Annotated in this window: 114 protein-coding genes, 1 tRNA gene, 2 pseudogenes, 1 riboswitch and 1 other annotated feature (1 of these 119 running past the window's edge); of the genes and pseudogenes, 18 read left to right on the forward strand and 99 right to left on the reverse strand. The window is 37.0% G+C overall.

The window, feature by feature from the left end:
- Positions 1–497 precede the first annotated feature (497 nt).
- The 8 genes from LG369_RS04075 to LG369_RS04110 all read right to left on the reverse strand — a co-directional run bounded on the left by LG369_RS04075 (position 498) and on the right by LG369_RS04110 (position 9,784).
- Positions 498–998: a hypothetical protein gene (locus tag LG369_RS04075; RefSeq protein WP_070678910.1), complete on the reverse strand. Its 501-nt coding sequence runs from the start codon at positions 996–998 to the stop codon at positions 498–500.
- Positions 995–1,618, reverse strand: coding sequence for an ATP-binding cassette domain-containing protein (locus LG369_RS04080; RefSeq protein WP_075228579.1), 624 nt, complete (start codon positions 1,616–1,618; stop codon positions 995–997). The genes LG369_RS04075 and LG369_RS04080 overlap by 4 nt, the downstream gene beginning before the upstream one ends.
- Positions 1,615–3,588 (reverse strand): ABC transporter permease, encoded by a 1,974-nt coding sequence (locus tag LG369_RS04085; RefSeq protein WP_225750330.1) that lies wholly within the window; start codon positions 3,586–3,588, stop codon positions 1,615–1,617. The genes LG369_RS04080 and LG369_RS04085 overlap by 4 nt, the downstream gene beginning before the upstream one ends.
- A gap of 205 nt (positions 3,589–3,793) precedes the next feature.
- Positions 3,794–5,785, reverse strand: a complete 1,992-nt coding sequence (locus tag LG369_RS04090) for an ABC transporter permease (RefSeq protein WP_225750331.1) — start codon at positions 5,783–5,785, stop codon at positions 3,794–3,796.
- Between the two features lies 1 nt (position 5,786).
- Positions 5,787–6,545 (reverse strand): ABC transporter ATP-binding protein, encoded by a 759-nt coding sequence (locus LG369_RS04095; protein WP_225750332.1) that lies wholly within the window; start codon positions 6,543–6,545, stop codon positions 5,787–5,789.
- A gap of 341 nt (positions 6,546–6,886) precedes the next feature.
- Positions 6,887–7,159 carry a PspC domain-containing protein gene (locus LG369_RS04100; RefSeq protein ID WP_225750333.1) on the reverse strand — a complete coding sequence of 91 codons (273 nt, stop codon included), beginning with the start codon at positions 7,157–7,159 and terminating at the stop codon, positions 6,887–6,889.
- A gap of 59 nt (positions 7,160–7,218) precedes the next feature.
- On the reverse strand, positions 7,219–7,668 hold the full coding sequence (locus LG369_RS04105; protein WP_225750334.1) for a SprT family protein: 450 nt from the start codon (positions 7,666–7,668) through the stop codon (positions 7,219–7,221).
- Positions 7,655–9,784 carry a Tex family protein gene (locus tag LG369_RS04110; RefSeq protein ID WP_225750335.1) on the reverse strand — a complete coding sequence of 710 codons (2,130 nt, stop codon included), beginning with the start codon at positions 9,782–9,784 and terminating at the stop codon, positions 7,655–7,657. Before LG369_RS04110 ends, LG369_RS04105 begins: the two co-directional genes overlap by 14 nt.
- Before the next feature lie 155 nt (positions 9,785–9,939).
- On the opposite strand from LG369_RS04110, the gene LG369_RS08485 reads away from it, so the two are divergent.
- The 3 genes from LG369_RS08485 to LG369_RS04120 are packed head-to-tail and all read left to right on the forward strand — an operon-like array spanning position 9,940 to position 11,789.
- On the forward strand, positions 9,940–10,071 hold the full coding sequence (locus LG369_RS08485) for an SPJ_0845 family protein (protein WP_000268695.1): 132 nt from the start codon (positions 9,940–9,942) through the stop codon (positions 10,069–10,071).
- Positions 10,072–10,977: a permease gene (locus LG369_RS04115; RefSeq protein WP_225750336.1), complete on the forward strand. Its 906-nt coding sequence runs from the start codon at positions 10,072–10,074 to the stop codon at positions 10,975–10,977. It abuts the gene before it with no gap.
- Positions 10,974–11,789 (forward strand): TIGR03943 family putative permease subunit, encoded by an 816-nt coding sequence (locus LG369_RS04120; protein ID WP_225750337.1) that lies wholly within the window; start codon positions 10,974–10,976, stop codon positions 11,787–11,789. Before LG369_RS04115 ends, LG369_RS04120 begins: the two co-directional genes overlap by 4 nt.
- A gap of 30 nt (positions 11,790–11,819) precedes the next feature.
- On the opposite strand, the gene aguB is transcribed toward LG369_RS04120, so the two are convergent.
- The 7 genes from aguB to LG369_RS04155 form a co-directional block, all read right to left on the reverse strand.
- Positions 11,820–12,695: an N-carbamoylputrescine amidase gene (aguB, locus tag LG369_RS04125; protein WP_225750338.1), complete on the reverse strand. Its 876-nt coding sequence runs from the start codon at positions 12,693–12,695 to the stop codon at positions 11,820–11,822.
- A gap of 9 nt (positions 12,696–12,704) precedes the next feature.
- Complete coding sequence (gene aguA, locus LG369_RS04130; protein WP_225750339.1) at positions 12,705–13,790, reverse strand: agmatine deiminase; 1,086 nt, start codon at positions 13,788–13,790, stop codon at positions 12,705–12,707.
- Positions 13,787–14,914 carry a carboxynorspermidine decarboxylase gene (gene nspC, locus LG369_RS04135; protein ID WP_225750340.1) on the reverse strand — a complete coding sequence of 376 codons (1,128 nt, stop codon included), beginning with the start codon at positions 14,912–14,914 and terminating at the stop codon, positions 13,787–13,789. Before nspC ends, aguA begins: the two co-directional genes overlap by 4 nt.
- Positions 14,914–16,173, reverse strand: coding sequence for a saccharopine dehydrogenase family protein (locus tag LG369_RS04140; protein ID WP_225750341.1), 1,260 nt, complete (start codon positions 16,171–16,173; stop codon positions 14,914–14,916). The genes nspC and LG369_RS04140 overlap by 1 nt, the downstream gene beginning before the upstream one ends.
- On the reverse strand, positions 16,170–17,030 hold the full coding sequence (gene speE, locus LG369_RS04145; protein WP_004252874.1) for a polyamine aminopropyltransferase: 861 nt from the start codon (positions 17,028–17,030) through the stop codon (positions 16,170–16,172). The genes LG369_RS04140 and speE overlap by 4 nt, the downstream gene beginning before the upstream one ends.
- Positions 17,031–18,485, reverse strand: coding sequence for an aminotransferase class I/II-fold pyridoxal phosphate-dependent enzyme (locus LG369_RS04150; protein WP_225750342.1), 1,455 nt, complete (start codon positions 18,483–18,485; stop codon positions 17,031–17,033).
- A 595-nt stretch (positions 18,486–19,080) separates the two neighbouring features.
- Positions 19,081–20,097 carry a hypothetical protein gene (locus LG369_RS04155; protein ID WP_049495030.1) on the reverse strand — a complete coding sequence of 339 codons (1,017 nt, stop codon included), beginning with the start codon at positions 20,095–20,097 and terminating at the stop codon, positions 19,081–19,083.
- A 250-nt stretch (positions 20,098–20,347) separates the two neighbouring features.
- On the opposite strand from LG369_RS04155, the gene LG369_RS04160 reads away from it, so the two are divergent.
- The gene (locus tag LG369_RS04160; RefSeq protein WP_225750343.1) at positions 20,348–21,367 is read left to right on the forward strand and encodes a hypothetical protein; all 1,020 of its coding nucleotides are present in this window, start codon (positions 20,348–20,350) and stop codon (positions 21,365–21,367) included.
- Positions 21,368–21,428: 61 nt separating this feature from the next.
- Here LG369_RS04160 and LG369_RS04165 read toward each other — a convergent pair whose 3' ends face one another.
- From LG369_RS04165 to LG369_RS04290, 26 genes and pseudogenes are all read right to left on the reverse strand, one after another.
- Positions 21,429–21,740: a hypothetical protein gene (locus LG369_RS04165; protein ID WP_225750344.1), complete on the reverse strand. Its 312-nt coding sequence runs from the start codon at positions 21,738–21,740 to the stop codon at positions 21,429–21,431.
- A gap of 4 nt (positions 21,741–21,744) precedes the next feature.
- On the reverse strand, positions 21,745–21,927 hold the full coding sequence (locus tag LG369_RS04170; protein ID WP_225750345.1) for a hypothetical protein: 183 nt from the start codon (positions 21,925–21,927) through the stop codon (positions 21,745–21,747).
- A 13-nt stretch (positions 21,928–21,940) separates the two neighbouring features.
- Positions 21,941–22,819, reverse strand: coding sequence for a DUF4300 family protein (locus tag LG369_RS04175; protein ID WP_225750346.1), 879 nt, complete (start codon positions 22,817–22,819; stop codon positions 21,941–21,943).
- Positions 22,820–22,874: 55 nt separating this feature from the next.
- Positions 22,875–23,756, reverse strand: a complete 882-nt coding sequence (locus LG369_RS04180; protein WP_225750347.1) for a diacylglycerol/lipid kinase family protein — start codon at positions 23,754–23,756, stop codon at positions 22,875–22,877.
- A gap of 270 nt (positions 23,757–24,026) precedes the next feature.
- Positions 24,027–25,049 carry a DUF6892 domain-containing protein gene (locus LG369_RS04185; RefSeq protein ID WP_225750348.1) on the reverse strand — a complete coding sequence of 341 codons (1,023 nt, stop codon included), beginning with the start codon at positions 25,047–25,049 and terminating at the stop codon, positions 24,027–24,029.
- A gap of 246 nt (positions 25,050–25,295) precedes the next feature.
- Positions 25,296–25,661: a hypothetical protein gene (locus tag LG369_RS04190; protein WP_225750349.1), complete on the reverse strand. Its 366-nt coding sequence runs from the start codon at positions 25,659–25,661 to the stop codon at positions 25,296–25,298.
- A gap of 25 nt (positions 25,662–25,686) precedes the next feature.
- A complete protein-coding gene (locus LG369_RS04195; RefSeq protein WP_225750350.1) occupies positions 25,687–26,157 on the reverse strand; it encodes a hypothetical protein in 471 nt (156 codons plus the stop codon).
- 142 nt (positions 26,158–26,299) lie between these two features.
- Complete coding sequence (locus LG369_RS04200; protein WP_225750351.1) at positions 26,300–26,866, reverse strand: hypothetical protein; 567 nt, start codon at positions 26,864–26,866, stop codon at positions 26,300–26,302.
- A 102-nt stretch (positions 26,867–26,968) separates the two neighbouring features.
- Positions 26,969–28,192: a hypothetical protein gene (locus tag LG369_RS04205; RefSeq protein ID WP_225750352.1), complete on the reverse strand. Its 1,224-nt coding sequence runs from the start codon at positions 28,190–28,192 to the stop codon at positions 26,969–26,971.
- A gap of 258 nt (positions 28,193–28,450) precedes the next feature.
- A complete protein-coding gene (locus LG369_RS04210; protein ID WP_225750353.1) occupies positions 28,451–29,269 on the reverse strand; it encodes an ADP-ribosylglycohydrolase family protein in 819 nt (272 codons plus the stop codon).
- Between the two features lie 11 nt (positions 29,270–29,280).
- The gene (locus LG369_RS04215) at positions 29,281–30,087 is read right to left on the reverse strand and encodes an alpha/beta hydrolase (protein WP_225750354.1); all 807 of its coding nucleotides are present in this window, start codon (positions 30,085–30,087) and stop codon (positions 29,281–29,283) included.
- Positions 30,088–30,345: 258 nt separating this feature from the next.
- Positions 30,346–30,837, reverse strand: coding sequence for a phosphoribosylanthranilate isomerase (locus LG369_RS04220; protein WP_225750355.1), 492 nt, complete (start codon positions 30,835–30,837; stop codon positions 30,346–30,348).
- Positions 30,838–30,925: 88 nt separating this feature from the next.
- Positions 30,926–31,678 (reverse strand): CPBP family intramembrane glutamic endopeptidase, encoded by a 753-nt coding sequence (locus tag LG369_RS04225; RefSeq protein WP_225750356.1) that lies wholly within the window; start codon positions 31,676–31,678, stop codon positions 30,926–30,928.
- Positions 31,679–32,063: 385 nt separating this feature from the next.
- A complete protein-coding gene (locus tag LG369_RS04230) occupies positions 32,064–33,746 on the reverse strand; it encodes an ABC transporter ATP-binding protein (protein WP_225750357.1) in 1,683 nt (560 codons plus the stop codon).
- A gap of 2 nt (positions 33,747–33,748) precedes the next feature.
- Complete coding sequence (locus tag LG369_RS04235) at positions 33,749–34,486, reverse strand: ABC transporter ATP-binding protein (protein WP_225750496.1); 738 nt, start codon at positions 34,484–34,486, stop codon at positions 33,749–33,751.
- A gap of 135 nt (positions 34,487–34,621) precedes the next feature.
- On the reverse strand, positions 34,622–35,362 hold the full coding sequence (locus LG369_RS04240) for an ABC transporter permease (protein WP_225750358.1): 741 nt from the start codon (positions 35,360–35,362) through the stop codon (positions 34,622–34,624).
- 277 nt (positions 35,363–35,639) lie between these two features.
- On the reverse strand, positions 35,640–36,269 hold the full coding sequence (locus LG369_RS04245; protein WP_225750359.1) for a TetR/AcrR family transcriptional regulator: 630 nt from the start codon (positions 36,267–36,269) through the stop codon (positions 35,640–35,642).
- Between the two features lie 146 nt (positions 36,270–36,415).
- Positions 36,416–37,675: a cellulose synthase gene (locus LG369_RS04250; RefSeq protein ID WP_225750360.1), complete on the reverse strand. Its 1,260-nt coding sequence runs from the start codon at positions 37,673–37,675 to the stop codon at positions 36,416–36,418.
- Positions 37,645–37,953 (reverse strand): hypothetical protein, encoded by a 309-nt coding sequence (locus LG369_RS04255; protein ID WP_225750361.1) that lies wholly within the window; start codon positions 37,951–37,953, stop codon positions 37,645–37,647. The genes LG369_RS04250 and LG369_RS04255 overlap by 31 nt, the downstream gene beginning before the upstream one ends.
- Positions 37,954–38,417: 464 nt before the next feature.
- A complete protein-coding gene (locus LG369_RS04260; protein WP_225750362.1) occupies positions 38,418–38,831 on the reverse strand; it encodes a hypothetical protein in 414 nt (137 codons plus the stop codon).
- Positions 38,824–39,480 (reverse strand): hypothetical protein, encoded by a 657-nt coding sequence (locus LG369_RS04265; protein ID WP_225750363.1) that lies wholly within the window; start codon positions 39,478–39,480, stop codon positions 38,824–38,826. Before LG369_RS04265 ends, LG369_RS04260 begins: the two co-directional genes overlap by 8 nt.
- Positions 39,481–40,000: 520 nt before the next feature.
- Positions 40,001–40,371: pseudogene (locus tag LG369_RS04270) on the reverse strand (ATP-grasp domain-containing protein); the annotation flags it as partial.
- Between the two features lie 285 nt (positions 40,372–40,656).
- On the reverse strand, positions 40,657–42,018 hold the full coding sequence (locus LG369_RS04275) for a hypothetical protein (RefSeq protein WP_225750364.1): 1,362 nt from the start codon (positions 42,016–42,018) through the stop codon (positions 40,657–40,659).
- A gap of 2 nt (positions 42,019–42,020) precedes the next feature.
- On the reverse strand, positions 42,021–42,545 hold the full coding sequence (locus tag LG369_RS04280) for a hypothetical protein (protein WP_225750365.1): 525 nt from the start codon (positions 42,543–42,545) through the stop codon (positions 42,021–42,023).
- A gap of 252 nt (positions 42,546–42,797) precedes the next feature.
- Complete coding sequence (locus tag LG369_RS04285; RefSeq protein WP_225750366.1) at positions 42,798–43,397, reverse strand: hypothetical protein; 600 nt, start codon at positions 43,395–43,397, stop codon at positions 42,798–42,800.
- 341 nt (positions 43,398–43,738) lie between these two features.
- A complete protein-coding gene (locus tag LG369_RS04290; protein ID WP_225750367.1) occupies positions 43,739–44,059 on the reverse strand; it encodes a TfoX/Sxy family protein in 321 nt (106 codons plus the stop codon).
- A gap of 369 nt (positions 44,060–44,428) precedes the next feature.
- Between LG369_RS04290 and LG369_RS04295 the strand changes: the two genes are divergently transcribed.
- The 4 genes from LG369_RS04295 to LG369_RS04310 are packed head-to-tail and all read left to right on the forward strand — an operon-like array spanning position 44,429 to position 45,673.
- Positions 44,429–44,674 (forward strand): hypothetical protein, encoded by a 246-nt coding sequence (locus LG369_RS04295; protein WP_001813542.1) that lies wholly within the window; start codon positions 44,429–44,431, stop codon positions 44,672–44,674.
- Complete coding sequence (locus LG369_RS04300; protein ID WP_000806926.1) at positions 44,671–45,006, forward strand: hypothetical protein; 336 nt, start codon at positions 44,671–44,673, stop codon at positions 45,004–45,006. Before LG369_RS04295 ends, LG369_RS04300 begins: the two co-directional genes overlap by 4 nt.
- Before the next feature lie 12 nt (positions 45,007–45,018).
- Complete coding sequence (locus LG369_RS04305) at positions 45,019–45,387, forward strand: hypothetical protein (RefSeq protein ID WP_000567222.1); 369 nt, start codon at positions 45,019–45,021, stop codon at positions 45,385–45,387.
- Positions 45,374–45,673 (forward strand): DUF5960 family protein, encoded by a 300-nt coding sequence (locus LG369_RS04310; protein ID WP_225750368.1) that lies wholly within the window; start codon positions 45,374–45,376, stop codon positions 45,671–45,673. Before LG369_RS04305 ends, LG369_RS04310 begins: the two co-directional genes overlap by 14 nt.
- 117 nt (positions 45,674–45,790) lie before the next feature.
- On the opposite strand, the gene msr(D) is transcribed toward LG369_RS04310, so the two are convergent.
- The 13 genes from msr(D) to LG369_RS04375 form a co-directional block, all read right to left on the reverse strand.
- Entirely contained in the window at positions 45,791–47,254 is a 1,464-nt protein-coding gene (gene msr(D) / locus LG369_RS04315; protein ID WP_000420313.1) for an ABC-F type ribosomal protection protein Msr(D), read from the reverse strand.
- 119 nt (positions 47,255–47,373) lie between these two features.
- Entirely contained in the window at positions 47,374–48,591 is a 1,218-nt protein-coding gene (gene mef(A), locus LG369_RS04320) for a macrolide efflux MFS transporter Mef(A) (protein ID WP_000417519.1), read from the reverse strand.
- Positions 48,592–48,976: 385 nt separating this feature from the next.
- Positions 48,977–49,147 (reverse strand): hypothetical protein, encoded by a 171-nt coding sequence (locus LG369_RS04325; RefSeq protein WP_000873143.1) that lies wholly within the window; start codon positions 49,145–49,147, stop codon positions 48,977–48,979.
- A 514-nt stretch (positions 49,148–49,661) separates the two neighbouring features.
- The gene (gene rlmD / locus LG369_RS04330) at positions 49,662–51,017 is read right to left on the reverse strand and encodes a 23S rRNA (uracil(1939)-C(5))-methyltransferase RlmD (RefSeq protein WP_225750369.1); all 1,356 of its coding nucleotides are present in this window, start codon (positions 51,015–51,017) and stop codon (positions 49,662–49,664) included.
- 74 nt (positions 51,018–51,091) lie between these two features.
- Complete coding sequence (locus LG369_RS04335; RefSeq protein ID WP_225750370.1) at positions 51,092–52,066, reverse strand: DUF1002 domain-containing protein; 975 nt, start codon at positions 52,064–52,066, stop codon at positions 51,092–51,094.
- Positions 52,067–52,147: 81 nt separating this feature from the next.
- On the reverse strand, positions 52,148–52,750 hold the full coding sequence (locus LG369_RS04340; protein WP_075567521.1) for a lysozyme family protein: 603 nt from the start codon (positions 52,748–52,750) through the stop codon (positions 52,148–52,150).
- Positions 52,750–53,724 (reverse strand): nucleoid-associated protein, encoded by a 975-nt coding sequence (locus LG369_RS04345; RefSeq protein ID WP_225750371.1) that lies wholly within the window; start codon positions 53,722–53,724, stop codon positions 52,750–52,752. Before LG369_RS04345 ends, LG369_RS04340 begins: the two co-directional genes overlap by 1 nt.
- Before the next feature lie 6 nt (positions 53,725–53,730).
- Positions 53,731–54,987, reverse strand: coding sequence for a serine hydroxymethyltransferase (gene glyA, locus LG369_RS04350; RefSeq protein ID WP_225750372.1), 1,257 nt, complete (start codon positions 54,985–54,987; stop codon positions 53,731–53,733).
- Complete coding sequence (locus LG369_RS04355; protein ID WP_225750373.1) at positions 54,984–55,430, reverse strand: GNAT family N-acetyltransferase; 447 nt, start codon at positions 55,428–55,430, stop codon at positions 54,984–54,986. Before LG369_RS04355 ends, glyA begins: the two co-directional genes overlap by 4 nt.
- 1 nt (position 55,431) lies before the next feature.
- Positions 55,432–56,034 (reverse strand): L-threonylcarbamoyladenylate synthase, encoded by a 603-nt coding sequence (locus tag LG369_RS04360; RefSeq protein WP_225750374.1) that lies wholly within the window; start codon positions 56,032–56,034, stop codon positions 55,432–55,434.
- A complete protein-coding gene (prmC, locus tag LG369_RS04365; RefSeq protein WP_049494951.1) occupies positions 56,018–56,854 on the reverse strand; it encodes a peptide chain release factor N(5)-glutamine methyltransferase in 837 nt (278 codons plus the stop codon). Before prmC ends, LG369_RS04360 begins: the two co-directional genes overlap by 17 nt.
- The gene (gene prfA, locus LG369_RS04370; RefSeq protein WP_006148466.1) at positions 56,854–57,933 is read right to left on the reverse strand and encodes a peptide chain release factor 1; all 1,080 of its coding nucleotides are present in this window, start codon (positions 57,931–57,933) and stop codon (positions 56,854–56,856) included. The genes prmC and prfA overlap by 1 nt, the downstream gene beginning before the upstream one ends.
- Positions 57,934–57,935: 2 nt before the next feature.
- Complete coding sequence (locus LG369_RS04375) at positions 57,936–58,520, reverse strand: thymidine kinase (RefSeq protein WP_225750375.1); 585 nt, start codon at positions 58,518–58,520, stop codon at positions 57,936–57,938.
- Between the two features lie 122 nt (positions 58,521–58,642).
- Here LG369_RS04375 and LG369_RS04380 point away from each other — a divergent pair, with 122 nt between their 5' ends.
- Together LG369_RS04380 and mnmE are read left to right on the forward strand one after the other, a co-directional pair.
- A complete protein-coding gene (locus LG369_RS04380) occupies positions 58,643–58,825 on the forward strand; it encodes a 4-oxalocrotonate tautomerase (protein WP_001117401.1) in 183 nt (60 codons plus the stop codon).
- A 124-nt stretch (positions 58,826–58,949) separates the two neighbouring features.
- Positions 58,950–60,323, forward strand: coding sequence for a tRNA uridine-5-carboxymethylaminomethyl(34) synthesis GTPase MnmE (gene mnmE, locus LG369_RS04385; RefSeq protein WP_225750376.1), 1,374 nt, complete (start codon positions 58,950–58,952; stop codon positions 60,321–60,323).
- A 288-nt stretch (positions 60,324–60,611) separates the two neighbouring features.
- Here mnmE and hemH read toward each other — a convergent pair whose 3' ends face one another.
- Positions 60,612–61,706, reverse strand: coding sequence for a ferrochelatase (gene hemH, locus LG369_RS04390; protein ID WP_225750377.1), 1,095 nt, complete (start codon positions 61,704–61,706; stop codon positions 60,612–60,614).
- A 154-nt stretch (positions 61,707–61,860) separates the two neighbouring features.
- Between hemH and pepT the strand changes: the two genes are divergently transcribed.
- Positions 61,861–63,084 (forward strand): peptidase T, encoded by a 1,224-nt coding sequence (gene pepT, locus LG369_RS04395; protein WP_225750378.1) that lies wholly within the window; start codon positions 61,861–61,863, stop codon positions 63,082–63,084.
- Between the two features lie 26 nt (positions 63,085–63,110).
- On the opposite strand, the gene LG369_RS04400 is transcribed toward pepT, so the two are convergent.
- The 10 genes from LG369_RS04400 to LG369_RS04445 all read right to left on the reverse strand — a co-directional run bounded on the left by LG369_RS04400 (position 63,111) and on the right by LG369_RS04445 (position 74,687).
- The gene (locus LG369_RS04400) at positions 63,111–66,419 is read right to left on the reverse strand and encodes a pneumococcal-type histidine triad protein (protein ID WP_225750379.1); all 3,309 of its coding nucleotides are present in this window, start codon (positions 66,417–66,419) and stop codon (positions 63,111–63,113) included.
- Between the two features lie 7 nt (positions 66,420–66,426).
- A complete protein-coding gene (locus LG369_RS04405; RefSeq protein ID WP_413252024.1) occupies positions 66,427–67,329 on the reverse strand; it encodes a metal ABC transporter solute-binding protein, Zn/Mn family in 903 nt (300 codons plus the stop codon).
- Between the two features lie 210 nt (positions 67,330–67,539).
- Entirely contained in the window at positions 67,540–68,451 is a 912-nt protein-coding gene (locus LG369_RS04410; RefSeq protein WP_070678241.1) for a bifunctional riboflavin kinase/FAD synthetase, read from the reverse strand.
- Between the two features lie 54 nt (positions 68,452–68,505).
- Positions 68,506–69,489 (reverse strand): dihydroorotate dehydrogenase, encoded by a 984-nt coding sequence (locus LG369_RS04415; RefSeq protein ID WP_225750497.1) that lies wholly within the window; start codon positions 69,487–69,489, stop codon positions 68,506–68,508.
- Positions 69,452–70,252 (reverse strand): dihydroorotate dehydrogenase electron transfer subunit, encoded by an 801-nt coding sequence (locus LG369_RS04420; protein WP_070678205.1) that lies wholly within the window; start codon positions 70,250–70,252, stop codon positions 69,452–69,454. Before LG369_RS04420 ends, LG369_RS04415 begins: the two co-directional genes overlap by 38 nt.
- Positions 70,253–70,500: 248 nt before the next feature.
- The gene (locus tag LG369_RS04425; RefSeq protein WP_225750381.1) at positions 70,501–71,190 is read right to left on the reverse strand and encodes a sugar phosphate nucleotidyltransferase; all 690 of its coding nucleotides are present in this window, start codon (positions 71,188–71,190) and stop codon (positions 70,501–70,503) included.
- Positions 71,191–71,202: 12 nt separating this feature from the next.
- Positions 71,203–72,081 (reverse strand): DMT family transporter, encoded by an 879-nt coding sequence (locus LG369_RS04430; protein WP_070678201.1) that lies wholly within the window; start codon positions 72,079–72,081, stop codon positions 71,203–71,205.
- Positions 72,071–72,940, reverse strand: a complete 870-nt coding sequence (locus tag LG369_RS04435; protein ID WP_225750382.1) for a phosphotransferase family protein — start codon at positions 72,938–72,940, stop codon at positions 72,071–72,073. Before LG369_RS04435 ends, LG369_RS04430 begins: the two co-directional genes overlap by 11 nt.
- 12 nt (positions 72,941–72,952) lie before the next feature.
- The gene (locus LG369_RS04440; protein ID WP_070678198.1) at positions 72,953–73,975 is read right to left on the reverse strand and encodes a ribitol-5-phosphate dehydrogenase; all 1,023 of its coding nucleotides are present in this window, start codon (positions 73,973–73,975) and stop codon (positions 72,953–72,955) included.
- Between the two features lie 4 nt (positions 73,976–73,979).
- A complete protein-coding gene (locus tag LG369_RS04445) occupies positions 73,980–74,687 on the reverse strand; it encodes a 2-C-methyl-D-erythritol 4-phosphate cytidylyltransferase (protein WP_225750383.1) in 708 nt (235 codons plus the stop codon).
- Positions 74,688–75,007: 320 nt separating this feature from the next.
- On the opposite strand from LG369_RS04445, the gene LG369_RS04450 reads away from it, so the two are divergent.
- A complete protein-coding gene (locus tag LG369_RS04450) occupies positions 75,008–75,307 on the forward strand; it encodes a YbaB/EbfC family nucleoid-associated protein (protein ID WP_049495195.1) in 300 nt (99 codons plus the stop codon).
- A 46-nt stretch (positions 75,308–75,353) separates the two neighbouring features.
- On the opposite strand, the gene LG369_RS04455 is transcribed toward LG369_RS04450, so the two are convergent.
- From LG369_RS04455 to LG369_RS04510, 12 genes and pseudogenes are all read right to left on the reverse strand, one after another.
- The gene (locus tag LG369_RS04455) at positions 75,354–77,117 is read right to left on the reverse strand and encodes a glycerophosphoryl diester phosphodiesterase membrane domain-containing protein (protein WP_225750384.1); all 1,764 of its coding nucleotides are present in this window, start codon (positions 77,115–77,117) and stop codon (positions 75,354–75,356) included.
- Positions 77,118–77,125: 8 nt separating this feature from the next.
- Entirely contained in the window at positions 77,126–77,716 is a 591-nt protein-coding gene (locus tag LG369_RS04460; protein ID WP_225750385.1) for a 3'-5' exonuclease, read from the reverse strand.
- Between the two features lie 69 nt (positions 77,717–77,785).
- The gene (locus LG369_RS04465; RefSeq protein WP_004252719.1) at positions 77,786–78,277 is read right to left on the reverse strand and encodes a DUF536 domain-containing protein; all 492 of its coding nucleotides are present in this window, start codon (positions 78,275–78,277) and stop codon (positions 77,786–77,788) included.
- A gap of 194 nt (positions 78,278–78,471) precedes the next feature.
- On the reverse strand, positions 78,472–79,350 hold the full coding sequence (truB, locus tag LG369_RS04470) for a tRNA pseudouridine(55) synthase TruB (protein ID WP_225750386.1): 879 nt from the start codon (positions 79,348–79,350) through the stop codon (positions 78,472–78,474).
- A 3-nt stretch (positions 79,351–79,353) separates the two neighbouring features.
- Entirely contained in the window at positions 79,354–80,157 is an 804-nt protein-coding gene (locus LG369_RS04475; protein WP_225750387.1) for an alpha/beta fold hydrolase, read from the reverse strand.
- A 31-nt stretch (positions 80,158–80,188) separates the two neighbouring features.
- Entirely contained in the window at positions 80,189–80,632 is a 444-nt protein-coding gene (locus LG369_RS04480; protein WP_225750388.1) for a GNAT family N-acetyltransferase, read from the reverse strand.
- Positions 80,633–80,641: 9 nt separating this feature from the next.
- On the reverse strand, positions 80,642–81,916 hold the full coding sequence (locus tag LG369_RS04485) for a DUF2130 domain-containing protein (RefSeq protein ID WP_225750389.1): 1,275 nt from the start codon (positions 81,914–81,916) through the stop codon (positions 80,642–80,644).
- Between the two features lie 80 nt (positions 81,917–81,996).
- Positions 81,997–82,794: a formate/nitrite transporter family protein gene (locus LG369_RS04490; RefSeq protein ID WP_195184297.1), complete on the reverse strand. Its 798-nt coding sequence runs from the start codon at positions 82,792–82,794 to the stop codon at positions 81,997–81,999.
- A gap of 254 nt (positions 82,795–83,048) precedes the next feature.
- Positions 83,049–83,468 (reverse strand): annotated as a pseudogene (locus LG369_RS04495) (formate/nitrite transporter family protein); the annotation flags it as partial.
- Positions 83,469–83,480: 12 nt separating this feature from the next.
- Positions 83,481–84,119: a hypothetical protein gene (locus LG369_RS04500; RefSeq protein ID WP_225750390.1), complete on the reverse strand. Its 639-nt coding sequence runs from the start codon at positions 84,117–84,119 to the stop codon at positions 83,481–83,483.
- A gap of 66 nt (positions 84,120–84,185) precedes the next feature.
- A complete protein-coding gene (locus tag LG369_RS04505; RefSeq protein ID WP_225750391.1) occupies positions 84,186–84,602 on the reverse strand; it encodes a hypothetical protein in 417 nt (138 codons plus the stop codon).
- Positions 84,603–84,722: 120 nt separating this feature from the next.
- Positions 84,723–85,232, reverse strand: a complete 510-nt coding sequence (locus LG369_RS04510) for a QueT transporter family protein (protein WP_004252705.1) — start codon at positions 85,230–85,232, stop codon at positions 84,723–84,725.
- Positions 85,230–85,327, reverse strand: a riboswitch (PreQ1 riboswitch). (Overlaps the previous gene by 3 nt.)
- Before the next feature lie 28 nt (positions 85,328–85,355).
- On the opposite strand from LG369_RS04510, the gene LG369_RS04515 reads away from it, so the two are divergent.
- The 3 genes from LG369_RS04515 to LG369_RS04525 all read left to right on the forward strand — a co-directional run bounded on the left by LG369_RS04515 (position 85,356) and on the right by LG369_RS04525 (position 86,421).
- Positions 85,356–85,790: a GtrA family protein gene (locus LG369_RS04515; protein ID WP_074324702.1), complete on the forward strand. Its 435-nt coding sequence runs from the start codon at positions 85,356–85,358 to the stop codon at positions 85,788–85,790.
- Between the two features lie 70 nt (positions 85,791–85,860).
- The gene (mscL, locus tag LG369_RS04520) at positions 85,861–86,241 is read left to right on the forward strand and encodes a large conductance mechanosensitive channel protein MscL (protein ID WP_036752858.1); all 381 of its coding nucleotides are present in this window, start codon (positions 85,861–85,863) and stop codon (positions 86,239–86,241) included.
- A gap of 108 nt (positions 86,242–86,349) precedes the next feature.
- A tRNA-Arg gene (locus LG369_RS04525) sits at positions 86,350–86,421 on the forward strand.
- 64 nt (positions 86,422–86,485) lie between these two features.
- On the opposite strand, the gene LG369_RS04530 is transcribed toward LG369_RS04525, so the two are convergent.
- Complete coding sequence (locus LG369_RS04530; RefSeq protein WP_225750392.1) at positions 86,486–88,387, reverse strand: ABC-F family ATP-binding cassette domain-containing protein; 1,902 nt, start codon at positions 88,385–88,387, stop codon at positions 86,486–86,488.
- Between the two features lie 79 nt (positions 88,388–88,466).
- Complete coding sequence (locus LG369_RS04535; protein WP_070678177.1) at positions 88,467–89,678, reverse strand: DUF5105 domain-containing protein; 1,212 nt, start codon at positions 89,676–89,678, stop codon at positions 88,467–88,469.
- Positions 89,679–89,916: 238 nt separating this feature from the next.
- Between LG369_RS04535 and LG369_RS04540 the strand changes: the two genes are divergently transcribed.
- Both LG369_RS04540 and LG369_RS04545 read left to right on the forward strand, forming a co-directional pair.
- On the forward strand, positions 89,917–91,635 hold the full coding sequence (locus LG369_RS04540) for a phospho-sugar mutase (RefSeq protein WP_225750393.1): 1,719 nt from the start codon (positions 89,917–89,919) through the stop codon (positions 91,633–91,635).
- Between the two features lie 107 nt (positions 91,636–91,742).
- A complete protein-coding gene (locus tag LG369_RS04545) occupies positions 91,743–92,090 on the forward strand; it encodes a thioredoxin (protein ID WP_225750394.1) in 348 nt (115 codons plus the stop codon).
- A 36-nt stretch (positions 92,091–92,126) separates the two neighbouring features.
- On the opposite strand, the gene LG369_RS04550 is transcribed toward LG369_RS04545, so the two are convergent.
- The 4 genes from LG369_RS04550 to mutY form a co-directional block, all read right to left on the reverse strand.
- Positions 92,127–92,936: an MBL fold metallo-hydrolase gene (locus LG369_RS04550; protein ID WP_225750395.1), complete on the reverse strand. Its 810-nt coding sequence runs from the start codon at positions 92,934–92,936 to the stop codon at positions 92,127–92,129.
- Position 92,937: 1 nt separating this feature from the next.
- Positions 92,938–94,287: a cell wall metabolism sensor histidine kinase VicK gene (vicK, locus tag LG369_RS04555; RefSeq protein WP_004252692.1), complete on the reverse strand. Its 1,350-nt coding sequence runs from the start codon at positions 94,285–94,287 to the stop codon at positions 92,938–92,940.
- Positions 94,280–94,984: a response regulator YycF gene (gene yycF / locus LG369_RS04560; RefSeq protein ID WP_004252689.1), complete on the reverse strand. Its 705-nt coding sequence runs from the start codon at positions 94,982–94,984 to the stop codon at positions 94,280–94,282. Before yycF ends, vicK begins: the two co-directional genes overlap by 8 nt.
- Before the next feature lie 70 nt (positions 94,985–95,054).
- The gene (mutY, locus tag LG369_RS04565) at positions 95,055–96,209 is read right to left on the reverse strand and encodes an A/G-specific adenine glycosylase (RefSeq protein WP_225750396.1); all 1,155 of its coding nucleotides are present in this window, start codon (positions 96,207–96,209) and stop codon (positions 95,055–95,057) included.
- A gap of 169 nt (positions 96,210–96,378) precedes the next feature.
- On the opposite strand from mutY, the gene LG369_RS04570 reads away from it, so the two are divergent.
- Entirely contained in the window at positions 96,379–98,658 is a 2,280-nt protein-coding gene (locus LG369_RS04570; RefSeq protein WP_225750397.1) for a Xaa-Pro dipeptidyl-peptidase, read from the forward strand.
- Between the two features lie 49 nt (positions 98,659–98,707).
- Here the strand turns inward: LG369_RS04570 and LG369_RS04575 are convergent, their stop codons facing one another.
- The 16 genes from LG369_RS04575 to LG369_RS04650 all read right to left on the reverse strand — a co-directional run.
- Entirely contained in the window at positions 98,708–98,869 is a 162-nt protein-coding gene (locus LG369_RS04575; RefSeq protein ID WP_049495146.1) for a hypothetical protein, read from the reverse strand.
- A 9-nt stretch (positions 98,870–98,878) separates the two neighbouring features.
- Positions 98,879–100,189: a GTPase ObgE gene (gene obgE / locus LG369_RS04580; RefSeq protein WP_225750398.1), complete on the reverse strand. Its 1,311-nt coding sequence runs from the start codon at positions 100,187–100,189 to the stop codon at positions 98,879–98,881.
- A gap of 76 nt (positions 100,190–100,265) precedes the next feature.
- Positions 100,266–100,400 carry a DUF4044 domain-containing protein gene (locus LG369_RS04585; RefSeq protein ID WP_225750399.1) on the reverse strand — a complete coding sequence of 45 codons (135 nt, stop codon included), beginning with the start codon at positions 100,398–100,400 and terminating at the stop codon, positions 100,266–100,268.
- A 29-nt stretch (positions 100,401–100,429) separates the two neighbouring features.
- A complete protein-coding gene (locus tag LG369_RS04590; protein ID WP_074324712.1) occupies positions 100,430–100,621 on the reverse strand; it encodes a PspC domain-containing protein in 192 nt (63 codons plus the stop codon).
- Positions 100,622–100,646: 25 nt separating this feature from the next.
- On the reverse strand, positions 100,647–101,963 hold the full coding sequence (locus LG369_RS04595; RefSeq protein WP_225750400.1) for a glycosyltransferase family 4 protein: 1,317 nt from the start codon (positions 101,961–101,963) through the stop codon (positions 100,647–100,649).
- An 8-nt stretch (positions 101,964–101,971) separates the two neighbouring features.
- Complete coding sequence (locus tag LG369_RS04600) at positions 101,972–103,015, reverse strand: glycosyltransferase family 4 protein (RefSeq protein WP_225750498.1); 1,044 nt, start codon at positions 103,013–103,015, stop codon at positions 101,972–101,974.
- Positions 103,016–103,124: 109 nt separating this feature from the next.
- The gene (locus LG369_RS04605; protein WP_006145447.1) at positions 103,125–103,454 is read right to left on the reverse strand and encodes a metal-sulfur cluster assembly factor; all 330 of its coding nucleotides are present in this window, start codon (positions 103,452–103,454) and stop codon (positions 103,125–103,127) included.
- Positions 103,455–103,470: 16 nt separating this feature from the next.
- On the reverse strand, positions 103,471–104,580 hold the full coding sequence (gene rpoD / locus LG369_RS04610; RefSeq protein ID WP_004252673.1) for an RNA polymerase sigma factor RpoD: 1,110 nt from the start codon (positions 104,578–104,580) through the stop codon (positions 103,471–103,473).
- Positions 104,581–104,582: 2 nt separating this feature from the next.
- The gene (dnaG, locus tag LG369_RS04615; RefSeq protein ID WP_225750401.1) at positions 104,583–106,343 is read right to left on the reverse strand and encodes a DNA primase; all 1,761 of its coding nucleotides are present in this window, start codon (positions 106,341–106,343) and stop codon (positions 104,583–104,585) included.
- A 249-nt stretch (positions 106,344–106,592) separates the two neighbouring features.
- A complete protein-coding gene (locus LG369_RS04620) occupies positions 106,593–107,351 on the reverse strand; it encodes an ABC transporter ATP-binding protein (protein WP_225750402.1) in 759 nt (252 codons plus the stop codon).
- Positions 107,348–108,214, reverse strand: a complete 867-nt coding sequence (locus LG369_RS04625; protein WP_036752806.1) for an ABC transporter permease — start codon at positions 108,212–108,214, stop codon at positions 107,348–107,350. The genes LG369_RS04620 and LG369_RS04625 overlap by 4 nt, the downstream gene beginning before the upstream one ends.
- A gap of 60 nt (positions 108,215–108,274) precedes the next feature.
- Positions 108,275–109,273 carry a tryptophan ABC transporter substrate-binding protein gene (gene trpX, locus LG369_RS04630; RefSeq protein ID WP_225750403.1) on the reverse strand — a complete coding sequence of 333 codons (999 nt, stop codon included), beginning with the start codon at positions 109,271–109,273 and terminating at the stop codon, positions 108,275–108,277.
- Positions 109,274–109,407: 134 nt separating this feature from the next.
- Positions 109,408–109,622, reverse strand: a binding site (T-box leader).
- Between the two features lie 94 nt (positions 109,623–109,716).
- On the reverse strand, positions 109,717–112,542 hold the full coding sequence (gene ppc, locus LG369_RS04635; RefSeq protein ID WP_225750404.1) for a phosphoenolpyruvate carboxylase: 2,826 nt from the start codon (positions 112,540–112,542) through the stop codon (positions 109,717–109,719).
- Positions 112,543–112,565: 23 nt separating this feature from the next.
- Entirely contained in the window at positions 112,566–113,777 is a 1,212-nt protein-coding gene (gene ftsW / locus LG369_RS04640; protein ID WP_004252665.1) for a cell division peptidoglycan polymerase FtsW, read from the reverse strand.
- 200 nt (positions 113,778–113,977) lie between these two features.
- Complete coding sequence (gene prsA / locus LG369_RS04645) at positions 113,978–114,967, reverse strand: peptidylprolyl isomerase PrsA (RefSeq protein WP_225750405.1); 990 nt, start codon at positions 114,965–114,967, stop codon at positions 113,978–113,980.
- Positions 114,968–115,041: 74 nt separating this feature from the next.
- Positions 115,042–115,343 carry the 3' portion of an O-methyltransferase gene (locus tag LG369_RS04650; protein WP_004252662.1) on the reverse strand. The gene runs 412 nt beyond the window's last position, so the window shows 302 of its 714 coding nt (coding positions 413–714); its start codon lies off the right edge, out of view; it ends in the stop codon at positions 115,042–115,044.

A 115,343-nucleotide genomic window follows, 5' to 3' on the forward strand; every position in this document is an offset into this window, starting at 1 on the left:
ATCTTCATAAACATAGTTGGATGAAATCTAGGGCAACCAGTATGAGAATTTTCCTATAGAAACATTTGACTTGGGATACTGTCAACAAATAAACTAATCATTTAATATTCATGAGTTGTTAGAATATAACAGAACAGAATTACTTCCAAACTCAACTTATTTATGTTAGAACCTCTAAACATTTTCATGATTGCCTAAGTGTTTTTTGTTACTGTAATTATAAACCATGGCATGAGAAAGGTATTCTGTAAGAAAAAACTGCACTGGTCCTCTGAAAAATCAAATGATGCAACAACTGCTCAATTATTGATAAACATAAATTGATGATGCGATGGACCTAACTTTGTATGCACATGATACATATAAGTAAACTGAATGTCATTGTTTTCTTCAGGACTATTTGTAAGTTTTATCAACTAAAAAGCGCGAGTATTAAGATAAAATACTAGGATTATAAATTGACTTTTTTTCTATCAAAACAGGCAAATAAATCGCAATCACTTACTTTTTTCTTTAAAAGATTCATATATTTTTTTATATACCACTTTTATATCTTTTTTCTGAGAATTCAACTCTTCATTACCGTAGTCAAAATTTGCTACTACAAATCCCTCGTCAGCATTAGAAAAAGTAAAAAATTCTATTCCAATGAGTTTATTATGCTTAGAGTCCTCAATAGTGTCTCCTAAATTATTATTAAATTGCTTCACTTCTTCTTCACGAACTCCGAACCCAGAAGCAGCACCATTTGCAATGATGTTTGAAAATACTTCTTCTGAAGACGCTACTTCTTTCACAGTTATGATGTATGTAGCTTCTTCCGTTTCTACTTGTTTCACTTTATTCCATTTTTCTGTATCACTAGAAGAAACCGTAAAAACTGTTAACTCCAACGTTGGTTTATTGGTATTCTCTTTTGAGATCATTTGTTTTCTAAAAAAGAAGAAGGCAAGTAACCCAGCTACAAAGATCAAAGCAATATAAATTATCTTTTTCATACATTATCCCCTATATCTTTCATATCAATGATCACATCAACTTTATTATAGACAGCTGGATCATGCGTCGCTATAATAACATATTTGTCTTCATCTCTTTCATTCAATAATAAACGAATAATTTCTTTTCCAATCTCACCATCTAAAGCTCCTGTGGGTTCATCTGCTAAGATAATTTTACGTGGTTTCATTAACATTCTAGCAATAGCTACACGTTGAGCCTGCCCTCCAGACAATTCATATATTTTTTGATGTAAATAGTCACTTGACAGTCCTACTTTTTCAAGTACATCAGTTATTGTTTTTTTGTCTTTAGTGATAAGTTTCAAATTATCATATACTGTTTTGTTTTCGATTAAAGAATAATTTTGAAATACATATCCAACAGTATTTTTAAAAAAAGTTCTTTCTTTTATCTTCCAAATATCCTGTTTATCAACTAAAACATTCCCACTATCAATTTTTTCTAATCTTCCTATAATATTAAGAAGGGTGCTTTTACCAGATCCGGAACCTCCAATCAATGCATAACTTTTTCCAGATTCAAATCTTAAATTTAAGTCTGTAAAGATCTTCTTTGAGCCGAAACTTTTTGAAACGTTCAAAAGGTCAATTGTCATGTTTCATCTCCTTTTAAAATTTTAGTATAGCTTTCAGATAATTTTCTAAAACTCATGATTATTGACAACATCAAAACCAGCAGAGAAGCAAGACCAATATATAGCAACTCTATTTGACCTGTCATAAGAAATGTAAATAGGATAACCATTGTAATAGTCATCATAAAATACTTGAGACTTGAAATTGCTATATATGTTTTTGACAGACCCAAAATGATTTTCTTCACATATTCATTCTGTTTTAGGGCAATATAAAGTTGGACATATTGATAAATGAGTATAAAGACAATACTGTAAATTATCTTCTGCAAGATTTGTGACAGTAGAATTTGGTGCTCTAAGGACTGGATCTTTAATTTCACAATTTGGTAAACATCTACTGGATTCATTGAAACATTCAACTGGCTAGCCATCTCATTTATTTTCTTTACCGCTTCAGGACTAAAAAGAGACTTATGTGTTATATTACTAGCTAAAGAAAACTGGTTGTTTTCAATCATTTTGTCCGTATCTAACACAACAACAATATTATCTTTACTATCTGCTACACTTGCGATCGGTAAAAACTCTTTCATTTTATGATTATCATCAGCATCCTCATTGAAATAAAAAATTTTTTCCCCATCAGGAATTATTTGTACTGCAAGCTCTTCTTTTGTATAGTTTGTTCCAATAAATTGTTCTGCTACAACTGTATTTTCAATAGATTTCTGGTTTTCTTTCCATTTCTCAGGAATATAGATGGTTGCTATCTTATTATCTAAAAGATGATAGTTTGTTCCATTCACTTTATTTTGTAAGTTAGCACCTGTTTGATTGATATAAATCAGATCTTTATTTATTTCTGGGTTCGTTATTCCATCATTTTCTAATTGTTTAGAAAAGTCTTCTAAAGCATGAGATGTATCTGGAACATAGGCCGAGGATCGTTCTATATATAAATAATCTAAGTTTTTTAAGGAAGCAGCTATCTGTAGATACTGACCATCCGAATCACTTACTTCTCCATTTTTAGCAGAGTTATTTTCAATTCCAAGGAACTCAATCCTTCTCCAGTCTTTCACTGTGTCCCATGGTACTAAATTCTGTATCTGTATGTTAATACTGGATTGGCTACTCTTTGTTTCTTGTAAAAAAATTCCTGATACAACGATAATAATCGAAATAATGGCAAGCCATACGACAAAAATAAGCTTGTTTTTCGCCTTGTTTTTGATAATTTCAATGGGCTTTTCAATCTGAATCGTCAACCAAAATAAAACAAAGGTGATGAGATCAATGATTTGAAATAGTATAAAATTCGTTAAAAGCAGAGAGAAAAATAACTTAGAACTATAGGTGAAGAAACCATTCCCAAAAAAATAACTGTAAGAAATCATCAATAAAGCCATCATAATCAGTTCAAAAATAAGAGAAATGACATACTCTCTTCTTAGATCGTATACAGGCAAGCCCAAAGAACGTCGTATCACTCCTTCTTTGATCTGCCTCGTCCTAACAACGAATAAAACAACTAATAAAGTTAAGTAAATGGAACCCATTAACAGTATTCTTAAAGTTCCAGTGAATTGTAAGATTCCTCCTATATACCAAGGATAAGTCATATATACAGTTTGCAGTCCTGTCATCGTAAGTGGTTTCAAACTGTCTACATCCATTTCCCCAAGGGTGTAATACATCCCTATTATCGGTACTGACTTTAACTGTTCATTGTTTGCATCATCGAAATTTACATACTTCAACTGACCCGAACTCTGAACAATCGGCTTGTAAATGGTAACTTTTTCCGTTTTTGATAGGTCACGAATCATTTCGTAAATTTCGTTATTAGAAAGATTGCTTTTCCCTTGAATAGAAAAAGCACCATCAATTGGTAAAGGTATGGGCGTTTCGGTATCGCTAATAGTGACCAGACCAATTGCAGCAATCAAACAAAAGAAGAATCCAATGATACATAATTTTAATTTCATAAGCACTTACCATATCTTTTCATTGGGACTCTTGTTTTCATAAATTATTTTTAGAATCCATAATAATCCCAATATGCATTTAAGCGAACATCGTTTCAAGATTTTTTCTTGAAATGTCTATCAATAATCTTTTTTATCGTGAACTTTAACGTTCCCAAAATATTCGTTGGGGTTAATACTATGATTCCTTGACAAACACTTCTTATTATATTTGAACAATCTTGCGATAACTTCTTGAAGTAATCATAAAAATTAGGACATAGACTAAAGCAAAGATACCACAAATGGAAAGTGTTACACTTAACATCATAGCTGTATCCACACCACCAATAGCCTTGAGAATCAAACTCAACATGTGATAGGCAAAAGCAAGGTGTAGGAAGGCAAAGATTACAGGGAGGAAGAAGACAGTCAAAACCTGCTTGTTAATGGTTTGCTTGATTTGTTTTTGATCCAAACCAACCTTTTGCAGGATGACAAAGCGTTCACGGTCTTCATAACCTTCTGAGATTTGTTTATAGTAGATAACCAGTACAGTACCTATCATAAAGATGATAGAGAGGAAAATACCGATAAAGAGAACCCCTCCATAGAGAGCATTCATTTGGGCAATTGCATCACTTGAACCATTACCCCCGTAAACCATAGCATCTTCACTCTTGAGATTATGGCTAAAATTATTTACATACTCATCAAAATCATCAGCTAGTTTTAACTGTTCCTCTAGACTTGCGGTGACATCCATACCACCGTAGAACTGAGTGTAGACAGCAGAATCTTGGTACTGATCCAAAAAGCTTTGAAGATCTGGTACAACTAGGTAGTTAAAATCTGAAACTAAAAGGATATAGAGATTGGAAACATGGTTAGCTAAAAAATCTTGCTGGATTTCTTGCTTGATACTATACTCCTGACTGTTAAGACTAAATGATTTCTGACCTTTTAGTTGGTCATTTTTAGCCCAAAGAGCGACCTCATTACCGATAAGATTTAGCTTTTGTCCAGTCATTTTTTCGTAGTCTTTTTGATCAAAAACTAGAAAAACCGTCTTAGGCAATTCACTGTTTTGCCCTTTTTCAAAGGTAGTTAATTTAGTTCCATCTTGACTGGAAAGACCAAAGCTGGCATATCTAAGAACATCTTTGTTGCTAATCGTTAAGTTCTTTTCGCTGGCATATTGAGTCAAAAGTTTGTCTAAATCCTCAACTTCAATATTATTTCCCTTAACATCAAAATCATGAGGATACATAATATTTTTTATATTTTCAGATCCGTTGTAGATACTGGTTGCTGCTGACATGGTAACCAAAACCATAGTTGAAAGAATGGCAATGGTTGCTAAACCGACAGCATTTTTCTTCATACGAAAGATGAGGTTAGAAACAGAGATTAGGTTATTAGGTTTGTAGTAATATCTTTTGTTTTTCTTGAGTAACTGTAAGAAAACTGTAATACCCGCATTGAATAAAAGATAGGTCGCAACTATGACCAACATGACTGCTATAAAGAAAGTAAGGGTTGCTGAAACTGGATCTTTTACGCTTTGCGCTAGATAGTAGCCACTACCTAGTGCAATTAGCCCTACAAGTGTCTGAAGAACTAGGAAACGGCCCTTCTTCTCCCCTTTTGCTTTCTCACGAGAGAGTTGCAGAGCATCCATACGGATGATACGTATAGCGTTTAAGAAAACGATGACTAAAAAGATAAAACCGAATACCAGAAGGATTGAAAGCACTACGGACCATTGAAAGGTTGCGACTAGCTCTACCTTCATCTTTGCAAGTTTAAGCAATAAAGCAAAGATGAGTTTGTCAAAGAGGGCACCAATCCCAATCCCAGCAGTGACTGTTACTAGCCCAAAAATCAAGAGTTCCTTGAAGGTCATACCAATCAAATGGCGTTTTTCTAAGCCCAACATGCCATATACACCCAGTTCTTTGGAGCGATTTTTCATGACAAAACTATTGGCATAAAGCACGATAATGGCAGATGCGAGTGTCACTACGATAAGACCTAGTTGTAGGGTAAATTGTATAGCAGATGCACCACGCAAATCACCAATTTTAGGATTAAAGGCTAGGGAATAAAAGAGATAGCTAATAGTGACTGCCAAAATGACAGACAGAGCAAAAGGGTAATAGAGTTTGCGGTTTTTGATTAAGTTGGATATGGCCAACTTATTGGTTAATCGAAACATACTAGTTCACCTCACTTGCCATAACAGTCAAGGTGTCAGAGATCTCTTGGAACATCTGACGATCAGTCTTTTCACCACGGTAGATTTGATTGTAAAGAATGCCGTCCTTGATGAAAAGGACACGTTTAGCACGGCTAGCTGCTGCTGTTGAGTGGGTCACCATGAGAATGGTCTGTCCTTGTTCGTTGATCTGATCGAAAATATCAAGCAGTGCTGCAGATGATTTAGAGTCTAGAGCTCCTGTTGGCTCGTCAGCAAGAAGAATTTCTGGTTCTGTGATGATGGCGCGTGCTACTGCTACACGTTGTTTTTGCCCCCCAGAGATTTCATAAGGGTACTTCTCCTGCAATTGATTGATGCCAAGATTTTCAGCAGTCACCACCAATTTTTTCATCATTTCTGTAATAGGCTTTCTAGACAATACCAAAGGGAGTAAGATATTGTCTTTAACAGAAAGCGTATCTAACAAATTAAAGTCTTGGAAGACAAAGCCTAATTTTTCACGACGGAAGCTTGAGGCTTCAGAATTTTTAATGGTCGCTGTGTCAGTTCCGTTTAGGAAAACCTGACCACGAGTTGGTTTGTCAAGTATGGCGAGAATATTGAGTAGGGTTGATTTCCCAGAACCAGACTCACCCATAATGGCAACATAGTCGCCTTTTTCTACAGTAAAATGAATATCTTTCAGGGCTTCTACTTGGTTGCCTTGGAAACGAGTTTTATAAATTTTTTGTACGTGTTTTACATCTAATAGTGTCATGATAATCTCCTTTTTAATATCCCATTAATTGAAACTGAGCCTGCATAATAGCGCAACCGAGCTGAACTCGCTCGATCTCTTTTGGACTTGGTTTACTTGTATGTTTCTTTTGTAAAATATTTTTCATAGTTTTGCTACTTTATCTTTCTGATATAAGTGTACTCTAAAAAAAGAGTTGGTTCCATAACATAACCTTACAAAAGAGGTCTGTAATCTTACATTTTTGTAAGATTGGATTATTTTTTTGAAATGAACTACTATTAGTTTACCACAAATTTTTAAGCAAAAGAAAAACCCTTGATACTACAAGGGTTTAATACTTCAAATGAATGGTAAGATGGTTACCAAAACCAACCATCGTCATCATTGATAGGTTGGGCTTCTTTGATCTTGCGTGGGCCTGTTCCATACATTTCAGCTTCGATGTCTTCTTTTGTTGGTAGGATCGAAGCTAGGATAATGTAGATGATGATTCCGAGTCCAAAATTTGCGATTGTAAAGATAGCGAAAATGAAGCGCACCAGTGTCACATCAAGATCCCATCTATCAGATAGTCCAGCAAGAACTCCTGATATCATACGATTTCGTCTCATTTTATAAAAATTTTTATTCATGATTTGTACCTCTTTCGGTATTCTTGAAGTAAGTATAACATGAACTAAAGCTCCCTGCATCAGTCCTTGGGCTGATTTTGTAGGATGAGCTTCCCATGACAAAGACCACATCGATAACGTTTTGTATCAATTCGACGTTTTCTCTGATAGGCTTGGCCACAAGAGTGACACTTATAAACCAAAACTGGTTTTTGACGAGTGCTTGATAAGGGAGGAACAAAGCGGAGACCGTCCACTTCTTTTAACAGTTCCTTAAAGGTTAAATCTTTATGCTTATAACCTTTTCCCTCATAATAGAGATGATAATGACAGAGTTCGTGACGGACAATCTTCCGAAAAACTTCTAACCCTAGCTCTTGATAGACTTTAGGATTAAAATCCAAATGACCATCCTTAGGGAAAAATCGTCCACCTGTCGACCTCAGACGAGTATTCCATTGAGCTTGGTGTTTGAAAGGTTTTCCGAAGTCTTTTAAAGAGACTCGTTTAACGTAATCAGTTAGATTCATCTGGAGCAAGGAGCGACAGATTTACTTTTTCGCGTTGGACATCGATTTTCTTCACCCAAACAGTTACCAAATCCCCTACAGATACGACTTGACTCGGATGCTTGATAAATTTCTTACTCATGTGAGAGATGTGAATGAGACCGTCCTCATGGATACCGATATCAACAAAGGCACCGAAGTCAACGACGTTGCGCACAACTCCCTCAAGCTTTTGTCCGACTTTTAAGTCTTTTATATCTAAGACATCCTGACGAAGGACTGGAGCATCAAAAGAATCACGGAAATCACGACCTGGTTTGAGAAGATCAGCAATAATATCTTTAAGTGTTTCTTGACCAAGGTCTAATTCTTGCGCCATTTCTTTAATAGAAACAGATTTGAGCTTAGCTTTTGCTTCTTCGTTTAGGGCTTTAATATCCAATCGTTTGAAGAGTTCTTTCACTGCGGCATAGTTTTCCGGGTGAACACCTGTGTTATCAAGGATATTGCTACTTTCAGGAATACGGAGGAAACCTGCAGCCTGTTCAAAGGCTTTAGCACCTAAACGAGGAACTTTCTTGATTTGGGCGCGTGAAGTGATTTTGCCTTCTTCTTCACGGTACTTCACGATATTTTCAGAGATTATTTTGTTAAGACCAGCTACGTGTGAAAGTAAGGCTGGACTAGCTGTATTGACATTAACACCGACTTGGTTAACTACTGTATCAACAACAAAGTCCAGACTTTCAGACAGTTTTTTCTGACTAACATCGTGCTGATACTGACCGACACCGATGGATTTGGGATCAATTTTAACCAATTCAGCAAGTGGGTCTTGCAAGCGACGAGCAATAGAAATAGCAGAACGTTTTTCAACAGTTAACTCTGGAAACTCTTGACGAGCAAGTTCACTAGCTGAGTAGACAGATGCACCGCTCTCATTTACAATGACATAGCAGACCTCAGGAAAATCTTTAAGTACTTCAGCGACGAAGGCTTCGCTCTCACGACTAGCAGTACCATTACCGATAGCAATGATTTCCACACCATATTGGCCAATTAAATCTGCCAAATCTCTCTTTGCTTCTTCAATCTGACGAGCTGAAGCTGGTTTGACGGGATAAATGACTTGTGTTGTCAGCATCATCCCGGTCGCATCAACGACTGCAAGCTTGGCACCTGTACGAAAGGCAGGGTCAAATCCAAGGACCACGCGCCCTTTAAGAGGAGCAACAAGGAGAAGATTTCGAAGGTTTTCTGAGAAGAGTTGAATAGCTCCTTCTTCTGCCTTTTCTGTTAATTCTGTACGGATACGGCGCTCGATAGCTGGTAAGACTTTTTTCTTAACAGATTGCTGAATAACTTCATCAATATAAGCATTCTTAACTTTAAAACGAACACTAAAGAAAGATAGAATACGATCAGTCGCATGCTCAAAGCCAATTTTCAAAATGCCTAGCTTCTCACCGCGATTAAGGGCAAGCGTACGGTAACCTTGCATGTTAGCAACTGTTTCTGAAAAATCGTAATAAATCTGAAAGACTTGTTTTTCATCAAGACTCTCATCTTTGACTTGAGAAGTAATCTTAGAGCGTCTAAGTACCTCTTGATAGGTCATTGAACGTAAATGAACATCCTCGGATAGTGCTTCAACCAAGATGTCTACAGCCCCAGCCAAAGCTTCTTGAGGAGTTTCGAAACCTTCACAGACATATGCTTCTGCTTCTTTTTCTAGGTTAGAAACATTTTGTAAAATTAAACGAGCAAGTGGAAAAAGTCCAGCCTCACGCGCAATCGTTGCCTTGGTGCGACGTTTCTCCTTATAGGGAAAATAGAGTTCTTCTACATCTGCGAGTTTTTCAGCTGATAAAATTGCTTCCTCCAATTCCTTTGTTAGCTTGCCTTGCTCTTTGATTTTTGCCAAGACCGCTTCCTTACGATCATTTAGAGCAGTTAAACTCTTATTGAGGTCGATAATAGCCTTAATGGCTACCTCATCTAGACTTCCGGTCATATCTTTCCGATAACGGGCGATAAAGGGGATAGTTGCTCCTTCTGCTGTCAAAGACAAGACAGTATCAATCTGCTTTAAAGTTACACCCAAATCTTGGGAAATTTTTTCATATTTTTTATCCATGAAACTATTATACCATAAGCGCGAAAGCTTGTTTTCATTAATTTGATGCTTTCATTCAACTTTATAAAGATAAAAGCCATGTTTATTTTAAAATCCAACTATTTCTCAGAAATAATAGTATAATAGTGTTAACTAAAAGAATCGAGGTATGCCTTATGGCTGTTAAATTTACAAAAACTGATGACTTAGATAAGATGTTCGAAGAATTCGCTAAACTACCTGATTTAAAGCAAGTAACATTTCCAGATGACAAAGAAAAGAAAGATAAGGCAGAAAAGAAAAAATAGATGACGATTTTTCAAAGTCTGCCTTCAAGTATTTTACAAGCTGGCGCTATTTTTCTATCAATCATCATTGAAGCCCTACCCTTCGTTTTGATTGGAAGCATTATTTCTGGTGCTATCGAAGTCTATGTGACTCCTGAAAAAGTTTATAGATTTCTCCCTAAAAATCGCTTGGGGAGAATCTTTTTTGGTAGCTTCATCGGTTTTCTCTTTCCCTCTTGTGAGTGTGGAATCGTTCCTATTATCAATCGCTTTTTAGAAAAGAAGGTTCCTAGTTATACAGCGGTACCTTTTCTAGTAACGGCTCCTATCATCAATCCTATTGTACTTTTTGCGACTTATTCAGCCTTTGGTAATTCAATTCAAATGGTTTTCCTAAGAGCTTTGGGCGCGATTCTAGTTGCTACTATATTGGGTATCTTTCTTGGTTTTGTCTGGGAGGGACCTATCCAAAAAGAAAATAGATTGGCTTGCCATGAGCATGATTTTTCTCACTTGACTAAAAGTCAAAAACTACTTCAGGTCTTTATCCAAGCTATTGATGAATTCTTTGATATGGGGCGTTACTTGGTCTTTGGCTGTCTTTTTGCCAGCATAGTCCAAGTCTATGTTCCAACTCGTATCCTGACATCTATCAGCGCAACACCACTACTAGCTATTGTTCTTCTGATGGTCTTGTCCTTCCTTCTATCACTCTGTAGTGAAGCAGATGCCTTTATTGGATCTTCACTTCTCTCTAGTTTTGGTTTTGCTCCAGTGCTTGCCTTTCTGGTTATAGGTCCCATGCTTGATGTCAAGAACCTCCTCATGATGAAGAATTATCTCAAAACTCGCTTTATTTGGCAGTTCATGACAATTGTAACTCTTATTGTTCTTGTCTATTCTTATCTAGTCGGGGTGATGCTATGATTCGATTTTTTATCTTATTTGGCTATTTTATCTTAACCCTTTATCTGCACCTATCAGGTAAGCTCAATCAGTATATAAACCTCCACTACTCTTATCTGGCTTATATCACTATGTTTTTATCTTTGTTACTAGCCATCGTTCAAGCCTATATTTGCCTCAAGCGTTTGAAAGAACATAGTCACTTACATAGTTTTTCAGCCAAGCTTGCTAGTTTTGTCCTCTTAAGTTTACCCTTGTTAGTTGGATTTACATTTCCAACTGTCACTTTGGATTCACAAACAGTATCGGCAAAAGGATATTATTTCCCTTTGTCGGAAGGAACTGACAAGGCAATCCAAGCAAGTGAAGGAACGAGCAGTCAGTTTCTTAAGCCGGATACCAGTCGCTTTTATTCACAAACAGCTCATGAAAATATTATTCGAAAGAGTGCTGATAAATACTTAGCTCAATCTAGTATAGTTATCAATGATGAAAATTACCTGGAGGTCATGGAAGCTATCTATGATTATCCAAATGAATTTGAAGGCAAGGAAATCGAGTTTATTGGCTTTGTCTACAACGATCCAAATCATACCAATAGTCAATTTGTTTTTCGCTTTGGTATTATGCACTGTATCGCTGATTCAGGAGTTTTTGGCCTTTTGACCACTGGAAACACTAATCAGTACGAAAATAACACCTGGGTGAGAGTCAAAGGTAAGATTAGGAATCACTATCACAAGGAACTCAACCAAGTTCTTCCAACACTCGAAGTCCAGTCTTTCATCAAAGTGGACAAACCTGAGAACCCTTATGTTTATAAAGAATTTTAAAAAGTAGCCTGAGGGGGCTACTTTTTGTTATCATCTCACAATATCTTTATACATATCTGGTCTTCTGTCTCTAAACAAGCCCCAATTTAGGCGCTCATTTGCTCCCTTATCAAGGTCATAAGTGGTTAAGAGGATTGCTTCATCTTGTCGTTCGGCTTGACTTAAAATAGCTCCTGTTTCATCCGTCATAAAGGATGAACCGTAGAAGTTAAGACTGGAACTTTGTCCTCCATTTTCCTCGCAAGGAGTGACTTCTTCTAAACCATAACGATTGGCTGCGATAACTGGGACAATATTTGCTGCTGCGTGTCCTTGCATGGTACGTTGCCAATGACCACAACTATCTGTATCCAAAATCGGCTCTGAACCAATAGCTGTTGGATAAAAGAGCAATTCTGCACCATTTAACGCAAGGCAACGGGCTGTTTCAGGAAACCATTGGTCCCAACAGATGCCAATACCAATCTTGGCATAGCGAGTATCCCAGACCTTGAAGCCTGTGTTTCCAGGAGTAAAGAAGAATTTCTCCTGATAATAATGGTCATCTGGTATATGAGTTTTACGATAAACTCCTAGTACTTCTCCATCCGCATCAATGACAGCAATGGAATTGTATAAGACATTACCATCTTTTTCGTAGAAACTGATTGGTAAAACGACCTTTAGTTCCTTGGCGATCTCTTTAAAATGCTGAATGGCCGTATTTTCTGTCACCGACTGGGCATACTGGTAGTAGTCATACTGACGCTCCTGACAGAAATAGGGACGTTCAAATAATTCTGGTAAAAGAATGATCTGGGCTCCTTGCTCAGCAGCTTGACGGACTAAACGTTCAGCTGTTTGGATATTTGTTTCCACATCCTTAGCACATTGCATCTGAATAGCTGCAACCGTTACATTTCTCATCTTTTTCTCCTATTCTGGGATTTGTTGGGTAATACAGTGGATATTTCCACCACCTAATAGAATATCTCTTGCAGGAATTCCGACAACTTCACGGTCTGGGAAACACTGGCCCAGAATATTCAAGGCCACTTGGTCGTTAGCATCCTGAAATTGCGGCACTAATACAGACTTATTAGCGATGTAAAAATTTACATAGGAAGCTGCTAGTCTTTCACCTGCATAACGCTCCTCTTCGCCTTCTTCATAAGTATAGCCCGGCAAATCTTCCTCTATAACTACTTGATGAATAGCTGGGATTGGAAGTTTATGAATAGTGAAACTCCGGCCTTTTGCATCAGTTTCCTTCTCTAAGAGAGCTAAATCAGCTACAGACATGGCATACTGAGGATCTTCTTGGTCGTCCGTCCAAGCTAAAACAAGCTCTGCAGGACCAACAAAGGCTGCAACATTGTCGACGTGTTCATTTGTCTCGTCTTGATAAATACCATAAGGCAACCAGATAACTTTTTCAGCACCAAGACTCTCTAGTAAGGTCTTTTCAATCTCCTCTTTACTCAGGTGAGGATTACGACCCGGACTGAGCAAACAACTTTCAGTCACAAGTATCGTTCCTTGACCGTCACTGTGTATAGCTCCACCTTCCAGTACAAAAGGTTTGGCATCGTAGACAGGAATTTCTATGACTTCTGCAAATCGACTGGCTACTTGGTCATCTGCTTCATAGTCTTGGTAAAGACCGTCAACAGCACCACCCCAGGCATTGAAAGACCAATCTACCGCCAGCTTTTCCCTTTGATCATTGAGGAGAATAGTTGGACCAGTATCACGCGCCCAGGCATCATTTGTCTGAATATCTAGATAAACAACCTTGTCTCCAAGATAGGATTGTGCTTCAGATAGATAGTCTTGCTCCACCAAAAGGTAGACTGTTTCCCCTTGGGAAATAGTTTTGATAATCTGGCTAAAAGCAGCTTTAGCAGCCTTTCCTTGAAAAGGCCAAGAACCTGGTCGAGTAGGCCATATCATGAGAGTCCCATGATGGGGTTCATACTCTGCAGGCATACGATAACCTAATTTCTTTGGACCGTCCATCATGATAATCTCTCCTTAAAGTCTTGGTAGCCAAATGCTTTGACTAGACTGCACTCACCCTCTTTATCCATGAGATACAAACTTGGAAGTCCAATCCCGTTAAAGGTATTATTTTTGACAAATGAGTAAATAGCCATGTCTTCAAAATAGAGGCGATCGCCGATTTCAATCGGTTTTTCAAAGCTGTAATCCCCAATGATATCCCCTGTCAGACAAGTATTTGAAGAGAGCCTATAAGTATAAGGTTTCTCTTGCGCTTCAAATCCATATCTCAATGGGGGGCGATAAGGCATCTCAAGGACATCTGGCATATGACAACTTGCTGAGGCATCTAGCACCAAGGTCTCAATCCCATTTTCAACGATGTCTAAAACTTCAGTAGCTAAATAACCAGCATTGAGTGCTATAGCTTCTCCTGGTTCGATATAGACGTCAAGGTTATAAGTTTCTCGAATACGTTTAATCTCAGAAATCAGCAAGTCCACATCATAGTCATCTCTCGTAATATGATGACCACCACCCATATTAAGCCATTTAACGTGATGTAAATAGGCTCCAAATTGTTCTTCTACTGCTTTCAAAGTCGTTTGTAAATCATCTGCCCCTTGCTCACAGAGGGTATGAAAATGAAGTCCGTCAACCAATTCCAATAAATCACTTGGTATCTTGTCTGAAGTCACTCCAAAACGAGAGCCAGGAGCACAAGGATCATAAAGCGCGTGGTCACCCTGCGTTGAACATTGAGGATTGATGCGAAGACCCACACTGATACCAGCCTCACGACAACGTTGACCATACTTTCGAAGTTGTCTCTCTGAGTTAAAATCAATATGATCAGATATTTGCAGTAGCTCTTCCATATCTGATTCCTTGAAAGCAGGCGCAAATACATGGACTTCCCCCGGAAACTCTTCTCTAGCTAACCTCGCTTCATAGAGTCCACTAGCTGTCGTACCTGATAGATACTGGCTAATTAGGGGATAGGTTTTATAGAGAGAATAAGCCTTTTGAGCTAGCAAAACCTTACAACCTGCCTTTTCCTGAACCTCTTGCAGAATGCTACAATTTTCTTCTAGTTTTGCTAAATCAATGACATAGGCTGGTGTTGGTACTTGTTCTAACTTCATTAGTCCACCATTTGTGGATTTTCAACCACAACCCATGGCAAACCGTATTTATTTAAAGCTTCCATGAATGGGTCTGGATCCAACTCTTCAAGGTTATAAACTCCAGGCTGTTTCCATGTACCATCCATCACTAATTTTGTCCCAATCATGGCTGGAACACCTGTTGTATAAGAAATGGCTTGTGAACCAACCTCTGCATAGCACTCCTGATGGTCGCAAACATTGTAGATGTAGATTGTCTTTTCAACGCCATCTTTGACACCTGTAAAGATACATCCAATATTAGTTTTACCAACTGTACGTGGGCCAAGGCTTGCAGGATCCGGAAGCAAGGCTTTCAAGAATTGGATTGGTACGATTTCTTGTCCGTTAAAATTAATAGTATCTGTACGAAGAAGCCCAACGTTTTCCAAGCATTTCATGTGAGTTAGATAAGATTGGCCAAAAGTCATAAAGAAACGAATGCGTTTAATTCCTGGAATATTCTTTGCTAATGATTCGATTTCTTCATGGTGGAGGAGATACATGTCTTTTTGCCCAACTTGAGGGAAATCATACTCACGTTTGATAGACATAGCTTCAACTTCTACCCATTTTCCATCTTCCCAGTAAGAACCTGGTGCAGAAACCTCACGTAGATTGATTTCTGGGTTAAAGTTTGTCGCAAATGGATAACCGTGGTCACCACCATTACAGTCTAAAATATCGATATAGTGGATTTCATCAAAATAGTGTTTAAGCGCGTATGCTGAAAAGACGCTTGTTACCCCTGGGTCAAAACCAGAACCCAGAAGAGCAGTCAGACCTGCTTCTTTGAATTTCTCTTGGTAAGCCCACTGCCATGAGTAGTCAAAGTAGGCAGTAAAACCAAGTTCCTTACAACGTTTCTCATAAATAGCACGCCATTCAGGGTCTTCTGTATCCTCAGCCTCGTAGTTGGCAGTATCGATATAGTGGACACCTGTTGCCAAACAAGCATCCATGATGGTCAAGTCTTGATAAGGTAAAGCTACGTTCAAAACAGCTTCTGGTTTGTAGCTTTCAATCAAGGCAATCACTTCTTCTACCTTGTCAGCATCAAGAGCAGCTGTCTCAATCTTAGTATTTGTTTTGCCTTCTAATTTAGCCTTCAAGTCATCACATTTTGACTTTGTACGGCTAGCTATCATAATTTCTTTAAAAGTTTCGCTATCTTGGCAAATCTTTAAAATAGCAACTTGGGCAACTCCCCCACATCCAATAACTAATAAACGACTCATTTTCTTCCTTCCTCTTCTTCTAAAATGTCTTCTACATACTTAGGCAACATAAAGGCACCAATATGCAAGTTTGCAGTGTAGTATTCAGTGAAAAGCTGGCGTTTTTTCCAGCCTTCCTTGTCAAAATCTTTGACAGGGTGATATTTTTTAGATGCAAATCCAAATAACCAATAGCCAGCAGGACTGGTAGGGATATGAGCCTGGTAAACCCGGCTAATTGGAAAGGCTTGATTGACCTTTCGGTGCATGCTTCGGCATGCTGACTCATCTTCGTCAAAGAAAGGACTACCATGCTGGTAAATCATGATGCCGTCTTCTTTGAGAGCCCTATAACTATTGCCGTAAAATTCCTTGGTAAAGAGCCCTTCCGTATGGCCAAATGGATCTGTCGCATCATTGATGATAATGTCGTAATCATCTTCACAATTTCTCAAAAATCTCAGTCCATTTTGGTAGTAAATGGTGACACGAGGGTCATCAAGTCCTGCAGCAAAATCTGGGAAGTATTCTCGACAAACTTCAACCAGCATCTCGTCTGGTTCCACAATATCGATTTGTTCCAATTCTGGATAGAGGGTTAATACTTGAGCAACACCACCATCACCACCCCCAATAACCAAAACTTTCTTTGGATTGGGATGGACAGCCATAGGAACGTGAACGGTCATTTCATTATAGACAAAATCATCTGCATCTGAGAACAAGACATGCCCATTTAAAATCAAAATCTTTCCAAAAGCTGGTGTATCTAATACTTCTATATCCTGCCATTCACTTTGACCAGAATAAAGCTGTTTGGCTGTTCTCATTGTTAACTTGACATCTGGAGTATGAACTTCAGAAAACCATAAATCCATCTAGTTCTCCTTTCTTTCAATGACGTTGATATGATTGACCTCTGGATCTTCCGTTCCTTGGAGGGAACAACCACGTTCTTTTGCAAATTGGATATAATCAACAATTTCTCGTGTAATGCGTTCACCTGGCGCTAGGATTGGAATTCCTGGAGGATAGCACATGACAAATTCGCCACAAACTTGCCCAATGGATTCGTCTAATGTTAAGCTTCTTCTATTTGAGTAAAAGGCTTCCTGAGGAGACAGCACCAACTCAGGCTGGATATATTCTCCAGCAATCAAGTCCTTCCCATCTCGTGAGTATAGTCTCTTGATATCAGCCAAAGCACCTACCAAGCGCTCAATGTCTTGGATACGGTCACCAATCGAAATGTAGGCTAAGATATTGCCGATATCACCAAACTCAATCTGAATGTCATACTCATCTCGTAAGAGGTCATAAACTTCGATACCTGTTAGACCAATCCCCTGAGTGTAAACTGACAGCTTGGTTACATCAAAATCACAAACCGAGACACCATCTACTAGTTCTTTTGAGTAGGCATAGTAGCCACCGATGGCATTGATTTCACGACGTGCGTACTCAGATAGCTCAATAACTTTCTCAAAGGACTCTTTGCCACGAAGGGCTAGGTTTCTACGAGAAACATCTAGACTAGCCATTAGCAAGTAGGATGCTGATGTTGACTGTGTCAGATTAATAATCTGACGTACGTACTCAGGATTCATCTGATCGCCAACTAAAAGAAGGGAACTTTGAGTCAAGCTACCACCGGACTTATGCATGGATACAGCTGACATATCTGCTCCTGCGTCCATAGCAGACAGAGGAAGTTTATCTGTAAAGTGTAGATGAGCACCGTGAGCCTCGTCTACTAAGACTTTCATTCCTGCGGCGTGAGCCATCTCTGTTAATCCCTTAAGATCTGAACAAATTCCATAATAGGTTGGATTGTTTATTAGGATAGCCTTGGCATCCGGATGGTCCTTGATTGCTTGGCCAACACGGTCATTCTCAAGCCCCAAAGCAATACCGATTTTTGGATCCACACTCATCTCGATATAGATAGGAATTGCTCCGCATAAAACAAGAGCATTAATAGCTGATTTATGGACATTTCGTGGTAGGATGATTTTATCACCGGATTTACAGGTGGAAAGAATCATGGTCTGCACGGATGAAGTTGTCCCACCAATCATTAAAAAGGCATGAGCAGCACCAAAAGCCTCTGCTGCTAGCTCTTCCGCTTCTCTGATAATCGAAATGGGATGTCCTAGATTGTCCAAGGGCTTCATAGAATTGACATCAATCCCAACGCATTTCTCACCCAGAAGTTCAACCAACTCTGGATTCCCACGGCCACGCTTATGACCAGGTACATCGAAAGGTACAATTCTTTTTTTTCGTAACTTGACCAGTCCCTCATAAATTGGAGCTTGGTTTTGATTTAACATTATAGAGACTTACTCCTTTATCATAGTTTTTTTCACCTTATACAAGGTTCTAAAGGATACTTATGAAAAAAGAGCAGGTTGGCACCTGCTCTACAATCTACTGACGTGTTTATGTTTGTTTCTTTTGAGTATGTCTGTTCCTGATGTTTCCTAACTCTCTAGTAGCAAATATTACGTACTTTATTGATCGTTTCACAAGATGACGTGTGCTTTCACCACACTAACAAATGTATACGAATTAGAACCAATGTCCTAACATCAACTTATAAAAGTAGGCTTTTAACCCTATCAATAATGTGGCTTTGCAACCACGCTTCGGCATTCAACCCTGCCTGTCCGTAGGCATTTTTTACTCGGGTTTATATTTGCTAGAAAACATCATCTCATTTTCTAAGCCTTATAACTATATCATGTTTACAAAAGTTTGTAAAGTATTTTGGGGAAACTTTATAAATTATTTACATTTTTGTTCGTATTTTTACTATACACAAAAATTGAAAACTATTTCAAATTCGCTTTTAAATAATAAAATAGGAACTAAATGAATTAATTCCTTTAGTTAGGCATAAGCAAATTCAACTATTCAAAATCGTATTTACTCATCACGAGCTACTTTGGCAGCTAGTTCAAAATCAGTCATCAGGTAATTTTCATCTAGGCGGATGAGACTATAATACTCATTCCAAAATAGAGAGTCACTGTGACTTGACCACTGTAATCCATACCACAATTGAGTGACATCACTTGTATTTGATGGGGGGATTGACCATAGATGCTTTTTGAAAGTTTCTTGAACAAGCGGGATATCAAGTCTAGTAGTCAAGTCGAGTTCATCTAACTTGAAAGTGATAGAATGTTTCTTTGCTTCTTCAATACTGTCCTTATTAAATCGAACCTGAATAACCTTAGAATCTTCTAAAGCCACATCCTGGTCCTCAGCACCGTAAAAGGAAATACTGCCAAGAACTATGCCATCTTTTGCCAGGAGATAGGGAGCGTAGGGAACAGCATTGCTATCAAGTCTGAAGCCTTTTTCGATAGTGACTGATTTATCTCCTGAATACTTTTGAAAATTGCCATCTGTCAGGAGGTCTTCGTAGTCGCTACCACCATCACCTTGTCTGACATAGATATCAAATCCAGCTTCCATCAAATCACTTGCTTTGGTTTCTGCTAAAGTGATTTTACTTTCATTAATTTGCAAAATCGGTGCTTGAGGTGGAAACCCAATCGTGAGATTAAACATGACTCCTACTAGAAAGACCATCAAGGTTATAAGGAGGGCAAGCATAGACTTCCCAGTCCTTTTTCTCGCATTGAAAAGGGCCATTATAGCAGGTAGGAGAATCATTTTGGCTAAAATAGAATTCCCAACACCACCTCTATTTAAGGTCTGAAAGGCAAAGAGCCCTGCGATGACAATCAGGGACAGGTAGACCAAAATCTCTCCTAGACCCAGTTTTTCTGTTCGAGTTTGCTGATTTACAGGAGTTTCGTACAATGACTGCCCATTCTCTTTCCTCTTTTTTAGAAAGAGATAAAAACCCAGACCGAGTAGCAGATTAAAGATTGCAAAAACTATTAAAGTACCTATAATCACCGTTCTACCCATGGTTCTCTACTCCTTTATGTTCTCTCTCAAATCTTATCTTTCACTTTAATTCCCAATTCCCAACTAATAAAACTAGTAAGAAGAAGGGGCCACTTTCTATCAGCACAATCGGTAAAGCTTAAATGGCAATGATTCTCATCTTTTTATCTTTAAGGAAACTGCTGATATTTCTAGCTCTATTTCCCTAGAAAATGCTATAATGGAGCTAACAAAATTGTTCTCTAGCAATTGAAAAACGGGGGAAGTAGTCATGCTCACTAGTATTGTTTTGGGTTTTTATGCTCTTTTCTTTCTATCCTTGTCCTTTACTATCTATCTCTATATTAGACTTGTAGTTTCGGTTAAAAAAGGCAAAGACATTCCCAAATGGATTTATAAACTTGGCCATGCTGTTCAAGGAAGAATTCACGTTGACTATGAAGAAATCACTGATTCTAATGCCCTTAAAGAGATTCATTGGTTCTTGCTAATCTATTTAATCGTAAATCTACTCGTATTGGCTGTCTTCTACTATCATGGTAATAGCTTTCCTCAAGCCATTTATGAATGTTTGAAAAAACAATTTTTTATCGTACTTGTTAGTATGATTTTAAAAAGTATTATCAAATTTATCGTATTAGCTATAAGAAAAAACTTTCAAAACAGTCATGCCTATGCATCAACCAACGCTTTTATAGGAACAGCTTTTTTAACGAGTTATGTATTTATGTTTTGCATGATGATGAGCGGCCTTCCAGCGCAACCTATTCCAGTAACCATTCAAGATACTTCTGTCATTATCGGTGAGAGCAAGGCTTCCGAGCTTTTAGACCAAGGCTTTAGCTTCGAAGATAAAAGTCCAGAGAGTCCCATCACCAATCCCAAAAACGACCACTTCTATTACGGTCAGCTTCTAGAAGTCAAGCGAGATAATCAGTCCTATGGCTTTATGATCCTTACTCCTACGGGAAGAGATACTGATCAACTCAAGAATTGTGTCATCACCTATTACAGAACACCTAAGGATAGCAAACAACTAGAAAAAATTTCCATCAATCATGTCAAGCTAGCAAATCTCAAGCTCCAAGATTTTCAAACACGAAAATTAATCGATATCTTTGAAGTCAATCCTGCTGATTATAATGTCTCTGATAAGGATAACAACTTTATCCTAACCATTCAAACAGCAGATTACGACCTCTGGAAAAGATACCGGATTGAATCCAAGTTCAATTCAGATAGTTCGATTGATAGCTATGGAGTCAGAGCCCAGCATAGCATGTGGGAATGATGGAGTGATAGCTTTAGTCATTAGTAAGCATATAATCAAATAGATGAGCGTTTAGGCGCTCCTACTTGATTTTATGCTTTTTCATTTTTTCTTGGAAAATATCTGTAAGAATTTGACGTAATTCTTGAGCTTCTTTTTCTGGAAGTTGACCTTCTTGTTCAGCAACAGCGTACAATTCCGGATACTCAAGAGAGATTCTCTTAATCGTACGTGTAATCGCATGTTTTCTAACAAAAAATGGAATCCGTTTAATCATATCTTGAGGAATTAAAGCGATAATCTTATCTGTTGTTTCCTTATCGTTCAGCTTAGAGAAAGTTAGTCCCTTTTTAATCATTTCTTGTTCTTGTTTCGTAAAATCTTGTAATTCCATATGGCTAGTCCTCATCTTCTGTCACTTCCCAAACCTCAGCTTGGTAAGGTTCTCCATCTTCATCGTATCGATTGATATAACCAATAAATCTTTCATTTTTTCTTGGTCTCTGCTGGTTCCCTTTGATAACCCAAACAGCCCATACCCCGATTAGGAATAAGATTATCAGTCCAAACAATGCATCCATAATGTCTACTCCCTTAAAATTGAACCCACTTATCATTATCCATAATAAATGGTTTAGCTAGACCTTCTCCTGTATAGTTTTCGTATTTTGTATCTAGATATTTGTAACAATCTTCCTTGGTCGCAAATTTGATGGCTTGATAAGGCTCCTCAAAGGTTAACTTTTCGACAAAGAGATAGCCGTCCTCGCTTGGTACAAGTATCCCTACATGGCCAATAAATAGGGATTGACCATCCAAGTCATCATGGACTACTACAGATAGCATTCGAGCATTTTCATTAAACTTGAATTGAGAAAGAAATTGTTCCATCTTTGCAGCATGAACTTTGACATCTGTCGTTGCTTCGGTCTTGACTCTTGAGAATAAAATATCAAAAGCATCCTTGTCTTCTGCACCAAAGACCTTACCTTTGTCAATGGCATCATTATCGACAAACAAGAGGGAATCATCTTTTTCCAACTTAGGAATTTCGATAGAATTTTTCAATAAACAATAACTGTTAATACGACAGTTGGTACCGACAAAATCACCCTTTTTAGGTGACCAAAGATTGCTTATCTTTTCAACATCATAGTCTGTTTTGGTAAATGTAGAAAAATCCCCAGTTAAGCCTACTGAGCCGACAGTTGCGTTGTAATCATTTACAAGGTTGAAAAATGCATCGACACTATCTTTATCCAAATGCGCAGCCAAGGCTTTCCGAACTTCTTCTGCACTCGGTTGATTGTTCAAATTGCTGTAAGTTGCTTTCCAGGAAACCTGATTCGACTGTGATTGAGTCACTGAAGTTTCAGCAGTACTATCAGAAGTCTTTTGAGTTTGACTACAAGCTACTAAGGTCAAAAGAAGTGTTGAGCAAAGACTAATAGTCGCTAATCTTTTAAATTTCATAGGCATTCCTTTATTAAAAAATATCGTTAAAAAGAATTGTCAAAGTTTAAAAATCTTATTCTTTAGTTTGAGAATAGACTTCGATATGCTGACCTAGCACCTTGATTTCTACTGGTAGGTCATCAGATTTGTCACCATCAACATCTGTTTCTAATTCAGAATCAGAAGAAATTTTTATATGACGAGCTTTTATATACTCGATATTCTCATTCACGACGACATCCCCTTTTAATAAATCAGGGATAACTGACAATTTAGTAAGGATTGAGGCATCTTTTAAAATCAAAATATTAGCATAACCATCCTTGTCTTCATCAAAGATTTTTTTGTCAGCGAAATAATTGGTAAGGAGAACCAAGACATGGCTGGCAGGGCCGATGTAATTTCCATTTTCAGTCTCAACAGTAATGTTAAATGCTTGATCTGTAACCACTGACTTCATGGTATTAATCGCATAGGCGAGCATGCCAAACTTCGTTTTATCTTCTATCCCAACGTTGTGGATAGCTTCTGGTAATGAACCAATACTAAAAATGTATCCGAAATAGTGCCCATTTGATTTTCCGATATCAATCTTATTGGTAGAATTAAAATCGAGTTCATCAATGGCACCATCAATATCTTGATTAATTTCTAACAGTTTCGTAATGAGATTTCCAGTTCCTCCTGGGATAATCGCAAGTTTAGGAATGTAGTCTTTTTCAGCGATACCAGAGATTACTTCATTGACAGTCCCATCTCCACCAAAAACAAGAACAGCATCATATCGCTCACGAGAAGCTTCTTCTGCAAAGTTTGTGGCGTCTTGCGCTGTCTCCGTAATTTTAATCTCCACATGTTCAAAATAGTCTCTAGCTTTATTCTCCAGTTTCACCTTATAATCCAAGGCTTTTTCGCCACCAGATGTTGGATTGATGATTACCATAATTTTTTTCATTTATAATTCTCCTTACAACCTAACTATAAAAAATTAAGTTTCAATATAGCTTTTTTAATACTATGCCATTATATAACTAAATTCTTAAAATTAAAAATTGGATGTCCTGAATTTAAATAGATTGATCTCTTGCCTAATAATGCCTTAATATTAATTCTTAAAGTTCTTAAGTTTTCAATGTTAAAAATCATGTAGAATAGAATGCTTGCTACTAGTATCCTTTGACACTCCCTCTTGAGAGAACTTATTAAATCTAGTTAAAAAGGACGTTTATAGTAGTTCTACTTTTATTCCTTGACTCTTAAAAATATCCTTAACTTGTTCAAAATTACTAGTCATAATTGTCGCTTTCTTCAGATTTGGAAACTGTTGCAGTTCTTTAAGACTAACTTCATTTAGATCGAAACTATCATCTTCACCGTCCCACTGAGGTATCAGATTCATATAAATCTCGTTACCTCCATCCATATCGATTTCTTGAACTTGTTCAGCGTATTTCTTAGGTATAGGAAGGTTTTTCATATAATCAAGTGCTGGCTGAATAATCTCCATACTTTCTGTGTCGATATTCAACTCACTGGCTTCCTCTGCAAAGTCAAAAATATTAAAAACAGGTTTCAAAACCTCTAAATCATACATTAAAACCTGGATAATAGCTAGTTTAAAATTTATATTTTCAAAGGAAAGCAGTTCTTCGTCAGTTTCTTTTAACTTGTAACTTTCCCGTTCACGCTTTATCTCTGGAAAATAGGAAATAGAAAGTGTGTCTGTGATTGTCTCTGTAATTCCTTTAAAATTTGCTCCATAAGGAGTCCATAAAATAAGGTTAAAATCCCCTACTCTATGCCTATCAGAAAAGAAATAAGGAGATTTTCCATCTGATAATACCACAGCTTGACATGGTTGCTTTGGCAATTCTTTCTCTCCAGTCATAGATTTTACAACATCGCCATAGTAGAGGAAAACAGTAGAAATCAAATGTTCCTCATCAATGTAGGTTTTAGATTTTTTTAAATGATTTTTAATCGAGAAAGAATATTCAAATACAATACCAATATTGTCATAAATGTATTTAATAAACTTATTATCTCTTTTGACAACCTGATCAGGCTTCCCCAATACAGCTTCAATATCTTTCAAGGACAAAGGAAAAGATAAGCTGGTTCCGTTAATAATCATTGAATTGTTTTGAAGATTGATTTCAAGTTTTTTGTGAGTTGTTTTCTTAAAAAAATTAAACATATTACTACCTTCTCTTAAGTTTCTTCCAGATAAATTTTGACCGCTTGGCATTCCTGCTCTCTAGCATAGGCAAACACCTCTGAGGGTGGAATACTCACATCATAATCCAAATTTTTTCACCACCAGATGTTGGATTAATAATTACCATTATTTTATTCATATATCATTCTCTTTAAAGATATGGCAAAATTTCTAGTAACTGACTATATCATTTGTGCTATTGAAACTACATCTATAAGCTTGCAGAGTTACATTCAATAACTCACTAAAAAGATTGAAGCGACAATAGTTTAACTCCTACACATCTTTCTTAGATAAAGTCACATAGTCTGTCAAGTACAAAACTCCTGAAACTAAAGCTAATATACTAGAAAAGTAGGAAAAAAAGGGAATAAATCCTAGAATGGATGCAGTAAACAGAAACTGATAGGTTTTATTATTGACTTTTGAGTTCTCATCATGGAGAAAAAATGCCAGAAAAGCCAAAATTAGCAATATAAAACAGGTGAAATAGACCATATTTCTCAAATCAGGAAATTCAACAAACCGAGAGATTAAATAGAAAATTTTTCCCCCATCTTTATCAGAAGAGGCATAAACAATCACATAAAATCCAATGATGGCACTAATTCCGTTTATGAGTAATAATTTTTTTGATTTCACTATTTATTAAACCTTTCTATTATATCTAAAATGGAAGTACACCAGCCATCAAACCTTGAGCAATAAAACAACTATTATTTTGGAAGTCTGAAAAATAGGTATTACTGATAAAATTGTATAGTTTATCAACCGGTCTATTGTACCAATCCTTGTATACATATTCCATCTTATAAATCAGCAAGGGCTTTCCATCTTGGCTATAGCCCTTAAAAGTTATCGAAAATACATCTCTATAACCAATAATTTTATCCTTCTTATTTGAATTGTTCCCCGTTCTATATTGTTCAAAATCAATAAGATGTGTATAGAGCATGAGTTTTGACAGAGCTTTTTCTGACAGTTTTTGACTATGTTCAAAAGAGATTATTCCACGATTACTGGATTCTTGGTAAGACAGTTCATAGGTCATCAAATTACACTTAAAATAACCAATAATTTCACATCCACAATAGATAATAAATTCAAATTTTGAAAAATATTCTTTATCCCAAATCATCTTATTTCTCCAACCCTACTAGCTATACTAGAAATTATGTTTAAACTCACCAATCTACTTTAAGACGTAAAAGATTTTCTTCTTTAAAAGGTCTTTACTCTTTTACCAGCAAAGCTACTCACTCACAATGAATTTATTTTGACTATTGAATATCTTCCATCACTTCTTTCACATATTCCTCTACATCTTCAATCTCTACAAACATTGGGTCTAAGTGGCATAAGAAGCGCCAATCTTCGGTGCTGCGTTTTCTGTAGAGAATCGCTTCGCCGTCTTCACTTCTGAAAAAGCTTCTATCCACTTCATATCCTTTGCTTTCTAAGAATGCTTTTGCCTTACGGAAGTTTGCTTCTCTGGCTAAGACATAGGCTTTCACTTCATCGTTGTTAACGACATAGGCATCTACTTTTGTAGCTCCTTCGATCATTTTATCGTTTTTAAGGGACAGATTCGAAATCTCTTTCCAAATGATCTCAACATTTTCCTCAGGGTTAAACGAAAATCTAGATAAAGGGACAATACTTCCATTGAAGACAATCTCCATATAATCCGGTAGATTTTTTGGATTAAAATACTCCACTTCAAACCCATATTCTGTTTCTAAAGTATATCCCGGAATTTGAGCTACAAAGGCTCTTCCCTCTTCTAAAGAATCGAACGCGACTAAATCCTTTTGATAATCACCTTGATACAATTCCAATATAACCATCGATAACCCTCCTCAACATTATTACGTTAATGTCAATAGTCATACCTCTTTAACGATTGTCAAATAAGGTTGCTTAACTTCATATTTTTTTCTTTGTTATGTTTAAATTTTATGCAATGATCTGCTGCCTTTATGACTGCTTCCTCGAAGCAAACTAGACGCAATCGGCTCCCATTCATAACCGCAGATTCTGCATCTAGCCTTTACTGGCGAATGTCTCCCTGTGTAATTACCGATAATTTCTACATTAGGATTAACAATAGCAATCTTTTGTTCAAATTCTTCCTGGTTATTTACAAAACTTACATGCGCCAATTTAGTTCCACACTTTCTGCAACTATCTCCGGAAAGTAAGTTTGCTGGAACAGCATCCCATTCAAATCCACATTGCTTACAACGCACCAATAACCTTCTATTTGCATTCTGATAAGTGCCCAGAATTGCAATTGACGGATTCACAACAGACATCCTTCTCGCAAAAATATCGTGTGTCATTGATTTTGCATTAGAGTATGCATTTTTTTCAATCTGCTCCCACTCTTCGTCATCAATCTTTTCATTCAATTCGACTTCACTAAATAATTTTTGTATAAGACTTCTGATAATTGAGTGATTCGCAATATTTAAATCTTCTACAAATGTATACACATCATTCTCAAAAGGTACTGTCTGTCCCTTAGGGAATTTATCATAAATTGTGATAAGTCTGATTCCTTTTTCAGAGCACAAAACCCGTTTTTGCTTATCTCTTTGTATTGATTTCTTATGGAGCCACCAGTTACCAGGTTCAATTGCGAATTTCAGCGAAGGGATAAGGATATCAATTTCCATTCCTATCGTCTTTTTATCTCTAGAAAGAACCTTATCTGATCCAAGTACACTTTGGAAACATAGTAGAATAGCTTGTTCCATAAAGCTGGTCCCACTTTTTGCACACCTTGGGCACCCATGCCCAGCAAGAATCGAATACGGTTTTGCTTCCCAATCATTTCCACATCGTGAACAGTGTAGTTTTATATTTGTATGTCCATTAATATATTCACCATGTACCTCTATAGAATCGTCAACAACTTTTAAGTCTTCTATGAACCGCTCTGTTGTTTTTAATCCCGTTTTACCACTATTATTTATTGCGCCTTTCTTTGCAGAACATGATGGGCACCCTTTCCCTTGGAGCAAACTATATGCTAACGGATTCCATATCTTTCCACAAGTCTTGCATTTGACTTGGACTCGCTCGATAGCCTTGGTATACGTTCCTAGAATCTCAATATTGGAATTTATTTCTTTCATTTCGAGAATAAATTTCTCTGGTGAACGAGTCATTAAAATCACCTACTTTATCAAATCAGTCTTTGTCAAAATCAAATCATCACAGTAAATCTGTCCTAACGAGAAGAGCAGACGCCTCACCATGCTCTGTTATCGGAAATACATCCACAGGTCCCACCCGTTTCAAAGTGCACATTGGTCACGCCATCAACTTCTCACATGTTAAGTTATTTTCTGAGATTGATGACAGCCGATTATAGTGCCTTCTTTGGTATTTAAATATTACCGAGCGATCGCTCTTTTTCTATAAATTCAACCAACTTCCCTTTCCCATCGTCTAAGAACCTCTTTCAAAGGCTCATCGAGATAGCTATAGGCCTTGTCCTTAATCCACTCAGGAATTTTATAAGCTGCTTCGGCGATACTTCCTGTGATTGCAGCAAGAGTGTCGCTGTCCCCACCAAGAGAAATCGCATTTCGAATCGCATCTTCAAAGTCTGTACTTTCCAGAAAGGCAACGATGGCCTGAGGAACCGTATCCTGACACGTTTCGTTGAAATGATACGTAGGACGAATTTCATCTAACGTTTTAGAAAGTTCATATCCATATTCTTTCTCGATATGTTCCTTGATGCGTCTTTTAATCTCCGCAGGGTTATCGCTACCATCACCACCAAGGAAATAACGGCACATAAAAATCGCATCCGCTGTAGCCGTTGCTCCTTTGATTCCTTCTGGATGGTTATGCGTCACCTCTGCAGAAAGTTGCGCCAGACGTTTCACCTCAGACGGCAACTCGTCTGTTGTGACATCCATCACCCAAGCACACGGAGAAACACGCATCGCAGAACCATTTCCAAAACTATTGTAAGGCTCACGGTTATCGGTCATAAGCCACCGGTTAAACCTAGCACCGTAATCCGCGTTTGGATACATTCTGCCGTACTTCTTCATGGCATCGATGAAGTCATCCTTCTGTCCGCCATTCATGATTGCTTCCGCCACAGCACAGGTCATCACCGTATCATCTGTGAAAAAGCAGTCATCCCTAAACAATGGAAAATCCTTCGTTTTAATATTGTTCCATTCATAAACCGAACCAACAATATCTCCAACTATTGCTCCTAGCATCAGATTCCTCCTTATGATATATCAGATTCATTACACATTTCCAATGAATCACTCTTTAAAAATGGCACCACCAAATTAATCCACTCTTGAGGCAAGTAAGCTGATAAATAGCCGTGGTTATAGCCCTTTGCTTCATACAGGATCGTATTGGAATGTAGCTGCTGAAACAATCTAGCTGACTCTTTCACATAGTTCGATTCTTTTTCACCATAGATATACAGAACCTGCGCCTTGCTTGCAGAAATCGTGTCTTTTAGCTTGTAACGCTCCATATAGGTTTTGTATATGGTCACCAATGTTTTGATAGGGGGCCTTGGCAGATCCTCCAAATAATAATCTTTTAGTACCTCTGGATAAGCGAGTTTAGGATAGAGTTTGTTCATCATGCTTAACTGCAGTTTACAAGAGAATTTACTAAACATTAGTTTGCCAAATAGACGTACCAGAAAAATGCTGATTTTAGCCAACCTTGGTTGAGGAATACAGAGGCTTCCATCTATGATGGCTTTATCAGCTATATCTCTGTCTATTGACAAAAGCTCCATAGCAATTTGACCACCAAGTGAAACACCACCGATTGCAAACAATTTCCCACCACAGTTTGCTTTGATATAGTCTAGAATCTCCAAAGCAGAATCTTCAGTAGAAACATAATCAAGTTGATATTCTTCGCCGTGGCCATTCAAGGTGGGTAAAATGATACGGTATTCTTCTGACAAGATTCGTGCTTGACGAAGATAATTCCACCAAGAACTGCCACCACCATGTATGAGCAAGATAGGAGGCAAATTCTTATCACCAAATTCATGGAATTTCATATTTAAACTCCTTACTGTAGAACTTTCACTTGATAAATACTTGTTCAATCAGCTCGTACAAGCAGTGATACCTCATCAAATAGAAAAATCTCTAAAATCAATTATCTAGAATGACCACACGTTACTTTCAATGATGGATATCCTGATCTAAATTTTAAAATTACTAATTCTATTACTAGCCAATATAGTACAAATTAAATAACCAATAAAAATAACATAGCAGCCAGTCTTACAACTTACTACTTTTCATATGATAATTTACAAATGTTTTTCCAGCCACTCGATCTTTTTAAAATCCTTATTGTTATTTTGTTCATTTCGATAGGAGTCTTGAGAAGAAGCTTTGTAAATACTTAGATACTGCTCCAGACTTGGAAGACGAAAAGTGATGCCTTCAATGTGAATAAGCTCTATATCCGATTCCGAAACTCCTGCAAAATCAAGTAAGGAATCGATACTTCCAAATTCAACATTCTCTCTATCCTTTTGGAATTCATGCTCATGAATATCTATTAAGACGTAGCCTAAGTCTTTCATCACTTTCATTATCTTGTCCCAGTCATAAATTCTGAGATGATCAGGTGCTTCCCAACCTCTAGGGTCACCAGGCACATGAATGTCAATGTCAGACGGCCCCCAATTTTCTTTCGTTCTAAATTCCAATCCCAAAGACCCCATCAGTGTCGGTGTAATTCCGACTCGATTTAAATGGAAACAAATGGTTTTAAATTCTTCAAATAAGAGACTCATGTTTACTCTAAGCCTTTCATATAAATGTTCGTTATTTCTACTTTATTACCTTGAACAAAATCATCTTCATTTTCTAGAGTATATTCAGTTATTTTAGATACAAATTCTTTTCCTTACTAATTCTATTACTCGCCAATATAGTATAAATCAAATAACCAATAAAAATGATAATAAAAATAACATTAATTTTTAACACAAAATAGAGATTTAACAAATTTGCGAACGCATGAAATAATATACAGTATCCCACAGATTTCGTTTGACGATAAAGAAGCCCTAAAACAAAACTTAAAAATAATGTATATATAAAAAATAAAATAAAAGGAAATCCTTGATGACTTTCTCCAACTATAAACCATAAAGGTAGATGCCATATTCCCCAAATTGATCCTACAATCAAATTAGATTGCCAATAAGTATATTTTTTATCAAGTAACGGCTGTAATATTCCTCTCCATCCTAATTCTTCATGTCCACCACCAAAAAAAATCATTTGTATAAAGAATAATGGCATCAGATAAATTGATACTTCATTTAATTCTAAGGAAGATACAGAAAATAGTATCAAAATTGCTAACAAATGAATAATGAAATAAATACTACTATTTCCTTTCTTACTAAATAGAAAATGTTGAAATTTTATATTATTCCTTTTCAAATAAAAGCCACTTGCAATAGCTGGTCCAAGTGCACCTACTATATGTAATGTTCTTCCTATAATTGTTTCTAATCCAAAAATATGAGATTGCGTAAAGATGGCAAGAATCCCCCAAGCTATATAAGTAATTCCAAATGTACAATAAAGATAATTTTTTAAATTCTTTTTGTCAATTTCTGTCATTTTATCTTCCTTATTCTGATTATTTTATATGTAATATTTGTCACTGCTTCTTTGTTGCTATCGATTATAACTACCTATATTCTATCACAAAAACACAAAAAAAGCCTTACAATCAAGGCTTTTCATTATTGATTTATACCAAGCTTTCTATGCTTTTACGAGCAGAGATACACACTCGGCGGTTCGCTGTAACCGTATCGTTTCGTCGTAAACTCCTTACTCTACGACAGCTATCTCATGGGCAGAATATCTGCTTCTACTTCGCTGATGCCTCAGCTCGTACAAGCAGTGATACCGCCTCAACATGTGGTGCTAGTATACTTCTATATTATAGAACGAAAGTGATAGAGTGTTTTATAAAATTATACTATAAAATGAAAGAGAATTACACACTCAACTCAAACAACTTATAAAACTCACCTCTCCTATCCATCAAGTCACAAAAAGAACCATCTTCAACAATGACGCCTGCTTTCATAAAGAGAATTCTATCGTATTTTTTTAAAATGTTCTCATTCAACTTGTGGGTTACTACAAGTGCAGTCAAATCTTGAATATCCAAGATTGAATTTTCAATTTCAGTAGTTACTTGATTATCCAAAGATGAGGTAGCCTCATCCAATAATAAGATCGGTGTTTTTCGAATTAAGGCACGCGCAATACTAAGTCTTTGTTTTTGTCCGCCAGATAGATTTGAGCCATTCTCTCCACATAAAGTTTGTAGACCAGATTCATTTTCTAAAACATAACTTTCCAGACCTGACTGCTGTACAGCTTGATTTATTTCCTCATCAGTGAAGGATTGATTAAGTGTAATATTTGCTCTTAAAGTATCATCAAAGATATAAACGTCTTGTTGAACAATAGTCATTAAGTTATAAAGACTCTCTGCTGAAATAGCTTGTATATCCTGATTATCAATTGAAATATGTCCACTTGTTACATCGTAAAAACGCAGCAATAGATTGAGCAAAGTTGATTTCCCACTACCTGACGTTCCTACAATTGCAATTTTTTCCCCTTTTTGAATCTTTAAAGATAAATGGTTAAAAATATTTTCTTCAGTATTAGGGTAAGAAAAGTCTATATTTGAAAAAGAAATAACATCATCGAATTTTTCTTTCGTTTCACCAGTCTGAAGTTCGCTTACATCTTTTACCTCAAATGCATCTAGTGTTGCCTGACCTTCACGGAATTTACTCACTCCCATGCCAACTTCATTTAGTGGCATTACTACAAAATTGACCAGTTGAACAATAGCTGTTACACTTCCAATTGTGGTATGGCCATTAAAAACAAGATACATTCCTCCACCAAAGGCTACCAAAAAAACAATCATCCCTGAAAGCTGCGAAATAACATTAGCTAAAACATCAAATTTCCCTTTTATAAAATTTATTTCATCAAATTTTTCACTTTCATGACTATAATCCTCACAGATAGACTCTTTCACATTAAAACTTTTGATAACAAGAAATCCTGCTAAAATATCTTTAACCTTAGCTAAATACTTCTGATCTGCAATCATAGCACTATTTTGTAGAGAGGCTGATTTTTGTCCAATAAATCCTGAAATTATTATCGGAATAACACTAGCAATGATAACTAATAAAGTCAAAAACCAATTACCTATAAACATAGCTAGGAGTGAAAAAATCATTAAGGAAAGGTTTTTTGAAATATTAAAATACTGGTGGAGATAATCTTGCTCAATTTTCTTCATATTTTCGGTTAATACAGAAATAAACTTCCCTGATTTTTCCTTAGAAAATTCTCTATAATCGCTATCTAAAATAGATTGGAACACCTTGTTTTTGTATCTTGACATGATTTGCCTAACAAGTTTATTTCTCAATCGAAGAGATATAAAGTTGAGTCCTGCATAGATGAAAATAACAGTAGCTCCTACTAGTACCGCTTGAGTTAAAGCATCTTCATTTTGGGACATTCCACTATCAATAATCCCTTTAATAGAATAAGCAAAAGCAATATTAGTTAAAGGAACCAGTATATTAAATATCATGAAAGCATAAAAAGCCTTCTGATGATCCTTTATCAATTGTTTCATCCTTAATCTACCTCATAATTCTTAATTTCATTTAGAAAATGAGACATAAAATATTCTTCTAAGTTAATATTCTCACTCCTAATCTCTTTCATAGAGACCTGTTCTACAATTTCTCCATTTTTGATAAAACCAATTTTATCTGCTATCTGTGAAACTTCCGATAATATATGACTCGATATTAGTATTGTAATTCCATGCTCCTTTGAAAGCGACAATAAAAGATTTCGAATTTCTTGAATTCCTATTGGATCTAAACCATTAATTGGCTCATCTAAAATTAACAATTTAGGTTTTGTTAGAAAAGCACGAGCTAAACCAAGCCTCTGTCTCATTCCTAACGAAAAATCTTTTACTTTTTTAGTCGTATTTTTTAATCCGACCATTCTTAAGACTCTTATTACATCTGATTCAGTAATATTTTTCCCCATATACTGAGCGTGAATTTCCAAAATTTCTTTTGCAATGCAATTATCATAAAAAATTGGTGATTCAATAATACTTCCAATCTGACTTAGGATTTCTTCTCTGTGTTCGTGTAGATTTTTCCCAAAAATTTCAATACTACCTGATGTAATTGTTGATAAGGATAACATACATTTCATTAACGTTGTTTTTCCAGCACCATTCGGTCCTAAAAAACCATAGATTTCTCCTTCAGCAATTTGAAGGTTGATACCACTTAAAATTTCTTCTTTATTAATTGTTTTAAAAACTTCTTTTATTTCAACAATATTTCTCATTTCTATCTCTCTTTCTATATCCAGCTTTAAACGCAAGAATTTTTCTCCCGGAGCATAAATACTAACTTATACAGTCTCTTTTTTTATAGAAATCATCAAGGAATTCTCACTTTCCTTCAATTAAACTCAGGTATGCTACTTGGTACTAATATCTTGTCTTGAAATATTAAAAATTGAAAATGAAGTAATCATTAAACTTATGAAACTTGCAAATATCAAAAAGAATAAGTTATCAGCAATATTATTAGATAAACTTCCTGGACTTACATTTGAAAGTAATGCTGCTAAACCAAGTCCTGAAAGCATTGTTATAGCTGTTGAATGTTTAATCATACCTAAAACAAATGGTAATAACCCTATTAGTACTGTTGCAAACGTTATTCCAGCTAAGTTAATTAATTGACTAGCTAGAGGGATATAACTAGATTCAGTTACAACAGCCATGAATCTAATGAATAATTGAATCACTAAATGTGCAGAAAAATGGGCAATAAATGCTATTAGAATGACTGAAAGAATTTTTCCCCAAAGTAACTTTATTTTAGAAATAGGGTAAGAAAACAACTGAAAAATTGTTCTTCGTTTAAATTCATCAATAATAATCGTAGATAATAAATAAGATTCGAAAATCAAAAATGCTGCTTTTGTAAATAAAGATGAAAACAATGAAGCTACAATTGCCCAACCTTCCCATTTACCAGTAATTCTAATAACATTAGAATCCTGTCCAGTAAATTCTCCTAGTTTATTGTCAGTACCTAAACCCATAATAATGATTGCTGTAATACCTAACACTATAAATATAGTACACAACCAGGCTAAAAATAATTTAGATTTAGAAACTTTATTTAATTCAATTTTAATAAGCGACAACATAGATTATTTCCTCCAAAGCGTAAATAAAGAATAAACTATTCAGACTAATCTCGACAAATATTTAAAAATAAGCTTATTCTTCAGACAATGTTACTATACATACTATCGGTATGAATATACTAAAAACAAACATACCTTCAGTATGTATAATGGATTTTTAATAACACACTTAAAGTATGTTATTTTTTAACTATAAATTATGTAAGATAATTTATTGAATTGATAACACATAAATAGAAATTAGTATTAACATGAATGCCATGCGACTACTTATTTACTATTTTTTTAAGTGATCAAATAAGTTGAAAATCACCTCCATCATTTCATCAGAAATTAACTGTACCCCTAGACCTTCAAAAGTAAGTTTAATGAAATTCATTTTACGCTTTAATTCTACTAATGAAAAAACGGAAATTTGAAAACCAATCCAAATATTTAGAGATAAAACAATTAAATCTGCTAGCTCTTCTGGATATTCTGTTTTAATAGATCCATCTTCAACTCCTTCGTAAACCTTTTCTCTAATTTCGGGTAAAAAATCAGAAAATAGACCTAGATACTGCTCTCCTAACAAACGTGGACTTCTTAGCATGATTGAGGCAGAGTAAACGAGCCTTTGGTGTTCAAAATTAGAGAAAGAGTCCATCAAAGAATTTTGTATCTTTTCTAATCCAGTATTTCCTCTCCAATTATAATTTAAAATTTCTTGATTATTTTCGCTAATGATTGTTTGAAGTATATCATATTTAGACTCAAAATGATGATAGATAACACCTTTTGTTAATCCACCTAATCCATCTATGATATCTTGTATTGATGTATTATCAAATCCTTTTTCTAAAAATAGATTTTTAGAGACCTCTAGTATTTTTTTTCTAGTTTCATGTGAGTTTCTATTCCTTGCCATTTTTGTTCCTTTCTATCATACCAATGGTATGTAATTCTATTGTAGTGGAAGTAACTAATAATGTCAAGTTCTTTATTGGAAAATGAAAAAAGCCTTAAAATCAAGGCTTTTCATTATCGCTTCGCTAAAATGTTTTAACGAAGAAGTTACCAGTAGTACCTTTTCTCACTTAGATATTGTTCTTTTTGTTCTCTAGAATTTTCATGATTTCTGATTCCTAACAATTCGTCTGTTGAAGAAACTATTGGGTCTATCCAGTCAGCTTTGGATCTAATCCAATCAATTTCGTCCTTACTAAGTTTCCCTGCTATTTCCAGTTTATCAGCCATCAATCTTAAATCATTTGCTGTTTGAAAATCTTCCAGCATATTAAGAAGAGACATTGTCCGCTTCTTCTCTTCTTCGATTCTATTTTGTAATTTTCTTTTTCGCTCTTGTTCTTCTTCGTATAGTCTTTCTCTCTCTTCACGTTCAAGTCGCAAGTTCTTAACTTTATAATACTCTTGGTAAATTAAAACGATTATTTCTGGGATTGATTGCTCAATCGAGAATTCTTTAGTATCTTTAATGTATTTACCATCTATTATCTTAAATCGGAATTTTCCATTTGGTATATAGTCATACTTCTTTATTCTTGGTTTATAAGCATATCCATTAAATTTAACGCTATCATTGTACTTTGCTAGTTCTTTAGCTTCTTCTTTTGTTAATTCATGACTTACTTTGTCTGTTGATTCTATAACTTCAAAACGAACAATATCCTTGTCAATTTGAATATCCCAATTTGGAGTTACATTATCACCGATTCTTTCAATAACAGTAACTAGTGTATCTAAAAAGCGATATAAGCGTGGAAGATAATTTAGTGAAATATTTTTTACAAATTTAGGTTCTTTTAAATTATTATATCTGTGTCTAGAATCAAAGTAAGGATAGGAAGCAGCTTTTTCCCTCTTATTCCACTCTGTGATTTTATCTCTTAGATTAGCTACAGATTTATGTAATCTCTTATTTGGAGACTGGTTTAAGTTTGAAACGGCTTCTATAATAAGCTCTATTTTATCGTCCTCTAAAAATGATAACGAATTTCTTATACTAGTTGTATCAAGTTTAACAGTATCTTTATTTTTATCTTCCGAACTCTCCTCTTTATGTTTAGCAGGTTTTATTCTATTGTTCTTTAGGCTTTTTCTATCAATATTAACTTCATTTACGTCATTTTGTGGTAATGGAACAATAAGTTCACTTAAATCTTGTCCAGTATTCTTACGATACCAATAACTACCCTTTGGAATTGGGATTTCAAATTCTTTAAGAGCCTCTTTCATAGGCTTTCCGTTTGCCGTTTCATTCGAAAATGCCTTAGATAAACCTGTCATAACCTGTGATGTGTCTGCTCCTGACATTTCAACATTTCTAGAAAATTAGCTACATCTGATGTTTCAAAGTCTGTTGGAATTGAAGTAGCAAGATTTTTCATGCTATCTTGCATTTCTTTTAAAGCCTTACCGGATGCTCCTGTCTTTTGCGTGATAATATCCATTCCTTTATCCACTTCATTAAAGGCAAATAAAGATGCAGCACCTATTGCTACGATAGAAGCTGTTACATGAGCAGATAGACCTTTACCAACTTCAGTGGTCTTATCTCCAACTTCTTTAATTTTATCGCCTGCTTCTTTCATAGAAACAGATAGTGCTGATGGTACTCTTTTGCTTCTTCCTGAAGGGATTTCAGATTCTTTTCTGTTTCGATGATTTCTCTTCGAAGGGCATCATAGTTATCTTGACCCATTTTTCCATTTTCAAGCTGTACTTTTGCCTGTTTATCTGCCTCTTTTAAGGCATTTAGCTTTTCACTGATTTCAGAGATTTCCTTTTGTAGTAACTGCTTTTTTGAGCAAGTAGCTTTGTATTGGAGGATCAAGTTTTAATAGCCTGTTCACATCACGAAGTTGTTACTGTGTTGATTTAATTGTAGAGTTTGCACTTTTTAAGGCTTTATCAAGACCAGTAGTATCTCCACCAATCTCAACAGTAATACCTTTTATTCTATTGGCCACTTACACCCCTCCTTTCATAAAAATGGGCATAAAAAAAGCACCTACTATTTAGTAAGTGCTAGAAATAATCTTCCATGATTAATTTATCAGTAAATCAATTTATTTAAGTTCTTTAGTTCTATTTCATTTATATTTATGTCCGAATAACCATCTTTCAATAATTCTACTCGGACAGATCTAAATAAATCTTCACATACATCTGGACGATTTGATGTTTTTAATCGATCGTCATAATGTACTGTAGTTGTCAGAAATAACTTATCACAATCTATTCTAGTTGGTCGCGTAAATGGATTCCTAGATATATCTGGCTGCTCATCATGATAATGAACCATTGGGTTTCTAGTAAGCATATAAGGTTTTAGTGTTTGACATTTAATATACTCATACTCTGTACCCGAATGTTTATGACAAATATACATATGTGAAGCCACAGCCATTCCATCCGATATAGACGGATAAGGCACTTTCATCCTCACAACATCTTTTTCGCTAATCAATCAGAAGCCTCCCTTCTTCGTCAATATCGACGAATACTGGATTATGGAGTTCTTCATTTTCCGCAAGAGTAAGCATCATATCGAAATGTTTCCCCGTAAGTAATTCCGAATCAGATTTTGAAAATACAAAGTATTTTTTATCTAAATTTATAATTGTTGAGTTTTCTACCATATTTGTTGAATACATTGCATTTAATGCGTTGATCAGTTTCTCATCATTATAATTGAAGTCCGATTCATCTAAATCTACTTGATACTCACCAGACATAATGCGATTTTTTTTTGATTTCCAAAGATTCATCTGATGTGTAAGATCAGATAATTCCTCTTCTGTCATAGTACCAACTATAAAAGCGCATTTTTCAGCCCTTTTAACATTAATAGCTTCAACATTTTTATCATACGCATTCTGAGCCGCCATATTAAAGTTTGCTCTTTCCTTAGTATAATCTCCCCAAACATTACTAAATACCGGACCTTTTTTATACCCTCTTAAATGACTAAAATCAGGTGTTTCTCCAGATACTTTCGTAAGGGCTTCATAAAACAACAAAAATTTTTGCAACTTTAAAGGGGTCTCATATGATGTATTGTTATTATTCTTTAGCCAACCACTTAAAGATAGTTTTCTTTCATTTGAATAAACCATATTCATCCTCCTTTCGTAAATCATTTTATTATACATCAATCTGAAATTAATGTAAATATATTTTCCCATTTTTTTGTGCTTATATTTATCATTATTATACCATAAATAGTCAAGATTTTAAATTAGAACTTATCAAACTCAGCCTGCCCTGCTACTTTACCGTACTTTACCCCATCATTTGATTTCTCAGTCCAGATATCCAGTACCATACCTATGGTTAGTAAATCAAGGAGATATATTCAGCTCTAGAAAACCTTATATTATCTTTATCTAAAACAACCTTATTAACCAATCATATTTACTTTTTGGATAAATAAAATTGCTCTATCACATTTCTTTTCTTTAATAATGCAAATATATCATAAAGAATAAACAATATCAACATAATATAGTAATTTTTCCAGTTTTTAAAAATAATTCCCGTGTACGCATGTCTGATAACTATAAAATTCCTTTGTCAAACACTAATAAAAAACAATGACTTACTAGGTACAGTTACAGAGATTTGCTTCTGTTCCTTTTAGAAACTTATATTTTCATTTTCAGGCATAGTAAAAACATCGTTTTTTTCAAAATAAGGTTTTACCATTTCTTTCCATCTAGCTTTATGAAAATTAATTGAGTTTAAAGGAGATAGGCCATAATTTCCCAATGCATAACCATCATTTACTTCAACAACAAGTATCCTGCCATCACTAGTAGCACCGATATCTAGTCCATAAGCTATTGGCGCATCTTTCCAACATGATATGGCTTTATATCAATTACACTAGGATCAAATTGTGCATGATAATCACCTGTATAGTGCCGAACATCTAATACGCGACCATCTAAAACAAAACAACGCCATTCTGCAATGAATGCTACAACCTCACTAATATTATATCTATAACCGAAAATCTTTCCCTTATTACTCTTTGCTCAAAGATTCCAGTATTTCTCTATAGTCTTCGTAGAAACAATCTCTTGTAACTACCTCACCAGGATTTTTTTTCAAGTAGTAAGAATATATCATTTGGATTAATTCCTTCATCTAAAAAATCTTGCTACAGTAAGCTACATAATCTCATTTCACCTTTACTTGAAAATTTTAAAAATGTTCCATATATTGGAATCATTGACAATAGATTGTATAGACTCTTTTTCATTGTTTTCCTTTTATCTAAGTTTATTAATTTAATCAAATATAACTACCCTATCATTACTGAAGTTATTAAAGGTAAGATTTACTTTATCATAAACTTCCTGAGTTTCCTTATAAATCTTATCCGAAACATATGAAGCTCTCAATTCGGATTTCTCAATAAGCACCCACTTTAACTGAGAGTATGAATATTTTGCAAAAGTAATCCATTGTGCGTAATTTATTGTCATTGGATTTTTTGTAAAGTAGATTTTCCCTGCATTAGCAGATGCGGCTATAGAATGTCCAATAAATAGCATCGTATGTAATTTGGGATGTTTCTCTCTATCCAATGAAAAAGGAATAGAATTTTTTATTGAATGTCCTTCGTTGATTTTCTTAAGGGCGTATCCAATTCTAATTATAACTTCAATAATCATTGTGGATATAGCCATACTACTAAAATGAATGAAATCATAGCCTTCGTAATACATTCCTTGTACTATTTCTGCTATTGTTTGCTCCTCGTCACCAATTTTTCCAAACTGAAACAAATTAAATAATCCCATCAAAGGTGCAGGTAATCCCATTGATGTCGTAATATCAGATTTAAAATGAATTATCTGCTTTGCTATTGCTGCAAAAATATCACTTTCTTTTCTATCTGTGTAATTCTCCATAAATTGAGAAACAATTTTCCCAGTTTTATCAATAGTAGTCATCTTACCATTTAGAATATCACATACACCAATTACTAAACCAAGAAGTGGATCATGTCCAAGAGATAACAATCTATGATAGTATGCAGATAGTCCATTAACATTTACTTTGGTATGACGATTATCTTGAGCGTCAAAAGGGACTTTACTGACCTTTGAATTTGCCAACTTTTCCATTTCTTCTTCAGGGAATCGTTGATTGAACCAATCTCTTACATAATTAGATAAGGGACCACCTTTTAAACCATGCGGAGTTTTCTTAGGTATTCCAATTAAAAGAATATCAATAATCGCTACTAATATACCAGCTCCTGCACAAATCGATATATCAATTTTATCAAGTTTATGAATGTTGTTAAAATCATCTTGCAATGATTGAATAATTGTTTGATTAAGTTCCAATTCTTCGTTCGAGAAGAGTGCATCTAGTTCATTCATTGAACCAACTTCGCACTCCGCTTTTATTACTAAGTCTTCCCATTTAGGTATAACGATAGTTTGTTTTTTAGTTTTGGTATCTATTATTGGTAAATCAGTCAGAGTATAACCTAGCTCTCTCAATAATTTTTCACTTTCCGCTATACGTTCTTCTGCAATAGACATCTCAGGTCTTTTTATTAAATCTAACTCTTTTGTTTGATAAGTTAAAATATTATTGAATTTTTGTTCTTCATCAGAATAAATGAATTTACTCATTGTTATTCACCTAAATCATTTTTCAAATCCTTAATCGCTTGAGTTAAAAGGATATTTAAACTCTGTAAATAATCTAGACGTTCCTTATCAGCATCTGCCTCAGTTTTCAGAGCTTGTATAATAGCTTCATGTTTTTGCAAAGCTTCTTTATATAATCGTTCTTTTTCCTGTTTAAGTTGTTTATTTTTTAGATTAGAAGCTAATAGTATACCGCCTCCGGCTAATACAACGACTGGAGCAGCCATTACAAACACTCCAGCTACCATACCACCTCCAACAACACTGCCAATAGCTGCAAGGCCAGAAGTAATACCCGCAGCTGATAACCCTACAGTACCTAAACCATAAAGAGCAGCAAATGAACCTATCCCACCAATACCTGCTCCCAATGCTCCAGCTAACACTTCTGGGATTGGACTCTCTCTTATTGTACGTGTTTTATCATTAAGAGCTGCCGCGGCCTCATTAATTACGTTTACAACTTGTTGTAGTGATTCTACACTTTGAAATACTAGTTCTTTACTCATAAAAAATCCTCTTTATTTTATTATTTTAATTATACCATGTATAAATTGAAAAACTGCAACATAAAAGTTACAGTCTAACAATATTTATCCAAAAACAGTGTAATGAATTATACCCTATATTTTATCATTCACGAGCAATACTCACACATCAACGTGTGCTTACATCTAGCTTTTCCTTCTAGAAATTTACTAAAGCTAAATTTTGGGTATTAGAGGAATTGAAGTATTCTCTTTCTAATCCTATAGATATGCCTATTCTGTTCGAGTTTCAGCTAAATATATTCCCCATTCAGCTAATTCTTCAGGCAAATCATAAACAGTTTTTCCATTACATTCATAGATTTCAGAGATTCCTGGTGAGGTCTTAGAAAAAGTTTTCCAAGCTGTCACTAGTTCTTCTACAAATTGGATATTATGAGGTTCAAAAAAGTCATTAAATTTCGATAGTTCTTTACTATAAATTGTCACAACATTATAACTATCAAGCATGATCTCATCATGACTTTTATGCCCACCAAATCCAAACTTACTTAATCCATCATTAACAAGCAAATCACCGTATCTAATCAACAGTGCTAGGCATTCCTCTCTTGAACAACCATCAATATAATAAACATCCTTATGGGATTCCTTGATAATATTCTTTGCTATCACTTTTTCTCTATCAATACTGACAGGCAATTCCAAAATAAAAAACAAGGGCTCGTCATGAATCACAATAAAGTGTTGAAAAACCTCTAATATTTTTTCTGCGTGTACATTCGCCATCAAATGATGTTCAGTTAACTTTGTAAATGATTCAAATAGGTTTTCTACCAAGCTAACTTGGTGACCTTTTACTAAATTCAACATTACACATCCTCCAGAAAATTAAAACAATATCCACGTTTATAATCTCATTATATCATTAAAACACAAAAAAAGACTGGAACTTCCCGGTCACAGTCTATTATAAATTTACCTCAGTTCCTTCATCGTTTCGTCGTAAATTCCTTACTCTACGACAGCTGTCCCATGGGCAGAACATCTTCTTCTACTTCGCTGATGCTTCAGCTCGGACAAGCAGTGGTACGGCCTCAGCATGAAACGAGTGAACACTAATTATGGCAGGTAATCTTGTCTGTTCTATAAACTTTTTGACTTTAGAATAAGGTTATCGTTAAATGGTATTAACTAGACAAACTGAGATTTTATTATTTCTTTTTCTTTGGTTTTGGTGCAGGTAACTCATCATACATTGAATTAAATAAGCCGGTCAAATATTCTTTGTTGTCAACATCATCTACCAATAGCATTTCCTTTACACCTTCATACGGCAATTCGTATTCTACATTCGGCATATACGCTATTGCAGATTTGACAGGCTTCACTAAAAATCTATCATCATAAATTCCACCTATGATTTTCCCTCGATAATAAATTATATACTCACCCATCATTTCTCTATATGATATTTCTTCCAATTCGGACAATTGTTCTAAAATGAAATCTAAATATTCTTTACTTGAAGCCATAATCTACACCTCCAAAATTTGCATTGGTCTACAGGATTTTTAATACTTATATTAGTTCAATATGGTGGGGCTTCCGTTTCTACTATGCTACTTCGTAGCTCGTACAAGCAGTGCTACCGCCTCAACATGTGCTGAGAGCTTTCTTCTATACTAATAGACGAAAGGGTGTGAAAATGATTTTTAAATGATACTGTGGAACGGAACAGTAGCCCTAGTATTGACTACTGTCGTTTCTATTCATATTGGCTATTCTAGGACTGAGATGAAAAAATCTATAAATGCTCAGAATAAAATTGAACCCGCAAATCTCCCCAAAACAATGGTGAGTCATGTACTTGTATTATTCCGAAAAAATACACCTCTGGTGCAGTGAGACAAATTGGTGTATCTTATAGTGGCTTCGTAGATGAAAGCTATACTCTACTATCACTCTTTGATGATGTAGAACAAATTGAAAAAGATAATAGACTTCAGACAGCTATTGATGTTGTCAGAGAACAGTTTGGTTTTTTAGCCATACAAAAAGGAACCGTCCTAACTGAAGGTTCCAGAAATATTGAACGCAGTAAACTTATCGGTGGTCATTCCGCGGGTGGATTGGAGGGATTAAAATGAAACAAGAAAAAAATACAGTACAATTTTCAGAAATCCGTAGCAAAGGATGTAATGATATTGAAATGCTTGAAAGATTTTTACATGGAATCGTTGAAACAGCAACTTCAAAACTTCGTCAGAGAAAACTCAAAACAACTGAAATATCGATACGACTAGTACATGCTAAATCTGAAAACCGATTACCATTGGAATTTACATTTAGCATTAAGCCAACAAGCTCATCTGTGATAATCTATACTGAGGTAATCAATCGCTTTAAAGAATGTTACACAGGTGGGGGAATTCAAGGTTTTACGATTCAATTTGATAAAAATACCCTTGCCTCTGCATAGAAAGGATTTGATATGATTGACCGTTCATATTTACCATTTCAATCAGCAAGAGAGTACCAGGATACAAAGATGCAAAAATGGATGGGCTTTTTCCTATCTGAACATGCATCAGCACTCTCTGATGATACAAACAAAGTAACGTACATGTCTGACTTATCACTAGAGAAGAAATTATTACTCCTCAGTCAAGTATACGCCGGGCAGCTACGCACACGCATTCAAGTGATTGAAAAAAACAAGCGTGTTTCCTACACTGGAACAATACCAAGTCTGACCAAAGATTTCATTTTGATAAAAACTACAACAGGTCACATCAATTTGAAATTAAAAGACATTATTAGTATTGAACTTGTCGAGGAGGTGCTCTATGAATCAGCTTGAGTTTCAGCGTAATCACCTACAAATGGACTATTATAGCGAGAGCTACCAAGATTTTGAACGTGACTTCTACCGCTACTCTAACATGAATATTCCATTGACCTTCCTAACTGATGATATCCTAAAAACAATGGCGACTTCACGTAAGAATTACTTTGTCCTCAATAAGGAAAAGTCCAGAGATAACCGCGATCACTTCTTCATATTTGAAGTAAGTACCGTAGATGAGAATCTGCTAATCTATCATTATACATATAAGAAAACTACAATATATTTAGCAGAAAAATAGGAGCAGTTCAATTGACTGTTCCTATTTTTAATATTCATAAAATCTAAAGTCTTTATACTCTTTAACAATGGAGTCGCCAACCAGAACAGACTATACTGACCAGCGACTACCTTAAATTTAATGTTTCAGATTTATTTTCTTATCTCTAATTTCATAAACTACATCTGCTACATTTTCGAGTAATCGTTTATCGTGGGTGATAAACACGATAGTTCCGGTGTACTCCTTCATTAGTATTTCCAAAGCCTCTAAACTTGGTATGTCAAGGAAGTTACTGGGTTCATCCATTATTAGGATGTTATATCTACCCATGAGCATTTTAGCAAGCAACAATTTTATAATTTCTCCACCGCTTAAAACAGATAAACTTTTTCCAATATCGTTCTGTTTGAACCCCATAGATGCTAGCACTGAACGAATTTCTGATATATTGTAGTCACAATCCTTCTGCATAAACTCCATAACATTCTGATTACTGTTGTACTTGTAACCATTCTGTGCAAAGTAACCTATTTTTGCCTTAGGCGAAATAGAAATTCCTTCTTCATGGTTTAAGATCATTTGGATTAAAGTTGTTTTTCCGATTCCATTACCACCAGTTAACGCCACTTTTGCTCCTAACGGAATTTGAAAAGATGCATTTTCAAACAGAGCCTTATCCCCAAATACTTTATTAATTTCTGCACCGACTATAGGGTATGGATTATGGAGCTCCAATGCTTTACTTTGCCTGAAACGAATTCTGCGAATGCCTTCCGGAGCTTCTACTTTTCCTAAGGCCGCAATCCTGTGCTCTAGGGTTTTAGCAGCATTATACATCTTTTTTTCCTTACTTCCTATTGATTTTTGATGAGCTAAACGCCCTCCGTCTTCAGTACTTTTTTTCTTTGAAGAACCTTTTGCCTTCTGTTCTATTTTACGAGCCTGTTTTCGCTTTTCCTCCGCAGCCCTTTCCAATCGGGCACGTTCCGCAATAAATTGTTCGTATTCTGCAGCTTGGCTCTTACGTTCTTCCTCTTTCTGACGAAGATAATCAGAATAGTTTCCCCAATACTCAGTGATTTTGCCATCTTTCAGTTCCCATATTTTATCTACTATTTCATCAAGAAAATAGCGGTCATGGCTAATAACTAACAGTGCACCTGTAAAATATTTTAGCTGTCCTATTAGAAAATCAATTCCTTCACGGTCTAAATGGCTCGTAGGTTCATCCGCTAAAATACCATGAACCTGTGCCGATAAGGCCTGTGCTATTTTAAGCCTTGTTTCTTCACCACCGCTCATAGTCTGTATATTTAATTGCTCAACACCTAGCTTGCCTACAAGTGCAAAATCTTTTTCCTCCTGCAGAGTTACTTCGTCCAACTGGGGAATATAGGCAAGTTCACCCAGACGATTCATTTTACATCCTGGGGGAGTTAATTCTCCTAAAAGTACCCTGAGTAAAGTGCTTTTTCCAGCACCATTTGCTCCTACTAAACCAATACGGTCATAATCATATACTTCTAATTCATTTATATCTAAAACATCGCGTCCTTTGAATTCCACACGAATGTCTTTTGCTTTTAATATTAATTCCATAACATTTCCTCCTGTCTATAATCGCATGCTTTCATTTGCTTGTATGCAGGGAAAACCCTGCGATTTTAGCAGGAAGAGTTACATGAAAATAAGATACATAAATATTCCTCCAATATTGTTTATTTTAAATCTAATTTTCTAACCTCAGTTATCATTTGGCAAACTATAGCAATGCCAATAATTAAAATACCTGATAGTAAAAACCAATGATTTACACCGATTTTATCAGCAAAGAATCCAGAAAGAATTAACCCAATTGGCATAGCAAGTGACATGATACTTCCGATCAAAGAAAATACACGTCCTAAATATTCAGGCTTAATTTTCTCCTGAAAAAGAGCTGTTTGCACACCGCTATAAAATGGCACCGAAAGCCCCATTATTGCACAGCAAACTACGAATATTACAAATCCATTTGGAGGAAGTATTCCCGAAACGGCTAAACTGGTCCCCATTATAAAAAATGAACTTGTTATTAGTAATACATGCTTTTCGAAGCCCCCTAATCTTCCTAATAATAAGCCTCCTGCTAGCATCCCAAATGCAAAGGAAATTTCCGTAATAGAAATATGCACAGGCGTTCCATTAAAGTGTTCCATGCTTATTAAAGGAAATAGTGCATTGATTGGCATATAAACAAAAGTATATAGTGTTCCTAAGAGTAATAAGGCAAACAATCCTTTGTTTTGTCTCAGAACCACAACTCCTTCTTTCATCTCCCTTATGAAATTTGGTTCTAAACTTTGCACTTGATTACCCAGCTTAGGTATACGTACAATTGCTACCGTAATAGATGCAATCACAGCACCCAATACGTCGATGGCAATAATAGCATTTAAATCCCAAACGGAGTATAAGAGTGCTGCAACTGCCGGACTAACAATATAGCTTATAGACTGCAAAGACTGACTATAGCCTGCGCATTTCGTTAGCTGTTCTTCTGGTACTAAAAGTGGTGTAACCGCATTGAGTGCTGGGGTATGAAAAGCTGTTCCAATGCTACGGATAAACAATACTATCATAATCATCCAGACAGGTAGCTCCATACAGAATGCAACAATAGCAAGCACTGCACCAGCTGCTGCGATAATTAAATCGGCACCAATCATTATCTTCTTCCTATCATGACGATCCACTAGCACACCAATGGCAGGTCCCAAAATCGCATAGGGTAAAAAACCTACTAATGAAGCCATAGACAAGACCATCGCAGATCCTGTTTTTTCTGTAAGGTAAAAAATAATCGCCATTTGCAGGATGGCACTAGTGATTAATGATACTGCTTGCCCTGCCCATATTGCATAAAATTTTCGTTTCCAATTGTTGTATTTTTCCATTTATATTATCTCCTGCATATTATTTTGCTTGAATTTCTATTTTGAATAGCATTCTAGGCAATAAAAAATGCAGGCCAAACCCCACAATGTGGCTTTTGGTCTGCATACATACAATTTGGAAACATTCATATTAAAGACATAGTTAAATAAAGGTATAGTTAAATAACCAATATCCTCACCGTAACTAATGAATGCTCAATATCGTATAAATAAGCACAACAAAAAAGCCTATCATCGGGTATAGATTCTGCTTTTTTTATTGCCAGCTTATCTTAAACGCATTGAGGCTGTCATAGTTTCGGTTCCTCCTACATCTTTGTTTATATCAATTTATAGTATAACACAACAAGATGATATGTTCAATATAAAAGTTATGGAATGAGACTCATACTTCCAATTCGATGCCAGATTTAAAGGATATGACGAAGTTTTCTTCATAGACTGTAACGCTCTGGATTATCTTCCTTAGTAGCAAGCGATTAGCTTTCACAAAATCTTCTGTTTGTAGTTTTAAAAATTCATCAGGATTTTCTAACTCAACCTCAAAATATTTCATTTTACATTCCCTCATTTCATTTATTGATAAATTGAGTTTGCAAAAAAGAGTGGACAATTTTTGTCTACTCTTAACCTTTAAAATAGTTTTTTTTAATCGATTTGAAGTTGCCTAAATTATTACTTATTCGGTAAAATGAAGTATTGCTTTCAACAGATTTCCTTCAACTACACTTCACTTGATTCAAACAAGGTGGGTACATTTCTATTCCCACAAACTCCTTGTCAATGGAAACAAACACGTACCCACAGGGTAAATGGAAATAGAAACTGATAATTTCTAGCTATCACTTCTACTCATTCCAAAAATTTTCTCACTCTGATACTTACCCACCATAAAGCAAAAAGCCTTGCAATCAAGGCTTTCATTATCCCTTTCGTTCAAAGGTTTCTAAGCTTTTACGAGCAGAGCGACACACTCAGCGGTTCGCTATCTCCGTTCTGTCTGCGTGCTAGCACTTGTCAATCACGGACAGCTATCGCATGGGCGGAAGTAAATGCTAATCTTCGTCGTTTTACTCCTTGACTAGCAAACTTACCGCCTCAACATGGTGCGTCTGCGGAAACAAATCCACCGGTTGTACTTTCTTCAATTCGTATCCCAATTCTTGATAGAGTTTGATGTCACGTGCCATGGTGGCGACGTTACAGGAGATATAGGCGATGCGGTCAGCTCCTGTTTGGGAGCTTGCCTTGATAAAGCTTTCTGTCAAGCCCTTGCGTGGTGGGTCGACCAAGATAACGGTTGGTTGTATGCCTTCCTTGAGCCAATTCTTCATGGCGTTTTCTGCTGTATCACAGACATAGTGGGCATTGGTGATACCGTTCAGTTCTGCGTTCTTCTGGCTATTTTCTACTGCTTCGGGTATGGCTTCGACACCATAAACTTCCTTAACATGCTTAGCGACTGATAATCCAATGGTTCCAATTCCTGAGTAGGCATCGATTACCACATCATCTTCTCTTAAAGCTGCAAAGTCAATAGCTGTCTGATAGAGCTTCTCTGCCATTTTAGTATTGACCTGGTAAAAGGCTGGTCCCGAGATTTGGAAGCTATTGCCTAACATTTGGTCCGTAATGTAATCCTGACCATAAAGGGTTCGCCATTCTTCCCCAAAAATGGCATTGGTATTCTGGTCATTGATATTTTGCATGACAGACACAATCTCTGGAAACTGCTTGATGACTTGTTCAATCAACTGTTCAACTCGGAAAATTTTAGGACGAGTGGTCACCAAAATGACCATGATTTCTCCAGAATGATGTCCTCGACGAACGACAAGGTTACGAATCAAGCCAGACTGTTCCTTCTCATCATAAGGCTTCAAGTCATATCGACGAAGCAAATCTCGTAAAGCTAAAATAACTTGATCAATCACTGGATCTTGGATGTAAAAATCTTCAAGTGGCATCAAATCATGAGAATTCTTTCGGAAGAAACCAGTCTCCAGTACACCGTTAACGCGACGAACAGGAACCTGAGCCTTGTTACGATACTTGATAGGATTTTCCATGCCAAGTGTATCTGCAACCTCTACATCCGTGATTCCTGCAATCTTATAAAGGCTGTCATTTACTTGTTTTGTTTTAAACTTGAGTTGCTCTGGATAAGCTAGATGTCCCAAGTCAGCAATGCCTGAACGCAGGTAAGCTAAATCTAAGTCTTGGTTACGATGTGGAGATTGTGTAAGATATTCCTCAACCTTACCAAAGCCGATTTTCTTGTTGACTTTAAGGACTCGCATAAGGATTTTTTCAGTCGGAAGAGCATTCTCTACAAAAAAGACCAAGCCATCTACCTTGGCAACACCTGCTCCTTCATGGGTCAAATCGACAATCTCAACTTCTACAATATCATTTTTCTTTAACATAATTTTCACTTTCTATAAGCCGATAAAAAAAGACGGCAACAATCCTGTTACCATCTATTATACCATGAATTGACCTAAGCACCAAAACTCTTGAAGAAATCAAGGATAGCTTGCCAAATTGAGCTAAGGATGTTTCCACCGTCTTGAATAGCTTTATTGGCATCAAAGTTTAGGTCGATATTGCTGAAACTATCACCTGCTTGTGCAACGATACTTTGTTTCAGATCTTTTAGCGTTTTAGTAAAGTCTTCGTTATTTAAAATATCACTTTTTGAAAGATTAAAGGCAAAGTTGATGATGACATTGACTTGGTTGCCTGTAACAACTTGATCCAGTTTGTAGTTCTTTAAAGTATCTTCGACAATCTTACGAACATCATCCTCAGTAAGCTCTCCTTTAGACTCTTTAGCCTTAGCGACAGCAGCCTTAATATCGGCAAGGGCTACGTTCAGTTTATTGGCATCAAAGCCTGATTTGTCCTTGTTTTCATCGTTAATGTCTGACAAGGCCTTGAGCTCTTCCTGAGCCAAGTTTTTATTTTCCTGAGGTAATTTTACACCATTTGACTCAAGGGAATAGTAAATGCCTGCTAGGGCACTTTCACCAGTAACTGGAATTGGTGCCGCAACAGTGATACGCGCGTGCTCCACACCCAAGGTAACAGCCGCATTACGGTACATATCTTGCGTCACTTTAGTGATATTTTCAGGTGTCTCAATCTTGACCTCAAGGGGAGATTTTTCTCCTAATTTTTGAATTTTTGCTGATGAATAAAGTTGAAGACTTGAATCGTTTGCAACATTCATAATCTTTGAGTAGACATCCGGTGTCATAGTTTTCAACTGTTTTGTATCTTTAGAGGCATCGTAGCCAAGTTTTTTAAGTGTTTGATTTTTTTGATCTTCCGTTAATGAAGAACCTAAGACATACTCAGGTTGAACATAGGTTTCATCAATGACTTTTTGAACATTAGTTGCTGCTTGAACGCTTTGCAGTGTTGCAACCGCCAAAAGAACAGCAGCGCTCGTCAGAAAGAATTTCTTTCGCATGAGACGTTCCTCCTTTTCTTCTCTAGCATATTAAACTATTCTTAAAGAAAACTTATAAAAGCACCTAGAAATTCTAGGTGCTTAAAATAGATTAAAAATTTTCATAATATAGAGATTTAGCTGAACCTGTCTAGAGTAATAATAGTTTCCCCCATCCACATAAAGTTCTCCACCCTGAAAAATAGAAATGGGATTGATGTAGCGATAGGTTTTCCCTGTTGTATTTCCTAATATAGGTGCGACTGTATCTCTGGAGTATTGTTTAGCTAGTACAAGAGTATTCTTTTTCCCATTCTGGGCGATAAAATCGATATAAGCAGGTCCAAAGTTATAAGCTTGAATGGCCGTCCAGACATCCACTCCTTTTTCTTGAGCTAGATAGAGATTTTCTGTCAAGGTTTGAACCCCTTGCCGAATACTACTTTCATTATCGTTTATGGTATCAGTAGAGCCACTAGCAGATTCACTTGACTGCATCACGTCTCCTTCTTTACCCTTAGTTTCTGTATAAATCATGGCGAGCACAAGCTCTTCGTTTGCTGGGGTATCTCTTTCATTCAAGATTTCGCGAACCAAGGGTTGATAGGTCATGACTTGTTTGACATCCTGACGAATCAGATAAGCTTTATATCCAGCGAAAAGGAAGACTGCTAGTACCAGCATTCTTCGTATAAATTTAAACATTATTTACTTTGTATATCCTCGATATTTTTGATTAAGATAGAGTATGTTCCATTGTCGTTTTGAATGAACTCAACTGATTCCGCATCTTGATAGACATTGTTTGGTACGATGAGTTCAATTCCGTTTGACAAGGAAAGTTTCTGATTCTCAAATCTCTTTAACTGACGACTGGCGTCAATCTCATCAAACTGTACTGGCTCTGGTACTGCTTCTTTGACCTGGTCAATGAAGCTAAGTCGAGCAGTAAGATTATTGTCAAAAAGATCATTGGCTAATTTTTCTGGAGAAAGCTCATTATTCTCTTCAAGATTATTGAAAATTGCTGATTTTACCTTGGATTGAAATTGAAAATCATCCGTTTTAAAGGTTTCGGCAATCTTTTGAGCCGTTTTTTCTAGTTCCTTAATGGATTTCTTAGGTGAAATCTTTGGTTGTGCTTGAATAAGATTCTCAGAAAAATAGTTTAAAAAGGCTCCATTATACTTAATGCGTTTTTCAATCAAGTGATATTTGCGACTTTGAAGATTAACAACTAGTGCTTCATCTGCTCCAGTTCCAAACCCGGGTAAGTTATTTTGAGTCAGTTTGATTGGATTGTCAACCTCGCCACCCAAGTGTGTCAAGGTTTCACGCAATGCAATTCGTAGAAAGGCAAAGTGGTCTACTCCCTCTTTTGAAAACTGGACAAAAACCAAGTCATTAGTCTTTTGGTTTTCAGATACAGAGAATTCCTCTTTCCAGAGATTAGCAATTGTAACAGATGTTTCCATTAAATCTTCTTTGATGTGATTGAAAAAAGGATTATCCTCTTCAAAAATACCAGTTTTGGCATCATCCGAATACACACGCTCCACTTTTTTACGCAAGTATTCCTCGATTTTAGGAGTGATATTGAGAAACTTATCCGCCAAGAACAACTCTGTGTCATCAGGACTGAACTGATGGATAATGGCTTTCTTGATATAAATATCCATAAAATATTAGTCCTCGTATAATGGGAAGGCATCTGTCAAGGATTTAACTGCACTTCTCACTTCTTCTAAGACAGCTTCGTTTTCTGCATTCTTAAGGGCTTTAATAATAAGTTCAGCAACTTGACGGCTTTCTTTTTCACCAAAACCACGAGCAGTAATTGCTGCCGCTCCGATACGAATACCACTTGTCTTGAATGGTGACAATGTTTCGTAAGGGATTGAATTTTTATTAAGGGTAATGTTGACCTCATCCAATAAGTTTTGGGCTACTTTTCCACTTTCTACAACCTTGGTTACATCAACAAGGAAGAGGTGGTTTTCAGTACCACCAGAGATAATACGGAAATCAGGATCTTGCAGGAAGACTTCTGCCATAGCCTTGCTGTTCTTGATGACATTAGCAGCATATTCTTTAAAGGCTGGATCCAATACTTCTTTGAAGGCTACAGCCTTAGCAGCAACAACATGCTCTAAAGGACCACCTTGGATACCTGGGAAAATAGCGGAATTGATTTTCTTAGCAAGGTCTTCGTCGTTCGTCAAAATCAACCCACCACGTGGTCCACGAAGAGTTTTGTGAGTCGTTGTCGTTGTGATATGTGCGTATGGAACTGGATTTGGATGAAGACCAGCTGCAACCAAGCCAGCAATGTGAGCCATGTCGACCATGAGTTTTGCCCCCACAGCATCCGCAATTTCACGGAATTTAGAGAAATCAATAATGTGAGAATAGGCTGAGGCACCAGCTACGATAAGTTTTGGTTGAACTTCTTGAGCTTGTTTCAAGATGGCGTCAAAGTCCAAGAGTTCTGTCTCAGGATCAACGCTATAAGAAACAAAGTTGTAGGTTTGACCTGAGAAGCTGACAGGAGCTCCGTGAGTCAAGTGCCCACCCGCAGCTAAATCCATCCCCATAACAGTATCACCAGGCTCAATCAAAGCCATGTATGCTGCACAGTTAGCTTGACTTCCTGAGTGAGGTTGGACATTGGCAAATTTAGCTCCGAAAATTTCTTTTGCACGTTCAATTGCTATAGTTTCGATAACATCCACTACATCAGTACCACCATAGTAACGACGTCCTGGGTACCCCTCGGCATATTTATTGGTTAAGATTGACCCTTGCGCTGCCATTACAGCCTTAGATACAACGTTCTCTGAAGCGATTAATTCAATATTATTTTGTTGGCGTTCCTCTTCTTTGGCAATGGCATTCCAAAGATCAGCGTCATATGTTTTAAAATCATCTTTGTCAAAAATCATAGCTTTTCTCCTTTAATTAACTTAATAAATCGTTTCTGCATCTTATCACAAGTATAACCAACTTTTTCATAAAATGCATGCGCACCTATACGATGGTCTGCAGAGTTTAAACGTATAAACTTGTAGCCACGTTTTTCTGCTTCCTGTTCTAATCCTTGGAGCAAAGTTTTACCGATTCCTTTACCTTGTGTTTGAGGCAAAACAGCTAAAGCTAGGATGTTAAAACCTGGTTTTGAATAAAGGGATTCATAAACCTCAGCGTGAATATAACCAACTAGTTCATGACTAGTATCACCCTCATAACCAAGTAGGTAGTGATGGGGGTCTTGAGACAACTTTGCTAGTTGACTAGCCGTTTCCTCAGGGCTAAAATCATAACCTAAAGCTTCTTTGTTAATCTCATAAATCGATGCAACATCTGTTGCTTTCAAAGCACGTAGCATATCATACCTCCTCAAAAGGAATTTCAGGTATCTTGGCAAGGATATCTTCTCGAGTTATCGAACCTTGGCGTAGTATCTTAACCTTGTCGCTAGATAAGTCTAAAATAGTCGAATCTTGACCTGTTAAAAAAGCATCATCTTCTATTCCCAGAACCTCTTTGTCCAAGTCTTTTAAAATTTCTTTAAAGCTAACACCGCTTGTATGTCCTGAAATATTTGCAGACGGGCCGATTAAGGGACCAAACTCACAAATCAATTCTAGAGTTATAGGGTGACTGGGCATCCGAAATCCAACAGTCGTTAAGTCTGAATTGACCCAGTAAGGGACCTTGTCATTAGCTTCTAGGATAATGGTTAATGGACCAGGAAGAAAACTATCACAAAGTTTTTGTAAATAAGGTGGCTGATTCTTTGAAAAGTTCAAGATATCATCTAAACTAGCAACATTGAGATTGAGTGCCTTATCTCTTGGACGACGTTTTAGCTGGTAGACATGGTCAACAGCCTCCTCATCCAAAGCTTTCGCAAAGAGACCATAGACTGTTTCGGTCGGCAAAACTACTGCTCCACCCTTTTCCAATTCTTGCTTAATTTTCTCCATCATCAATGACTACCATCCTATCTTGGCTAAATTGGTCTTTGAGCGTTCGAACTCGTTTCTCTGGAAGATTTTTCATAAAGAGAGCCGGTACACTTTGACCTTGTTTATAGCCAATTTCAAGATAAATCTTACCACCATCATTTAGATAGTCCTTGGAGTCTTCCGCGATTCTACGGTAGATAGCTAGGCCATCCTCGTCAGCAAAAAGTGCCAAATGTGGTTCTGAATGCAAAACATTCAAGCCGACTTCTACCTCATCTGCTAGAGAAATGTATGGTGGATTGGATACAATTATATCATATTTTGAAGAAATTTCGAAGAAACAGTCAGATTTGATAAAAGAGAGATTTAGATTTTGAGCGTTAGCATTCTCTGTTGCAAGCTCTAATGCATCCTGTGAAATATCCGCTGCCGTAACCGACCAATCTGGCCTATTTTTCGCTAAAGCAAGGGCTATTGCTCCACTCCCTGTTCCAATATCCAGAACTTTGAGATTGTCCTTTAGATTCTCGGCTAGGATGAGCTCCACCAACTCTTCTGTCTCTGGGCGAGGAATCAAAACTCGCTCATCTACTTTTAACTGCATCCCAAAAAATTCAGCATGTCCAATAATGTACTGGGCGGGTATATGATTTGCCAATTTCTTGAAAATTTCCTCCACAAATTGCTTCTCTTCCTCTGTTACTTCTTGCTGAAGGGTAAAGACGAAATCTGTAAAAGATAGATTTTTTAGGCTACGATAGACAAAGGAGAGGCTTTCTGCTTCCTCTCCTTGTGCTATTAACTTTTCCTCAAAATCTTTAAAAATTTGAGCTAGTTTCATTATTTGTTTAATTCTTCCAATTTTTGTGTTTGGTCATAAAGAACCAAGGCATCTACAACTTCATCCAATTTACCAGCTAGAATTGTATCAAGTTTTTGTAGAGTCAAGCCGATACGGTGGTCTGTGACACGGTTTTGTGGGAAGTTATAAGTACGGATACGCTCTGAACGATCACCAGTACCGATTGTAGACTTACGCTCAGCATCTTGCTCATCTTGGGCAATCTGAGCAAAGTGGTCTGCCACACGCGCACGAATAATCTTCATGGCCTTCTCACGGTTTTTCTGCTGGGTACGTTCTTCCTGCATCTCCACCTTGATATTGGTTGGCAAGTGAACGATACGAACGGCAGTTGCAACCTTATTGACGTTCTGTCCACCAGCACCAGATGCATGGTAGATATCCACACGAAGGTCTTTGGGATCAATATCGTACTCTACTTCTTCTACCTCAGGCATGACAAGGACAGTTGCTGTCGAGGTATGAACACGACCTTGGCTTTCTGTCACAGGGACACGTTGCACACGGTGGGCACCTGACTCGTACTTAAGCTTAGAGTATACTGACTGACCTGAAACCATGGCAACCACTTCTTTGAAACCACCGACACCGTTCATAGATGCTTCCATAACTTCAAAGCGCCAGCCTTGGGCTTCAGCATACTTTTGGTACATTGTTAGAAGGTCACCAGCAAAAAGTGCTGCCTCATCTCCACCAGCAGCTCCACGGATTTCAAGGATGATGTTCTTGTCATCGTTTGGATCTTTTGGAAGGAGCAATATTTTCAATTTTTCTTCATACTCTTCTTTTTCTGCTTTAGCATCCTTGAGTTCTTGCTTGGCCATTTCTTCCAAGTCCGCATCTCCGCCAGACTCTTTGATCATTTCTTCAGCATCAACGATGTTTTGGAGGACTTGTTTGTATTCACGGTAGGCGGTTACGGTGTCACGAGTTGAAGCTTCCTCTTTTGAAAGCTCCATGAAACGCTTAGTATCAGAGACCACATCAGGGTCGCTCAGCAATTCTCCCAACTCTTCATAACGGTCTTCTACAGCTTGTAGTTGATCATAGATGTTCATTTTTATTGATTCTCCTTATTGATTTCAGGGGCAAAATAATGTTTACGGCAAACCGAGATATAGGTTTCATTACCACCTATCTGGATTTGTTCACCATCATAGACTGGCAGACCGTCCTGCGTGCGCAACACCATGGTCGCTTTTTTCTTGCAATACTGACAGATGGTCTTTATCTCATCAATCTTATCTGCTAAAAGCAAGAGGTGTTTAGAACCTTCAAACAGCTCATTGCGAAAGTCATTCTTCAAACCGAAAGCCATAACAGGTATGTCTAACTCATCGACAACACGGGCTAAATCGTAAACATGATGACTTTTTAGAAATTGAGCTTCATCAACAAGCACACAATAAGGCTTTTCAGGCAAATCTCGGATAAACCCAAAGATATCTGTCGCTTCGTCAATAGCAATTGCTGGTCTTTTCATTCCAATGCGACTAGAGACATAACCAACACCGTCACGTGTATCCAGAGCTGAAGTCATAATCACAACTCCTTTTCCTTGCTCCTCATAGTTATAGGCTACCTTAAGAATCTCAATCGTTTTGCCAGAGTTCATAGTCCCATAACGATAATACAACTGTGCCATGCTTCTATTTCACGTCCATTTCTAAATTTTTGCTACATTCTAGTATACCATATTTTCTCAAAGCTTTAAACGGCAAAATGTGGTAAAATAGAAGAAATCAAAAACTAGTGGAGGAAGCTATTATGCCATTTGTACGCATCGATTTATTTGAAGGGCGCACGCTCGAGCAAAAGAAAGCCCTAGCAAAAGAAGTAACTGAAGCTGTGGTTCGTAACACTGGTGCACCACAATCTGCTGTTCATGTCATCATCAACGATATGCCTGAAGGAACTTACTTCCCGCAAGGGGAGATGCGCACTAAGTAAAGCTTAAGCGATCTGCTTAGGCTTTTCTTTATAAGTGGCATTCGTTGAATAAATAACTTTAATTTGTTACAATTTTAAGATATATTAGTAAATAAAAGGATTCAATTTTTAAAAAGGAATTAACATGATTACACGTGAATTTGATACCATTGCAGCAATCTCCACACCTCTCGGAGAAGGAGCCATTGGTATTGTCCGCTTGAGCGGAACAGACAGTTTTGCCATAGCGCAAAAGATTTTTAAAGGCAAAGACTTGAGTCAGGTTGCTAGCCACACACTTAATTACGGCCACATTGTTGACCCTTTGACTGGTAAGGTTATGGACGAGGTCATGGTTGGGGCTATGAAGTCTCCGAAGACCTTTACTCGTGAAGATATTATCGAGATTAACACTCACGGTGGAATCGCCGTAACCAATGAAATCCTGCAATTGGCTATCCGTGAAGGGGCTCGCATGGCAGAACCTGGTGAATTTACCAAGCGTGCCTTCCTTAATGGTCGTGTAGACTTGACTCAGGCTGAAGCTGTTATGGATATCATCCGTGCTAAGACTGACAAGGCTATGAATATAGCAGTCAAACAACTTGATGGATCCCTGTCTGACCTCATTAACAATACTCGTCAGGAAATTCTCAATACTCTGGCCCAGGTTGAGGTTAATATCGATTACCCTGAGTATGACGATGTGGAAGAAGCAACTACTGCTGTTGTCCGCGAAAAAACTATGGAGTTTGAACAACTCTTGACCAATCTCCTAAAAACTGCACGTCGTGGGAAAATCCTCCGCGAGGGAATTTCAACAGCCATCATTGGTCGTCCCAACGTTGGGAAATCAAGTCTCCTCAACAACCTCCTTCGTGAAGATAAAGCCATTGTAACGGATATTGCAGGGACTACTCGAGATGTCATTGAAGAATACGTCAATATCAACGGTGTTCCACTGAAGTTGATTGATACTGCTGGTATTCGTGAAACAGATGATGTCGTGGAACAGATCGGGGTTGAACGCTCCAAAAAAGCCCTTAAGGAAGCTGACTTGGTACTACTAGTCCTAAACGCTAGCGAACCTCTAACTGCCCAAGACCGACAACTTCTTGAAATTAGTCAAGATACTAATCGAATCATTCTTCTCAACAAAACTGACCTGCCAGAAGCGATTGAAACTACTGAGCTTCCAGATGATGTCATTCGTATTTCAGTCCTTAAAAATCAAAACATTGATAAGATTGAAGAACGCATCAATAACCTCTTCTTTGAAAATGCTGGCTTGGTCGAACAAGATGCTACTTATCTATCCAACGCCCGTCATATTTCATTAATCGAAAAAGCTGTTGAAAGCTTACAAGCAGTTAACGAAGGTCTTGAACTGGGTATGCCAGTTGATCTGCTTCAAGTTGATTTGACTCGTACTTGGGAAATCCTCGGAGAAATCACTGGTGATGCTGCGCCAGATGAGCTGATTACCCAGTTGTTTAGTCAATTCTGTTTAGGTAAATAACATAAAAACTAGGTCAAAAAAATACTAGTCACCTAAAAAGAGGTTGGGACAAAAAGATCCCGACCTCAATTTTTATTATCAATCATAATTTGACGCGGTAGCTGATTGAACTTTTTGTTCGTCTTTTAGACTCCAAAAAGCTCCTAATCATCCTCGCGGGGCTGAGACTACGAAATCAAGACTTTGTCTATTGATTTCTGTCCCACCGCCTTTTCTTTCACGTTCTAAGTTATATCCTGCCTTAGCAAATATTTGAAACAAAATTTACCAGTTCTTTTCTATTTTCACTTAGTCTTTAGGTAATTTGCCAGCTTTTTCAAGCATTTTTTTGATTAAATAGGGCATCTTGACATTTTCACGACCTTTTTTCTCAATTAATTTTTTAACAAATTCTGGCATTTGTAAGTCTTGTGATTCATCTAGAATATTCTTAGTTTCCTCCGAAGGGACTAATTCATCAAAGGTTTCTTCTTCTGGGAGGAATTCTCTAAATTCTTTATGTTCATTAGCTCGGATAATATTGACCAAGGCATCAATCAAACGAGAATCTGTATTTGGCATTGGTGGACGATGGTAGTTTACCTCCAATTCCTGACACAAGTCATGACATTCCACATCGTTGTCAAACAAGACTTCAATATGCTCACTGATAAAACTAATAGGCACAAAAATATAATGCTCTGGATGTTCTTCCTGTTCTCTAAGATACTCTAATACATCTGGTTTAATCCAAGGAATACCAATATCACTTTCGCTCTGCCAAGTGTTGGTATATTGCTCTGGTTTCAAGCCTAAATTCTCAGCAATTAACTTGCTATTTTCGAAAATCTGGTCGATATAGGGATCACCAAAATCCAAGGCAAAAATAGGCACACTGTGGGCAGAAAAGACGACTTTAAAGCTATCCTGTTTCACCTTTTCTTTTAAAATTTTAGCAATTTCAGCTGTCCAATAGTTCAATAGTGTTTCTTCTTGATACCAGTCCTTAATAACTAAAAACTGAATTTGTTTACTTTCAAGAAACTTTTCGTACCCCATGACAGAGTAAAAAGAATAGTGTGGCTCCAAAATTAAGCAAATACACTTTTCAATTCCATCTACTTCCATTTGCCGAATTATATCTGGAATAAAAGGGGTTGAAAATTTATTGGCAAAATAGACACTATATTCATTACCTAACCTAGCTTCTACCAAGGCAACTTCTTCACGGGTAATTTTTTGAAGTGGAGTTCCTCCAATTCGAACATAATTATCATAAAGGGTTTGAATTTCGTGGTCTTGAGGTCTAACTCCTCGACGAATGTTGGTAAAAAAGTCGGCTACTCCTTCAAAGGTAATCTCTTCTGGTGAACCAAATGTCATCATTAAAATTGCTCTTTTCATCTCTGCATCCTTGTGATATTTTTATCTTTCTTATTGTATCATTAAAGAAGCCATAAGTAAACGCTAACATAAGGATTTTATCTTCCTTTTGACTTTTGTTTTTCTCTTCTTTCTATGATACAATGGTTTTAAAAGAAGGAAAAAAGGAGTTACGATGAAATATCCAACATTACTAGAGCGTTTTTTAACTTATGTTAAGGTTAACACACGTTCAGACGAAAATTCTACTACTACACCAAGCACTCAGAGTCAAGTAGACTTTGCGACTAATGTCCTCATCCCAGAAATGAAACGTGTCGGTTTGCAAAATGTCTATTATTTGCCAAACGGTTTTGCTATCGGTACACTTCCAGCTAACGATCCAAGTTTAACTCGCAAGATTGGTTTTATCTCCCACATGGATACGGCTGATTTTAATGCTGAAGGTGTTAACCCGCAAGTTATTGAAAACTACGATGGGGGAGTTATCGAGCTTGGGAATTCTGGTTTCAAACTTGATCCTGCAGATTTTAAGAGCTTAGAGAAATATCCTGGACAAACCTTGATTACTACTGATGGGACTACCCTTCTAGGTGCTGATGATAAATCTGGTATCGCCGAAATCATGACAGCCATCGAATACTTGACTGCTCATCCTGAAATTAAGCACTGCGAAATTCGTGTCGGCTTTGGACCTGATGAAGAAATCGGTGTTGGTGCCAACAAATTTGATGCAGAAGATTTCAATGTCGACTTTGCTTATACAGTTGACGGTGGGCCTCTTGGTGAACTTCAATACGAAACCTTCTCCGCGGCAGGTGCAGAACTTCACTTCCAAGGTCGTAATGTTCACCCAGGAACAGCTAAAGGACAAATGGTTAACGCCCTTCAATTAGCGATTGACTTCCACAATCAACTCCCAGCTGGTGACCGCCCAGAATTGACTGAGGGCTATCAAGGTTTCTACCACCTCATGGATGTATCTGGTAGTGTTGAGGAAGCGCGTGCTAGCTATATCATTCGTGATTTCGAAAAAGAAAACTTTGAAGCGCGTAAATCTGCTATGCAAGCTATCGCTGATAAGATGAACCAAGAACTTGGTAGTGATCGTGTCACTTTAACATTGATTGACCAGTACTACAACATGAAAGAAGTCATCGAAAAGGATATGACTCCAGTAACCATTGCCAAAGCGGTTATGGAAAGTCTTGATATTACACCAATTATCGAACCAATTCGTGGTGGTACAGATGGTTCTAAGATTTCGTTTATGGGAATTCCAACTCCGAATATCTTCGCTGGTGGTGAAAACATGCATGGCCGTTTTGAATACGTTAGCCTACAAACCATGGAACGTGCAGTTGATACTATTATTGGAATTGTAGCTTATAAAGACTAAAAAAGAAGTAGCAATGCTACTTCTTTTTAATTTACTTCTTTGTCACTTGTTTCAGGACTTGTAGTAGTTGAATGTGAACTTGATTCTTCACTTGTTACTTCGGTGCTAGCTTGACCTGGTGTTTCTTGTTTTGTTTCAACAGGTGTTTCTTGACTTGGCGTTACTTTAGATCTAAGCTCTTGATTTAACAAGACTATTTCTTGGGCAACTGCTAGAAGAGCCTGCTTATCCTTACTTGCTGCTGCTAGTTTATCAAACAGAGCATCTACTTTTTCAAAGTCAGCATCTGAACCATTATTCAATTCCAAATAAGTATGAAGGGCAATGACTCCGTTGTATAGTTGTTGATAGAGAGCCACGACCTCTGGATCTTGTTTGGCATTTTCACGTTCATTCTGAATAGTCTGTGAAATGCGTTTCAGAAGATCTTGGACTTGTGTATTTAATTCATCAAGGTCTGCGTCTTCTTTCTCCAAAGCAACCTTCAGATTTTTCACTTCGTCAGAGAGTGAAGCTTTAACCCCCTCCTCATTGACTTGATTCACTAATTCTTCAGCTTTTGTTAGTAACTCTTCTACTTGCCCTTTTAAGACATGATTACTTTGTTCCTCAGGTTTGATATCGTCATACAAACCTTTCAAGAACTCATAAACAGCAGTTTTAGCACTATGACCATCAACTTTTTCTGTATCTAAGATTGTTTCAGAAGTCTTGCTTGCAACCGGCTCATTTTTCAGTGCTTCTTCAACTTCCAGTTTTGTTTGGTAGATTTCTGGGAAGAGTTTGTTCAAGTCGGTTGCCTTAAGGAAGGATTGGGACTGATAAAGTGTCCAAGTTAAGTTGGCAACTTTACTGCGGAGATTGTCATTTAAGCGTCCATCAGATAGATGTTGGTAGAAATACTTGATGTATTCGACTGTTGTAACACCCGTACGGTCATTAAAGTCTTGCAGAGCTTGTAACTTAGCTTCAACTGCATCTAAACCAGCTTCATCTTGCGCCAGTTTATTTTCTTGGAGCTGAGTCAAGAGATCCTTTTTAGGAAGTCCATAAGCATCTGTATCCAAGGTACTAATCTTATCTACTAAAGCTTGATATTTCTTGTCTAAAGGACTGATTTCTGTTGGTTTGACACTAGAGTCAATATGGATATACTGTTTGTCAAACAAATCCAAAGCAGCCAAATATCCTGCAGTTGAATTGGTTGATAGCTTCTTCATATTTTCAGAGAATTGCCCCAAAGCGAGTTCAATCTGTCTTTGCAGACTTGGCTTATCTTTATAAAGTTCACGACTTTCTGCGAGAAGTTGATCAACCTTATACTGTACTGCTTTTTCATCAAAAGCACCAGGTTGGTAAGCTGACTGTAATGCAGGAATTTTGTTTTTCAAAGCGACTTCATAACCTTTAGTTTGAACTTTGATGTAGTGGTTATGGTCTCCATGAGGAATGACGAAACTACCATTTTCAACTTGCAAACTATAAGGAGAGACTCCATCGCGAAGAGCGGTTGTGTAGAGTTCATTTAGGAAATCAAGCTCCGCATCACCAGTCTGAAGTGGAATACGAACGTGTTCCTTACGAACAGCGTAAGGGTGAATGTGAGTTGGGTCATAAGCCTGGTCTGGATTACCAAATACAAAGAATCCATTTGAAATTCTGATAGCCTCAAGTGGAACACCATAAGTTTTTGAGATGTAAGCTATCTTTTCTTCATCACTGGCGTCTCTTGAAAAAGCATCTACATCTTTTGCAAGTGGTTTAACAGGTTCTGTCTGCTGATGGCTATGAAGATGGTCTTGTGCAGCTTTAATCTGCTCCGCTGATAAATCTTTCTTAAAGAAATAATGGGCATGGTCTCCATGTGAAACGACAAAACCTTGGTCGTCCTCACTAATCACTCGATCTGCTGCAAATCCATGATCGTGCTCTTCCTCATGATGGTGTTCTTCTGGTTTACTACTGTGGTTATCTGGGCTAGTTTCTGATTGTTTATTTCCGTACAAGTGATCCTGCGCGGCCTTGATTTGATCAGGGGATAAATCTTTTTTAAAGAAGTAATGATTGTGATCTCCATGAGAAACGACAAATCCTTTATCATCTTCACTTATCACTCGATCTGCTGCAAAGCCATGATCGTGTTCTTCCTCATGATGGTTTCCATGGTTATCATGATGGTGTTCTTCTGGTTTATGACTGCTATGATTATCTGGGATAGTTTCTGAATGTTTATTGCCGTACAAGTGATCTTGTGCGGCCTTAATTTGATCAGGTGATAAATCTTTTTTAAAGAAGTAATGATTGTGATCGCCATGGCTCATAACAAAACCTTCTGAATCTTCACTTATAATTCTATTTGAATCAAAACCATGATCGTGTTCCTCTTCTTCATGGTGAACATGTGGTAACGGATTATTTGGTGTGGAATTAGAAGGACTTTCTAAGCTTGGAGTGTTAGATTGTGCTTGATGATTGTTAAGAGATGATTTAGGGATATAGTGATAGTGGTCCCCATGTCGTACGATATAAGCATCGCCAGTATCTCTGACAATATCATTAGGGTTAAAGACATAACCATCATCTGCTGCAGAAACACCATTATTCGGTGTCAGTGACAAGGGTTGACTGAGAGCTGAACTATTGCCAGATAAATAAGCCTTTGCGGCAGCTAATTCACTCGCTGACAGATCACTCTTAGGAATATAATGGAAGTGTCCTCCGTGGGGAACGATATAAGCATCTCCTGTATCTTCAATGATATCAGAAGCGTTAAAGACATAACCGTCATCAGTTGTATAACGTCCTTGAGCTCTAGCTGCCACAACTTCCTTAGAATCATTTTTTTGGTCAGATGTATGCTCTTGTTTTTGTTTTTCAATTTGTTCTTTGGTACGAATATTTTCAGCTTGGCTAGCATTTTTTAGGTAGACATAATATTTTCCATCAACTTTGATGATGTAACCACCTTTAATTTCGTTAATGATGTGTTCATCGCGCAATTGATAACTTGAATCTTTCATGACTAGTTCTTCACTAAAAATCGCATCGAAAGGAACTTTACCATTATAGTAATGGAAATGATCTCCGTGAGAAGTCACATATCCCTGATCAGTAATTTTCACAACAATTTGTTCGGCCTCAATGCCTTCCTTTTTGCTAACTTGATCAGGAGTCAAATTTTCGTTCTTTTTAGATTCATTCTTTTTCCCATCAACATAAGATACACGATTATCTTCCTTCTTCTCTGCTTCTTGGTGCTGATTTAAAACATATGCACAAACACTAAGCGCAATAACTACTGCTGATCCAGCTAAGTATTTCTTTGTTTTATTCATAATTTCCTCATTTCAATTCTTCTGCTAGTATTGCAATATCCTCTTCTAAATTATCTAAATAAGACTTATCATTTTGTGGGTCTGCCTCTAAAGGATTGAGAGTTTTAAGACTCACACCTGTTGACTTGATAAGCGTTTCAGCTACTTTAGACGAAGCATTGCTCTCTGTAAAAATAGTTTTAACTTTATAGGTCTTAACAAATTCTTGGATTTCAGTCAGTTGTTTTGGGCTTGGTTCTTGATCAGGAGAAATACCAGCAATACCAAGTTGATTCAAGTCAAATCTCTTAGCTAAATAAGAAAAAGCAGTGTGTTGTGTCACAAACGTTCTTTGCTCCACTTTATCGAAGATAGGTTTATATTTATTTGTTAACTCATGAGCTTGATCAATAAACTTCTTCGCATTCGACTGATATATTTCTTTATTCTCACTATCTAATTCTGATAATTTATCAGCAATAATTTGTGCTTCCTCAGCTACCTTTTCAGGGTCTAACCAAGTATGAGGATCATAAAGACTTTTCTCATCCACACCTTCTCCTACTTCTATATCTTCTAAGCCAGATACTCTATCCAAGGTCATACCATCAGATGCTTCTAGGACCTTAACCTTGGACTTTTGTAGACTTGGGTCTAGACTACCCGCCCAAGACTCTAAGGTATGAGAATGATAAACAAATACATCCGCATCGTAGATAGCTGCAATATCATTTGCTGTCGGTTCATAAGAATGAATGCCTGAACTAGACTGAATCATTCTTACATCATTAAGTTCACCCGAAACTGCTTTTACCATAGCATATACAGGATAAAAACTGGTAACTATTTTCATTCCATGATATTCTTTGACATCATTTTGCTTATCTTGACTACAAGCTCCTAAAAATAAGGCAAGTACAGAAGATAGCATACATATTAGTATTATCTTTTTCACTAGAACTCCTTAACTAGTATTTAACCATTTAATTAACTAGTAAATATTCTACTCCTTATAATTTAAGATGTCAAGCTAGAAATTTAATTTTTCCCAAAATTTTACCAATAGAAAAAATAAATCTAAGACTCTTAATCGACTACTTTTGAAAAACAAAAAGCTCGAATTTTCATTCGAACTTCATTTTTATTTTCTTGCAGCTTTTTCATCTTCTTCGAGTTGTTTGACCAGTTGTTCAATGCCGTCAAATTTCACCATATCTCGGATACGATCTAACCAATAGACGGTCACTGTTTCGCCATAAATATCTTCATCAAAATCAAAGATATTCACTTCAAAACGCTCTTCTTCTCCATCAAAGGTTACGTTCTTACCGACACTGGCCATTCCTCGATAGAGTTTTCTCTTGATTTCGATATCAACGGTATAGACACCATCTGCCGGCATATAAGTACGATCCAAGAGCACGAGATTGGCAGTTGGATAACCAATTGTTCGACCACGAGCATTACCATGTACGACTATTCCTCTTGTAGGAAGTGGATTCCCAAGCAGCTGACCTGCTTCTTTCACATTCCCTTCAAGGATAGCTTGACGAATACGAGTAGAGCTAATCTTTCCTTTTTCATCATCTACAGGAGGTACTACAACTACTTCTCCATCAAAGATTTCTTTTAAATCTTCAGCTGATTTTCTATCAGAACCTAAACTATAGTCAAATCCAACTACAATGGTATCTGCTTTAACTTCTTTGACAAAGGTATCTACAAACTCTTGAGCTGTCATATTAGCGATACGACTTGAGAAGTCCATTAAATAAAGATTTTCAACACCAGCACGTTTAAACTTACGTTCACGTTCTTCTGCATTCAAGATATGAAGTAAATTTTCTGGTGAATAGGGTTTTAAGGTTAATTTTGGTGATTCATGAAATGTAATTAAAGCAACGCTTAATCTCTTCTTAGCAGCAATTTCACCAGCAATACTAAATAATTTTTGATGTCCAAGGTGGATACCATCAAAATATCCTAAAACAAGGACTGTTGGTCCTGGTGTTGCAATGTCTTTTTCAGTTTTTATAGGTATTGTTACAATCATAGTCATATTATACCAAAAAGAAGAAGGCATTCAAAATATTACGAATTTAAAAAACTATAAGCTACTTTTTACTTCTTTTCTCAATTGCTCCAGAGTTTCGATATTATATTTGTCCATGACTTTTGGTAGGTTATCAATGATATCAGGACAGGCATAAGGATTGGTAAAGTTTGCTGTACCGACTCCTATTGCTGACGCACCCGCCAAATACATTTCTATAGCGGATTCAGCTGAATCAACTCCTCCCATACCAATGATTGGAAGATTAGTTGTTTGAGCTACTTGACGTATTAGTTTAAGAGCTACCGGAAAGACTGCAGGACCAGACATTCCACCAGTACCATTGGCAATGATTGGTTTTCTAGTTTTGAGATCAAAGCGCATACCAACAAGGGTATTGATCATAGTGAGACCACTAGCACCAGCATCTTCTACTGCTTTTGCAATAGTCACGATATCCGTCACACTAGGCGTTAATTTTACATAGACAGGAACTGATGATGCCCCTACGGCTGCTTTTACCACATCATAAGCTAAATCTGGGTCTTGCCCAATCAAAAGTCCGTGATTCCCATGATCGACGTTTGGACAAGAAATATTGAGCTCAATGGCTTTCACGTTAGGTGCCTTGGAAATACCACTAGAAACTGCTGCGTATTCTTGCTTTGAGAATCCAGCAACATTGGCAATGATTGGAAGATTGGGATACTCTCTTTGCAACCAAGGTAACTTTTCAGAGAGAACGGCATCTAGTCCTGGATTTTGTAGACCAATGGCATTCAGCATACCAGCAGGTGTTTCAGCCACTCGAGGAGTTGGATTACCAAAACGTGGTTCAAGGGTTGTAGCTTTAATCATGATAGAGCCCAAGAGATTCAAATCATAGTATTTGGCATACTCTTGTCCGAAACCAAAACAGCCTGAAGCAGGAATGATAGGATTCTTTAATTCTAAGCCTGGTAGAGAAACTTGTAATCGATTTGTAGTCATGACACTCTCCTTATAAAACAACAGTTCCTGTTTTAAATACAGGCCCATCTTCACACACACGTTGACTAACTGTTTCACTATCTGGCACTTTCAGGACACAAGCGTAGCAAGCCCCCATGCCACAGGCCATACGAGATTCTAGAGATAGATAAGCTCTTGGATGGTCATAGAAGGTTTGATTGATATATTTCATCATACCAGGTGCACCGCAAGAGTAGATGGCATCAAATTCTGTGTCAAATTCATTAATCACTACCGATACGTTTCCTTTAATACCATAAGATCCATCATCAGTCGTTACAAAGACCTGACTAAATCTGGATAATTCATCTTCCAAAATAACAGCATCTTTAGTAGCGAATCCTAAAACAGTTGTTATTTCAACACCACGATCATGCAGTTGTTTAGCTACTTCAAGTAAGGGCGGCACTCCGATTCCACCACCAACTATAAGAACACGATTCTTCTTGTCTAAATCAGATAAATCAAAGCCATTTCCTTGAGGTCCCATAACATCTATGCTATCACCTGTTTTTAATCTTGAAAAGATTGCTGTTCCTGCTCCTTCAACTCGATAGATAAGTCTGCATTGCTTAGACGCCTTATCTATTGATGAAATCGAAATTGGACGACGTAAGAGATGGGCATCATCAGGTACACGCAAATGAAGAAATTGGCCCGCTTTCATAGCTTCCACCATTTCTCCTTCAAGTACAAGCTCAAAGATTGCTGGCGCGATTTCCTCCTGAGATACTACTCTCATAACATCTAAGCGAATGGCACCCATTCGTTTTTTACAATTTGGATTCATAACTTTTCCTCCTTAAATTTTAAGGGGATCAGATAAAGAAAAACCTTGCACTTGCAAGGTTTCAGTTAAGATATTTACACAAAAGTAGCAAATAAGCACTTGCTTACTTGTTTCCATTGTAGCTTCTTTTCTCTGACACCTTGTGAGTCTCTCTGGACTGCCCTTAAAGGTTAAATTTTCACTAGTATACTGTATCAAACCTAAAAAGTCAAGTAAAAATAGGTAAGGTATCAGTTCATAAAAGTTGCTTATTTTTGTGAAGAAAGAATCTTTTCTAATTTTTGATAATCTTTAACACTGTCGATTTCATAGATAGAGTTTTCTTCCAACTCTTCTACATATACATCTAGTTTTTTGATGTTATCTTTGACCATGTTATCCCAGTAGAGGTCAACAAACTCGCCGCTTGCATAGGCTTCATCGATAAAACCAACAATCTTTTCAGCTGTTGGAGCGTCCCAGAATGACACACCACTCAAGATACGTCCATTTTTGCTATCGACAATGATATCCTGAACTTTGTAATCATCTCCATAAACTAGGAACCACTCATTATCACAATCTTCACGATAAACACTGAAGTAGGTTGAACGTTGGATATCATTACGGAACATATTTTTGAAAAGATAGTTATCCGCATCGATAACATAGCTGTTGGCCAACTCTTCTTTTACCAAGTATAGAGAGTAAAAGTTATTGTAATCAGCATACTTATCGTTGAAGACCAAACGAACTCCGTACTTTTCTTTAAGATAGTCGAATTGTTCTTTCAAATAACCAACAACGATGATAATGTCATCAATTCCACGTTCTTTTAAAAATTCAATTTGATATTCAACTAAGGGTTTTTGATTGACTTTAACCAAGGCTTTGGGAGTATTTTCTGTCATGGGTCTCAAACGAGTTCCCAATCCAGCTGCTAAGATAATCGCTTTCACGCGTTTTCTCCTTTATTCTTTAATAATAATGTAAACACCAGCCATTACGATAAGTGAAGTAATGATGGTTAGCAAATTAAGGGGTGAACCCAAGAAAATTGCTGCAAATAAAACAGTCCATACTACATAACTCACATTTAATCCAGTAGCTTTTGCTGGCTGCAATCGATTGATAGCCATATAGTAGGCGAGATAAGAGATCATATTAAATGCTGCAAAGACTATCAATAAACCAAACAATTGCCCATTTGCCACTTCTGCAAATGAGTGATGCGAGAAAAGCACAATAACAAGATAAGACAAGAAGGATGTAACTTGACGAATCAAGAGAGCTTCAATTTCGCTGAGGTCACTTTCCATAGCAAAGGAGCTCAGAACACTTTCACTTCCCCAAGCAAAAGCACAAATCAAAGCACATAGAATACCTATATAGAAAGAATTAACCTGCTCTGCTTTATAGGTCTGAGCAATAATCCCAGCAATGATTAGAAAGATACCAAAAATTGTATTTTTGGAAATCTTGTGCTTCAAAAAGAAGAAGGCAAGCAAGACTGAGACTGCCGGATAAATAGCTGAGACTGACGAAGCTAATGAACTTCCAATATACTTAACCGCATAGAGATTGGCCTGCATACCAATCGGACCGGCTAGTAAAGCTCCGATGATAACACTGACATTTCGAATGTTCAAGAAGATTGAAAAACGAACTCTGCCTTCCTTAACTAGAAGATATCCTAGCAAGATAAAAATACTTAGGAAATCGTGTGCTGCTGCTACTACGAAGGGCGATAAATCCGTGAATATTGAAAAGATATAAGCACTAATAGTTAATCCTAATCCCCAGAACACACCTGATAGTAGCCCAAAAGAAACTCCATTTTTAGTTTTCATTTAAATCTCCTTCAGACTCTAATTCTTTTACTGCTCTATTGTAACGAGAGATTCCGTAATCTCCGAAATCTGCACCATTTTCTTCTTTGTAAATAGTCCAAAGACTCCAAATGATATCTTGCAAGATTTTGTAAATACGAATTTTCTCCCTTGAAACTGGAGTCTTGTCACTCTCGTAATGACTTAAAAAGTCTTCTTCTTCTGCACTTGTAAATTCAGATTCTAGGAAGAGGGCTGCCAAATCCCACATAGGATCATTCATAGAAGAATATTCCCAATCAATTAGATAAAGATGTCCGTCTGGACCTTCAATAAAGTTTTCTGGAACCAAATCAATATGACATGATTTCTTGTCAATTCCAATTTGTTCAAGCTCTTCTTTCAGAGAAAATACAGCCTTTCTGACAGCTTCATAATTAGGATAAGAAATCTCCCCTTGAATCAATGATTCATATTTTTTAATTTCCTCAAAAGGAGCAAACTCTCCTTTCAATTCTTTAGCAGAAGCATGAATCGTTTGTAAAATTGGAGCTATCTTTTCAAATTTAGTTTTAATGGTATTAAAATTAAGTGTCTCAGCATTTTCGATGTACTGATTAACCTTGATACCTGCTTCGATATCAAAAAGATAATTTTCTACATCTAATTTTAAATCTTTCAACAACTCAAGATTGTACTTTTCATTCTGGCGGTCGATTAATTTATCAGTACCTTTACCAAAAAACTTAACGATGTACTGGTTTGAGGTTGTTTTAACCAAATAGTTTTGATTGGTCATCCCCCCCAATTGTTCAACGCTCTGAATTTCTTCGTCAGCTGACAATAAGGAAGCAATCTTTGCTTTAACGATTTCCTTCACAATAATCCTCCATTATACTTCCCACTTAAAGACTGTCTTAAATGCGGTATTTAAGTCAGTTGCAAAAACTCGGTGAATATCTTTAATTTCTCTGACTGGTTCTTCTAGATAAATGATATTCTTCAAACGATTGGCAAATTTTTTAATTTCCATCATTTGGATAGCATTTTCAAAGTCAATTCTTCCTGAACGTGAAGAGCCGACTAGTAACAAGCCTTTTTCCAATGAATCCCGAGTGTTGATGTTGACCTTATACTCACTAACACCCATCATCAAAATGGTCCCTTGTGGTTTGATGTAACGGATCAAGTCATTAATAGCAGGTCCGCATCCATCACCACCACAGCATTCAAAACCATGGTCAAAACTAAGATCCTCTGGGATACTATCAGTGATGTAAAGCTCTTTAGCAAAAGAGAAGAGTTCCAACTTTTCCCAGTGACGACCAATTACGATAATTTCAGCTTCAGGCAAGGTATAGTTGATAATATTTGCCATGACAAAGGCTAGACTACCATCACCAATGACAGCTATTCTCTGTCTTCTGCTATGAGAAACTGTCAAAAAACGATTCATGGCATGCATACCAACACTGACAAATTCAGTGATAGCAGCTACCGTATCTTCGATGTCAGCATAAGCTACTACACGATCTTTTGGAAGAGAAACAAACTCACGCATGAATCCATCATAACCACTTGACAAGAAGTAGGTACCTGTCATGTAGTTTTCATAGAACTCCTCGTCACTTTGCATAGGTGGTTGATTTGGAATCATAACAACCTTCTGACCAACCTTATAGGTACCTGTTGGATCAGAAATAACAGTTCCACAAGACTCATGAATCATAGCCATTGGAAGCTTTTTAGATAATATTTTGGGATCACGCTTTCCTTGGTAATAGCGTTGATCCGCATGACAAACCGCCATATAATTTGGTCGAATGAGGATATGATTCTCTTGGTCAATCTCTTCTTCCTGATATTTAATATTGATAAATTTTGGTTTTGTCAGTTGATAAATTTGATTAATCATGTCTCTAGTCTTTCTCAATCATGCTTTTAGCAATCTTCAAGTCTGTAACTGTTGTAATTTTAAGGTTTGAATATTCACCTTTTGCTAAGGCTACATCTTTACCCTTAATGACAAAAATTTTACATGCATCTGTTAAAATTTCTTTTTCCTCTGCTGATAAAGAACCATACAAATCAATAAAGTCTTTACAACGGAAGGTTTGTGGAGTCTGTCCTTGGTATAGATGAGCGCGATTTGGAATATCTGTGATAAACTGACCGTTTGTACTTTCAACAATGGTATCTACGGCTTCAACTACTGTATCAACAGCATCATGATTTTGCGCGAGAGCAATGTTATCTTGAATCATTCGAAGTGTGATAAAAGGACGAACTGAGTCATGTGTGACCACGATATCATCTTCAGTGATTGTACGATAAGCATCGATAGCTTCAATAATCTTTTCAATACTAGAATTACGATCCGCCCCACCTTTTGTGATGATGATACGGTCCTTGTGGAGTGGAAGGAATTTTTCAACTAAATCTTCTGCATGAGTCACCCAGTCTCCGTGAACTCCAACCACAATCTTTTCGATACTTGGCTCTAAGACAAATTTTTCAATTGTATGAATCAAGATTGGGCGATCTCCCAACTCAAGAAATTGTTTAGGTAGGTTACTAATACCCATGCGCGTGCCGGTTCCACCTGCTAAAATTCCAGCGTAAATCATATCGATTCTCCTTTAGTTTGTTCTAAAAACTCATTCTTTACTATTATATCATAATCTAGCACTATCTTGAAAGAAATACTAGTTCTCTCCAGTTAGAAACTGATGGCAAGAGCACTTTAGGCTTTGAACATAAAAAAAATGAATCCTTGTATTATTAACTCTCGGTTAATATAGAGTTCTTCAGAATAATATAGAAAGCTTAAAGAAAACTTAAATCATTGGTTGATATGTATAGTGATCCTGAAATTTTAATTAGACTTTTCCATTTAAAATTGTTAAAATAAAATGGAAAATAAAAGAAAAGGAAGCTAACTACCGCCATGATGAATATGCAAAACATGATGCGTCAAGCTCAAAAACTTCAAAAACAAATGGAGCAAAGCCAAGCTGAATTGGCTGCCACAGAATTTGTTGGGACTTCTGCTCAAAACCTCGTAACTGCTACCTTAACAGGTGATAAAAAAGTCGTAAAAATTGATTTTGAACCTGCAGTTGTGGATGCTGAAGATATTGAAACACTTTCAGATATGACTGTTCAAGCGCTCAATGCTGCTCTTGAACAAATTGATGAAACTACTAAAAAGAAACTTGGAGCATTTGCTGGTAAGTTACCATTTTAATTATATTCTCAAAAAGAGGCTGGTTTACAGCCTCTTTAAATTTATGTTAATAAGCAAAGAACTCAGTTGCTTTATTTAGCAATAAGTCACTATATTCAGGGTCTTCCTGAGCCGTTACTAGTTCTTCTTTTGTTCTTTCCAAGTCATCTGTAATCATTCCATCAACACCTAGATGAAAAGACTTATTAAATGATTCCGAACTATTGATTGTCCATACATAGAGTTTTTGATCAGTATTCCATAGTTTCGTCACAAAGTATTCATCTAAAGTAGAATACTCCATTGTGTAGCCTGTAGCAACCGTTCTAGGAAATACAGAATTATAGGGAAGAATAAAGTATACAGGAATATCTGTGTCATACTCTATCACTTTTTCAACAACCTTATAATCCAAGGATTGTATTTGATGACCATAAACCTTAATTTTTGCACCGTATTTGTCTAGAAAATGTTCCATCATCTGCGGGCTATCTTTGTGGCTGGTCTTAATCTCAATGAGAAGTTTCTGATGCAGTTCATTTGCACGATTCAGATAATCATCAAAACTTGAAATCTTTGTCTCATAACCATTCTCATGAATGTCAATCTGCTTTAACTCTTCTAAAGTCAAATCCTGTGGTGTTTTATTAATACCAGCTAAGCCTTTAAGATTAGCATCATGCATCATAACAAATTGACCATCTTTAGTCTCCTGAATATCCATCTCGATTAAATCTGGTTTTAACTGCGCTGTCTTTTCTAAGGATTCTACTGTATTTTGGACACCATTTCCATTCGATACGCCACGGTGTGAAATCACAAGCGGTGGATTGACTACAGGAGCTTCCAGATAATTATATCCTTCAATCGCAAAGAAAATACTTGCACAAACCATGACCCCCCATCTCATGATATGGTCCTTCTCGCGTCTTGGCATAATATCAAGTTCTTCTCCTGTTAAGAAGGACGTAAATTTCACAAGGAAATAGGTCAGTGCCATATAGTGGAAATTCTTGATAAGAACGAAGTTGCAAATAGCAAGGACCAGAGATTCTCTCTGAGTAAGGCTATCCACTATATACTGGGTTAATAGTAAAGGAATGAGAGGAAGATAGAAGAATAGATTGGTTTTTACAATAATTAAGAATAAATGCCAGGCATAAAACCAAAAATAATTTCTAGTTTTATCCAAACTATAAATGATCGCTTCCTTGACCGTCATCTTTTCATAAAAGACCTTAGGTAGAGTGAACATCAAGCGAACAGAAACATAGAAGAATAAGAGTGATAAGATAATAATGGCTACCCACCACATCCAGTAGTTCTCTTCCATGTAGGTTTGAATAAACTCTGGTATAACGATTTTATTGAAATAATAAATCTTAAATATCTTCCTGATAAAAGGAAATAGCATTGCTACAAACAAAAAGATAAACATAGCTTTTGAAATAGTCATTTTCTTCATAAAAGCAAGGCTTTCACGAAATACTTTTCGACTATATTCTATAAGAGTCCTTTTTTCGTGATATAGGAGGTGGCGAGCTCCAATAAAGAGAATACTAAGTTGAAAATAGGCTACAAGTAGATTGATGGCAATTAAAATTACAAAACCAAGACTGACTATGGGAGCATTTTTTATTATCTCAAAAATATTGTTGTAGGAAATAAACAAATATCCAGTCTGACTTAGTAAAAATCCAGCTATCACTGAGTTAAGTGGCAACCAGATATAGTCAACCAACATAAAAATTAGAAAGAATAGAAAGAGGATTTTATCTAGATTAAGGTAAATCTTTTTAAAACCCAATTTTTTCGGTTTTTCAGGTTTCATAAAAACTCCTAATCAAAAAGTTTTGATAAATCCAAAGCACCAAATGGGTTCGAATTGAGACTACTTTGAGAATTGAGTAACAGTCTACTCTCATCTGACTCCAGAAAAGCTTCATACACTCGAGCAGTCATACGAGCATCCTCTAAACTATTATGAGATTGCCCTTTAAAACCTAGAAAATTAGCCACAGTTTGTAATTTTAGATTAGCAATTCCATGAAGATCAGAACTACGTCGCTCCAGTGCTTCGTTATAGAGATCAACTAGATATTGATGACTATAGTCAAATCCATACTCTAGTAGAATTGGTAAATCACTTTTTGCTGCATTATAACCAATAAGAGGCAAGTTACCAACAAAAACTTGAAATTTTTGCAGGACTTCTTCTACCTTTGGTGCGCCTTTCAATGTCTCTGAAGTAATCCCCGTCAAACCATTAATAAAACTCTTCAAAGGAACATCAGTGTAGACATAAGAGTCAAATGCTCCTACTTCTTCACCTTCTTTAAAATGCACTGCTGATACTTGAATCAAATGAGTCTTATCCTGGTGTTTATTGAATTCTAAATCAAATGAGATATATTCTCTTAATGTTTCCATCTTATCAATCCTTATTGATTTGTAAAAAGAAACCACCTGGTCTAGTTCTAGAAACCAAGCAGTTTTTTCTTATTTTCCAAATAAGCGAGCAAAGAAGCCTTTCTTCGATGCCTGAACTTCTTGCTTAGCTTGATCTAACTCCAACTGAAGTGTTTCTTGATCCTTCATAGCTTGAAGGGTTAACTGTTGTTGTTGATCCAATTGCTTATCTTTTTCAGCGATTTGGCGGTCTTTGACTCGCATCTGTTCATCTTTTTCAGCCAGTTGCTTATCTTTAGCTTTCAATTGCTCATAAAGACGAATGATTTCAGCGTTCTTTTCGTCAACAAGAATTTCCATGAGTTCTCGTTGCTTAACTTCATCACTAACCGGCTCATCTTCAAAGATAGTCTTTTTGTAGATTTCTTCAAGTTTGATCAATCCACTGCGAGTAACAACAGTAACACCCTTGTCGTTTTTTGTAATATCTTCTTCTGGTAATTCTTTGACACGATTATTGATTGCTTGTCGGGATAGTCCCAAGACCTCAGCAATCTCACTGACAGTCATTTCAATACTCATAATATCCTCTATTTTTCTCTAGCTTTTCTTAAATTAAATCTTATCATAAGTAAGCAAAACTGTCAAATAACACTGTATTTTCAATGGTTTTTTAAGACATAAAATGTAAAAACTATTTATTGGCTAATATTTTAAAAAGATGAGAGCATCTCATCTTTAGACTAGTAGATAAAAATCGTTTATTCAGTATAATTTTAAGAGAAAACCTTTCTTGGTTTGTAGAGATGATCACGTTTCTCCATAATAGCAAGTAACTTCTCACCTTCGAAAGCGGCAACTTCTTTCTCGCTACACTCTAACTCAATAAAACGACCATAACGGACTTCATCTGCCTGCTCAGGAGTCAAGTTTACTTTTACTAAATCCCCTGTCCCAATCTCGAGTGGATGGAGAAAGTCCAGTTTTCCAGCCTCTACTTTTTGAGTAATTTCATCCAAGGTCAAACCATCTTCCAATTTTAAACCTGCTGCACTAGTCCGTGTAAGATGAGACATATGAGCTGCATAACCAAGCTTCTCTCCCAAGTCAACCGATAAGGTACGAATATAGGTTCCCTTACTACATTTTACTCTGAAAGTAAAACGCGCAAGTTTATCCTCGTAGCAAATCGGACTGGTTCTTTCAAAACTATAAATGGTCACCTGACGTTCTGGACGCTCGACTTCCTGACCAGCACGCGCATACTCATAGAGCTTGCGACCATTGACCTTAACAGCTGAGTACATTGGTGGGATTTGAGTGATAGACCCTGTCAGACTGGTAATGGCTTCATCGACAAGCTTTTCATCCATTGGAGACAAAACAGGAGTCTCTGCGGCAACTTCCCCACTAGCATCCTCGGTCGTTGTAGAATATCCCAGAGTGATTTCCCCCTCATAGATCTTGCCCTCATCCTGCATGAACTCGACAATACGCGTAGCTTTACCAACTGCAATAGGCAAAACACCCACCACATCAGGATCCAAGGTCCCACCATGACCGATTTTTTTAGTTCCTAAAATCTTACGCAGCTTAAAAACCGCATCATGCGAGGTCATTCCCGCTTCTTTTTTTAAGTTGATAATACCGTTCATTTATTAACTTTCTAAAAATACTAAAACTCTCTTTTGGAAATCCTTATTCTGTTCATAGAGTGCATGCCCACACTCTGGCAAAATGGTGAGCTGGCTATCTTTGATATGCTGATGCAATCCAAGCGAACCATCTACGCCAAGAACATCATCTTTTTCTGCTCCAATGATTAACGTAGGACAGTTGATTTTTTCCAAAAAATCTAGACTATCATGTTTCAAACAAGATACAGACTGAATATCAATACGTTGTTTATCTTTAATACGACCAAAGATTCCCATAACATTATAAAGTAACCGCCACTTTTGATAGCTCTTTTGCGTGTAGGAGTGCTTTGCAATATCCAGCATGAGATGCTTAAAATTTCCAGATTGACTGAGTTTTTGCCAATTCTCAATTCGTTCTCTAGCAAGTTGACTAGGTTTCCCTGTTGTCACAGCTAGGATGAGCCTTTGAACCCTTTCTGGAAAATCTACAGCTAGCCATTGAGCAATCATTCCACCTTGTGAAATCCCCATAACATAGGCGGCATCTAGGTTTAGTGTCTCCATTGCTTCTGCTACATCTGCTGCCATATCCCGTGTCGTATATCCCTGCCTCAACTCATTGATTCGAGAAAAAACATAAATTTTATAACGTTCGGCAAGTTTACGGTATGTGATTGAAAAAGGCATAGCCATACCTTTAACTGTCTGCAACCCATCCCCCAAGCCTGGTATGATAACGAGAGGCTTCTTTCCTTTACCAAAGGTTACATAATCCATGCTCTTACCGTTAAAATATAAGGTTTTACCTTTTGTTGAAGACATTACTTCGTTCCCTCTACTATTTTTTCATGATTTATTTATGTTGAGTTTTTAAATGCATGGCAAAGCCAGCAGTCACTTTTTCAAATCCAACTGCCTGATAAAACTGATGTGCAGCATTTCGTTCAGCGGTTAACCCACTATTTAAAGCCAGTGCCTCAACTCCTTCTTTTACCGCTTGTTTTTTCAGTTCAGAGATTAGCCTACTAGCAATTCCTTGCCGTCTTGTTTCTTTTGCAACTGACAAAGCTAAAATACGATAGTAAGATCCATCTGCTTCAAAAAAGAAGAGCTTTACATAACCTAAGAAACCTAAAATTTCTCCGTTTCTTTCAGCTAGAATACAGCCATAATGTGGTTGAGAAAGAATCATTGCTAAACGTCGAGACAGCTTAGAAGCGGACGTTGGATAGCCCAAGTCTTCGTATAAAGACAGTAGGGCTTCAGCATCTTTCATGGTTGCTTTTCGTATCTGCATAGGATCCTCCTATTCTCCCCTTAGTGCTTCAAATTTCGCTTTCATAGTTGGATTCTTCCGAGTCAATTTTTTTACAGAAACATCATCCAACTTATTGTTTGCGAGGCGGAGTTGATTTTCTGAAGTGGTCAAGAATTTCTTGATCTCTTCCATGCGTTTGATGGCCTTGTCGATTTCGTCAATAGCCTTACCGAAGTTGACAGATGCTGAATTGTAGTTTTTAGCAAAGGCAACCTTGAAGGCGTCTAGGTCTTCTTCAAAGTGGGTGATGTCAATATTTTGCTCACGGATAAGTGCTAGTTCTTGCTTGTATTTAAGAGAGTTAAGAGCCGCATTACGTAAGAGACCAATCAACTGGATAAAGAACTGAGGACGAATGACATACATTTTCTCATATTCGTGACTAACATCGACAATCCCTGTATTAAAGGAGTCAGCATCAGCTTCAAGCATACTTACCAAAACCGCATACTCACATTTCTTTTCTCGTCTGTCCTTATCCAACTCCTTGTAGAAATCGGAATTCTTGTGTTTACTTTTTGTGCCATCAGCTTCATTTTTCATCTCAAACATGATGGAAATAAATTCTAGGCCATTTTCATCAAAATCACGGAAAATAAAGTCACCTTTAGAGCCACGTTCAGAAACCTTGTTGTCCTTTTCGAAATAGGCATTTGGAAAAGCTAAGCTACGAATCTTGTTAAACTCATTTTCCGCATATCTCTCTAAACTTTCACCGATTTCCTTGGTTGACTGTTGGGCCTTGAAATTCTTGTAAAACTCAACTTGCTCACTAGCTGCCTTGAGCTGGGCTTCATAGTTTTGTTTCACCGAAGCAAGAGAAAGCTCGTTTTCTTTTTCTTGTAAAAGGAGCTGATTTTTAACCTGATCTCTTTCTTTCTCTAGATCAGACAGTGTCTTTTGCAGTTGGTTCTCATGTTCCAAGCGCAAGGTAGCCAGCTGATTCTCCAGTGCTTGCACTTCTTTTTCTTTCGCCAACAAGCTTTGACTAGCACTTTGCTCAACTTCTTTTTTGGCCAATTCTTTTTCGGTATCAAAGTTCTGAATTTGACTTTGAAGCTGGGCAATTTCTTGGTCTTTTTGCGCTAGTTTTGTCTGCTGTTCATTCATGGCTTTTTGCTCTGCCAAGGCCAGCTCTTGCTTCATACGTTCATGCAATTCCTTATCAAACTCTACAGTTCGAACTTGAGAAATCAGCTCTGCATATTGGCTTTCATTAACTGTAAAAACTTCCCCACAATTTGGACATTTAATTTCGTTCATGATTTTCCTCTGTATTTAACATTACTACATTCATTATAGCATGGAAAAACAAAAAGAAAAAGTTGGAATCAATCCAACTTTTAATCTACGTATGTATCTTCGTTCTTGTTTAAGAAGGCATAAGGCAATCCCATCAGTAGACCACCTCCTATAAAGTTACCAATAAAGGTTACACCCCAGTGACGAAGAATATTTCCAATACCGAAGTTTGCGATTGAATCAGCAGCAACACTGAACTTCACAATAGCAAAGGATGCAAAGTTTGCGGCGATGTGCTCATTTGTTAAGAATACAAACATGTAAATGGCTGATAGAACCAACCAAAGTTTTGCTCCACCATCCTTAACTAAAACAAATGAAAGAATGGCGATGTTTACAAAGATATTAGCTAGAATACCTTCAAGTAAAACTAGTTCATTAGAGCGACCCAACTTCATTTCTACAACTCCAGAAATAAAGCTATCATGTGTTAGATTAGCGTAAGCTGCTGAATGAGCAAATCCCCAACCAGCGATAAGCGCACCAATTAAGTTAAAGAAAGTACAATATAGAAGAATTTCAGCTGTTTTTCTCCAGCTAATTTTTTTCAAAAAACTCCCCGCTGTCAAGAACATCATGTTAGATGTTACCAATTCAGCATTCAAGAAGACAATATAAGCCAGTCCCCAAGCAAAAACAAACGGGAAAAGGAAGCGTCCACTACCTGGTGCAATCTTATTGATCAAATCAGCACCTACAGCTCCTGCTGCTGTACTGAAGGTAAGGAAAGCACCTGCAAACATTGAACGAATTGCATATTTGAATTTACTTTGACTGTAAAGACTTTCCTTTTTCTTACAAGCAAATTCGATTTTTGAAATAAATTCTGATGAGACCATATAAACTCCTAAAACTTTTATTTGTGAATATTATAACATAAAATCGATATAATGGGAAGGCTTTCCTAAATCAATCACTAATATTTTTTAAAATTATCGGAATCGTTTACACTCTTGTAGTTTTAAGGTTTTAGACTTCTAATATCACTGAAAACAATTCCTGAACTTCTAGAACTATTTATTATAATTAATATATTTTTAACTAAAATAAAAGAGAGAAACCTAGCATTTCTCCCCACTTCAATTGATAATTTTTAGTCTACATAAGTCTCTTCATTTTTATTTAAAAAGGCATATGGTAATCCAATCAAGAAACCACCACCTATTAAGTTAGCAACAAAGGTGACACCCCAATGACGGAGAATATTTGCGATTTCGAAATGCTGAACTTAATTAGAAACAATGCTAAATTTAACAATACTAAATGACGCAAAATTTGCAGCAATGTGCTCGTTTGATAAAAATACAAACATAGAAATTGCTGACAATATAATCCAAAGTTTTGCAGACGCATCCTTGACTAAGATTGAAGTTAGAATGGCGATATTAACAAATACATTAGCAAGAATACCTTCAAGTAAAACTAATTCGTTCGGACGAGCCAACTTCTTAGCTATAAGTTTTGGTAAAAAACTATCATGGGTCAGATGTGAAAATGCTGAAGAAGTGGAATACATTCTTGTTCTTTACATTTGAATGTTAGCAAAAGCTTCAATTTCTTCTGCAGTCAATCCTACAAGCTCTGAAACCCACAAGCCGACAATATCTGATAAAACAGAATCGCTGACATATTCATTCTCACCATGACCATATTTACAAGTGAATAGAGGGGTTCTTATCGCTGAATGATAAAAATTGAACGCTAACTCTTGCAGTTTCTCTGGCTGAAATTCGAGTCCCAACTCTTGTACAAGTCCAGCTCTCACTTTATCCCACTCTTCGCCTTTTGACTGGTAGTTTTCTCGTGCTTTATTGAGAAATCCTTGACAGAATTTTACCAACAAATCCTTGTTTTGATAGAGTAAACGACAAGAAAAATCACTGATAGAACTAGCATGGAGTAAGAAAGTAAGCAAGTCGTCAAGACTTTCTGCTACCCGACCAACTTGGCCTTCACTCCCTATAAAGCCGATACTCTCATCCTCAAGAATTACATATTCTCCCCCACTACCGTCTTTAGCAAAGGCTATGGGCGAAAGAGAATAAACTTCATTGTTCTGAGAAAATTCAACCTCTTTCAACTGGTCATAAAAGAGAATATCGCATTCTTTCATCAATAAGTTTCTCAGTTGATTATCTTCTCTTATTACTTGTAGTTGAAGCATATTAGCTACTCTCCTGGATTTGACAATTGTCACAAATGACAACAATTCAATTTTAGCAATCGACTCTTAATAATAATAATAGATTTTAATATGGCACTTCTTGGCCACATTGGCAAGATTTTTCAATAACTCCTCGTTTCTTTTGCTTTTTCCAAAATGAAAAGTAAAAGATTTTCCATCTTTCCTTGTAAAGTACAGATGATACCTGTCCCCATTCATTCTTCTCCCTCGAACGTAATCAATATCAATCTGTTTAATTTCAGCTAGAGGAACAATCCTTTTTCTAAAAAGAATAATCGTGTGAATGTATAATCTTCCCTTTGCAATATGAAAAGGATCCAACATACTCCCACCACTTTTTAAGGATGTCTTAACTCTTTGGAAAAAAAGATAGAAATAAAATAGTGCTAAAAAAATTAACAAAAATCTAATGACCTGATTTTTCCAAAGGACTTCAAAAACTGAAATACGATAACTATACATATTAAAATAATCCCTTTTTTCTTTATTATACCACTTTTGTTGAGAGTCTGGGCCTATAGAAAAATAAGAAAAAGGCTGAACAAAGTTCAGCCCTTTTTACGAATGGTTGATAAGATATCTTTATCTAGTCAAATCAATACGTTGACCAATTTTACCAATGATAATTGCACCAACAATTAGTGAAGCAAATTCTCCGATACCAGTAGTGAACCATGTAAAGAAGAATGGTGCTTCTGCTACAATGTTCAATTCAGCAGCAATAGTGATCATTGAAATTGAAAATAGAATTGAAAAGAAGAAATGATCCTTTCGAATCAATCCATTAAAAAGATAGTCTTTACTATATTTACTGAACAACCAAACTCCTAAGCTTAGGAAGACAAGAGTTGAGCCTCCACCTACAGCGACATCAATGAGTCCAAAACTGAAGAAATTAGCAATCATACATCCAAGAGTAACACCGATAATGTACTTAGGATTATAAAAAGCTAGGAAGTTCATCATTTCAGAAATGCGGAACTGATAGGCGCCATAACTGATGGCATTCAGTGGTGGTGTGATTGTCAACACCACATAAATAGCTGCGACAATGGCAATATCTGCCAAATCACGGACAGTAAGTTTTTTCATATTTTCTCCTTTAGCGGCTTTGCCACGTGTAATATGCTTGGTGAAAGAAGCTAAGCACCAAGGGTTGAGCAAGTCAACTTTACAAGTATAGCACATTTATCAGCTTTATGCTATACTAATCTTATGAAAAGATATATTAAAAAATTCTTCGATAACGAAATTTTATCTTATTTATTTTTCGGCGTTGCTACTACCGTAGTATCAATATTTGTCCGCATCGTCATCTTTTATCTTACTCAACAAGAGTTAGTTGCGACTGCCTTGGGAAATATTGCTGGAATCCTATTTGCTTTCTTTACAAATGACACATTTGTATTTAAGCAAGAAAGAAAAAACTGGTTTAATCGATTAATTAAATTTACCTCTGCAAGACTTATCACCTTTTTATTAGATCTTCTACTAACTTTTATTTTTGTAACATGCTTCCCACAAATTATTGGTTACTTTGTTGGAAATGATATTAATACAATTAATACAGTTGAAATCTTCATTGCACAAGTTACGATGGTGGTTCTCAACTACGTTTTTAGTAAGCTTTTCGTATTTAAAAAAAAATAAGCACTTTTCTTGCATTTAATATAAATTTACGATATAATCTAGACTGAAAAATTTCGAAAGGAAAAAGATTATGTTAAAGGATCTTAAAGATTTCTTGCTCCGTGGCAACGTCGTTGACCTTGCTGTCGGTGTGATCATCGCCACTGCTTTTGGTGCTATCATCAATTCATTTGTTAATGATATCATCACTCCACTTCTATTGAACCCAGCCTTGGAAGCTGCAAATGTACAAAACATTGCTGAGCTTGCTTGGAATGGTGTTACATATGGTAAATTCTTGAGCGCTGTTATCAACTTCGTTGTAATTGGTACTGTTCTCTTCTTCATGATTAAAGCTATTGAAAAAGCTCAAAACCTTCGTAAGAAAGAAGAAGTTGTTGAAGAAGCTCCAGCAGCTCCAACTGAATTGGAAGTTCTTCAAGAAATCAAAGCACTTCTTGAAAAAAAATAAACATTTAAAAGGATTTAGGTATTGTCTAAATCCTTTTTTATTGTTATATTTCATCTTTTAGATGACTCTTGAGTTACACCATATTTTTTGATATAATGAGGGAAGTTTCCACCCTTAGTGTAATGGATATCACGTAAGATTCCGGTTCTTGAAATGGGGGTTCGATTCCCTCAGGGTGGATTATAGATAAAATATTATTAATAATTGAAAAAGCAGTGTATTATCACTGCTTTTTTATTTATATCTATACCTGCTCCGATAGTTCTTCCCACTCCAGCATAGCTTCTTCATGACGCTGACTAATCTTATCCAGTTCTGCTTGTAATTGCATGAGTTCATCTGCATCATTGGTGGTATGCATTTGTTCAGAGATAACTTGGGCTTGAGTTTCCAGCTCTTCGATTTCTGTCTCAAGACTTTCGATTTGTCTCATCAATTTACGAAGTTCTTTTTGACTTTCCTTTTGAGCTTGGTAGTCATTAACTGGAGAAGCCTCTTTTTCTTGGCTATAAGTTGACGCTTCTTCCTCTTGACTAGCTGCCAACTCTGCTTTTTTTTCAACATAATAGTCATAATCACCCAAATAGACGGTCGAACCATTTTCGGACAATTCCAGAACATGTGTAGCAACACGATTGATAAAATAACGGTCATGGCTGACAAATAGAAGAGTTCCATCAAAGTCAATTAGTGCATTTTCCAGAACTTCCTTACTATCAATATCCAAATGGTTGGTCGGCTCGTCAAGAATCAGGAAGTTATTATTTTCCATTGATAGTTTAGCCAGTAACAAGCGAGCTTTCTCTCCACCTGAAAGCATGCCAACTGATTTCTTTACATCATCACCTGAAAAAAGGAAGGCGCCTAAACGATTTCGGATTTCCACTTCTGGCGTCAATCTAAAATCATTCCAAAGTTCATCTAAAACTGTATTACTTGGTGTCAACTTACTTTGAGTTTGGTCATAGTAGCCAACTTCAACATTCGCGCCGAAACGCTTCTCACCCTTTATAAAAGGGATCTGATCAACAATAGACTTGATAAAGGTTGTCTTTCCAATCCCATTCGGACCTACAACTGCTACGGCATTCATCTTACGAAGGTCGAGGTTGATAGGCTCTGATAATATTTCTCCATCATATCCAATAGCAGCATTCTCAACTGTCAGCACAATATTACCAGATGTTTTATCAGAGTGAAAGGTCATATTGGCTGATTTATTCCCAGCTTCAGGCTTATCTAAACGCTCCATCTTTTCCAGTTGTTTACGTCTAGATTGAGCACGTTTGGTAGTTGAAGCTCGAACGAGATTTCGGTTAACAAAGTCTTCTAAAGCAGCAATTTCCTTCTGTTGCTTTTCGTAGTTCTTAGCTTCAGTCAGTAACTTCTGCTCTTTCTGCTCCACAAAGCTTGAGTAGTTTCCTACATATCTATCTAAAGAATGTTTGGTTAAGTCGAGCGTTATGGTTGCTACCTTATCGAGGAAATAACGGTCGTGACTAACAATTATCAAGGCACCACTGTAATTAACCAGATAGTTTTCTAACCAGGCAATGGTTTCAATATCCAGGTGGTTGGTCGGCTCATCCAAAACCAAGAGATTTGGCTTTTCAAGGAGCATTTTGGCTAGGGCTAATCTTGTATTTTGACCTCCAGAAAGCTCAGCAATTTTCATCTGCCACATAGACTCATCAAACTTAAAACCATTTAAAATGGCGCGAATATCAGCTTCATAGGTAAATCCTCCAGCCTGACGGAATTCTTCAGATAGACGATCGTAGTCTGACATGAGCTTATCGAGTTCTGCACCTGTCTTTTCCCCCATCTCTAGCTCCATTTGGCGAAGTTGTCTTTCAGTAGTACGTAAGTCATCAAAGACGTGAAGCATCTCGTCATAGATAGTATTTTCGGATTCAAATCGACTATCCTGTGCTAAGTAAGAAAGGGAAATATCTTTTTTCTTATTAATCTCACCAGAAGTTGGCTCTTCTTCCCCGACTAATATCTTTAATAGTGTCGACTTACCTGCTCCATTTTTACCAACGAGAGCAATACGATCTCTTTCATCTACTTGTAGATTAATATTTTCAAATAGAACATCGCCCGCAAAAGAACGTTCGATTTTATTAGCTTGTAAAATAATCATGTAACTATTTTACTATCTTTTTCTGTTTTTAACAATTCAAATAAAAAAAGTTCGAGCTTTAAACTCGAACTTTTAGATATTAATAACCAATACCACCACGGAATGTACGTGCCATATCTTTTAAGTTATAGTTCTTAGAAGATGTGTCGATTGTCCATTTACCGTCTTTCTTAGTCATCTTGATTTCGTAACCTTCTTTTTGCATATTATCGCTAGTATCAAGAGGAGTTGAATCAAATTGACTTGGTGCATTTTCTAAAATGTACTTCTCACCAGCTTTCATAGCTTCTGAGTAGCTGCTGTATTTACCTTTGTTTTCGTCGTAGAATTTACGGCTCAATTCATGGACATTCAAGTTATCCAAGTCGATTGTTTCAGGTCTTACATAGATAACTGCATAGTCTGGCAAGTAAGTTTTAACTTTGTAATCAACTTTTGCTCGTTTTGCATTTGCTTTGATATATGCTTCTGCAAATGTACGAAGTTCAGAATCAGATGGTTTGTAGTTGTAGAATCCTTTACCGAATGACTCAATAAATTTCTTGATAAATTCTTCTCTGTCAGCCTTCACATCGTTTGTAATAAGGTCAGAAGAGCTTGAAGATTTTTTATCATCTGACTTCTTGTCGTCAGATTTCTTATCGTCTGATTTCTTATCATCTGACTTTTTATCTTCAAGTGCAACGATTTGAGTTTTATCATTAGTAAAGCTTACGTTTGATGCACCACCAGTGTTTTCACCATCTAGGTAAACAGCATCAACATAATTTTTCATAGCTTCTTTAGCTTCATCAATAGTATCTTCGTATTGACTTGGATCAACCTTGATAGCTACGTCATTTTTACCTTTTTTATTTTCTTTTACATCATCGTAAAAGCTCGGTGCAAAGTGAAGTTCATATTTAGAATCTTTATTAACTTCATAAACTACATAACCAGCAACACTCTTGCCTTTAGAGAGACTATCTCCGTATGACATAAATTTTGTTTTACTGTCTGACTCATAAATTTGAATCGGTTCAACTTTTTCGTCTTTTTCGTTATAAAGTGCAATATCTTGGCTAGTAAAGCTAAACTGTTTATCACGATTGTTTTTAATCTCAACTTGAAGAGCAAGATAGTGTGAATTTGAATCTTCATCTTTAGGAAGGACATACATACCGTCTTTAACAGAAACTTCAAAGTTTGAGTTAGATGCAGTACCATTATCACTTGCTTTCTTACTATTTCCACAAGCTACCAATGCTAAAGCAGTCAAAACTAAAGCAGAATGCTTAAGAACTTTTTTCATAATAGAAAATCTCCTTTTTTTATTTATTATATTGTACCATACAGTCAAAAATTTTCAAACCAGAAACAGGAAATCGCTTTTAAAAATATTGTAAATTTTTAAATATAATAAATATCTACTCATTCTATGATTAAAATGAAACTTAAATTCAAAGAACTGAGCCACGCTAACGTTTTACTAAAACTTTAAATCGTGGTATAATGAAGGCGATTAGATTATATATTAAAGGAGATATCTTATGACTTACCAAGAAAACTACCAAAAATGGGTTGATTTCGCTGACCTACCAGATTACCTTCGTCGTGATTTGGAAAACATGGATGAAAAAACTAAAGAAGATGCCTTCTACACAAATCTTGAATTTGGTACTGCAGGTATGCGCGGACTAATTGGTGCGGGTACAAACCGTATTAACATCTATGTTGTTCGTCAAGCAACAGAGGGGTTGGCTCGTTTGATCGAATCAAAAGGTGGAAACGAAAAAGAACGTGGTGTTGCCATCGCTTATGATAGCCGTCACTTCTCTCCAGAATTTGCCTTTGAATCAGCAGCAGTTCTTGCTAAACACGGTATTAAATCATATGTCTTTGAAAGTCTCCGTCCAACTCCAGAACTTTCATTTGCTGTTCGTCACCTCAACTGCTTTGCAGGTATCATGATTACGGCTAGCCACAACCCTGCTCCATTCAATGGTTACAAGGTTTACGGAGAAGATGGTGGTCAAATGCCTCCACATGATGCGGACGCTTTGACAACTTATATTCGTGCTATTGAAAATCCATTTGCAGTTGAAGTTGCTGATGTGGAAACCGAAAAAGCTTCAGGTTTAATCGAAGTTATTGGTGAAGCAGTCGATGCAGAATACCTCAAAGAAGTTAAAGATGTAAACATCAACCCAGCCTTGATTGAAGAATTTGGTAAAGACATGAAGATTGTCTACACTCCTCTTCACGGTACTGGTGAAATGTTGGCTCGCCGTGCTCTTGCACAAGCAGGATTTGATTCAGTTCAAGTCGTGGAAGCTCAAGCAACTCCAGATCCAGACTTCTCTACTGTTAAATCACCAAACCCAGAAAGTCAAGCAGCCTTTGCTCTTGCTGAAGAACTAGGTCGTCAAGTTGGAGCTGATGTTCTTGTGGCGACTGACCCCGATGCTGACCGTGTTGGTGTTGAAGTTCTTCAAAAAGATGGTAGCTACCTCAACCTTTCAGGTAACCAAATCGGTGCTATCATGGCTAAGTACATCTTGGAAGCCCACAAAAATGCTGGAACTCTTCCAGAAAACGCAGCTCTCTGCAAGTCTATCGTTTCAACTGACTTGGTAACGAAGATTGCTGAAAGCTACGGCGCAACTATGTTCAACGTCTTGACTGGTTTCAAATTTATCGCTGAAAAAATTCAAGAATTCGAAGAAAAACACAATCACACTTATATGATGGGATTTGAAGAAAGCTTCGGTTACTTGATTAAGCCATTCGTACGTGATAAAGATGCTATCCAAGCCGTTCTTGTCGTTGCTGAACTTGCTGCCTACTACCGTTCACGCGGTTTGACACTTGCTGACGGTATAGAAGAAATCTACAAAGAGTATGGCTACTATGCTGAAAAGACTATTTCTGTAACTCTTTCAGGTGTTGACGGTGCTGAACAAATTAAGGCTATTATGGCTAAATTCCGCAACAATGCTCCAAAAGAATGGAACGCAACAGAAATCACAGTCGTAGAAGACTTTAAAGCACAAACATCCACTGCCGCTGATGGTACTGTAACAACCTTGACTACTCCTCCAAGTGATGTCTTGAAATACACACTTGCTGATGGTTCATGGATTGCAGTTCGTCCTTCCGGTACTGAACCAAAAATCAAGTTCTACATTGCCGTTGTTGGAGAAAGCAACGAAGATTCACAATCTAAGATTGCTAATATCGAAGCTGAGATCAATTCCTTTGTAAAATAAGATATTAAAAGATGAGATAAGATTGTCTCATCTTTTTTCCGTATCAAATCTGAGCATTTTTAAAGACTTTATGGCATACTAGATTTAAAAGAAAGCGAGGAAAACTCATGGAACAATTTTTAGATAATATTAAAGATCTTGAAGTTACAACTGTTGCGCGAGCACAAGAAGCCATCGACAAAAAAGAAACAGCAACCTTCTTTATTGGACGCAAGACTTGCCCTTACTGCCGTAAATTTGCTGGCACTTTGGCTGGTGTGGTAGCTGAAACAAAAGCACACATCTATTTCATCAATAGTGAAGAACCAAGTCAACTAGATGCATTGCAAGACTTCCGATCACGTTACGAAATCCCAACTGTACCAGGTTTTGTTCATGTTGAAAATGGAGAAATCAAGGTTCGTTGTGACTCTTCTATGACAGCACAAGAAATCAAAGATTTTGCTGGTTTGTAAAAAGCATAAAAAAAAAGAAGGTGAGGCCTTCTTTTTTTATATATCAGTTAGTGGAGTTGCAGTGTCTGGAGACGTATCGTAAACTTGAAAATCAACTCCTACTCCCAAGTCTGCTTGGGCAAGCTGATTAACCATAGTCATATGAGCTAGCTCCTTGATATTATTCTCTTTAGATAGATGTCCTAGGTAAATCTTCTTGGTACGATTACCTAGTGTGCGAATCATGGCGTCTGCTCCATCTTCATTTGAGAGGTGGCCAAGATCAGACAGAATCCGTTGCTTGAGTCGCCAAGCATATGATCCTGCTCTCAAGATCTCAACATCATGATTAGACTCAATCAAGTAACCATCTGCATTCTCGACAATGCCAGCCATACGGTCACTAACATAACCTGTATCCGTCAGCATAACAAAGCTCTTGTCATCCTTCATAAAACGGTAGAATTGGGGAGCAACTGCATCATGGCTAACTCCAAAACTCTCAATGTCGATATCTCCAAATGTTTTTGTTTTTCCCATTTCAAAGATATGCTTTTGTGAAGAGTCAACTTTACCTAGATACTTACTATTTTCCATAGCTTGCCATGTTTTTTCATTGGCGTAAAGATCCATGCCATACTTACGGGCTAAAACTCCAACACCATGTATATGGTCAGCATGCTCATGCGTAATCAAAATAGCATCCAAATCTTCTGGCTTACGATTGATTTCACCCAATAAGCTTGTAATTTTTTTACCAGATAAACCGGCATCCACTAAAATCTTTTTTTGGGGGGTTTCTAGATAGAAGGAATTTCCACTAGAACCCGATGCTAAAATACTATATTTAAAGCCTGTTTCACTCATTCTAGTCTTCTACTTCATCCTCCCATACTTCTTCTTTTACAGCATCATTATCATAAGGAAGAACAATGGTAAAGGTAGAACCCTTACCGTATTCACTCTTAGCCCAGATAAATCCATTGTGTTGCTTGATAATTTCTTTTGCTATCGCAAGACCTAAACCAGTCCCACCTTGGGCACGGCTTCTAGCCTTATCAACCCTGTAGAAACGGTCAAAAATCTTCGGTAAATCTTCTTTAGGAATTCCAAGTCCTTGATCCGAAATAGATAAAATCATCTGGTCATCAGTGGTTTTCATACTAACCGTAATTTTTCCACCATCAGGCGAATACTTGATGGCATTGTTAAGAATATTATCGATTACCTGAGTCATCTTGTCTGTATCAATTTCAATCCAGACCGATGTAATCGGATAATCTCGAACCAACTCATATTTTTTTTCTTGATCCTGGGCTCGTATCTTATCGAAACGGTTTAGGATAAACGTAATGAAAGCTGTAAAGTTAATCAATTCAACATCTAAATGACTAGTTGCATTATCAATGCGTGATAGATGCAAGAGGTCCGTTACCATTCGCATCATACGGTTGGTCTCATTTAGAGATACTTTGATGAAATCAGGAGCAACAGGTTCATATAATGCACCCTCATCCAAGGCCTCTAGGTAAGATTTGACACTGGTCAATGGAGTTCGCAATTCATGACTAACGTTGGAAACGAAAAGCCTTCTCTCGCGCTCTTCCTTCTCTTGTTCAGTCGTATCATGTAGAACTGCTACCAAACCAGAGATAAAGCCAGATTCTCTACGAATCAAGGCAAAACGCACACGCAAACTAATATACTCCCCATTTACATTTTGGGAATAAATCATCATTTCAGGACTTTGAGTAATCAAGTCTCTGAGTTCATACTCATCTTCAATCTTGAGCAACTCTAAAATGTTTTGATTGAGCGCGTCATCACTTTCAACCCCAAGTTGTCTTTTAGCCATATCGTTAATCATAGTGATTTGACCACGACGATTGGTTGCAAGAACCCCATCAGTCATGTATGATAGGATACTATGCAATCTTTTACTTTCCTGCTCAAGGTTTTCTTGAGTTAGACGAATAACTTCAGACAAATCATTTAAGTTATTCGTAATGTTAGTGATTTCAGTATTCCCCTGCATATCTAATACCTGAGAATAATCACCAGCAATTAAATCTTTAATCTTTTGATTTAACTGTTTGAGTCGAATATTATCTCTACGGCCTTCAAGCAAGAGAAAGCTAACAAGCATGATGAAACCAAGTAATATGAGTACAAAGACGAAATCTCTGGTTAAAATTGTTTGTTTAATTATATCAATCATTATTTCTCATATAATAACCCACACCACGACGAGTTAAGATATATTCAGGTCTACTTGGTGTGTCTTCAATCTTCTCACGTAGACGTCTAATGGTAACATCGACAGTACGAACATCACCAAAATAATCATAACCCCAAACAGTCTCAAGGAGATGTTCACGAGTAATAACTTGACCAAGATGAGAAGCTAAGTGATGCAACAACTCAAACTCTCTGTGAGTTAAGTCCAATTCTTCTCCATATTTTTTGGCTACATAAGCATCTGGAAGAATCTCTAAATCTCTAATTTGAAGACTTTGCAATTTAGTATCTTCCTCTTGGTTGTCAACTGCAACTAACTCCGTACGACGAAGAAGAGCCTTAACACGCGCTTGTAGCTCACGGTTTGAAAATGGCTTGGTCACATAATCATCTGCACCAAGTTCAAGACCAATAACCTTGTCAAACTCACTATCTTTTGCTGAAAGCATGATAATTGGAACACTACTTGTCTTGCGAATTGTTTTAGCCACTTCAAGACCATCAATTTCTGGAAGCATCAAATCCAAGATAATAATATCTGGTTTCTCAGCCTCAAACAATTCAATCGCTTCACGTCCATTAAAGGCTGTAACAACTTCATAGCCTTCCTTGGTCATATTAAACTTAATAATATCTGAGATTGGTTTTTCATCATCTACAATCAATATTTTTTTCATATAGTCACCTTTTTCCTTGTATCAATTATACCAAAAAATTGCAAAGAAGACACGAAAGACTGGTATTATCCTATCTTTTTAAATATGCTTGCCAAATTTTTTGTTGAGGTTTTGCTAGCGGATAGAGGTCAAACTCTTCAGGAGTCAACCAAACTACTTCTTTATCACTATATTCTTTACTATCAACTACTTGCCCCGCTAGAATTCGTACATGCCACTTTCGATGGCTAAATATATGCTTCACTTCTTCGAAATCACTATCCTGCCAGTCAACTTCTAAATCATAATCCTGCTCAAAACTTTCTTGAGGTGATGGTCCAAATTGCATAGATGATTCGGCAACCTGATTAAAGAGATTTAGTTCTTCATCTTTTGAAAATTCATCTACCTCAATCAAGGGGAAATGCCAAAATCCAGCAAGTAACTTTTCGCTTTCATTCTTTTCTAGTAAAAACTGTCCTTTACTATTTTGTACCACTAAAGCATTTAAAAATATAGGAACTGGTTTTTTCTTTGGCGCTTTAATAGGATAGCGATCCATTGTTCCATTTTGATAGGCAGCACTAAAATCTTTAACTGGACTATCTTCTGGCCTCGGATTAACGGGTGCCTCAATATCTGAACCCAAATCCATCAAAGCTTGGTTAAAATCACCTGGACGATCTGGGTCAATCAAAATTTCCATCATAGCTTGAAATATCTTGCGATTACTAGGATTTCCAATATCATGATTGACTTCAAATAGACGTGCCAAAACACGCATAACATTTCCATCAACTGCTGGTTGTGGAAGATTAAAAGCAATGCTTGAAATAGCTCCAGCTGTATAGGGACCAATCCCCTTCAGACTTGAAATTCCTTCATAAGTGGATGGAAATTCTCCATTAAACTTATTCATAATCTGTTGAGCTGCTGTTTGCATATTGCGAACACGAGAATAATAACCAAGTCCTTCCCAAGCCTTTAACAAGCGTTCTTCTGGTGCATTTGCTAAACTCTCTACAGTCGGAAACCATTCCAGGAAACGTTCGTAATAGGGAATGACAGTATCAACTCTTGTTTGCTGCAACATAATTTCAGACACCCAGATATGATAAGGATTTTTAGTCCTTCTCCAAGGTAGGTCACGCTTATTTTCGTCATACCAAGCCAATAACTTTTTTCGAAAAGAGAGAATCCTCTCCTCTTCCCACATGGACACGCCATATTTCTCCAAATCTAACATATATCTAGTATAGCATATCCTTATAGGATACTCAAAAAATGAAAATTGTCCTTGTTTTAGTATCGACTCTCTTATCATGCCTGACTATCAGACATACTCTACTATTTCTGTTATTTTCTATCTTTTTTTGATATAATGAATTTTAAATGAATCTTTAAAGGAGATATCAATGCGTTTTAATCAATTTAGTTATTATCCCGTTACAAACCAACAAGCTTTACAAGAATTATCTGAGCTTGGATTCAAGCTTGATCTTTCAACTTCACATAAAGAACAGTTTGAAGCTTTTGTTAGAACTTGTTTTTTCAATTTTAAAAATACGGATTATCCCCTCACTACTTTAGCAGTTGATAAAGAAACAGATTTACTTACTTTCTTTAATTCAGACCTTGAATTGACAGCAGAAATTTTCTATACTGTTGCCTTTCAACTACTTGGATTCAGTTACTTAGTAGACTTTGAAGATGGTATTGCTTTTCACAAAGAAACAGCGTTTCCGATCGTTTACGGAGATTTAATCGACAATCTCTACCAGCTTTTAAATACACGCACTAAAAAAGGGAACACCCTTATCGATCAGTTAGTTAGTGATGGTCTTATTCCTGAGGACAATAACTATCACTACTTCAATGGCAAGAGTTTGGCAACCTTCAATACTAACAATGTCATTCGTGAAGTAGTTTATGTAGAGACTCGTGTTGATTCTGATAAAGATGGTCTACCTGACCTCATCAAGGTAAATATCATTCGTCCAGCATACAATGGAAAGATTCCAGCTGTCATGACAGCAAGTCCATACCATCAAGGAACCAATGACAAAGCAAGCGATAAGGCTCTCTATAAGATGGAAGCTGAACTAGAAGTCAAGGAACCACATGAAATTACGTTAGAAAATCCAACCCTGGACTTGGTTGAACCTGTTGGGGATGCTGAACTTGTTTCTGAAGCTGAAGAAAAACTCACTCATATCAATAGCAGTTACACACTTAACGACTACTTCCTTCCAAGAGGATTTGCCAATATCTACGTATCAGGTATTGGTACCAAAGATTCACAAGGTCAGATGACCAACGGAGATTACCGCCAAGTTGAAGCTTATAAGAATGTTATCGATTGGCTAAATGGTCGTTGTCGTGCTTTTACGGATCATAGTCGTAAACGTCATGTAAAAGCTGATTGGTCAAACGGTAAAGTGGCAACTACAGGACTTTCTTATCTAGGAACAATGTCTAATGGGCTTGCTACTACAGGAGTTGATGGTTTAGAAGTCATTATTGCTGAAGCAGGTATTTCTTCCTGGTACAACTATTACCGTGAAAATGGTCTTGTGACAAGCCCAGGTGGCTATCCTGGTGAGGACTTCGATTCATTAGATGAATTAACTTATTCTCGCAATCTCTTAGCTGGTGACTATATTCGTGGGAACGATGCTCATAAAGCTTCCATAGAAGAACTTAAGAAAAATCTAGACCGTAAAACTGGAGATTATAACCAATTTTGGCATGACAGAAACTACCTTCTTAATGCTAAAAAGGTTAAGGCTGAAGTTGTCTTTACTCACGGTTCACAAGACTGGAATGTAAAACCACTTCATGTCTATCAAATGTTCAATGCACTTCCAAGTAGCATTAAGAAACACCTCTTCTATCATAATGGTGCCCATGTATACATCAACAACTGGCAGTCTATTGATTTCCGTGAATCTATGAATGTCCTTTTGACACAGAAATTATTGGGGCAAGAAACTGACTACCAACTTCCAAGAGTCGTTTGGCAAGACAATACTGCTCCTCAAACTTGGCTGTCACTTGAAGATTTTGGAAATCAAACTGACCATAAAACTTTCTCTTTAGGTACTGAGGAAGCTGTCATTGATAATCATTACCAAGATTCTGACTTCGAACGATTTGGAAAGACTTACCAAACCTTTAATAATGAATTGTATCAAGGTAAGGTGAATCAGATTACCATTGATCTTCCAGTGACTGAAGATCTTCATATCAATGGTCGTGTTAAACTAAACCTTCGTCTCAAGTCAAGTACCAATAAAGGTCTTCTCTCTGCTCAACTTCTTGAACTTGGTCAAAAGAAATACCTTCAACCTTATCCGGGAGTCTTGGCTGCTCGTACTATTGATAATGGTCGTTACCATATGCTGGAAAACCTTTGCGAGCTACCATTTAGCCCAAATGCCCAACGTGTTATCACCAAAGGCTACCTCAACCTCCAAAATCGTCATGATTTATTAAAAATTGAAGAAGTTAAACCAGATGAATGGATGGAATTCCAATTTGAACTCCAACCAACTATTTATAAACTAAAAGAAGGCGATACTCTCCGTCTCGTTCTTTATACTACTGACTTTGAAATTACTGTCCGTGACAATACTGATTATCAATTAACAGTAGACCTTGCGAAATCTAGTCTTGAAATCCCAGATCAAAAATAGTTAGTATACCAGAAAACCCGTGATAAAAATATCACGGGTTCTTTTATTCTTATTTTTTTTCTTCGGCTTGTTTCTTCATTCTCGCAAGTCTCAAAGCTCTATTGGGATTGAGGCGATTAAAAAGTTCTTCTAATTTCTTTTCATTCCAGACGTCTGCTGCAGAAACAAAATTTCCATCAGCATCTCGGAAAGATATTGGTTTATCACCCATAGCTATCTCCTAGTCTACAAACTCAAACTCAAATTTTCCAATACGGACAAGGTCGCCGTCCTTAGCACCACGAGCACGAAGAGCTTCATCAACTCCCATACCACGCAACTGACGCGCAAATTTCATGACAGACTCATCACGGTCAAAGTTAGTCATATTAAAGAGTTTCATGAGTTTTTCACCTGAAAGAACCCAAGTTGCATCATCATCACGACCAATCTCAAATGGTTTTTCTTCTTCATCAAAGCCATAGTAAACTTCTTCTTCCATCTCTGACTCATCATAAAGAAGGAATTCTGGCGTTTTATCAAGAAGCTCAGCTGTTGCATCTAATAGAGGTGCAAGACCTTGCTTAGTCAAACCTGAAATTGGGAAGATTGGTGGTAATTCTTCAAATTCATCATAATTAGCAGCCAATTTTTTCTTGAACTCTTCAAGGTTTTCTTGACTCTCAGGCATATCCATTTTATTGGCAACAATAATCTGTGGACGCTCCATAAGACGAAGGTTATAAGATTCAAGCTCCTTATTGATTGCTAAATAGTCCTCATAAGGATTACGTCCTTCACTAGCTGACATGTCAATGATATGAAGGATAACGCGAGTACGCTCGATATGGCGAAGGAACTGGGTCCCTAAGCCAACACCTTGGCTAGCACCTTCAATCAATCCAGGAAGGTCTGCAACGGCAAAGGATTCACCGGACTGGGTACGAACCATACCAAGATTTGGAACAATTGTTGTAAAGTGGTAGGCACCAATTTTTGGCTTAGCAGAGGTAATCACGCTAAGAAGTGTTGATTTACCGACAGACGGGAAACCAACTAAACCAACATCCGCAAGGATTTTAAGTTCTAACTGTAATTCACGTTCTTGACCAGGTTCTCCGTTTTCTGAGATTTCTGGCGCAGGATTTTTAGGAGTTGCAAAACGGATATTTCCGCGACCACCACGACCTCCATGAGCCACGATGAACTCTTGTCCGTTCTCTATCAAATCAGTGAGAACTTTCCCAGTCTCCGCATCACGCACGGTTGTCCCTTGAGGTACATGGACAATCAAGTCTTCTGCCCCTCGGCCATGCATTCCTTTTGTCATCCCTTTTTCACCTGATTGGGCCTTGAAATGACGATTGTAACGGAAGTCCATAAGGGTACGTAAGCCTTCGTCTACAACGAAAATAACGTTACCACCACGTCCTCCATCACCACCCCAAGGTCCTCCGTTAGGGACATATTTTTCACGACGAAATGCAACCATGCCATCGCCACCATTACCAGCCTTCACTTTAATCTTGGCTGTGTCTAAAAACATACTCATATTCTTTTCTCACTTTAAAAAGGGCTGGGAAAATCCCAGTCACCAACTAATACAATTTGATCCTCTAACTAGTATTTTAAAATCTGCTGAATACACCAATTGCAGTCGCAAAAATACCGCCTAAAGTAACAAACAACATGATTAATACGACAAACATTGTAAGTTTTTCAAAGAATGTTTTTTTACGTTTACCATTATCACCGAATGCCATGTTTTCTCCTTTACTCTATTACTCTATTCTTAAAATTCATTTGATACAGGAGCAATTGCCCACAAAATTAAGTAAGCAACAATGCCTGCCCCATAACAGAAAGCTAAAACTCCCCAAATAACACGAACAATTGTAGGGTCAATATCAAAATAATGTGCTACTCCTGCACAGACTCCACCAAGTTTTTGGTCTCGACCACTTCTCATCAATTTCTTTTTCATTGTTTTTTCCTTTCATCGAAAGAATCTAATCATTCAAGTATTTTCTTAAATTTCTTAATTGTTTTCTAGACGCCTTAAGCATATGCTTCGAACCTTTAACTGGCATAGTAACAGCCTGTTGCGGAATATAGAAGACTGTCTTTAAAATACGTTTTGTAACAGGTTCGTCAGCCCCTGTTTCTTTGGCAAAGTTATTTGAAATAATGACGTCTAGATAAAATTCATGGACTCTTCTACCAAAATTCTCAGCAGAAATTTCATATAATTTTTCAGCCAAGTGTTTTTCATCCATTGACGGTGTAGCAAGTAAAGCCTCAAGAATCGCTCCTGCCAAGTCTCTTTCCTCATAATAAAGAGTTCCGAACATTTTATCATTGATGAGATTATCCAAATAAGGATTACCATGGGCAATAACAGGTGTCTTACTAGCTAAACTTTCCAGATAAGTCAATCCCTGAGTCTCACTTGTAGAAGCCGATATGAAGAAATCAGCTGCCTTATAATAGAGTGCCGTCTCATTTGGCGGAATCATACCTGTAAAGATAACAGAATCTTGAATTTTTAAATCTTCTGCTTGCTCCTTAAGATTGTCTAAATAAGGTCCATCTCCAGCTACAACCAGTTTAACATTTGGTTCTTCTTTTAGGACATCTGGTAAAGCTTTAAGAACTGCTTGAATATTCTTCTCGTAAGAAACTCGAGAAAGACTTAGAAGCATCTTTTCGTCTTGTTTGATCCCTAGTTTATCCCTTAAGTCACTAATGTGTTCAGGACCAATCTCAGGGCGTTCAAATTTAGCAAGTTCAATTCCAGTAGGAATAACACGCTTTTCAACTTTTACCTTATAGTCAGATAAAAGGTCGCGCACAATTTCACTCGGACAAATGACTCCATCAACGTCATGCAAAAATCCTCGAACAAGATATTTGACCATACTTGGGCGAATCAACATCCCCTTAGCAATATAGTGAACATAATCCTCGTACTGGGTATGATATGTATGAATAACTGGGATTTTCAATTCTCGAGCAATCCAAATTCCCAATAAACCAAGAGAAAACTCAGTTTGGGTATGAATAATATCGAGTTTGTATTGTTTAGCAATCTCAAGAGCTTTCGTAAATCCACGGTAAGCGAAACGACGGTCTTTAAAGGCAAAGAAAGGAACACTAGGAATACGAATAATCTGCCAGTCTTCATAACGATTGACATCCTTATCGGTTGTCGTGAAGATAAAGACTGCATGCCCTTGTTTCTCAAGCTCTGTTTTTAAGGTTCGAATACTGGTTGCAACACCCGAAACCTGTGGGAAATAAGTATCTGTAAATAATCCAATTCGCATATACTACCTCATTTTTTTCCTAAAGCCGCTTGCTCCCGATAGAATTTTAGCCAGATTTCAAGAAGATGCTCTTCTGAATATTCTCTTGAAATGGCCTTAGCCTTTTCTTTCAATGCTTTCAACGCTTCTGGATGCTCTCCATATTCCAAGATAGCTTCTTTCATCTCTTCTACATCACTTGTTGGTCTGTAATTTCCTTCAAGAATGACCTTGTAAAGATCTAGATCACGAAGCATAATGGGTGCTTCACAACTTGCAGCTTCTAGAATGGTCATTGGAAAGAGCTCGTTATAACTAGGAAGCAAGAAAAGATCTGCCAAAGAATACAGTTCTCTCATCCGTTCTGGCTCAACAATTCCAGGGAAAATCAGATTCTCTGGAGGATTATCCATGATTTTTTTATAGCGTTCATAACCATCTGTAATCCCACCAAATGAGAAGCCTCCCGCCCAAATAAAGGTGATGTCCGGTAGCTCCTCAGCAAGAGTAATGAAATCATCGATTCCCTTACGCTTCTGAACCTGCCCAGCTCCTACTACTACAAATTGATTTTCGTTCAATCCCATATCTTGTCGAAGTTGCCTTACTTTTTCTGCAGAAAGTGGGTGCCATTTTTCTTTGTTAACAAAGTTAGGAATATAGGTCACCTTTTCACGGGGAATACCAGCTGCAACCAAATCTTCGATAAAAGAAGGATTAACCACAACCAAGTGTTCCATACGGTCATAAAAAGAAAACACATAGCGCTTAACAATCCCTTTTAGAAAGAATGGAATCTTCAAACTACCTTCTAAGGTGTCAGGCAAGAAATGGACATAACCAATCCTACGACCTGAACGCTTCTTTTGAAAAGTTGACAGATAATAAGGAAGGTCGATTGTATGAAAATGAGTAACATCAGCTTCTACAGGAAGATTTTCCGTTACAATTAGTTGGTCTTTCGCATCACGTTTCAAAAGTTGCACAAGTTCACGGTAAGCTCCAGAAACTCCTTGTCCTGCCACCTTTTCACTCGAACTTAGCATGTTGATGCGTAATTTCTCTTTTTCCATACTATCCATTATATCATTTTATTGAAAGAAAATCAGCAAATTAAAAGAGAGATAGCATAAAAGCTAGGGAATTTCCTAACACTTATACTATTTCTCTTTTTATATGATTTTATTTAATACCTAAAGCGATACGTGCATAGCGACTCATTTTTTCAACCGTCCAAGCTGGATACCAAACTAATTTCACTTCAACGTTAGTAACTTCTGGAACATCTGTCATAGCATCATAAATTTGATCGGTCAAGAGGTCTGCTAATGGACAACCCATAGTTGTTAAGGTCATATCAATCTCAGTATCACCTGTATCACCATCAAATCGAATTTCATAAATCAGACCTAGGTTGACGATATCGATTCCTAATTCTGGGTCGATAACCTCTTCTAAAGCCGTCAAAATGCGAGTTTTGATGTTTTCAATTTGCTCTTCTGTATAAGCCATGTGTAATCCTCCAATTTTAATCTTCGATAAAGTCACGAAGTGGTTTACTACGACTAGGCTGGCGAAGTTTTCTCAATGCTTTTGCCTCAATCTGACGAATACGCTCACGAGTAACGTTGAAGACTTTACCAACATCTTCTAGAGTACGCATTTTACCATCATCAAGACCGAAACGAAGACGCAATACATTTTCTTCTCTATCAGTCAAAGTATCCAGAACTTCATCCAACTGCTCACGCAAGACGATACGAGTGGTGTAGTCCACTGGATTTTCAATCACTTCATCTTCGATAAAGTCACCAAGGTGGCTATCATCCTCTTCACCAATAGGTGTTTCAAGAGAAACTGGTTCTTGCGCAATCTTTAAAATTTCACGAACCTTGTCAGGAGTCATATCCATACGTTCAGCGATTTGCTCAGGAGTAGGATCTTGTCCCAACTCTTGAAGAAGGTTACGCTGCTCACGAACAAGTTTGTTGATTGTTTCTACCATGTGAACTGGAATACGGATGGTACGAGCTTGGTCAGCAATAGCACGCGTAATAGCCTGACGAATCCACCAAGTGGCATAAGTTGAGAATTTGAATCCTTTTGAATAATCAAACTTATCAACGGCCTTCATTAATCCCATATTTCCTTCTTGAATCAAGTCAAGGAATTGCATACCACGTCCAACATAGCGTTTCGCGATAGAAACTACCAAACGTAGGTTAGCCTCTGCTAGACGTTGTTTCGCTTCAACATCTCCTGCTTCAACGGCAAGAGCTAATTCTTTTTCTTCTTCGTTAGTAAGAAGAGGTACGACACCAATTTCCTTCAAGTACATACGAACAGGGTCATTGACTTTGGCAGATGTTGAACCAATTAAGTCTTCATCGCTAAGTTCTGGTTCTTCCTCTGTACTTAAGACACGTTCACTCGGATTTCCTTCGTTATCAGTGATTGCAATACCTGCATCTTGAATCCGTTGCAAAAGGTTCTCAATGCCTTCTACATCAAGAGCAAAAGGAATTACAAGGACATTGTTAATTTCATCATCTGTCGCAGTACCAGTTTTCTTATGGTTACGAATAAATTCTGCAACTTGGACATCAAAAGTTGTTACTTCTTTTTGTTTTTTTGCCATTCTTACTCCATTCTTCTTTTTTGGGCAATTAAGCGTTCAAGCTCTTCTAAAGCAGCATCTGTGTCGCCTACATGACTAGCTTCCTGAACTTTCTTTTTAATTTGCAAGTTTTGTTGATTCAAAAGAGCACGATTACGAGACTCCTCCACTTCCTTTAATTCTTCCGGAGACATCTCAGAAGGTAGATCCAAAGCTAACACCTGGTACCAAGCATTTTCCACTTCTCTAGTCTGATTTGCCAAGTCTTCAGAAGAAATCGAACCATTATCAATCAAGAGTACATACAAGGTCTGAAACTCTGGAGTTTCAAATACAAAATCATCTCTCAAACGATAATCATTCAACACAAGGGGGTGCTCCATCATACGATAAAGAATATGTGCTTCAGCTCTCATGACTGCCGTCAATTGTTTAGAAACCGACATAGTAATTGGTGTCGGATTAACAACCTGCTTCACTTTTTCTTGTCTTTGTCTGACACGACTTTCGTTGATAATGTGCTCAACTTGTTGATAATCAAAAGATGGCAAATGATCCGTCAACAAATGAATATAGGTGTTCTGGGCTGTGATAGAAGGTTCTCTGACGATAAGAGGTGCAATTTTCTCAATGAACTCAATCTGTGCTTGGAGATTTTCACTATTACTAGGTTTGTAATGATGGATATAAAACTCAATCGTACTGATTCGAGTATTGGATAAAAGATAAGCCAAATCCTCTGGAGAATTCTTTTGTAAATACTCATCAGGATCCATTGCATCAGGAATCTGGACTACTTGAACAGGTAAATCCTTAAGCTCGTCCAAAGCTTTAGCAGTTGCAGCTTGTCCTGCCTTATCACCGTCATAAGTGATAATCACTTTTTTTGTAAAGCGTTTGAGATGTTCGACGTGTTCAGCAGTCAAGGCCGTTCCCATGGAAGCTACTGCATTTTCAATACCAGCACGGTAGGCTGCAATAACATCCATAAAACCTTCCATCAGATAAATTTCAGGAGCTTTACCTGAGCCTTTTTTTACCCTATCCAAATGATATAATTCGTAACTCTTGTTAAAAATCGCCGTCGCTCGACTATTTTTATACTTGGCAGTTTGAGAATCTGTCTCTTGCCAAATCCGTCCAGAGAAAGCAATTACCTTTCCTTGGTCGTTTGAGAGTGGAAATATAATCCGGTTATGAAAAGTATCAAAAAATTGGTTACTCTCAGATAGATAAAATAGACCTGAATCCAGCAAGTCCTTCTCACTATAATCGTCTGCTAAATGCTGATAAAGATAAGAGCGTTCTGCTGGAGCTAGACCAATCATAAAGTGTTTAATGACATCATCAGTCAAGCCCCGTTTATAGAGATAGTTTCTCGCCTCCTCACCCATTTTAGTCGTCATGAGGATTGCATGATAAAAGCGTGCAGCCTTGTCATGCATATCGTAGAGATTTTGATGGGGTGACGTATGTGGGACAGGGTTATGTGCAGGAGTTTCAAGGTGCATTCCGAGACGTTCGCCCAACATCCTTACTGCATCCGCAAAAGTTACTTGTTGATACTCCTCTATAAACTTAAAGACGTCTCCAGAACGACCACAACCAAAACAGTGGTAAAATTGCTTATCTTCGACCACGTTAAAGGAAGGGGTCTTTTCACCATGAAAAGGACAGAGCCCCAAAAAGTTCCGTCCAGATTTTTGTAAAGAAATCACTTCTCCTATGATTTCGACAATATTGGTATTGCTTTTGATTTCTTCGATGACTCTCTTGTCAACCATAGACAATACCTCCATTTTATCACAGTTTACTTTATATAGTATAGCTTATTTCTGAAAAAAAGTAAACCATTTCATACCTTTTACATGCTTCTATTTCATAGAAAAAAGGCATTTTCGAGAGTAAAATTTTAGGAAATTACACATTTACTTAAAATTGAAAAAATAAATAAATGAAAATATCTCTATTTGCTTCAACAAAAAAACTTAGAGATAAAATTTTACCTCTAAGTTTTTTGTAAATGAGAAATCTTATTCAAACAGTTTATAGTAATCTGAAATCTTCATCTTAGCTTTTTCATCCTTGCTTAAATCTTGGATGATTCGTCCTTCCTTCATAACAATGAGACGATTTCCATACTTGAGAGCATCTTCCATATGGTGGGTAATCATCAATGCTGTTAGATGGTCCTTGTTGACAAAGTCATCTGTCAATTCCATCAAGGCTACACTTGTTTTAGGGTCAAGGGCCGCCGTATGTTCATCCAACAAAAGGAGTTCAGGACGTTTCAAGGTTGCCATCAAGAGGCTCAAGGCCTGTCTTTGTCCACCTGACAAGAATTCAATCGGTGTATCCAAGTGTTTTTCTAGACCATTTCCGACTTTCTCAATGGTTGCTTGAAATTCTTCCTTGTAAGCTGAGAGTCTTCTCGGAAAAAGTCCACGTTTTTCACCACGAAACTTAGCAATCAAGAGATTTTCTGCAACTGTCATACGTGGAGCTGTCCCCATCTTAGGATCTTGGAAGACACGAGAGAGATACTTGGCACGCTTTTCAGGGCTAAATTGAGTCACATCCTCACCCATGATGCGAATGCTACCACTTGTCAAGGGCAAAGTTCCTGCAATGCTATTAAAGAGTGTTGATTTTCCTGCACCATTTCCACCCAAGATTGTGATGAAGTCGTGTTCATAAATATCAAGCGAAACATCGTTTAGAATAATCTTTTCTTCATCAAATCCATTTTTCACAATTTTTGTGGCATTTTTTAATTCTACAATCGCTGTCATTTGCTTAACTTGACTCCTTTCAAGTATTTATCCTTAAGGGTTGGAATAACTAGACAAGTTGCTAGGATAAGAGCACTGTATAGACGGAGGTAGCTAGTATTAAAGCCAAGAGCAATGACTCCCCATACTAGGAATTGGTAGCTAATAGAACCAACAACAATAGTAACCAGACGTTCTGCTAATGTAAGACTCTTAAAGAGTACTTCACCGATAATTAAGCTTGCAAGACCAACTACGATAACCCCGATACCACGAGAAACATCTGCGTAACCTTCTTGTTGAGCGATAAGAGCGCCAGCAAGTGCGATCACACCATTTGACAAGACCAAGCCCATCAACTCCATACGTCCAGTATTGATACCAAAACTACGAGCCATATCTGGATTATCTCCTGTTGCGATATAAGCTTGGCCCAATTTAGTATCTAGGAAGAAAAGCATAAGAAGGATAACCAAAGTCACAAAAATCAAACCTGTAAATAATTGATTAACCTCAGATGAGAAAGGAAGAACGTCCTGGATTTGTTTAGTTCCTAAGAGCCCAAGGTTTGCCCGTCCCATAATCATGAGCATGATAGAATGGCAAGAAGTCATCACCAAAATACCAGACAAGAGTGTTGGAATCTTTCCTTTCGTGTAAAGAAGACCAGTCGCTAAACCAGCAAGACAGCCTGCTCCAACAGCTACTAAGGTAGCAAGAAAAGGATTGACACCTTGTGTAATTAGAGTTACTGCTACCGCTCCTCCAAGCGGGAAGGAACCCTCGGTTGTCATATCTGGAAAGTTGAGGATTCGAAAGGTCATAAAGATTCCCAAACCTAGAATAGCCCAGACAAATCCTTGTGAAATAATCGATACTATCATGTTACATTCATTTCCTTCTTTTAAAAATTGGAGGAGATGTCTCCAACTCCTCCTTCATTCTTATTCGATTACTTGACCAGCTTCTTTAAGAACTGATTCAGGTATAGTGATTCCAAGTTCTTGAGCCACTTTTTTATTGATAACTGATTTACCAGTTGAGAAGACATTAACTGGTGTATCTGAAGGTTTTTCACCCTTCAAGACTTTGGCAATCATCTTACCAGTAGCCACACCAAGATCGTGTTGGTCCACAACGACTGATGCCAAACCACCTGCTTCTACCATGGCAGTCGCACTTGGGTAGATTGGTTTTTTAGCTGTTTGATTACTTGATACTACAGTTGAGAACGCAGATGCGATTGTGTTGTCAATTGGAACCCAGATTGCATCTACTTTACCAGTCATAACATTAACTGTTGAAGCAATTTCGTTAGTTGATGGAACTGCAAAGGTTTCGACTTTCAAACCAGCTTTTTCAGCGTAAGCTTTGAACTCTTCAACTTGTGATTTAGAGTTATCTTCACTACTTGAGTAGAGAGCTCCGATTGTTTTAACGTCAGGAGTCAATGTTTTAATCAATTCAACCTGTTGTTCAGCAGGGTTGTGGTCAGATACCCCTGTGATGTTTCCACCTGGTTTTTCCAAGTTTTGTACAAGGTTAGCTCCAACTGGGTCTGTAATAGCTGCCATGATAACAGGAAGGTCTTTTGTTGCACTTGCTAGACCCTGAGCTGCAGGTGTCGCAATTCCGACAACAACATCATTTCCATTTGACACCAATTGTTTACTCATTGTGGCAACCTTACTTTGGTCACCTTCTGAATTCATAAAGTCGATTTTAACTTGGTCGCCTTTATAGCCTTCTTCAGCAAGTCCATCTTGGATACCTTGGTAAATCAAGTCGAGCGATGGGTGACTGACGAACTGTAGAACACCAACCTTAGCAGTTTTGTTAGCTGTCTCGGTTTTAGTATCTTGTTTCGTTAAGTTAGAGTAGATCAAGCTTCCTCCAACTACAAGTGCTAGTGCTGCAATAATACCAATTAAACGTTTATTCATATCTATTTCTCCTTATTTCACTTAAACTTAGTAATGTTCATTACACTTTCAATATAACTTTACCAAGCGTCGCCATCGTTTGATTTCCATAATTTTTTCCTCCCCATAGAAAAAGTCCTCACACAAAAAACTTGTGTGAGGACGTCGATGCGCGGTGCCACCTCAATTATAGGAATTATTCCTATCACTCTTACTCGCTTCACGAGTTGCACTATAAGGTGTGCTCACCGAATTCTTATGATTTCAAATTCTTAATAACATCCAGCCCAATTTCATCATCTTCTTCTATCTGTTTCCACCAACCACAGACTCGCTAAAAAAATTCGATGATTACTTTCTGAATGCTTAAATTATATCATTTTACTAAAACTTGTCAAGGATTTTCATGAATTATTTTAAAAAATTATGAAAATTCCTACAGTTTTTGGAAAATATTTCTAGTGTTAACCTGAATTACGTAATCCTGTAGCAATTCCGTTAATAGTCGTATGAATCAATCTTTCCTCATGTGAGGACAACTCTCCGCGACGTTGACGCTTAATCAACTCTAACTGAATATAGTTAAGAACATTGAAATAAGGCATGCGGTAATTTAGACTATCTTTCAAATAAGTGTTTTCTGCCAAGAGTTCTTCATGACCTTCGATAGCCAGGATAACATTCTTAGTCAATTGCCATTCATCCAAAATAGTATAGTAGATTGCTTGTACTTCTTCACTTTCACAAAGTTTAGCATATTCAAAAGCAATATTCATATTTGATTTTGATAGAACCATGTCAACGTTAGATAGGAGTGACTGGAAGAAAGGCCAGTTCTGATACATGTCACGAAGGTATTCAATATTTTTTGGATCTTGATCAATAAATTCCTTGAAGCTTGATCCAACACCATACCAACCTGGGAACATGACACGACTTTGTGACCATGAGAATACCCAAGGAATGGCACGTAGACCACCAATTTCAGTGATTGTTTTACGTGCTGCTGGACGAGAACCAATATTAAAGCTTGAGATATTCTTGATTGGACTAGATTCAAAGAAATAATCGTAGAAATGATCATTTCCAAATACTAGTTCACGGTAGATATCATAGCTACGACTGACTACTTGGTCCATGATCGCCTCATAGCGATTTGATGTATTAGTATCACTCTTCTTCTGTGTAATCATACGGTTAATAGCCGCTGATACCAACATTTCCAAGTTATAGTAAGCTGCATCCTTGTTTCCGTATTTATTTCCGATAACTTCACCTTGTTCAGTTAATCGAATACGGTCCTTGATTGATTTGAGCGGTTGAGAAGCAATGGCGTCATAAGTAGGGCCACCACCACGACCAACAGTACCACCACGACCGTGGAAGAAGGTTACTTTGACTCCAAATTCATCACCGATAGCGGTTAATTGTTGTTGAGCTTTGTATAGAGTCCAACAAGATGATAGATAACCACCATCCTTATTACTATCAGAGTAACCTAGCATGATTTCTTGATAATTATCTTTTGAAGCAATCCACTTCTTAGCAAGCGGTAAAGAGAAATACTTTCTCATAGTCTCTTCGGAATGATCCAAATCCTCAATTGTTTCAAAGAGAGGCACGATTTGAACACGTGCTTTTTCAGCATCCACAAGACCAACTTCTTTCAGCATAATCGCCAATTCTAACATATCAGACACGCTGGTTGCATGAGAAATAATCGTTTGACGAATGACGTCTTCTCCTAAACGATCTTTTAATTCACGTGCAGTTTGGAAAATGGCTAATTCTTTTTCAAGAAGTTCAGACTTTTCAGCATGAGTAGCTGACAAGATTCGAGGGTCTTCTAATAGTTCATGTAAAAGCATCTCGCACTTCTCATCTTCTGAAAGATCGCTATAATGGTCATTAATTCCAGCAGATGCTAACAATTCAGCAACACAGGCTTCATGGACACTTGAGTCTTGGCGCATATCGATAGATGCCAAGAAGAAGCCAAAGACTTCAACAGCCTCCAAAAGCTCGGCAAACTCTCCAGTAAGCAAGGCTTCTGCCTTATTTTCAAGCAATGAATCTTTAATGATAGCTAAGTCTTGTTTAAATTCTTCAATTGTTTCGTAGTAAGGAGGACGATCTTCAGCCAATTCTTGAATGGCTCCTGAGAGACGATTACTAATATAGTCAGTAACCACTCCTTGTTGATGTCCTTGAGCACCAAAAAGTCGCTCAATATGATGACGTTCATCTGCCGATGAGCCGACAAGAGCCCACTCTTTCAAATTTAAAAGAGTTTGAATTAATTTCGATTGAATAAAGTGAAAAGCCCGACGATAAGGTTCTTTCTCACGAAAGACAGATGTATCACTAGATTGAGCAGCCATTTCTTCAACAGCCTTGCTTGTCTTGGATAGATTAGTAGAAAGAGAGAATGTGCGATAGAGACTAGAAATCTTGCTGATATAGTAGTTGAAGATGACTTCACTTTGAATGGTTGCAGAGCGCATGAGTGTCTCAGCAGTTACAAATGGGTTCCCATCTCGGTCACCACCAATCCACATTCCCATAGTAATTGGTTTTGCTTGTTTTAGGTCAATTCCTTGTTCTTTCGCTAGACGTTTATATTCTAACATCAAATTTGGAACAGCCTGAAGGAAGGAACTATTGTAGTATTCCATCACGTTAGTGATTTCATTGGTTACTTTTAGTTTCTTCTCCCGAATCATATCCGTCTGCATAATAATCTCAATATATCGACGAAGATCATTATGCCATTTTTCTTTGTTAATAAGTCCCATTCTCACGTCACGGTATTTACGCAAGAGAGTATGGATATGATTAGTCAAGTCCAGCATACTCTTACGTTGGACCTGAGTTGGATGGGCTGTTAATACTGGCACCACGTTCAGATGTTCAAGAATTTCAGCCGCATTTTCTTTTTCAGCAACCATTTCAATGGTTGTTGACAATTTACCAAGATAATCCTGATCAATATTGTTTAGATGGTTAATTTCGTAAGCCAAGTCAACGTCTTCAGAAATATTGATTAATAGTGGTAAAATAGAGAAATATCTAGAGATGTAGACCATTTCATCATTTGAAAGGCTTCTCACTACCTTATCTAGTCCTTGATAGTCTAGATTTGATGATAGCTTCTTCAACTGCATAATCTTGTCAAAAGTCTCAGCAGGAAGCATATTTTTCGTGATATCTTCAAGTAAATCTGTCAAGATTTGAACTTCTTCTTGGACTACAGTTTTGTTTCTGTTATTTTCTAGTTTTTGAAGAGACATATTCTTCTCCTTGTCACATTTTCTTAGAGCTGTGCTTCATATTCGCGGTAGAGTTTTGCACGCTTTTCACTAGCATCGATATTTAACACAAAGGCGATAGCTACTGATAGAACCAGGAGACTATTCCCCCCTTGTGAAAGGAATGGGAAAGTTACACCCGTTGAAGGGATCAATCCTGAAATCCCTCCAATATTAACGAATACCTGAATTAAAATCATTCCACCAATACCGATTGCTACCATAGAATTAAATGGATTTTTTGCTCGTACCCCCACTAAAATAATACGAAGAATTAGGAAGAATAATAGAGCTAAAATAAGACTGGCACCAACAAATCCAAACTCTTCAATTACAATAGAGAAAACAAAGTCCGTGTGTGCCTCAGGTAGATAGCCTCGTTTTTCGATAGAGTTTCCTAATCCTAGCCCAAACCATCCTCCATTTACCATAGCATAGTATGAATTTGCCAACTGGTGTCCTGCACCAGCGACATCATCAAATGGATTAAAGAAAGCACTGAATCGTTTAGCTACGTATCCAAATACTGGAATCTTAGAAAACTTATCAACACCAACAAGCTTAATGGTTGTTAGAGAAACAAAGGATAAACTGGTCAATACTCCAAGAATAGTTGCAAACCATCGGTGAGCTATCCCACTAATTGAGTACATCAACAATGCTACCAAAAAGAGAATTGTAGCATTTCCAAGGTCAGGGAAAATAGCCAAACTACCAATCATGACTAAAAGTACAAATCGCCAATCGTTAAACGCTCTAGGAAACCATTGGTTTTGAGTTAAAACTTGGAAATCATAAACGGCAATTTCTTCTTGTTGTTTTGAAAAACGTTGAGCCAAGTACCAAATGATGATAATTTTCAAGTATTCCGCAGGCTGAACAGTAATAGGTCCTACTTTGATCCAACCGTATGCACCATTGATGGGAATCCCAATCAAACGAGCTAAAGCTAGTAACACTAACTCAGCAAACATAACGATAAATAACAAACGTTCGTTTCGAAGAAAACCAAGTTTCAGCTTATAGATTACTGCAATAAGCAACAAACTAACGATCCAAAACAAGCCCTGATTTCGAACTAATTGAAAGGCGCTCTTACCCTCCTGAATCAAGGATGCACTCGTTGTCGAATATACCACTATTAATCCCAGAACGGATAAGAGAATATAGGGCACTAAAATAGAGTAATTCAACAGGTGCCTTTTACTAATTTTCATATTTCACCATCTACTAAATTTTTAATTTTCTATTCATTCTAGTTTTACATGCTATTATACCACTTTTTAGACTAGAAAAAAACTCTTATCCGTTAATGCACTGAATTTAAGCTTTTAGAATTCACAAACATTTATTTATATTTTAGCTTATATTCAAAAAAACTCTACCTTTCAAGAGTAGAAAGATAGAGTTTTCATCTTTAGTTTGAAGATGTTGTTGTCGTTTCAGCTGCAGTTGTTGTCGTTTCAGTTGCTGCTGATGTAGTTGTTGTTTGAGTTGTTGTATCACTTTGAATGTACTGAGTAAAGATATTTTGGAAGGCTTGATCTTTAACCTTGATATTTGCCGCCTGCAACTCTTTACTAATTACACCTTGAACAAAAGTAGCATCATTTTGTTTTTGAGTCAAGATAACTGTCTTCAATTTTTCTTTATAATCTTCCCAGTTAGAAGATTTTTCTGTTTTCTTGATCAATTTCACAATATAGAAACTGTTTGAATAAGCTTGTGTACCTGGAGCTGTGATCACATCTGAGATTCCATCAACATTAAGGGCAAAGGCTGCTTTTTTAACAACGTCTGGCAATTCTGTTGATGCAGAGTCAAAAGTGATTTCTCCACCATTTGCTTTTGTCTTTTCGTCAGTTGAATTATCCTTAGCCAATTGTGCAAAGTCAGATCCAGATTCTTGTGCTTTAGCAAGTACTTCCTTAGCCTTATCTTCACTGTCAAGTTTAATAACTTGAGCAGTTACTTCTGGTGTGTACTCATCGTATGCTTTTTTGTAGTTCTCATCTGTCAATTCAGCTTCTGCAGCTTTCTTAACAGCGTATTCAACTAGTTTACTTGTACGAATTTGAGCTTTACGGCTTTCTGCTGTCATACCAGCACGAGAAAGAACGATTTGATAGCTATCACCATATCTTTTTTGCTCTTCTGCTACCGCATCTTCTACTTCTTTGTCACTTACTTCAGATCCATATTGTTTTTCAAAAACTTTTTGGATTGTCATATTGAGCAAAATTTGTTGAGCAGTTGGGTTGTTTTTCACTTCTTCATAAAATTGGTGCTCAGTGATGACATCACCCTTCATACTGATGAGGTCAGCTCCTTGAGAGCTATTTGAACAAGCAGCCAAAGTAGCTACTGATAACAAAGTGATGGCACCAGCCAATAATTTTTTCTTCATGTTTACTCCTTTTTATACACTAGATAAATGTTTACCTTATCTATTTTACTAAATTGTCTTAAAAATATCTGAAATTAATCAACATCAGGCAGTTCTATTTCTGCTTGATTCTTTCTTAGCATCAAGATTCCATCTCCAAGAGGAACTAGACTAGCTGTTAATCCCGGATTGTTTAGAGTTGCGTCAAATAGTCTTTGCAAACCACGATAAATAGTTCGTTGCCCGCGTCGGACTTCCATAATATCCTTAGCAATGTCTCCACCTTGGAAAATATCATCCAAGACAACTACTCCACCAACCTCAAGGTGTTTTAGGATTTCTGGCAAAAATACGATGTATTTGGATTTTGCAGAATCCATAAAAACAAAATCATAGG

It is taken from the genome of Streptococcus sp. Marseille-Q4154 (assembly GCF_916700545.1).
Lineage (GTDB): Bacteria > Bacillota > Bacilli > Lactobacillales > Streptococcaceae > Streptococcus > Streptococcus infantis_I.

Bases quoted from the DNA above. Each gene is read 5' to 3' on its own strand.
- LG369_RS04585 (WP_225750399.1), bottom strand. From the start codon at position 100,400: ATGGCATTCGGTGATAATGGTAAACGTAAAAAAACATTCTTTGAAAAA.
- rpoD (WP_004252673.1), bottom strand. From the start codon at position 104,580: ATGGCAAAAAAACAAAAAGAAGTAACAACTTTTGATGTCCAAGTTGCA.
- LG369_RS04600 (WP_225750498.1), bottom strand. From the start codon at position 103,015: ATGGAAAAAGAGAAATTACGCATCAACATGCTAAGTTCGAGTGAAAAG.
- LG369_RS04375 (WP_225750375.1), bottom strand. From the start codon at position 58,520: ATGGCACAGTTGTATTATCGTTATGGGACTATGAACTCTGGCAAAACG.
- mscL (WP_036752858.1), top strand. From the start codon at position 85,861: ATGTTAAAGGATCTTAAAGATTTCTTGCTCCGTGGCAACGTCGTTGAC.
- LG369_RS08485 (WP_000268695.1), top strand. From the start codon at position 9,940: ATGGCTGTTAAATTTACAAAAACTGATGACTTAGATAAGATGTTCGAA.
- LG369_RS04235 (WP_225750496.1), bottom strand. From the start codon at position 34,486: ATGAGAAATATTGTTGAAATAAAAGAAGTTTTTAAAACAATTAATAAA.
- LG369_RS04360 (WP_225750374.1), bottom strand. From the start codon at position 56,034: ATGATGGAGAAAATTAAGCAAGAATTGGAAAAGGGTGGAGCAGTAGTT.
- ppc (WP_225750404.1), bottom strand. From the start codon at position 112,542: ATGTCTCTTCAAAAACTAGAAAATAACAGAAACAAAACTGTAGTCCAA.
- LG369_RS04415 (WP_225750497.1), bottom strand. From the start codon at position 69,489: ATGGGCCTGTATTTAAAACAGGAACTGTTGTTTTATAAGGAGAGTGTC.
- LG369_RS04400 (WP_225750379.1), bottom strand. From the start codon at position 66,419: ATGAATAAAACAAAGAAATACTTAGCTGGATCAGCAGTAGTTATTGCG.
- obgE (WP_225750398.1), bottom strand. From the start codon at position 100,189: ATGAGTATGTTTTTAGACACAGCCAAGATTAAAGTGAAGGCTGGTAAT.
- LG369_RS04340 (WP_075567521.1), bottom strand. From the start codon at position 52,750: ATGTTTAAATTTATACGAAGAATGCTGGTACTAGCAGTCTTCCTTTTC.
- LG369_RS04345 (WP_225750371.1), bottom strand. From the start codon at position 53,724: ATGGATATTTATATCAAGAAAGCCATTATCCATCAGTTCAGTCCTGAT.
- LG369_RS04535 (WP_070678177.1), bottom strand. From the start codon at position 89,678: ATGAAAAAAGTTCTTAAGCATTCTGCTTTAGTTTTGACTGCTTTAGCA.
- LG369_RS04530 (WP_225750392.1), bottom strand. From the start codon at position 88,387: ATGATTATTTTACAAGCTAATAAAATCGAACGTTCTTTTGCGGGCGAT.
- LG369_RS04465 (WP_004252719.1), bottom strand. From the start codon at position 78,277: ATGAGTATTGAAATGACTGTCAGTGAGATTGCTGAGGTCTTGGGACTA.
- ftsW (WP_004252665.1), bottom strand. From the start codon at position 113,777: ATGAAAATTAGTAAAAGGCACCTGTTGAATTACTCTATTTTAGTGCCC.
- LG369_RS04175 (WP_225750346.1), bottom strand. From the start codon at position 22,819: ATGAAATTTAAAAGATTAGCGACTATTAGTCTTTGCTCAACACTTCTT.
- LG369_RS04240 (WP_225750358.1), bottom strand. From the start codon at position 35,362: ATGTTGTCGCTTATTAAAATTGAATTAAATAAAGTTTCTAAATCTAAA.
- LG369_RS04215 (WP_225750354.1), bottom strand. From the start codon at position 30,087: ATGAAATTCCATGAATTTGGTGATAAGAATTTGCCTCCTATCTTGCTC.
- dnaG (WP_225750401.1), bottom strand. From the start codon at position 106,343: ATGGTTGACAAGAGAGTCATCGAAGAAATCAAAAGCAATACCAATATT.
- LG369_RS04280 (WP_225750365.1), bottom strand. From the start codon at position 42,545: ATGAGTAAAGAACTAGTATTTCAAAGTGTAGAATCACTACAACAAGTT.
- LG369_RS04550 (WP_225750395.1), bottom strand. From the start codon at position 92,936: ATGAGTGAAACAGGCTTTAAATATAGTATTTTAGCATCGGGTTCTAGT.
- LG369_RS04155 (WP_049495030.1), bottom strand. From the start codon at position 20,097: ATGGGTAGAACGGTGATTATAGGTACTTTAATAGTTTTTGCAATCTTT.
- LG369_RS04575 (WP_049495146.1), bottom strand. From the start codon at position 98,869: ATGGGTGATAAACCAATATCTTTCCGAGATGCTGATGGAAATTTTGTT.
- LG369_RS04140 (WP_225750341.1), bottom strand. From the start codon at position 16,173: ATGAGTCGTTTATTAGTTATTGGATGTGGGGGAGTTGCCCAAGTTGCT.
- nspC (WP_225750340.1), bottom strand. From the start codon at position 14,914: ATGAAGTTAGAACAAGTACCAACACCAGCCTATGTCATTGATTTAGCA.
- LG369_RS04080 (WP_075228579.1), bottom strand. From the start codon at position 1,618: ATGACAATTGACCTTTTGAACGTTTCAAAAAGTTTCGGCTCAAAGAAG.
- LG369_RS04165 (WP_225750344.1), bottom strand. From the start codon at position 21,740: ATGGAATTACAAGATTTTACGAAACAAGAACAAGAAATGATTAAAAAG.
- LG369_RS04170 (WP_225750345.1), bottom strand. From the start codon at position 21,927: ATGGATGCATTGTTTGGACTGATAATCTTATTCCTAATCGGGGTATGG.
- LG369_RS04230 (WP_225750357.1), bottom strand. From the start codon at position 33,746: ATGAAACAATTGATAAAGGATCATCAGAAGGCTTTTTATGCTTTCATG.
- aguA (WP_225750339.1), bottom strand. From the start codon at position 13,790: ATGATGGACGGTCCAAAGAAATTAGGTTATCGTATGCCTGCAGAGTAT.
- LG369_RS04540 (WP_225750393.1), top strand. From the start codon at position 89,917: ATGACTTACCAAGAAAACTACCAAAAATGGGTTGATTTCGCTGACCTA.
- LG369_RS04545 (WP_225750394.1), top strand. From the start codon at position 91,743: ATGGAACAATTTTTAGATAATATTAAAGATCTTGAAGTTACAACTGTT.
- LG369_RS04095 (WP_225750332.1), bottom strand. From the start codon at position 6,545: ATGACACTATTAGATGTAAAACACGTACAAAAAATTTATAAAACTCGT.
- LG369_RS04150 (WP_225750342.1), bottom strand. From the start codon at position 18,485: ATGTTAAATCAAAACCAAGCTCCAATTTATGAGGGACTGGTCAAGTTA.
- LG369_RS04620 (WP_225750402.1), bottom strand. From the start codon at position 107,351: ATGACAGCGATTGTAGAATTAAAAAATGCCACAAAAATTGTGAAAAAT.
- mutY (WP_225750396.1), bottom strand. From the start codon at position 96,209: ATGTTAGATTTGGAGAAATATGGCGTGTCCATGTGGGAAGAGGAGAGG.
- glyA (WP_225750372.1), bottom strand. From the start codon at position 54,987: ATGATTTTTGACAAAGATGATTTTAAAACATATGACGCTGATCTTTGG.
- rlmD (WP_225750369.1), bottom strand. From the start codon at position 51,017: ATGTTAAAGAAAAATGATATTGTAGAAGTTGAGATTGTCGATTTGACC.
- trpX (WP_225750403.1), bottom strand. From the start codon at position 109,273: ATGAATAAACGTTTAATTGGTATTATTGCAGCACTAGCACTTGTAGTT.
- LG369_RS04265 (WP_225750363.1), bottom strand. From the start codon at position 39,480: ATGGTTTATTCAAATGAAAGAAAACTATCTTTAAGTGGTTGGCTAAAG.
- LG369_RS04220 (WP_225750355.1), bottom strand. From the start codon at position 30,837: ATGAGTCTCTTATTTGAAGAATTTAAAACCATTTGTTTCCATTTAAAT.
- LG369_RS04195 (WP_225750350.1), bottom strand. From the start codon at position 26,157: ATGATTTGGGATAAAGAATATTTTTCAAAATTTGAATTTATTATCTAT.
- LG369_RS04475 (WP_225750387.1), bottom strand. From the start codon at position 80,157: ATGTCTTCAACAAAAGGTAAAACCTTATATTTTAACGGTAAGAGCATG.
- LG369_RS04490 (WP_195184297.1), bottom strand. From the start codon at position 82,794: ATGGTCTCATCAGAATTTATTTCAAAAATCGAATTTGCTTGTAAGAAA.
- LG369_RS04505 (WP_225750391.1), bottom strand. From the start codon at position 84,602: ATGTATAGTTATCGTATTTCAGTTTTTGAAGTCCTTTGGAAAAATCAG.
- LG369_RS04300 (WP_000806926.1), top strand. From the start codon at position 44,671: ATGAAACAAGAAAAAAATACAGTACAATTTTCAGAAATCCGTAGCAAA.
- LG369_RS04460 (WP_225750385.1), bottom strand. From the start codon at position 77,716: ATGGAAACATTAAGAGAATATATCTCATTTGATTTAGAATTCAATAAA.
- vicK (WP_004252692.1), bottom strand. From the start codon at position 94,287: ATGATTGATATAATTAAACAAACAATTTTAACCAGAGATTTCGTCTTT.
- LG369_RS04090 (WP_225750331.1), bottom strand. From the start codon at position 5,785: ATGTTTCGATTAACCAATAAGTTGGCCATATCCAACTTAATCAAAAAC.
- LG369_RS04185 (WP_225750348.1), bottom strand. From the start codon at position 25,049: ATGCCAAGCGGTCAAAATTTATCTGGAAGAAACTTAAGAGAAGGTAGT.
- LG369_RS04110 (WP_225750335.1), bottom strand. From the start codon at position 9,784: ATGGATAAAAAATATGAAAAAATTTCCCAAGATTTGGGTGTAACTTTA.
- LG369_RS04225 (WP_225750356.1), bottom strand. From the start codon at position 31,678: ATGACAGAAATTGACAAAAAGAATTTAAAAAATTATCTTTATTGTACA.
- LG369_RS04275 (WP_225750364.1), bottom strand. From the start codon at position 42,018: ATGAGTAAATTCATTTATTCTGATGAAGAACAAAAATTCAATAATATT.
- LG369_RS04595 (WP_225750400.1), bottom strand. From the start codon at position 101,963: ATGCGAATTGGATTATTTACAGATACTTATTTCCCACAGGTTTCGGGT.
- LG369_RS04380 (WP_001117401.1), top strand. From the start codon at position 58,643: ATGCCATTTGTACGCATCGATTTATTTGAAGGGCGCACGCTCGAGCAA.
- LG369_RS04115 (WP_225750336.1), top strand. From the start codon at position 10,072: ATGACGATTTTTCAAAGTCTGCCTTCAAGTATTTTACAAGCTGGCGCT.
- LG369_RS04485 (WP_225750389.1), bottom strand. From the start codon at position 81,916: ATGAACGAAATTAAATGTCCAAATTGTGGGGAAGTTTTTACAGTTAAT.
- LG369_RS04440 (WP_070678198.1), bottom strand. From the start codon at position 73,975: ATGATTAATCAAATTTATCAACTGACAAAACCAAAATTTATCAATATT.
- speE (WP_004252874.1), bottom strand. From the start codon at position 17,030: ATGGATTTATGGTTTTCTGAAGTTCATACTCCAGATGTCAAGTTAACA.
- LG369_RS04510 (WP_004252705.1), bottom strand. From the start codon at position 85,232: ATGAAAAAACTTACTGTCCGTGATTTGGCAGATATTGCCATTGTCGCA.
- LG369_RS04335 (WP_225750370.1), bottom strand. From the start codon at position 52,066: ATGCGAAAGAAATTCTTTCTGACGAGCGCTGCTGTTCTTTTGGCGGTT.
- LG369_RS04255 (WP_225750361.1), bottom strand. From the start codon at position 37,953: ATGAAAGAAGCAGGCGATAAAATTAAAGAAGTTGGAGATAAGACCACT.
- LG369_RS04075 (WP_070678910.1), bottom strand. From the start codon at position 998: ATGAAAAAGATAATTTATATTGCTTTGATCTTTGTAGCTGGGTTACTT.
- LG369_RS04180 (WP_225750347.1), bottom strand. From the start codon at position 23,756: ATGAAAAAAATTATGGTAATCATCAATCCAACATCTGGTGGCGAAAAA.
- LG369_RS04285 (WP_225750366.1), bottom strand. From the start codon at position 43,397: ATGTTGAATTTAGTAAAAGGTCACCAAGTTAGCTTGGTAGAAAACCTA.
- LG369_RS04420 (WP_070678205.1), bottom strand. From the start codon at position 70,252: ATGAATCCAAATTGTAAAAAACGAATGGGTGCCATTCGCTTAGATGTT.
- yycF (WP_004252689.1), bottom strand. From the start codon at position 94,984: ATGAAAAAAATATTGATTGTAGATGATGAAAAACCAATCTCAGATATT.
- LG369_RS04480 (WP_225750388.1), bottom strand. From the start codon at position 80,632: ATGCAGATACGAAAAGCAACCATGAAAGATGCTGAAGCCCTACTGTCT.
- truB (WP_225750386.1), bottom strand. From the start codon at position 79,350: ATGAACGGTATTATCAACTTAAAAAAAGAAGCGGGAATGACCTCGCAT.
- LG369_RS04100 (WP_225750333.1), bottom strand. From the start codon at position 7,159: ATGAATAAAAATTTTTATAAAATGAGACGAAATCGTATGATATCAGGA.
- LG369_RS04290 (WP_225750367.1), bottom strand. From the start codon at position 44,059: ATGGCTTCAAGTAAAGAATATTTAGATTTCATTTTAGAACAATTGTCC.
- LG369_RS04305 (WP_000567222.1), top strand. From the start codon at position 45,019: ATGATTGACCGTTCATATTTACCATTTCAATCAGCAAGAGAGTACCAG.
- LG369_RS04250 (WP_225750360.1), bottom strand. From the start codon at position 37,675: ATGTCAGGAGCAGACACATCACAGGTTATGACAGGTTTATCTAAGGCA.
- LG369_RS04205 (WP_225750352.1), bottom strand. From the start codon at position 28,192: ATGACTCGTTCACCAGAGAAATTTATTCTCGAAATGAAAGAAATAAAT.
- LG369_RS04085 (WP_225750330.1), bottom strand. From the start codon at position 3,588: ATGAAATTAAAATTATGTATCATTGGATTCTTCTTTTGTTTGATTGCT.
- prsA (WP_225750405.1), bottom strand. From the start codon at position 114,967: ATGAAGAAAAAATTATTGGCTGGTGCCATCACTTTGTTATCAGTAGCT.
- LG369_RS04160 (WP_225750343.1), top strand. From the start codon at position 20,348: ATGCTCACTAGTATTGTTTTGGGTTTTTATGCTCTTTTCTTTCTATCC.
- LG369_RS04210 (WP_225750353.1), bottom strand. From the start codon at position 29,269: ATGCTAGGAGCAATAGTTGGAGATATTGTTGGTTCGGTTTATGAATGG.
- LG369_RS04455 (WP_225750384.1), bottom strand. From the start codon at position 77,117: ATGAAACCTGAAAAACCGAAAAAATTGGGTTTTAAAAAGATTTACCTT.
- LG369_RS04590 (WP_074324712.1), bottom strand. From the start codon at position 100,621: ATGAAAAAGAAATTGATGAGAAGTGGTCGAGACCAAAAACTTGGTGGA.
- LG369_RS04515 (WP_074324702.1), top strand. From the start codon at position 85,356: ATGAAAAGATATATTAAAAAATTCTTCGATAACGAAATTTTATCTTAT.
- LG369_RS04245 (WP_225750359.1), bottom strand. From the start codon at position 36,269: ATGGCAAGGAATAGAAACTCACATGAAACTAGAAAAAAAATACTAGAG.
- LG369_RS04105 (WP_225750334.1), bottom strand. From the start codon at position 7,668: ATGAATCTAACTGATTACGTTAAACGAGTCTCTTTAAAAGACTTCGGA.
- LG369_RS04355 (WP_225750373.1), bottom strand. From the start codon at position 55,430: ATGCTACGTGCTTTGAAAGCAACAGATGTTGCATCGATTTATGAGATT.
- prfA (WP_006148466.1), bottom strand. From the start codon at position 57,933: ATGAACATCTATGATCAACTACAAGCTGTAGAAGACCGTTATGAAGAG.
- LG369_RS04500 (WP_225750390.1), bottom strand. From the start codon at position 84,119: ATGCTTCAACTACAAGTAATAAGAGAAGATAATCAACTGAGAAACTTA.
- LG369_RS04410 (WP_070678241.1), bottom strand. From the start codon at position 68,451: ATGATTGTAACAATACCTATAAAAACTGAAAAAGACATTGCAACACCA.
- hemH (WP_225750377.1), bottom strand. From the start codon at position 61,706: ATGAAAAGAGCAATTTTAATGATGACATTTGGTTCACCAGAAGAGATT.
- LG369_RS04625 (WP_036752806.1), bottom strand. From the start codon at position 108,214: ATGATAGTATCGATTATTTCACAAGGATTTGTCTGGGCTATTCTAGGT.
- LG369_RS04570 (WP_225750397.1), top strand. From the start codon at position 96,379: ATGCGTTTTAATCAATTTAGTTATTATCCCGTTACAAACCAACAAGCT.
- aguB (WP_225750338.1), bottom strand. From the start codon at position 12,695: ATGAGAAATGTAACGGTTGCAGCTATTCAGATGCAATGTGCTAAGGAT.
- LG369_RS04120 (WP_225750337.1), top strand. From the start codon at position 10,974: ATGATTCGATTTTTTATCTTATTTGGCTATTTTATCTTAACCCTTTAT.
- LG369_RS04605 (WP_006145447.1), bottom strand. From the start codon at position 103,454: ATGGCTTATACAGAAGAGCAAATTGAAAACATCAAAACTCGCATTTTG.
- LG369_RS04325 (WP_000873143.1), bottom strand. From the start codon at position 49,147: ATGAAATATTTTGAGGTTGAGTTAGAAAATCCTGATGAATTTTTAAAA.
- pepT (WP_225750378.1), top strand. From the start codon at position 61,861: ATGAAATATCCAACATTACTAGAGCGTTTTTTAACTTATGTTAAGGTT.
- LG369_RS04405 (WP_413252024.1), bottom strand. From the start codon at position 67,329: ATGCTATCTTCTGTACTTGCCTTATTTTTAGGAGCTTGTAGTCAAGAT.
- prmC (WP_049494951.1), bottom strand. From the start codon at position 56,854: ATGAAACTAGCTCAAATTTTTAAAGATTTTGAGGAAAAGTTAATAGCA.
- LG369_RS04200 (WP_225750351.1), bottom strand. From the start codon at position 26,866: ATGGTTATATTGGAATTGTATCAAGGTGATTATCAAAAGGATTTAGTC.
- LG369_RS04450 (WP_049495195.1), top strand. From the start codon at position 75,008: ATGATGAATATGCAAAACATGATGCGTCAAGCTCAAAAACTTCAAAAA.
- mnmE (WP_225750376.1), top strand. From the start codon at position 58,950: ATGATTACACGTGAATTTGATACCATTGCAGCAATCTCCACACCTCTC.
- LG369_RS04310 (WP_225750368.1), top strand. From the start codon at position 45,374: ATGAATCAGCTTGAGTTTCAGCGTAATCACCTACAAATGGACTATTAT.
- LG369_RS04445 (WP_225750383.1), bottom strand. From the start codon at position 74,687: ATGATTTACGCTGGAATTTTAGCAGGTGGAACCGGCACGCGCATGGGT.
- LG369_RS04430 (WP_070678201.1), bottom strand. From the start codon at position 72,081: ATGAAAACTAAAAATGGAGTTTCTTTTGGGCTACTATCAGGTGTGTTC.